The organism is Ochrobactrum sp. RH2CCR150 (assembly GCA_014138095.1).
Classification (GTDB): Bacteria; Pseudomonadota; Alphaproteobacteria; order Rhizobiales; family Rhizobiaceae; genus Brucella; species Brucella gambitense.
Map to the genome: position 1 here is coordinate 1 of JACGXE010000003.1, position 114,109 is coordinate 114,109.

A 114,109-nucleotide genomic window follows, 5' to 3' on the forward strand; every position below is an offset into this window, starting at 1 on the left:
CCATCTTAATGCTATTACCAGTCATAATGTGAACAGTAGTCCTATCACTTATTTAAGTGGCAGAAACTGTCCGGGCAATTAGGGGGCTATTCCAGGTTGCAGTTAGAATTTCTAATTCGTTTGGCCTCACGGTGACATTTGATAACACCGAACTGATGTTGATGGGATCGGCGTCAGCAAGTTTTGCTGCTTGGTGGACGCTGGGATTTCTCAAGTGCTTCATAAAGCGGCAAACACACTCATCTCTGCTGCATGTCTCTTCCGACAAGAACGGCAATGTGTGACTAAATTTGGAAAATAATCGCAGGTGATGGTCTTAAAGATGCCAGCAATTATGCCTCGTTTGAGCCATTCAGCCGAGGTGTTTTAAGTTTTCCACCAAAACTTGCTAGGTATGAGACTCTCTTCGTGCGGTATGTATTCTTCTCCAGGCCGGGCAGAATGCAGCGTTATCATGCGGATCGTCCGTTGTTCTGATACGTGCGTTTAACAATGTAACATTCTTGATCTTTTGAAGAAGTTTGGGTTTAGCGGAGGAGGCAGAGAAGATCTCGCGCGCCAAGCCTTTGCCTAGGTACGGTTAATGGCAGCGTCAGGTGCGCTGTGCGGCGCGAGCAGGTCACTTCCCCGGTGTGGATTTATGCCAAAGCGATTCGCACCCCTGACGTGGGTGTTGGTGCGTTTGAGCTGCGCGTTACGATGGTCAGCACAACAATCGGGGCCGGTGATCCGGCTGTACTCCAATTGGCCGCTGGCTTATAATTTCTTGCAGAAACAAATGACAGACGACAAAGCCTAGTATCTTTCTTGCACGGTCTGGGCGGGCCTGGTCTCGATTATTCTGGGGTTCGCGGGCGCTTTCGGGGGTAGCAGACAACGTGATTGATCAAGTTGCGCTAACGGATGTTTTACTGCAGCTGGCCGCTGCAATCGCCGGAATTGTTACGATATTCGGTCGCATCAAGGCAACTTCGCGCATTTCATAATTTCACAAAGCGTGATAGCAAGGGGAAATTATCCTTTAAGGTCTATAGCGAGAACAGCCTGTTCATGCATCGTTCAGCTGTCGTGCGCTATATAAGGCGGCATGATGAAAAAGAACTCTGCACTCAAAGTTTTCGCGCTTCTCGCGGTGAGTTTTGGCTTGTTGCCCATCGGCGGCATTGTCGATGCTGGCGCCATGCCGATTGCTACGCCGCAGACCTCCAATCTTCTGATCGCCGCTGCCGGTGACTGTGCTGCCGTGGGCGAACAGGTTGCCGCCAAACAGGGCGGGCAGCTGGCCAAGGCCACGCCGTCTACCCAGAACGGGGCGCCGGTCTGCGTTGTCGTCGTGCTCGTTCCGGGCCGCGACGGCGAACGTCCGCGTCGCGTCGAAGTGGCTGTGCCCAATCGATAAAAATTCCCGGCATGGGTTTTGAAGCCGGTTTGCCCGGTATGACTGGTTTGCATTGTCATAGGCAGACCGGCTTTTCCGTTGCATATGATCCGTTGAAGGGAGACAGCCCGCTTGCGTATCCTGATTGTTGAGGACGACAAGGACCTGAACCGGCAACTTTCCGATGCGATGGTTGCCGCAGGCTATGTGGTTGATAGCGCCTATGACGGCGAAGAGGGCCACTTTCTGGGTGATACGGAACCGTATGATGCGGTGATTCTCGATATTGGCCTGCCGCGTATCGACGGCATCAGCGTCGTGGAACGCTGGCGTCGCAATGGGCGCGCCATGCCTGTCCTAATGTTGACGGCCCGCGACCGCTGGAGCGACAAGGTCGCCGGTATTGATGCCGGTGCCGACGATTATGTCGCCAAACCATTTCATATCGAGGAAGTTCTGGCCCGGTTGCGTGCGCTCATCCGCCGTGCTGCCGGACATGCCTCGTCGGAGATCGTCTGCGGCCCGTTGCATCTCGACACCAAGACCTCCAAGGCGAGTGTCGAGGGCGTGTCGCTGAAGCTGACGTCGCATGAATATCGCCTGCTGTCCTACCTCATGCATCATATGGACGAGGTTGTTTCCCGCACGGAACTGGTCGAACATCTCTACGATCAGGATTTCGACCGCGATTCCAATACGATTGAAGTTTTCGTCGGACGCCTGCGCAAGAAGATGGGTGTCGATCTCATCGAGACCGTGCGTGGCATGGGTTATCGTATGCGCTCCGATGCAGGCGCTGATCCGAAGGGGAACGACAACTGAAGCGTTTTCGCGTCATCCCATCGCTCCGCTCTCTTGCCGTTCGCGTTGTCACATTGTCGACGCTGTGGGTGATTGCGGCGCTGGTGGTGGTGGCAACGCTCATCGGTTCGCTTTACAGCGATGCCGCCCGCAGCAATTTTGAACGGCTTCTGACAGCACATCTATTCAGCCTTGTTGGCGCTGTCAGCGTATCGCCGGAGGGCGTGCTTCAGGGACGCCCGGAACTGGGCGAGTTGCGCTATTCCAGCCCGCTTTCCGGCTGGTACTGGTCGGTGGACCCGCTTGCACCCAATGTAAGCGGCAAGCTGGAATCACCGTCGCTGATTGGGCGCATCGTCCCGGAAATGCCGATAACACAGGCGCCTTTCGACAGTTCATTCATGCGCAGCTACTCATTGCCCGGCCTCAATGGTGAAGAGCTTTTCATCGTCGAAACGGAAGTCGTGCTGGACAATTCTGGCCGCGTGGCCCGTTTCCGCGTGATGGGCAACCTCAGCGAAGTCATGGACGAGATTTCCGATTTCAGGACAAAGCTCGCCGCCTATCTTGCAGTGTTCGGTATCGGCAGTATTTTGATCAATGCCGCAATCATCCTGTTCGGCTTGCGTCCGCTGGATAAGGTGCGTCAGGCGCTGACCGATATTCGCGAGGGGCGCTCATTGAAGCTCGATGCGTCCTTGCCGATGGAAATCGCGCCGCTTGCACGCGAAATGAACGCGCTGATCGAAAACAATCGCCGAATCGTCGAGCGTTCCCGAACGCAGGTCGGCAATCTCGCCCATTCGCTCAAGACGCCGCTCTCCGTACTGGTCAATGAAGGTCGGGCCATTGGCGGCGATCAGGGGCGCGTCGTGCAGGAGCAGAGCGAAGCCATGCAGGTGCAGATCCAGCATTATCTGCAACGCGCGCGCATTGCCGCGCAGCGGGACAGCGTCGTTTTCCGCACTTCCGTCGCGCCGGTGATGGAGCGGATGCATCGCGTAACCGCCAAGCTTAACCCTGCACTCCATGTCAGCTTGCGCAATGATTTTCCGCACGCGATCTTCGCGGGCGAAAAGGAAGACCTTGAGGAAATCATTGGCAACCTTCTCGACAATGCCGGGAAATGGGCAAGCCGCCGGGTGAATATCGCCGTGGGGGCAGCGTTGGATGGGCTACGGCTATTCGAAATCGTCATCGAGGACGACGGGCCGGGGCTTGAAGATGACAAGATCGAGGCCGCGTTGAAACGTGGCAGCCGCGTGGACGAAACAAAGCCGGGCACTGGTCTGGGCCTTGCAATCGTGCAGGATACGGTTCGCGAATATGGCGGCCAGCTGCATCTGGACAAAAGTCCGATGGGAGGCTTGCGCGTTCGTACCGTGTTGCCGCTTGCGGAAGATTAAGATGTGCCTTGAAACGAGGCGGGGCGCGCGGTTAGGTCTGATTGAATCTGACCGCAACGCGCTCTAAGTTAACGCGAGGTCTTTGCTTTTTAGCATTTACGTATGCAAAACAGGTTCACACTTTTGCTCGAAATGCTCTAAGAAGCTGACATTCAGAGATCGCATGATGCGATAATATGCAAGCTCATTGGTTCATGAGGGCCGGTTTGTTATGATGATGGAATTCAGGTTTTCTTCTCCGGCTCTGGTTGTTCCGACCATGGTTGCCCTGTCGCTGGCCTTGTCGGCATGCGGGACATCGGGCGGCGGCAGGGGGCTGACGTCGCTTGGCGGATCGTCACAACCCGCAAAACCTGAATCGAGCCTGCTCGCATCGCTGGGCAACGGCCTGCTCGGCAATACCGCAAATCAGCTGAACGCGGCTGACCGGAGAAAGGCGCTGGAAGCCGAGTATCGTGCGCTGGAATATTCTCCAGCCGGGAAGGCTGTTTCGTGGAGCGCCGGGTCGAACTCCGGTGATGTGACAGCTGCGCAGCCTTATCAGGTTGGTTCGCAGAACTGCCGCCAGTATTCGCACACCTTCGACATTGGCGGTTCGCAGCAAACCGTGCGTGGAACTGCCTGCCGTAATACGGACGGAAGCTGGACCCCGCTGACCTGATCTGTCGCAAACAGACCACTGGAACGGCCTGTGCGCCTTTGCGGCGAATTGCCCTAGGTGGCCAGTTGCGACAGGTAGTGGTTGGTTTTTCCCATGCCTGCGCTTAAGTCGTAGCCATGGGATTTTGGTTGATTGCAGCATTATTGACGTTAGCAGCCACTTTGGCTGTCTTGTTGCCTCTCACGCGGCGCAAGCAGGCATTCTTGCCTGCAGAAAAGAACGATCTAGAAGTCTATCGCGATCAGCTGCGCGAAGTCGAAGCCGATGCTGGGCGCGGTATGATCGATGCGCAAAGCGCCGAACAGGCGCGAATTGAAATTTCCCGTCGCATTCTAAGTGCTGAAAAAGAAAGTCAGGACGCTGCAAGCGCAGCGCAGTCTGCGGGCTCAGGTCGTGTTCTGGCGCTAATCGCTGTGCTGGCCGTGCCACTGATCGCCTGGGGCGTCTATCCGCTTTTCGGCAAGCCGGACGTGCCCTCCATGCCGCTTGCCGGGCGTCTCTCTGACAATCCTGATCGCGGTTCTGTTGACGAACTCGTGGCACGGGCGGAGGCGCATCTGGCGAAAAATCCTGATGATGCACGCGGCTGGGATGTGCTGGCGCCGATCTACATGCGTCTTGGCCGTCCGGCCGATGCGGTGAATGCCTATCGTTCGTCCCTGCGCATCGACGGTGAAAACTTCCCGCGTCTGCTGGGTCTGGCGGAAGGGCTTGCCGCAGTTTCTGGTGGCACGATCACGGCTGAGGCGGAATCGTTTCTGAACAAGGCGGTTGAGCTTGAGCCAAACGATCCGCGTCCGCAGTTCTACCTCGCGCAAGGCGAGATGCAGGATGGTCGCCCGGATGCAGCGATTACTCGTCTCAAGACACTTCTGGACAAGGCTCCAGCCGATGCGCCCTGGCGCGGTCAGGTCGAGCAAGCCATTGCGCGGCTGAGCAATCCTTCGGACAATCAGCCAACCCAGCAAAAAGGTCCGTCTTCCGACGATATCGAGGCGGCTTCGTCCCTGTCGACGGAAGATCGTCAGGCGATGATTGAGGGCATGGTTCAACGTCTGGATGAAAGTCTTCGCCAGAATAGCGGGGATGTCGAAGGCTGGAAGCGTCTCGTGCGCTCCTATATGATCCTGCAACGCCGTGATGCGGCGCTTGATGCCCTGAACCGGGGCATGACCGCCCTTGCGGAAGAACAGCGGACGGAGCTTCGCAGCTTCGCATCCGGCTTGGGCTTAGAGGCACAAAAATGAGCGCGACCGCAGAAGAAAATGCACGCAAGCCGAAACCCGCCAGCAGTCTTGCCCGGACAATCGGCCAGAGAAAACGCAAGCGCCTTATGCTAATCGGCGGCGCGCTGGCGGTTTTGGCCGTGGCGGTGGGGCTGATGCTGATGGCGTTCAATCAGGATATCCGGTTCTTCCGCACGCCTGCCGACCTGACAGAACAGGAATTGACCTCGGGCTCGCGCTTCCGTCTTGGCGGTCTCGTCGAGGAGGGCTCGGTCCGTCGCGATGGCAGTGAACTGTATTTTACGGTCACCGATACGATCAAGACCGTGAAAGTAGTGTTTGAAGGCATTCCGCCAGACCTGTTCCGCGAAGGGCAGGGCGTGGTGGCCGAAGGACGCTTCGGACAGGATGGTGTGTTCCGCGCCGACAACGTGCTCGCCAAGCATGACGAAAATTATGTTCCGAAAGACCTTGCCGACAGCCTGAAAGCCAAAGGCGTCTGGGAGGGCAAATAACGATGCGTGAGCGTTTGGACAGATCGGGAGACTGCCTATGAGTGTCGAGATCGGCCATTTCGCGCTGGTGCTGGCACTGGCGCTGTCGATTGTTCAATCGGTCGTGCCGGTTGTCGGCGCCCGCCGACGCGACACGCAGCTCATGTCGGTGGCCGTGCCAACGGCGCTGGCAGTTTTCGCGTTGGTCTGCCTGTCTTCGGCGGTTCTGGTCCACGCTTATGTCGTGTCCGATTTCTCGATCCTGAACGTTGTTGAAAATTCGCATTCGCAAAAGCCGCTCCTTTACAAGATCACCGGTGTCTGGGGTAACCACGAAGGCTCCATGCTGCTATGGGTGTTCATCCTGACGCTTTTCAGTGCGCTGGTCGCAGCATTTTCCGGCAACCTGCCTGAAACTTTGCGCGCCAATGTTCTGGCCGTTCAGGGCTGGATCGGGGTGGCCTTTCTGGCCTTCATCATCTTCACATCAAACCCGTTCACGCGCATCCTTCCCGCACCGATGGAAGGCGGCGATCTCAATCCCATCTTGCAGGACATCGGACTCGCCATTCATCCGCCGCTGCTTTATCTCGGCTATGTCGGCTTTTCGGTCTGCTTTTCCTTCGCTGTTGCCGCACTTCTGGAAGGTCGTCTCGATGCGGCATGGGCGCGCTGGGTGCGGCCGTGGGCGCTGGTGGCTTGGATGTTCCTGACCGGCGGCATCGCGATGGGGTCCTACTGGGCCTATTACGAGCTTGGCTGGGGCGGCTGGTGGTTTTGGGATCCGGTCGAAAACGCATCTTTCATGCCCTGGCTGGTTGGCACTGCCTTGTTGCATTCCGCGCTGGTCATGGAAAAGCGCTCTGCGCTGAAAATTTGGACAGTCCTGCTGGCGATCCTGACCTTCTCGCTGTCGCTACTTGGAACTTTCCTCGTCCGTTCCGGCGTGCTGACCTCGGTACATAGCTTCGCGACCGATCCCGGCCGTGGGCTTTTCATTCTCGCCATTCTCGCCATTTTCATCGGCGGCTCTCTGTCGCTATTCGCCCTTCGCGTGCAAAGCCTGACGGCTGGCGGCATTTTCCACCCGATCTCGCGGGAAGGGGCACTGGTCTTCAACAACCTGTTCCTGACCACAGCCGCTGCGACCGTTCTGATCGGCACGCTTTATCCGCTGCTGCTTGAAGTCATGACCGGCGAAAAGATTTCCGTTGGCGCACCGTTCTTCAACATGACATTCGGGCCGCTGATGATTCCGCTTTTATGTGCGGTTCCGTTCGGTCCGCTTCTCGCCTGGAAACGCGGCGATCTCTATGCCGTTTCGCAGCGCTTGATGACGGCGTTCGCTCTGGCGCTGGTGGCTGCCGGTATCGTGCTCTGGAGCACTTCGGCAAAATCGCTGCTGGCGGCTTGCGGTGTCGGTCTGGCCGCCTGGCTGATTTTCGGCAGCCTCACCGATCTGGTGCAAAAGGCCGGTATTGGCAAGGTTTCGGTAACGAAAGCATGGGCCCGTTTCAAAGGCCTGCCGCGCTCGGTTTTCGGAACAGCTCTGGCGCATATCGGACTTGGCGTGACCCTGCTCGGCATCGTCAGCGTGACGACCTTCGGTACCGAAAATGTGCTGATCATGCGCGCAGGCGACACGGTCAAAGTTCAGGACTACACCCTACGGTTTGAGGGGCTTCGGCCTTTGACCGGCCCGAACTTCACGGAGAATCGCGGCACGTTTACGCTGCTCGATTCCAGTGCGCGCGATCTTGGCCGCATAGAGCCATCCAAGCGCTTTTTCCCGGCGCGCCAGATGCCGACGACAGAATCGGGCATTCGCACGCTCTGGTTCAGTCAGGTCTATGTGGCGCTGGGTGATGAGCCGGGAGACGGTTCAGTGGTCGTTCGTATCTGGTGGAAGCCGCAAGTGACGCTGATCTGGTATGGCGCATTGGTCATGATGCTGGGCGGCCTGTTTTCGCTCGCAGACCGTCGTTTGCGTGTCGGCGCACCTGCGTCCAAGCGCAAGGCCTCGCCGCAGCAAGCGGAGGCAGCAGCATGAAGATGCGCAAACTCTTCGCCATGTGTGCCCTCGCTATTGCTCTGGTATTTCAGGGCACGGCAGCCTTTGCCGTCAATCCGGATGAGGTTCTGCCCGATCCGGTGCTTGAAAAGCGTGCGCGCACTATTTCCGGTGAGTTACGCTGCATGGTCTGCCAGAACGAATCCATCGATGATTCGAATGCGGAACTCGCCCGCGATCTACGCCTTCTCGTTCGCGATCGACTGAAGGCAGGGGACAGTGACACTCAGGTGCTCGACTTTGTCGTCGCCCGTTATGGTGAGTTCGTGCTGTTGAAGCCGCGCCTGTCGGCCCGCACGGTTTTGCTCTGGGGTTTCCCGGTCATTGTGCTTGTGATCGGCGCTGTGGCGCTTGTCTTCGCCTTTCGTGGGCGACGCAGGCTCGGTGAAGCGGCGCAGCCGCTTTCCGAAAGCGAAAAAGCCGAACTCGCCCGCCTTCTCAATAATAAATAGTTTTCAATATTTAAGAGTGATTTTCTGCTTCGCTCGCCGCAAACCTTACGAAACTTTCATCTTGCGGAAATTGAGCGGTAAGGTAGCTCTAACTATCTTACGCTCTATAAAGGAATTACAGGGCCTCGTTTCCCAAGACGAGAGCGAAGGCCGGATTACCGCTCGTAAGGAGAAATAGATGTCCAGAGCTAGCACTTCCCATTATCGCAAGAGCGTTGCAGCTGTCGCAGTTTGCGCTGCCCTTGCTGGCGCGTTTGTCGCGACCGGCCCGCTTGGCGCACTCAATGATGCCCGCGCAGAAGCCGTTCAGGTGACGCCGCCGCAGCAGACCGTCGGCTTTGCCGATTTGGTGGCAAAGGTACGTCCGGCTGTCGTCAGCGTGACCGTGAAGAAGAACGTGCAGGAAGCCGACAATGGCGGCGGTGGCCAGAATTTCGGATCGCGCGGTTTCGACCAGCTTCCTGACGATCATCCGCTGAAGCGCTTCTTCCGTGATTTCGGCATGGAGCCGCCGCGTGGCGATGCGCGTCCGGGCGCGCGTCCTGATCGCGGTCCCGGCAAGCGTCCTGCCCGTCCGGGCCACGAACGCCCATACGCACAGGGCTCGGGCTTCTTCATCTCTGAAGACGGTTATGTCGTCACCAACAACCACGTCGTTTCCGATGGTGATGCCTATAGCGTCATCATGGATGATGGCACCGAACTCGACGCCAAGCTGATCGGTACCGATCCGCGCACCGACCTTGCCGTTCTGAAGGTCGACGACGCCAAGCGCAAGTTCACCTATGTCGCTTTCGGCGATGACAATCAGGTTCGCGTTGGCGATTGGGTTGTCGCAGTCGGCAATCCGTTCGGTCTCGGCGGTACGGTGACTTCGGGTATCGTTTCGGCCCGTGGTCGTGACATCGGCGCCGGTCCTTACGACGACTTCATCCAGATCGATGCAGCCGTCAACAAGGGCAACTCGGGTGGCCCCGCTTTCAATCTGTCCGGTCAGGTCGTTGGTATCAACACCGCTATCTTCTCGCCCTCGGGCGGTAGCGTAGGTATCGCCTTTGCAATTCCGTCGGGCACCGCAAAACAGGTTGTCGATCAGCTCATCAAGAAGGGCTCGGTTGAACGTGGCTGGATTGGTGTGCAGATACAGCCGGTGACGAAGGATATCGCTGCTTCGCTTGGTCTGGCCGAGGAAAAGGGTGCAATCGTCGCTTCGCCTCAGAAGGATGGTCCTGCAGCCAAGGCTGGCATTCAGTCCGGTGACGTGATAACCGCCGTGAATGGTGAGCCGGTTCAGGATCCACGTGATCTGGCCCGCAAGGTCGCCGGTATCAATCCGGGCGAAAAGGCTGCACTCAGCGTCTGGCGCAAGAACAAGGCTGAAGAAATCAGCATCACCATCGAAGCCATGCCGCAGGATCTGAAGCAGGCTGGCGGCGCGACTGATGAAGGTAAGGGCGGTCAGCAGAATGAAACGCTCGATAGCTACGGCCTGACCGTCACGCCTTCGGAAGACGGCACCGGTGTTGTGGTCACCGACGTCGATCCCGATAGCGATGCCGCCGATCGCGGTGTTCGCTCCGGTGATGTCATCGTCAGCGTCAACAATCAGGTTGTGAAGTCTGCCAAGGACATCAACGGCGCCATCAGCGAAGCCTCCAAGTCAGGTCGCAAGGCCGTGCTGCTGCAGCTGCAGAGCAATGATCAGAGCCGCTTCGTGGCCCTGCCGATCGATCAGGGTTGATGATCGGCATCCGCGACAACCTCTGAAAGAACCGGATGCCAGGCATGTAACTGCCTGGCATCGCTTTATCTCCGAATGTTAATTATAAGTGGCGCCATGAAAATTCTCGTTATTGAAGATGATCGCGAAGCTGCTCGTTATTTGGAGAAAGCTTTCAGCGAAGCCGGGCATTCGGCAGATATCGCCGGTGACGGCGAGACCGGCTACACACTGGCCGAAAATGGCATTTACGACGTGTTGGTCGTGGACCGCATGTTGCCAAAACGCGATGGACTTTCCGTCGTGGCAGGCCTGCGTGCCAAGGGCATGGAAACGCCGGTGCTGATTCTGTCTGCGCTCGGCGAAGTGGATGATCGCGTGACGGGCCTGCGGGCCGGTGGCGACGATTATTTGACCAAGCCTTATGCGTTTTCCGAGCTTCTGGCGCGCGTGGAAGTTTTGCAGCGCCGTTCCAGTCCGCGTGAGGCCGACACGATCTATCGCGTTGGCGATCTTGAACTCGACCGGCTTGCGCATACGGCGCGCCGTCAGGATGTCGATATCACGCTGCAACCGCGTGAGTTCCGTCTGCTCGAATATCTCATGCGTCATGCCGGTCAGGTTGTGACCCGCACCATGCTGCTTGAAAATGTCTGGGACTATCACTTTGATCCCCAGACCAATGTGATCGACGTGCATATTTCCCGTCTTCGCTCGAAGATCGAAAAAGGCTTTGATGGCCCGCTGCTGCATACGGTGCGCGGCGCGGGTTACATGCTGAAGGCCGGGCGTACCAAACAGACCGCCGCCAAGGTGGACTGATGGGTCGGTTTTCTGCGCTTATGCGCACCACGGCGGTGCGTCTGTCGGCTCTTTATCTGCTTCTCTTCGTCGTCGGCGCTGTCGCTCTGGTCTTCTACATGACCAATCTGTCGGCTTCGATCCTCACCGCACAGACGCAGCAGGCGCTGGGCGAAGAAGTAGCGAGCATCGGCAAGAGCTATGCGCGCGGCGGCATTCCGCAGCTTGTGCGCAGCATTGATTATCGTTCGCGCCAGCCGGGCGCTTATCTCTATCTGGTTGCCGACCCTACGGGGCGCATTCTGGCCGGAAATGTCGAAAGTGTTGAGCCCGGCGTGTTGGACACGGACGGCATTGTCGAGCGCGCCTTCGTCTACAAGCGCTATGGCGAGCAGGGGACGGAAAGCGACCATCGCGCCGTCGCCGTGGTGATTGCGCTGCCGAACGGCATGCGCCTGATGGTGGGGCGTGATCTGGGCGAGCCGGAGCGGTTCCGCGATATCATCCGCAGCTCGTTGATGCTGGCGCTTGGCATCATGGGTGCAGGCGCGCTGCTGATCTGGCTCTTTGTCGGACGCCGCGCCTTGAAGCGCATCGACGATGTCTCCAAGGCATCGCAGCGCATCATGGATGGCGACCTGACCGGACGTCTGCCGGTTAACGGTTCCGGTGACGAATTCGACCGGCTGTCGGGCAATCTGAACGTTATGCTCGGGCGCATATTGGAGTTGAACGAAGGGCTGAAGCAGGTTTCGGATAATATCGCCCATGACCTCAAGACACCGCTCACTCGCCTGCGCAATCGCGCCGAGGAAGCCCTGGGCGGCAAGAAGATCGGGCCGGAATATCGTGAGGCTCTTGAAGATATCATTGGTGAATCGGATCAGCTGATCCGCACTTTCAATGCGATCCTGATGATTTCGCGTCTGGAAGCCGGCTATTCGGCGGAAAACCTGGAAGACCTGCCCGTCGCCCCCATCGTGCGGGATGTAGCGGAAATGTACGAACCAGTCGCGGAAGATGCGAATGTAAAGCTGACGCTCGGTGCTCAGGACGAGGTGGTGTTGCACATCAACCGCGAGCTTGTCGGCCAGACGGTTTCCAATCTCGTGGACAATGCGATCAAATATGCTGGCGGCGAAGAGCGCGAGGCCGACGTGTCGCTTGCTATGGAACGCGACGCCAACTGGGTGCGGATCATCGTTGCCGATAACGGGCCGGGCATACCGGAGGAAAAGCGCGAACAGGCAACCGAACGTTTCGTGCGTCTTGAGGAAAGCCGCACACAGCCGGGTTCCGGCCTCGGTTTGAGTCTTGCCAAGGCGGTCATGAAGTTGCACGGTGGCGCGCTTCGTCTTGAAAGCAACGAACCGGGATTGCGTGCCATTCTGGAGTTTCCGTTGCCGCATGGCGAGGTGAAATAGCAAAATGTAAGAGGGGATCATGGCGGCTGACGATACAAAGGAACTGTTTTTCGAGAGAGACCTTTGTGCGCTGACGCCGCTCGATCCTGAGCGGGCGCGATCCTTCTTCGCCGATCTGGTAGAGCGGTCCCGTGAGGACGAGCTGTCTGATGTCGCCGCTCTGCTGGAAAAGAAGAAGGCTTCGGCCTTCCTGTCGGCTGTGCTTGACCTGTCGCCGTTCATTCGTGAGGCGCTGACCCGGCATCCCACTATTCTGAGCCGCATCGTTTCTGCTTCGCCCGAAACTGCATTGCACGACATTCTCGCGACGGTTTCGCTCTGCGCTATGGAGGATGGCGCGAGCGAAGCCTCGCTCATGACTGACCTGCGCCGCTTCAAACGCGAAGCGCATGTGCTGATCGCGCTTTGCGATCTTGCCCAAATCTTCAATACGGAAGCCACCACCGGCTGGCTGACAGATCTCGCTGAAGCCTGCACCGGTGCTGCCGTGCGCTTCTTGCTGCGCGACGCGGATGCAGCCGGAAAAATCAAGCTGCCAGACCGCAACAAGCCCGACAAGGACAGCGGCTGGATCGTGCTGGGCATGGGCAAGTTCGGTGCGCGAGAACTGAACTATTCCTCCGATATCGACCTGATCGTCTTCATTGACGAAACCAAACCGGCCATCGGCGATCCTTATGAATGCGTGGACACGTTTTCGCGCCTGACACGGCGGCTTGTCCGCATTCTTCAGGATCGGACCGCAGATGGTTACGTCTTCCGCGTCGATCTTCGTTTGCGTCCCGATCCGGGGTCGACACCGCTCGCCATTCCCGTTGGCGCAGCGCTGCATTATTACGAAGGGCGCGGCCAGAACTGGGAGCGCGCCGCCATGATCAAGGCGCGACCCGTCGCCGGTGATCGTGCATCCGGGCGTCAGGTGCTGGCCGAACTCTCCCCTTATGTCTGGCGCAAATATCTCGACTATGCGGCGATTGCCGACGTCCATTCGATCAAGCGACAGATCCATGCCCATAAGGGCCATGGCGACATTGCTGTTCGCGGACACAATGTGAAGCTTGGACGCGGAGGTATCCGCGAGATCGAGTTCTTCGTCCAGACCCAGCAGCTGATCGCTGGCGGGCGCTTTCCGGAACTGCGCGGCAATCAGACTGTGCCCATGCTCGGCCAGCTCGCGGAGCGCGGCTGGATCACGGAAAAAGCGCGCGATGCGCTGGCGAAGGAATATTACTTCCTGCGCGATGTGGAACACCGCATCCAGATGATCGCCGACGAGCAGACCCATATCCTTCCTGAAGACGATGAAGGCTTTGCCCGTGTCGCCCATATGATGGGCTATGCCGATCCGGCTGAGTTTTCGGATGTTTTCCTCAACGCGCTCAAGATCGTTGAAAAGCACTATGCGGCTCTTTTTGAGCAGGCACCGGAACTCGGCACCTCGACGGGCAATCTCGTCTTCACCGGCGATGTGGATGATCCTGGTACGCTCGAGACGCTCGCCGCCATGGGCTATGAACGCCCAAGCGACATTTGCCGGGTCATCCGCACCTGGCATTTCGGACGCTATCGCGCCACCCAGTCGGCGGAAGCGCGCGAGCGCCTGACCGAACTGACGCCCGCGCTCCTTAACGCCTTCGCCGAGACCAAGCGCGCCGACGAGTCGCTGTTGCGTTTCGACAGTTTCCTGCAAGGCCTGCCTGCGGGCATCCAGCTTTTCAGCCTGCTTCAATCCAATCCGCGCCTGCTCAATCTGCTTGTGATGATCATGAGCGCTGCGCCACGGCTGGCCGAAATCATCACACGCAATCCGCATGTTTTTGACGGTCTGCTCGACCCGGCAATCTTTTCAGAAATGCCGACCCGCTCCTATCTGGAAGAACGGCTGCGCGCGTTTCTCGGGGCCGCGACAGACTACGAGGAAGTGCTGGATCGTCTGCGCATCTTTGCGGCAGAGCATCGGTTTCTGATCGGCATTCGCCTGCTGACAAGCGCGATTGACGGCGTGCGCGCCGGGCGCGCTTTTTCCGATCTGGCGGAGCTGATGATCGGCAAGGCGTTTGAGGCTGTGGAAGCCGAATTGCAGCGCCGCCACGGCAAGGTCAAAGGCGCGAAATCCGCACTGCTTGCCATGGGCAAGCTCGGCAGTCGTGAACTGACCGCAGGTTCCGATGTCGATCTGATCCTGCTCTACGATCACGACACGGATGCCGATGAATCGGACGGTGAAAAGCCGCTCGCTCCGTCGCAATATTATATTCGCCTGACGCAACGCCTGATCGCCGCCCTGTCCGCACCGACGGCGGAAGGTGTGCTCTATGAAGTCGACATGCGGTTGCGCCCTTCGGGCAACAAGGGGCCTGTCGCAACCCATATCGAATCCTTCGGCAAGTATCAGCGGACCGAGGCCTGGACCTGGGAGCACATGGCGCTCACGCGGGCACGCCCGATCCATGGCGACGAGAGCTTCATCACGCATATCACGGCCGAGATCGATGAGGTGCTGTCGGCACCGCGCGATGAGAAGAAGATCGCAAAGGACGTGCGCGAAATGCGCGACCTGATCTATCAGGAAAAGCCGCCGCGTGATGACTGGGACTTCAAGCTGAAGCCCGGCGGCATTGTCGATCTGGAATTCATCGCGCAATTCGCGGTTCTGGTTGGAAAAGTGACGAAGAAGCCGCGTCCACTTGGAACGGAAGAGGTTCTTGGCTCGCTCGATCCGGCCTATGCGGAACCCGCCCTTGCCGACAGTCTGGTCGAAGCGCATCGGCTTTACACGAATTTGAGTCAGACCATTCGCTTGTGTCTCGGCAGCGATGCACCGCGAGACGAGTTCATTCCGGGTATGATCGATCTTCTCTGCCGCGCCGCCGATATGCCGGATATCAAGCGCGTCGAACATCATTTGACCGAACTGGCGAAGGAAGTTCGCGCGAGTTTTGAGAAGCTCGTTAGCACTTAATTTTAAGCAGCGTGGATAGCGGCGCTGTGCCCGCTTATCTGCACCGCCTTGCGGTCGGGTATGCTGACCGCAACCACCGTGCCGACGCCCTCGGTCGAGCGGATGCGCAGCCAGCCGCCATGCAGCTCGGCGAGCGAGCGGGTGATGGCGAGACCGAGGCCTGACCCGCTATGGGTTTTGGTGAACTGGTTTTCGACCTGTTCAAACGGCTGGCCGATCTTTTTCAAGGCCGACTTCGGAATGCCGACGCCCGTGTCCTGAATGGTCATGAACAGGGCTGATCCGGTCTTGCGGGCGCGCACTGTGATATGTCCGTTATGGGACGTGAACTTGACCGCGTTGGACAGGAGATTGATCAGCACCTGCTTGACCGCACGGCGGTCGGCATAGAGCTGCATGGCGTCTTCGATCCGTGTCTCGACCGTGATGTTCTTCTCGTCGGCTTGCAGCGAAATCATGCGCACCGTCTCATTGATGAGCGGGCAAAGATCGATCTGCTCGCGATCGAGCGAGAAATGACCGGCTTCGATCTTAGACATATCGAGAATGTCGTTGATGACGTTCAGCAGGAAGTTACCGCTGGTGTGAATGTCGTTGATATATTCCTCATAACGGTCAGAGCCGAGCGGCCCGAAGGTGCCGGCCTGGATCATCTCCGAAAAACCGATGATCGCATTGAGCGGCGTGCGCAGCTCATGGGACATATTGGCGAGGAATTCCGACTTGGCGCGGTTGGCCGCTTCGGCACGTTCCTTTTCCTGACCGTATTTGCGCGCGAGTTCCGACAGTTCGCGGACACGGTCGCGCTCACCCTTACGCGCAATCGACAGATCGTGAATGGTCGCCATCAGACGACGTTCGCTATCCACCAGACGTTCCTGATGCAGCTTGAGCTGGGTAATGTCGGTACCGATGGAGACGAGACCGCCATCCTGCGTGCGGCGTTCGTTGACCTGCAGCCAGCGACCGTCGCTGAGCTGGCGTTCGAAGGTCTGACCGCCTGCGCGATTGTGTTCGTTGGCCATGCGACGCTCAAAGGTGAAGGGACGCGTGTGGGCGTCAACTTCATTGCGTGGCACACCCGGTTTCAGCGTCCAGACCGGCAGGCCCGCATATTCGCTGAACTTGGAATTCGCCATCACCAGACGATTGTTGGCATCCCACAGAATGAACGCTTCCGAAATGTTTTCGATGGCTTCACGGATGCGCATGTCGGCTTCCGCCGTCGCTTGCGCAAAGCGGTGCTGTTCGCTGACGTCGAAAGCGATGCCCACCAGATGCAAGTCGCCTTCCGCCGCGATATCAGCACGCACCCGCATCCAGACCCACGATCCGTCTGCATGACGCATGCGGAACACGCGGTCCACGTGAGAGAAGTCACCAGCCGCCGCCTGCTCCGCGAGGGAATAGAGATCGCCATCTTCCGGATTGATGATTGCCGCGACATCGCTGAATGGCAACACCGCATCCTGCGCTTCATAGCCCAGCATTTCATACATGGAGCGCGACCAGTAGATGCGCCCGCGCGCCATGTCCCAATCCCAGAGACCACAACGTCCGCGCGCCATGGCGAGATCGATCCGGAGCTGGATCTGATTGGAAAGGTCGTCGGCTTCACGTGCCCGCGCTGCCTGACTGAAATAGGCGTAGAGAATGGCGAACATGACGCCGGTGGTGCCAGCAAAGAGCGTGACATTCAGCGAGACGGCGCGACGCCACTCCGCAAAGATCGTATTCTCTGCTTCCGTCGCAATGATGGAGTAGGGTGCGGTCAGCGGTTTGGACAAAGCGCCATAGGCGGCTTCGCCTTGCAGCAGAATTTTCAGCACGCCTGCGCGTTCGGCAAAGAGGAACAGCGGCTGCGCTTCCGACAGGATCGTATCAATCGGCTTGTCGGATAAATCGGAGAGCGGGCCGGAAGCCGCGACAACCGACGACTGGCCGTCAACGACGGCAACCGTCATGCCGGATGATGAGAGCCCGCGCGAGCGAAACTCGGCAATGGTGTCCTGAAGGTCCTTGGCGGAAACCTGCGTGCCTGCATTGGCGCCGTTTGCCACACGCTCGATCATTTGCGCCAGATTGGCGGTCGCTGCCGACAGCGACGCCTTGTGCTGCTGTTCGATATCGTCGTGCCAGGCCAGCATGGAAAACACACGGGCGACGCCGAGAATGACAAGGAAGATGATGATCAGCGCGGGAACGAGGCGGCGCAAAATGGGTTCCATCGAGATAAACTTGCCATAGGCCGGACCCGCGAGAAGACGGACATGGCCCGAAACCTTGCCTTTCTTTCTCTTCCGACCGGATTCGCAATGCGTCCCCGCCGGCGCGCCATACGCGTCGGTGCTCGCCATCTGATTGGTCCCTCGTGAAATGCCTGCGAGTGAAGTGATTCGGAATACGCCACCTCCGAATGCATTCAATGAATCAAAAGTGATTCGCGCTGTCCAGCGATTTCGTTAACGAGACGTAAAAAAAGGCCACTCGCCGACATTGATTTTCTTATGAATCTCAAGCCTTTATCCGGAATCATTTCCTTAGCCGACGCGCTTAAATTCATGAAAAGACTCATGAAAAACCTGGTCGCTTCCGAAGCATGCCAGAGCAGGGCGAAAGCGCATAGCTGTTCACCCTGTCAGCTGCTGAACGGCAGCTGGCAGGAGCGAATCAGATTGCTTCGATTGCCGCCCGCGAATCAGGCGAGAGTGCGATCCACGATGTCGCGCAGGTCGGTCGAAAGTTTGGGCATGCCCGATATGCGGGCCAGAGCCGCGCGGGCATGTTCGCGCCGCGTTTCTTCCAGCGACCGCCAGGATCGCATCGACGTCAGAAGCCGCGCAGAGAGCTGCGGGTTTTCGGGATCGATAGCGAGGATCGTCTCGGCGAAGAACACATAGGCCGCGCCGTCCTTGCGATTGAAACCGGTCGGGTTAGAAGCGGAGAAAGAGCCGATCAGCGAGCGCACGCGGTTTGGATTGTCGAGCGAGAACAGGCGATGGACGGCAAGCTGACGCACGGTTTTCAGCGCGTGCTCGCCGGGGCGGGTTGCCTGAACATTGAACCACTTGTCCATGACAAGTCCGTCGCCGCCGAAACGCTGTTCGAAACTGGAGAGGGCTTCCAGCGCTTCATCCGTATCGCCGAAGCGGTGAACGAGAACGGTCAGCGCGGCGAAGCGGTCGGTCATGTTGTCGGCCCCCGCATATTGAAGGGCGGCGCGACCCTGATTGCCTTCGTGGCGGCTCAGATAATCCAGCAGCGCATTGCGCAAGGCGCGCTTGCCTGCGGCCTCCGCGTCGGGCGTGAAAGCGCCGGTCTGCTTGAGCCCATCGTAAAGCCGGGCAAAATCAGCCGCATAGGCCAATGCGATAGCGGCGATCAAGTGGTCGCGGCTGGCAAGAATGGCGTCGGGATCGACATTATCGCCCATTTCACGGGCCACATCGCTTTCGCTTGGCAAGGTCAGGCAGAGCGCACGGAATGCCGGATCGAGCGTCTCGTCGGATGCGATGCGACCGACCAGCTCGATAACCTTGGCATTCAGCTCCGGCTTATGACCGCCGCGAACACGCTTGGCCCCTTCGAGCAGAGTGCGGGTGAGAATGCTGTTCATGGCCTGCCAGCGCGCAACCGGATCGCTGTCATTCAGTGCGAGGAATGTCAGCTCTTCTTCGGAAAGTGGGGAGGTGAGATTGACCGGCGCGGAAAAGCCTCGCAGCAGCGAGGGAACCGGGCGCGCCTTGATGCCATGGAAAACAATGGTCTCCGCTGACTGGTGCAGGTGAATGACATTGTCATGCACATCGCCGCCTTCGACGGAAGCCGGCTTCATATCCTTGCCGTCCGGGCCGATGAGGCCGAAAACAATCGGAATATGCATCGGCTTTTTCACCGATTGGCCGGGTGTTGACGCCAGCGTCTGACGCAGGCGGATGGTGAAGGTTTCCGCCGTCGTGTTGTAGTCGAAATCGACGTCTACCCGCGGCGTGCCTGCCTGATCGTACCAAAGCGCGAATTGCGCGAAATCCTGCCCCGAAACGTCGGCAAAGACCTTGATGAAATCTTCGATGGTGGCAGCGTCGCCATCATGGCGCTCGAAATAGAGGTCCATGCCTTTGCGGAATAGGTCCGGACCGATGATCGTGCGGATCATGCGGACGACTTCCGAGCCTTTTTCGTAGACCGTCGCTGTGTAGAAATTGTTGATCTCGCGATATTCGCGCGGACGCACCGGATGGGCGAGGGGGCCGCCATCTTCCGGGAACTGCTGCGCCTTCAGGATTTTCACTTCGGCGATGCGCTTTACTGGACGCGAGCGTTGATCGGCGGAGAATTCATGATCGCGATAGACGGTCAGCCCTTCCTTGAGGCAAAGCTGGAACCAGTCGCGGCAGGTAATGCGGTTGCCGGTCCAGTTGTGGAAATATTCGTGTGCGATGACAGCCTCGATGCCGGCATAATCCACATCGGTTGCGGTTTCCGGATCGGCCAGCACATATTTGTCGTTGAAGACATTGAGGCCCTTGTTCTCCATCGCGCCCATGTTGAAATCCGATACGGCGACGATGTTGAAAACATCGAGATCATATTCGCGCCCGAACCTTTCCTCGTCCCACCGCATGGAGCGCTTTAGCGCATCCATGGCGTAAAGCGCGCGTGATTCCTTGCCATGCTCGACATAGATGGCGAGATCGACTGGGCGACCAGAAGCAGTGGTGAAATGATCCTTCACAACGCCGAGCGAACCGGCAACAAGCGCGAAGAGGTAGGACGGCTTTGGATGCGGATCATGCCACACCGCAAAATGCCGGTTGGCGCTGCCTTTTGTCGTTCCGTTTTCTACCGGATTGCCGTTGGAGAGCAGGATCGGCGCGGCGTCACGGTCGGCTTCGACACGGACCGTATAGACGGAAAGCACGTCAGGGCGATCATAGTAATAGGTGATGCGACGGAAGCCCTCCGCCTCGCATTGCGTGCAATAGACACTGCTGCTGCGATAAAGCCCTGAAAGCTGTCGGTTGGTCGTCGGGTTGACGGCGGTGACGATTTCCAGCGTGAAGCGCTCACCTTCCGGCAGATCGCTGATGGTCAGGAGATCGGGCGTCGCGACATAACTATTATCGGCAAGTGGCGTGCCGTTGATAGCGATGCTGACGAGCTTGAGTTCGTCGCCATCGAGGACCAGTGGCGTGCCAGGCGCGGTGGCCGGACGGCGCTCGATGGTCAGCTCGGCGCGGACAATGGTTTTCTCCGGCTCCAGAGTGAAGTCGAGCTTCGTTTCCGGTATCGCGTAAGGTGTCGGGCGGTAATCTTCGAGACGAAATGTCTGGCCGGTTTCTGTACGCATCGCGGAACTCTTTCTGTGAAGTCTTGTGCTGGATTCGTACCCGGCTTTTGCCCAAACGACAAGAAACGAGCGCCGGGCAAATAAATTTGCCGAACACAACGCTATGGCTGGCAGTTCATGGCAAACAGGCATAAGAAAACAATGTGGTCATACTATTTGGCCGCAAGTTTTACGCGGTATATGTGGGGAATTGCATCGTGAACGCTCGTGCGAGCGCAGCTGTTGAGGCGGCAGGGCTTGATTCAAACCCGATGCTTGGTATCGGTTTCAAGATTGCTTCCGTTGCCATCTTTGTTGGCATGTCCACGATGCTCAAAGCGGCTGAAGGTGTGCCGCTTGGGCAGCTCATTTTCTTCCGTTCCTTTTTCGCGGTGATTGCCGTTCTGCTCTACCTGAAATGGAGCGGACAGCTTTCAGGCGCGTTTCGGACGCAACATGGTTTCAGTCATTGCTGGCGTGGACTGGTCGGCGTATGCGCCATGACGATGAGCTTCTTTGCGCTGATGAAGCTGCCGCTGCCGGAAGCGATTGCCATCAATTATGCCTCTCCGCTGATGACGGTGATTCTCGGTGCAGTCATTCTGCATGAAGTCGTCCGGTTTTATCGCTGGAGCGCAGTGCTGGTCGGGCTTTTCGGCGTGCTGATCATTATTTGGCCGCGCCTGACGCTGTTTTCGCAAGGCAATGTCGGGCAGAACGAGGCGATTGGTGCTTTGTCGGCGCTTGGGGCAGCGTTCATGTCCGCTATCGCCATGCTCCTGGTGCGGCGGCTCGTGCAAACCGAGCGCACGGCGACCATCGTGATCTATTTCTCGCTATCGGCCAGCGTCATTGCACTGGTCAGCTTGCCTTTTGGCTGGGTTGTGCCCAGCTGGACACAATTGGCGCTGCTCGTCGGTGCGGGATTTGCGGGTGGGATTGCCCAGATTCTGCTGACTGAATGCTATCGTCACGCACCGATGTCCACCATCGCGCCGTTTGAATACACGTCGATGCTGTTGGGCCTTATGGTCGGCTTTCTGCTTTTTGGCGATGTGCCGACTTTGGAAATGCTGGTCGGCAGCGTCATCGTTATGGCGGCTGGCGGCTTCATCATCTACCGCGAACACAGGCTCGCGCTCGAACCGCATAAGATCAACGCACCACAAGGCCAGTAATTAGAGCACTTCCAGCAAAAGTGCGAAGCGTCTACGCGGGGAAATCAGTTCACTGGACTGATTTCTTATCCCGCTTCGATGCGTCGGACAATGCGTAAAAAAATAGCTAGGCCGCGTTGACAAAGTGGATTCCCAAATCAGCTAAAGCGTGATTCAAGACTGCTTTTTAGGAGGCAGTTATGACGCGCGGCGATCTTAGCGAGCAGGAATGGGGTCTGATTGAAGGCTTGTTGCCTGCTGAGCGGGGCCGAAAGTCCCGGCCTTCTTTGGATAACCGCCGTTACCTCAACGGTATGCTTCATGTTCTGCGAGTTGGCTGCCCCTGGCGCGACATGCATGAACGCTATGGCAAATGGAATTCGGTTTATGTCCGATTTAGACGCTGGGCAGAGCAAGGCGTATGGGATGCGCTTTTGGAAACGCTCGTCGAACTGGGCTTAACTGACGACTGGCAACATATGATCGATAGCACGACTGTTCGTGGTCATTCTCAGGCAGCCGGCGCAAAAGGGGGACTTATAAGGAGGCTTTTGGTCGATCACGCGGCGGCTTTACGACAAAAGTCCACGCCCGTACAGACGGTCAGGGACGCCCTCTTGGCTTCGTTCTAACAGGCGGAGAAGCTTCGGATTACAATGCAGTTGAAGGTTTGATGTCCATTCCTGTGAAAAAGCCCAGACTGTTGCTCGCCGATAAGGGCTATGATGGCGACAACATTCGGAACGCTCTTCTGTGCAGTGGCATAAAGCCCGTTATTCCGCCCAAAGCGAACCGGAAAAACCCTCCAGCTTGCGACTTCCAGGCCTATAAGGATCGCAACCGCATCGAACGTATGTTCAATAGGCTAAAGCAGTTTCGTCGCATTGCCACTCGATACGACAAAACCAGAAAATCTTTTGAGGCATTCCTGGCTATCGCCGCCGTCAAAATATGGCTGCCGCACTTTGTCAACACGGCCTAGCTTGCCGTTTCCTGCGGTCCTTCGGAGCGTGGATCGAGCTGCATGGTTTCCGGCGTGGACTGGCCGTCCGGCGTGTGAAACTTGTATTCGGTCTTCTGCTCGCTGATCGCCGGGCGCTGTAGCCTGCGAATGCGCCAGAATGCATGCAGACCGTAAACGCCAAACGCAACGGCCATGGTCACGAAGAATCCGGAAGGGCCGATGGCATCCATCAGCGGACCGGAAAGCGCCGGGCCGACCACGCTGCCAGCACCATAAATAATCAACAACCCGCCGGAGATTTTGACGAATTCGCTGGCATCGGCATAGTCGTTGGCGTGGGCGACATTGAGGCTGTAGATCGGATAGATCACCGAGCCGAACAGGAACATCATTGCATAAATTGCATAGGGCGTGGTCGGGTGGAACAGCACCATGACCAGTGACAAGGCGAAGCCGATGATACCGGCCAGCACCATGACATAGCGCCGGTCCACGAAGTCGGATGCGCGGCCGAGCGGATACTGGAAGATTGCGCCGCCGATCATTGCGGAGGCGAGCATGGTCGCGATGCCGAAGGTCGAAAGCCCATTCATCTCGCCATAGATGGCGGCAAGAAAGTTCCATGTACCGGCAACGATACCGGCGATCAGCGAGCCGACCGCAGCAGCAGGCGAGCGGCGGTAAAGACCTTTGAGATCCAGCGAAACCTGCGTCAGCGGGTTTGGCGACTGGGCGCTGGACAGGGCAGTGGGCAGCATGGCGCTGGCATAGATGATCGCACAGATGATGAATAGCGTCTGGGTCATCGCATTGCCGAAGGGCAGGATATACTGTCCGCACATCAGGCCGAGCATGGTGATGATCATATAGATCGAGAAAATGCGCCCACGCGATTCATTGGTCACGCGCTCGTTTAGCCAGCTTTCGATGATCATGTAAGCGCCCGCGAGGGAAAAGCCCGCGACGCCGCGAAAGATCATCCACGCCACCGGGCTGACAACGAGCGCATGAAAAAGCAGCGCCATCGACAGCAGGGTCAGCAGAGCGGAAAACACGCGCACATGGCCGACACGCCGCACCAGATGTGGCACTACGATGCAGCCGATGGTGAATGCCAGCGAATAGCTCGTGCCCATCCAGCCGATGGTTGTGGTGGACCAACCCTCCATTCCGCCGCGCAACGGCAGGAGAATACCCGCGAGGCCACCGGCGAGCAGCATCAGGAACGTGCTTGCAAGCAGGGCGGCGATGGGCAGGAGCTGGCCAGCCATGAGGTACTCCAATGAGATGAATTCGGAATCTAAAACTACTTGTCGCCGTCTGGCGCTTTGGCAAGCGGCGGAATAGAACAAGTTTGCGGCATGTTGGTGACAAGCATTGCTCTGATGAACGAGCCGATGCCACCGAAAGGCCGAAATATCAATTGCGTATTTCGTCTAATTTCAACTTTACGGACAGAAAGTCACGCCAGGCAAAACGCTTCTGTGCCGGTGTGCGCAGAAGATAGGCCGGATGCAATGTCGGCAGAACCGGAATTTCCATTCCGGATGGCGTGCGATGGATTTTCCAATTGCCGCGAAGACGCAGTATGCCTTCGGTTGCGCCGGTCAGCGCCTTGCCTGCGGGACCGCCGAGCGCAACCAGTATTTTTGGCGCGACAAGCTCGATCTGCCGTTCAATGAACGGGCGGCAAAGCTCGGTTTCCAATGGCGTGGGCGTACGATTGCCCGGCGGACGCCAGGGGATCGTATTGGCAATATAAACGTTTTCGCGCTTGAGAGCGATGGATTCGATCATCCGGTTCAGAAGCTGGCCTGACTTGCCCACAAAGGGCAGCCCTTCCATATCCTCGTCCCGTCCCGGCGCTTCGCCGATGAACATGATATCGGATGACGGATCGCCATCGGCAAAGCACAGGTTCTTCGCGGTGAATTTGAGATTGCAGCCATCAAAGGCCGCAAGCTTCTCGCGCAGTTCATCCAGTGTCGCAGCTTGTGCTGCGGCCTCACGGGCCAGAGCGATCTGAGCCGTATCGGGTACGTCGGCTGCGGCCTGAACAGGTCTGCTTTCGGGTGAAGGTGTCGCGGCTGGCGAAGGTTGTTGCCAGTTTTGCGCACGGCTTGGCTGATTGGGCTGCTGCTGTGGGCGAGGGCGCTCGGCTGCCTGCATCTCCTGTCGCGGTGCGGCAGGTGCGCGCTGTGGTTCGGCAAAGCGGTCGATGGGCGTGTCCGAGAGCGGCATGTCAACGCCCGCTTCCGCATAGAAGCGAAGCAAGCCTTCCATATCCAGTGTCTCGCGGCCATCAGTCATCTTTGTACCTCAACAGATGAGGTGGCGAATTTTGGCGGTGAATGCAAGAGCGCGTCGCGCTTTTCGCGATCAAACCACGGACTAACCACCGGAAGCTTACGCAAGACGCGAGAAATCATGCCGATCTCAACAGATCGCGACAAAAAATCCAGATGCGTCATTTTCAAACAATTGAAATTGACGTTTACGTCAAAGTAAATATCATTAAACGCACTCAGACGCCGATTTTGGACAATTCGACGCATTTGCGACAGTTGCTAACTCTGTAAGAGGATAAAGGCGAATGACGGGAACAGGCAAATCCTATTGCATGCTGCCCAGCGCTGGCCAAACGGCCGGTTGATGGGTATTCGCTATAGGATTATGCGTAAAAACAATTGGATGCATCATCCGCACTATCGTAGTGAAACGTTGATGTCATACCGAACGGAGGGATGAATGTCCGAAGCCCCAGAGCATGCGAACCAGGAGCTTCCCGAACGCGAAAGCATGGAATTTGACGTTGTGATCGTCGGCGCAGGCCCTGCGGGTCTTGCCGCGGCGATCCGCTTGAAGCAGGTCAATCCAGAGCTTTCGGTCGTGGTCCTTGAAAAGGGCGGGGAAGTCGGTGCGCATATCCTGTCTGGCGCCGTTGTCGATCCAGTGGGTATCGACCAGCTTTTGCCAGACTGGCGCGACGATGAGGGGCATCCTTTCAAGACGCCGGTGACGGACGATCATTTCCTGCTGCTCGGGCCTGCGGGTTCGGTGCGTTTGCCAAACTTTGCCATGCCGCCTTTGATGAACAATCACGGCAATTACATCGTGTCGCTTGGCAATGTCTGCCGCTGGCTCGGCACGAAGGCTGAAGAGCTGGGCGTCGAAATCTATCCGGGCTTTGCCGCAACCGAAGTTCTCTACAATGACGAAGGCGCGGTCATCGGTGTGGCCACCGGCGATATGGGCGTCGAGCGCGACGGCACGCATGGGCCGAACTATACGCGCGGCATGGCGCTGCTCGGCAAGTACACGCTGATCGGCGAAGGCGCGCGCGGTTCGCTGGCCAAGCAATTGATCTCGAAGTTCAAGCTGGATGAAGGCCGCGAGCCGGGCAAGTTCGGCATCGGCCTCAAGGAATTGTGGCAGGTCGATCCGTCCAAGCACAAGCCGGGTCTGGTGCAGCACTCGTTTGGCTGGCCGCTCGATATGAAGACCGGCGGCGGCTCGTTCCTCTATCATCTTGAAGACAATATGGTTGCGGTCGGCTTCGTGCTGCACCTCAACTACAAAAACCCGTATCTGTCGCCGTTTGAAGAATTCCAGCGTTTCAAGACACATCCGGCCATCAAGGATGTCTTCGAAGGCGGCAAGCGTCTGTCCTATGGCGCGCGCGCTATCACCGAAGGCGGCTTCCAGTCGGTGCCGAAACTGTCCTTCCCGGGCGGCGCGCTGATCGGTTGCTCGGCAGGTTTCGTAAACGTGCCGCGCATCAAGGGCAGCCACAATGCGGTTCTGTCGGGCATTCTCGCCGCCGACAAGCTGGCGGAAGCCATTGCTGCCGGCCGCGCTAATGACGAGCCGGTCGAGATCGAAAACAGCTGGCGTTCGAGCCTGATCGGCAAAGACCTGAAGAAGGTTCGCAACGTCAAGCCGCTGTGGTCGAAGCTTGGTACGGTGGCAGGCGTCGCTCTGGGCGGTCTCGATATGTGGACCAACCAGCTGTTTGGTTTCTCGTTCTTCGGTACGCTCAAGCACGGCAAGAACGACGCGCAGTCGCTCGAACCGGCAGCAAAGCACAAGAAGATCGATTATCCGAAGCCCGATGGCGTTCTGACCTTCGACCGTCTGTCGTCGGTGTTTCTGTCGAACACCAACCATGACGAGAACGAACCGATCCATCTGCAAGTCCGCGACATGCAGTTGCAGACATCGTCGGAACACGATGTTTTTGCTGGCCCGTCGACGCGCTATTGCCCGGCAGGCGTTTATGAGTGGGTGGACAAGGACGGAAATTCGGCTGCTGATCCAAGCGCCAAGGATGTCCGTTTCGTCATCAACGCGCAGAACTGCGTGCATTGCAAGACGTGCGACATCAAGGACCCGAACCAGAACATTAACTGGGTGCCGCCACAAGGCGGTGAAGGACCAGTCTACGTGAACATGTAAGCATCTGTTTCTGTCGCAAAACGCTAACTCTTGTGGGTGCGTTTTGCGACAGAATGTCTTGCAGTCGAGCAACTGCTAGGTAGCATCCGGCAGGAAAATCGTGGCTTCCATGAATGTCACGGCGTTGCCGCGCAGAATAACGCGGTCCCCGACCAATTCGCAGTCGAGCCATCCTCCGCGCGCCGACGCCTGATAGGCGGTCAGCTTGTCGCGCTGCAATCGCGAAGCCCAGTAGGGCACAAGCGTGGCATGGATGGAACCTGTCACTGGATCTTCCGGAATTCCCGCCCCCGGAACAAAATAGCGCGACACGACATGCGCCTTTGCGCCGCCCACTTCCTGGCCTGTCACGACAAGACCGACGGAGCCGAGAAGGGCGATTGCCGCCAGGTCTGGAACGAATTTGCGCACGGCCTCGGCGCTGCCAAGATCGGCAAAGAAATTTTCGAAGTTGCGAAAGATGCGAACCGGCGGTTCAACGAAAATATCCGCAATTTCGTGTGGCAGCGCATCGATAGGTTCTGGCGACAGACGGGGAATATCGAGACTGTATCCGTTCGTCTCTCGCGATACGCTCAGTTCACCAACCCGCGTGTGGAAGACGAGCAATGTGTCCGCCTTTCCTGTGGTGAAGAGGACATGCGCTGTTGCGAGGGTGGCGTGGCCACAGAAATCAACCTCAAGCGCCGGGGCGAACCAGCGCAAATCCCATGCGCCATCGGGGCGGGCTTTGACAAAGGCGGTCTCAGCGAGATTATTCTCCTGCGCAATCGCCAGCATTTGCGCATCCGGCAGCCAGTCTTCAAGGACGAGGACAGCAGCCGGGTTTCCAGCGAAGACTCGATCGGTGAATGCATCGACCTGATACATTTGCATGCGGAAAGCTCCTTGCTGTGGATGATGCTGCCGTCGCTCGTGAAATTCAGCAGCAGCATCCACTGGGATTCCGCATCTTAGTCAAGGTCCGAACGCTGAGGCGTTCTATTGGAGCATAACGGACTGGGTTTCCGGCTCGTCTTCATCCGGGCGCACCGGCGCTGGAACGGAGAATTCCAGCCTTACGGGCAGATGATCTGACCCAGCATCTTCGCGGGCTGAAACCTTGGGCGAAACAATATCCGCACTGGTGAAAATCTGATCGAGAGGCAGGCCGAGATAGGGCGCCAGCGACACCGGCAGGAAGGATGGGAACCATGTTCCGCCAATGCCGGTCATATGCGTGGTCTTCGATGCGACCTCGACCCGGCGAACGGCATTGCTCCACGGCACGGCGTTGAGGTCGCCTGCAATGATCGTTGGCCCTGCCAATTGCTTCAGGCCCGGCTCGATATAGCCAAGCTGATAGGGCTGCCAGCGCGGCCATGGCCATGAAAAATGCAGCGAGGCCACATTGATATGCGTGCCGCCGAGATCAACAGGAGCGATGGCGAGCAATCCGTCACCGATGCAAACCGGCTGACCGCCTTCAACGAAGGGGCGGCGGGACAGAATGCCGACACCCCAGGTTCGCGAATCTTCACGGCAGCTGAGGTGATAGGGATAAGTGCCTTGAAGAATATCGAGCCATTTCGTCCACTGCTCGCTGGCTTCCTGATAGGCGATGATGTCCGGCTTTTCGCGGGCGATCATCTGCAAGATGCGCTTTGGCTCCGGATTGTCCTCGCGCAGATTGATCTGAACAAGGCTGTAGCGCGGCCCCGCTGTCTCGGCAGTGGTCGCGCCCGCCGAACCGCTGAGAAAATCGCGCGCCATGCCGAGCGTGGTGCTGAGCGCCATGATGGCGAACAGCAGCAGCATCGCGCCCTCGCGCCGCATCTTCGTGAAGAGCAGCGGCAGGGCGAGCACGATCATCAGGACGGCAAGATGCGCGCGAAAATGCGAAAATGTATCAAGCGCGGGATGAACCGCGCCGAGAAATCCCAGCACGAGCGGGACGGATACCGCCACGGCGGCAAGCAGCAACAGGAAGGGGATATTCTCACGGCTTTTCGACATGAGATGCCTTTAGGGATCGAATACGGCGTGATGATGGAAGGCGGAGGGAAGGGAGTAGGGGAATAGGGGAGTATGTTTTTTGTCAAATAGCTTCTTGGCGCTCCTGCATGAAGCAAGGCTCCAACATATTCCCCTACTCCCTTAATCTTACTGGAACGCCGTTTCGTAGAAGCTTCTGAGCTTTCGCGAATGCAGCCGTTCATCCGGCATGGCGGCGATCTTTTCGACCGCACGAATGCCAATGCGCAGATGCTGCGCCACCTGCCGCTTGTAGAACTCGGTGGCCATGCCCGGGAGCTTCAGTTCGCCATGGAGCGGCTTGTCCGAGACGCAGAGCAAGGTGCCGTAGGGCACGCGGAAACGGAAGCCATTGGCGGCGATGGTGGCTGACTCCATGTCGAGCGCAACGGCGCGTGCCTGCGAAAGACGCTGCACAGGGCCGCGCTGGTCGCGCAGTTCCCAGTTGCGATTGTCGATGGTGGCAACGGTGCCCGTGCGCATGATGCGCTTGAGGTCGTAACCTTCGAGGCCGGTGATTTCTTCGACCGCTTCTTCCAGCGCGACCTGAATTTCCGCCAGCGCGGGCAGGGGAACCCAGACCGGCAGGTCGTCGTCCAGCACGTGGTCCTCGCGCATATAGGCATGGGCCAGCACATAGTCGCCGAGCTGCTGGCTGTTGCGCAGACCTGCACAATGGCCGAGCATCAGCCATGCATGCGGACGCAGCACGGCAATATGGTCGGTGATCGTCTTGGCGTTGGAAGGCCCGACGCCGATATTGACCATGGTGATGCCAGAATGGTCGGAGCGCTGCAAATGATAGGCAGGCATCTGCGGCAGGCGCGCCAAAGGGGTGCTTTCGCTGGGCGCGGTTTCGCCTGCACGGGTAATCAGATTGCCCGGTTCCACGAATTGTTCGTAACCGCCGCCGCCTTGCGCCATCAGATCGCGGGCATAGGCGCAGAACTCGTCCATGTAGAACTGATAGTTGGTGAAGAGCACGAAGTTCTGAAAATGCGCCGGGCTCGTCGCCGTATAATGCGCCAGACGGTGCAGCGAATAGTCGATGCGCTGCGCCGTGAAGGGGGCAAGCGGCATGGGTTCGCCGGGGGCTGGTTCAAAATCGGCATTGACGATCTTGTCGTCGGTGGCAGCCAGATCCGGCACATCGAAAAGATCACGCAGCGGATGCTGAAAGGCGCTGGCGACGGAGGCCTCCACATAGGTGCCTTCCATGAAGGCGAAATGGATTGGGATCGGTGTGGAAGACTCACGCACCGTCACCGTCACGCCGTGATTGCGCATCAGCAGGCGGATCTGTTCATTCAGATAATGATCGAACAGATCGGGACGGGTAATGGTGGCGGAATAGTCGCCTGGCGTTGAAACATGGCCATAGGCCAGCCGCGAATCCACATGCGCGAAGCTCGACGTGGAAAGGCAAATCTCGGGGTAGAAAGCGCGATATCGCTGAGCCTGTATTTCGCCGCGCGCCACTTTCTCGAAAGCATCGCGCAGGAAGGCTGTGTTGCGATCATAAAGCTTTTGCAGGGCGGCAACCGCCGCGCTCGCATCTGTAAACACCTCTGGCTCGATCGGCGCTGGTGTTTTGATTTCGTTGAGAAATGGCTGTTCGATTCGCTGTGTCATGGCTCAGTATAGCAGAGTTCACGACGATGGAATGACGCAGTTATGCGGTTCGTTGCAGGCTGACATAAAGCACAAGGCCAATGCCGCTCATCTTGCTGTGCTGGCCGATTTGCGTATAGGCGAAGGTGGCGGCCGGACCGGTAAAAATCGCTGTGAAGAGGAACACCCGCAGGGCTATGCCCGCAGTGGAGCGGATGTTGGCGATCATGGCCGTGGCTCCGGCTTGACCTGGGCGGAAGCCAGCGGACCAAACACCGTCTGGTCACGATAGGTGTCGTGTTTCCTGTCGGCGAATACACCAGCGACAATCGCCAGTCCGGCGATCAGTAGCCATACAATCGTCAAGCGTCTCAGCAACATGAAAGCCCCCAAAAGGTTGAAATCCGTCCTTGTTGTTGCCCAGTTTAGCGAGCGCGCCTGAACCACATCTGAGGCGGACGTTCATGCGCGGTTCAAAAATATTGATGTTCCGTTAAATGCGCCGCATTGGCCTTGTGCCTGTCGAAATGGGTCTTATGTTTCCCATCATTGGAATGCGGGAAGGAACCCGCCCAAATCCGCCGCACACTCTCGAACGAGTTGGAGAAAGCCCATGGTTGAACAGACAAAGCCCATCGAGCTGTACTATTGGCCAACGCCGAATGGCGTCAAAATCAGCATCATGCTGGAGGAACTTGGCGTTCCCTACGAGGTCAAATACGTCAATATCGGCAAGGGCGATCAGTTCAAACCGGACTTCCTGAAGATTGCCCCGAACAATCGCATGCCGGCGATCATCGATCCCGAAGGTCCGGGCGGCGAGCCGATCTCCGTTTTCGAATCCGGCGCCATTCTTCAATATCTTGGGCGCAAATTCGGCAAGTTCTACCCGACGGACGAGCGCAAGCGCGTGGCCGTTGAAGAATGGCTGATGTGGCAGATGGGCGGACTGGGCCCGATGTCGGGCCAGGCGGGGCATTTCCGTCTCTATGCGCCGGAAAAGGTACAGTATGGCATCGACCGTTATACTAACGAGGTCAACCGTCTTTATGGCGTGCTCGATCGCCAGCTCGAAGGCAAGGATTATATTGCAGGCGAATATTCCATCGCCGACATGGCCAGCATCGGCTGGGTGAATGCTTTCAAAAACTACGAGCAGAACCTCGACGATTTCCCGAACGTGAAGCGCTGGTATGAAACCATGAATGCGCGTCCGGCTGTCGCGCGCGGTCTGGCGGTCGGGAAGGAAGAGCGGGAAAAGTCCAATCTGGCCAACGACAAGGAAGCGCAGAAGATTCTCTTCGGACAGAAAGCACGCTAGGCAAATAATAAAAGGAAAGGGCGGCTGTTCAGGCCGCCCTTTTCGTTTGGAAACAGTTGCCGACGGTTACTGGCGCGTCAGGCTTTCGCTCTTGCAGATCAGACCGCCGAGCACACAGCCCGATAAGGAGAGTGTGTTGCCCTTGACGGAAGCTTTGCCCGTATAGGTCTTGCCTTCGTCAAGCTTGTTCACTTCGCCCTTGTAGCTGCCATCTGTGCCGGACATGGTGCCGATGGACTTGCCTTTGTATTCGCCGGTCATGACCGTGCCGCAGAACTTGTTGCCGCCACAGGACGCGTAGCTGATGATCGTGCCGTTCGGGCGCTTCCAGCTGCCGACGATAGCTTCGTCAGCGAGAGCGGGCGCGGCGAAACTGGCTGCAAGTGTCATTCCAAGAATAAGAGTGCGGATCATTCATTCCTCCCAATGTGCGCCAGTCCCCTCCATCGGGCGGTGGCGCAAGCCGCTTCATTCATTTGTCGTGGTCGCCGTAACCGGGGTCTCCATGTGATCACCGGGCCTCAGCTCGTGCCACTCACCATGACGACAGTGTTCTCCCCATGTCGTCATGATTTACGCAAACGTAAACGTAAACGAGATTTCGCGAGATCGGAAGCGGAATTTTCGCGCTGGTGAGGGCGTCAGACGAGGGGATTGGATGTTATGTTTAAACACCGGAATGCACCATTCCCGTGACCTGAGATTGTCCTATGGTTATCATCCGGTTTCCACGCGCTGTACGGATTTGAATCGATTTTTCGAAAAAATCCAGCAATCCGCGAGGCTTGGATGTTTAACAAAATCCCAAGTTTACACCTTGTTGGGATTTTGTTGGTCAGACGTTAAGCATCTGGTTTAACGCGCATTTCAGCCCTGAGCTCTATTCTCTACATCATGAACGGAACGACAGAGACGGCAGTTTCAAAGCGGTCACAACCGCCACGAAAGAAAGACCGGACGGTTCTCGGGATTTAACAGGGACAAAGAAAAATGGCACAGTTTCAGAGCTTTACGCAGCAGCAAAAGATCGCATCGCAGGACCGCATTCTTCTGGAAATGGGCATGAAATATGCCATCGGTCGTGATTGCGAGATTGATGTGATCGCAGCCCATAAGTGGCTCAACATCGCCGCCATTCGGGGCAATGAAAAGGCCGCCCGGATGCGCAATCAGGTTGCTGCCACCATGAGCAAGACTGAACTGGCTGCTGCCCTTCGCGATGCGCGCGAATGGATGACCGCGCACTGAGACTGCGAAAGTCATTATCGGAAACAAAAAGCCGCCTTCGAAGGCGGCTTTTGTGCATCAGCTCATGCCGAGATAGCGGCCCGGCTTGTGATTGATCGCTACGATCAGGTTCATCGCCACGGCGCCGATGAGTGAAAGCGCCATATTCTGCCACGGTATGAAAAACAGCGACGCCAGCATAATCACCAGATCTAGGCCGAGCTGAAACCAGCCCGCCCGAATTCCGTATGCATCCTGAAGATAAAGCGCCAGAATGTTAACGCCGCCGACGCCGGAGCGGTGCCGGAAAAGCGAAAGCACACCCATTCCCATCAAGGTTCCGCCCATCAGCGCGGCAAATAGCGGATTAACGGCGCTGAAGTCGACGCTCTGCGGTATCAGCCAGGCGAAGCCTGACAGCATGCCAACCGCCACGAAGGTGCGGATCGTGAATGGCCGTCCCATGCGCCGGACGGCAAAATAATAGAAGGGCAGGTTGATCAGGAAATAAAGCAACCCGAAATTCGTCCCCGTGGCATATTGAATGAGAAGGGCGATGCCAGCCGTGCTGCCGGTCATCAAGGTTGCATGGCTGTAAAGATTGATGCCGAGTGCGATGAAAGACGTGCCGATGAGCATGGCCATGGCATCTTCGTAAAGGCGATGACGGTCGAGGTTCATGACACTGGGCGCGCCAGCAAGCGGAGCGGCGCTATCTGCGATATCGGCCACGTTCGGACTCCAACAGCGAGAGCCGGGAAGTCGGCTCGAAAAAAGTCAAAAGTCGGATCGGGGTCCGACGCTCATTTTAACTGATCTTTGCGCTGTGCCGCGGTGTCGTTGCTTCGATGATCGCACACGAGCGTCAAGTCTTGGGAGACATGCGAAATATAGCAGTGTGAGAGCGGCTTGGCATCATTTGCAATATTGCTATTTTAAGCCAGCCTTGATCGGCTCCCTAAACTTTAGGGGCGGTTTGCTTTTGTTTTGTTTCGCGACGAATGCCGTCGAGAAATGCGTCCACGTCACGTGGGCTGCGCAAATGGCGCTTTATCAGGTGATTTGGAGCCTGTTTCATGAATTTGAGCGCTCGAATCCGCCCGTTTTTACGGTAATTGACCACCCATTTGATGAAATCCCAGTCGAAACGTTCCGGGCAGCCATCGCCCATATCCGGTCGCGTGCGACCATGATATTTCAGGATCCGACGAACAACCCTCACAAGGCGTCGTCCGGTCGAGATATCGAGGAAAATGAGCATGTCGGCGCGTAAAGCGCGATGGGGCATGGTATGGCTGTGATTGCCTTCGAAAACCCAGTGAGCACCGTCCGCCGCATCGTTGGTCAGGCGAGCGATTTCATCAAGCGGGCGCATGACCCATCCGGGCTGCCAGTAGATGGTGTCGATGTGAATGACGGGCAGGTCCAGCAACTGGCCCAGCTCCCGCGCCAGCGTCGATTTTCCAGAACCGGCCCCGCCGAAAATCATGATCCGCTGTATCATCCCACACCGTCCTTAATGCAGTTTCCGCTTAAATAGAAAACGGTCAATTTGATGACGTTACTATGTCGTTACTATGAAGGGGGTAGCCATAACGGGCCGAAAATGACCGTTAGAAAATTTGTATTGCCCGGACCTGTAATATTAAGCAAACGATTGACAGTCAATTTCGCCAGGAGCAATGTTGGCGCGGAAAAGGAATGAACGGGAGCAATAGGTTGAGCCTGATTTCTTCTTAATTCCAGCATATGTGGAGAAAGATGAAATTTCCGACATATGCAAATGAGATTGGTCGTGAAGCATCAATCCGGTGCCTTGCGATCCAAGGGCCGTATTCGATAGGGAGTGACGCAATGTCCATTCGAACCATCACAGCTTTGGCAGGCACCGCCATTATTATGGGTGCAGCGGCTTTCACTTTTTCATCGCCCGCAAGCGCGTTGACGATGAAGGAATGTAGCACCAAGTATCAGGCCGCCAAAGACGCCGGAACGCTCGGCAATCTGAAGTGGAACGACTTCCGCAAAGCCCAGTGCGGTGACGCTGCTTCAGCTGCGCCTGCCGCGGCAGCGCCAGCCGCCAAGACTGCAAAGACGGCAGCTCCTGCGGCTGATGACAGCGCCAAGGGCCTGACGATGAAGCAGTGCAGCACCAAATATCAGGCTGCAAAGGATGCAGGCACGGATAATGGCGTGAAATGGAACGATTTCCGCAAGGCTGAGTGCGGTGCGGGTGCAGATCCTGTTGCGCTGAGCACGGATGGCAATTCGGAACCAACAGCGCCGACGGCCGCTGCTCCGAAAGGCATGAAGTTCCCAACTGCCGTTTCCGCAAAATATTCGAGCGAATCGGCTGGCAAAGCACGCATGCACACCTGCCTCGAGCAGTATCATGCATTGAAGGATGCCAATGCACTTGGCGGCCTGAAGTGGGTGCAGAAGGGCGGCGGCTATTACAGCCTCTGCAATGCACGCCTCAAGGGCAATTCCTGATCGATATTGATTCGATATCGCTAAGAAAAAGAGGGGCCGTGAGGCCCCTTTATTTTTGCTTCGAGAACCATCCGGTCAACGCGACACTCAGCCAACCGAGGATCATCAGGCTTCCACCGGTTGGTGCAGCAAGCGGGAACAATCGGTTGCCAGTGATGTCGCGCATGAAAAGATCGCCGCAGAAGAGCGCGAGGCCGACGACCAGAAGCGCGCCGCCGAGTGTGGCAGCACGGCTTGCGGGTGCAAACAGGGCCAGCACGAGCAGGGCTGGTGCGTGACCGAGCAGCAAAGGCGCTATGCTGCCGAGGTGGTTTTCGCCGCCGTGCGCAGCGCCAGCATAGGCTGCGATTGCCAGCGCACCGCATAATCCGCCAACTGTGCTGAAAAGAACGTTATGGGGTCTGCCATTCGATAAACTGGGCATGATGGCTCGCTATTCAAACAGTTTCGGTGCTTTTGACGGACTGGCGGGCGTCTTCCAATGCGCCGGGCAGGGCGGCTTCAAAAACGTCCAGCTGTTCTTCGATTCCCACACTCACACGGATGCAGCGGTCGAGAACCGGTGCGCCCGGCTTGCGCACGAAAACATCGCGCGCGATCAGCCCATTCATTATGGCGGTGGCGAAGGCTGCATCGCGGCCGCAATCAATAGTCACGAAATTGGTTGCCGACGGAATGGCGCTCAAACCGTTGGCTGCCGCAATCGCCGCGATACGGTCGCGACCGGCATGGATCTTTCCGACGACCTCCTTGAGATAGGCTTGATCTGTAAGTGCGGCGATAGCTGCTGCCTGCGCAACGCGGTTCACGGCGAAATGGTCGCGAATCTTGTCGAAGGAGCGGATCGCCTCAGCGCAGCCGACAACATAACCGCAGCGAATGCCAGCCAGCCCATAGGCTTTGGAGAAAGTGCGCATGCGGAGAATGTTCGGGCGGTCTGTTTCAAATGGCGGGAAAGCCGAATCAGGTCCGGTCTCACAATAGGCTTCGTCCAGAATGAGCATCGTCGTTTCAGGAATGCCCTCGATGAAGGACTGAATATCAGCCCCTTCGTGCCAGGTTCCCATCGGGTTGTCGGGGTTGGCGACATAGACAATCGCGGCGTTTTCGCGCTTTGCAGCGGCGAGCAGCCCATCCAAGTCCGATTTATCATTGCGATAAGGGACCGTGACCAATGCGCCGCCGTAACCAGCGACGTGGTAATTGAAGGTCGGATAACCGCCAAGCGAGTTTATGACCTTGTCGCCTTCGCGGACATATTGCCGAACGACCAGTCCAAGCAGGGCATCGACGCCCGCGCCGGGCATAATATTCTCTGCTTTTACGCCGTGATGCGCTGCAATGGCTTGGCGCAGCTCGTAATTTTCCGGATCACCATATTTCCAGACTTCCGCAGCCTCGCGTTGCATCGCTTCAATCACCGATGGGGCGGGCCCGAAGCTGCTTTCATTCGCACCGATACGGGCTTTAAAAGGCTTGCCGCGCTGCAATTCCAGCGTTTCCGGGCCGATAAATGGCACGGTTGAAGGCAGCTTTTCCACAAGCGGGGTGAGGCGGGGTGATCCCATGGCGATATCCTGTCGGCTTTCAGTCAGGCAATGAAGGCGGCTTGGTCAGGCGAGATGGTCCGCAGTTGCTGCCGCATGACCGTTCGTCCTCCCGATTGAAAGGCATAGCAAGTCGTGCCCGCTGGTGCCACCAGAATGGTGAGGAAAGCGCCGAACGGATGTGCGGCAGTTTGTTGGCTGGCTATAGGCCAATGGAAATGCCGGGATTGTTATATGGCGTTTGCGATTGTTGGCTTTGCCGTCTTCATTTGCCTATCATCGCGCAGGGGCAACCCAATATTGTCGGCGCAAACCGACCGACATGAACCACAATTTAACGTCAGGCGTTGATTGCACGTTCGTTATGGTCGAGTGCGTTCCGATAGCGCGCGAATTTGTATGTTTCGTCACCAAGAGTATTTCGCGATTGGCGGGTCCGATCTCCTATCAGAACGGGCTAAGGTAATTTGGTTGGTATAGCCGCATTCTGCACGTGCCGTTTCCGGTTCGCCTGCTGTCCCGGCGCTCAAAAAGCACGATAGCGTAGAAACCAAAGAAAACTCGAATTTGTAGTCGCGCTGAGACGGCATAACGCTTGATACAAGCGCTCATCGGTCAGTATCTCTGAATTGCGATGCGACAAACGGAAAGCAGAGCATAGCTGCGATGTTTCAACATCAGTGCGGCGTAGGCGACTAGCTCAGGAATAACGCGGCCAACCCGAAACGCGTAATGCGGTTTGCAGCGAGCCTACTGAAGCTCAGCGCATTTTTCCTATAAATCCGACGAAGCACTCCGCTCCGTGTTTGGGGCTTCAAGCAAAATAACCACATTCTTGCGAATTCGCTTCGTGAGACGGTTGCTCAGCGTTTGCTGGAAATCCTTTAGTGGATCTCCAGCACTTTCACGCAAGAATCGAGATCGTGTGTCGCAAGATGCGCATATCGCATGGTCATCTGTAGTGTCTGATGGCCAAGCCACATCTGGACACGACGAATGTCGATACCGCCGCGAACGAGGCGCGAAGCACAGGTGTGGCGCAGAATATGCGGTACGACCTGATCGTCAGTGCCCAGGCCGACTTCCATCTTGGCTTCGTTCCAGATCTGGCGAAACCGGACCTGATTGAGCATAGCGAAGGGCCCTTTAAGCCGTTCGTGTGCAATCTTTGTCGCCTTTCCCGCGCGGCGGGTGAGGGGAACCGTTCGACTTCTGTTGGATTTGGTGAGCCAGAAGGTGACGCGATGGTCCTGCAAATCATTCCACGTCAGTCCGATGGCTTCGCCAAGACGGCAGCCTGAGTCTACAAGGAACACTGCAAGACGGAAGCTGTCCTCACAGCGCGATTTAATCGCGGCGAACAGGCGCTTTTCTTCCTCATACTCGAGAAAGCGGATGCGTCCCACCCGTTCTTTCTGTCGGACAAACTCCGGCAGACTGTAGATATCCCCCATTTTATGCGCCTTTCGCAGCAGCTTGCTCAGCGCAGCCATCTTTCTGTTGATGGTTGCATTGCTGTTGCCGCGCTCACGAAGCGTGCCAATAAGGGAATCAAGCATTTCCTGATCGAAACCTGAAAAGCGTTCGCCCTTCAGAATTTCGTCGATCTCGCCGAGAAACGACCTAACATTATATTTGTGCGAGCCGTCATCCCACAGAATGTTTATGTATTTTCCCGTCAGCTCGGCGATAGAGAATTTCTCTACGAGCCTATGGTTTTGGCTTCTGTCGGATGTGTAGTTCAGATTGTAATCAATGATCGGCGCATATTTGTCGCCAGAACCGACTACGGTTTCCCCAATAGTTATCATTTTGCGCCCCCCGGCATTCTGCGGGTTGCACAACTAATGGAATAATTAAAGAAGCACAAGATAAGTAGGCTAACTTTATGCAGAGACATGGTGCGATCCTTGTTTCAGGCCCCCCGTTTGTCCCCAATTTCCAGTTTCTCGATAACTCCCCTTGTCACCGCCCGTTCAAAATCCCCATTTTGATGCGGGTGATTTCACAGCTCTGTATGCACTGATTCTATGATTGCAGACGCCAGCGGTTTCCCGCTGGCGTCTTTGATTCAGACGTTGGTCTGATTAGAACGAACGCTGGAAGCGAACGATGCCGCCGAAAGCGTTCTTCTCGTCGACGAGGTCGCGCCATTCGCCACCGAACTTGGTGTAGGAAACTTCTGGCGTGATGGTGAAACCAGGAACCAGCTCGTAAGCGACGTTAGCCGTAACTGCGGTTTTGCCCCAGTCGTCGTGTGCGCCCTGAATGTTGATGACAGCCTTGTCGGTTGCCTTGAACTTCGCGCCGCCCCAGACAGCCCAATCGCCGCCCCACATGCCGTACATCTGGTCCGGAGCTTCTTCCGAAGCATATGCACCCTGCAACCAAACCGAGAAACGGTCGGTGATGTTTACGTCGCCGCGAATCTTGGCAGCCCACTCTTCGATAACCGAGTCGTAAGCTACGACACCAGCGATCGAACCCCAGCCGCCAGCATACTTCAGGCCCCCAACAACGTGCGGCATGTAGCCGTCGATCGTGAAGCCATCGTCGCCCTGTTCGAGAGCGATGACAGCCGAGAAGCCGTTGCCGCCAGTGAAGGTGTACGAGATCTTGCCGGTCTGGTAGCCGCCAACTGCAACCACGTCATCGTTGATGACATCGCCGAGGTAACCGGTGAAGGTCTGGAATTCCGACTCATCAATACCGACCTTCAGGCCGCCGAGCTCGATATAGGCGAACTGCAGAGCAACATCAGAGCCGGTGAAGCCGTAGTCGCCGTCATGACGCGAGTTAGCTGCGCCGTAGTTGAAGCGGGTTTCCGTGTAGGTCTTCAGGGTGCCGTATTCGGTTTCCGAAGCTGTCGAGGTGCGGAGCGCGAAACGAGCGCCCTTGTCCCAGCCCTTACGGTCGAGACCGGTGTAGACGTCATCGCCACCCTTTACGTCGTAACGGACGTAACCATGGATGCGCAGGCAGGTTTCGGTGCCTGGGATGTAGAAGTAGCCGGCGCCGTATGCGTCGCAAACGCGAACATATTCAACGGCTTCGGGCTCTGGCGCGACGATTGCGTCGGCAGCCTGAGCGCCGGAAGCTGCAACCAGAGCTGCAGCGGAGCCGAGAAGAAGGCTCTTGATGTTCATTTCTGACCTCCAGTCAAGAATCGACGCCAAGTCAGAAAACAGTGTTAATTCAAATACTTATGGATTATAACGATTTAGCTTGTCAAAAAACAAGATCAACACGCCGTCGACGGAGAGCGCTAGAATCGGCCCAACGCGATGATAAGGTCTGCATTCTTCATGGAAGGATTGGTGTGCGCTGGCAGCGCAGTGGCGGAGAGGATGGGATTCGAACCCACGAGACCCTTATGAGGTCTACTCCCTTAGCAGGGGAGCGCCTTCGACCACTCGGCCACCTCTCCGGTAAGGGCGAGATAGCCGGTACGTGGCGGCATTTCAAGCGATTTACGCAGTAGCTGGTAAAATTTCCTGAGAATTATACCCTTTATATATAAGGCAATCACGGTGCAGGGCCGATTTGTGGCGATTCAAGCACGTCTTCTTCGATAGGCTGTCGCATAATGATGTCATCAAGAGTGCAAGAGATTCGGCTTCTTGAAAGAAGAATCGCCAGTCCGCTGCCATCTGAAGGACACTTTCCAATCCCCAGGCCGTAAACGAGGGAATCTCGAGGCAGGTTAAGCGCCCAAACTGAAAAAACGCACGTTTTCAATCGTTAAGATCGATTAATTTCTATTTACTAATGTTAATAAAGCCTAAAGAACCCCACTCAAAGCTGACAATTTCGTGTCTTTTCTGCAACAACCATTCTGCATAGAGGCGCTACTGGGGCAGGTAAGCCGTATTCGGTGTTGAAACGAGAGAGCGGGCGAGTATCTTCACATCCAGAAGAAGGAGCGCTTCGGGGCGACTTTTTCACAAGGGGATGGGGACAGGTTGTCCTTCAGCCAAATCAAAATGCCCAGACCCGTTTTTAACTTTGACTGGAGGTCAGAAATGAACATCAAGAGCCTTCTTCTCGGCTCCGCTGCAGCTCTGGTTGCAGCTTCCGGCGCTCAGGCTGCCGACGCAATCGTCGCGCCAGAGCCCGAAGCCGTTGAATATGTTCGCGTTTGCGACGCATACGGCGCCGGCTACTTCTACATCCCAGGCACCGAAACCTGCCTGCGCATCCATGGTTACGTCCGTTACGACGTAAAGGGCGGCGACAACGTCTATTCCGGTCAGGACCGTGAAGGTTGGGACAAGGCAGCTCGTTTCGCGCTCCGCACCTCGACCGCTTCGGAAACCGAACTCGGCACCCTGAAGACGTTCACCGAAACCCGCTTCAACTACGGCGCTTCGAATTCGCGTGAAGACGGCGTTTACGGCACGACCAGCTCTGACGTTACGATGCAGTTCGCCTATATCGAACTCGGCGGCCTGAAGGTCGGTATCGATGAGTCGGAATTCCACACCTTCACCGGTTACCTCGGCGACATCATCAACGATGACGTGGTCTCGGCTGGCGCATACCGCACGGGCAAGATCTCGTACACCTTCACCGGTGGCAACGGCTTCTCGGCTGTCATCGCTCTCGAACAGGGTGGCGACAACGACGGCGGCTACAACGGTACTTCTGACTACGCAATCGACGGTTACATGCCGCACGTTGTTGGTGGCCTGAAGTATGCTGGCGGCTGGGGTTCGATCGCTGGCGTCGTAGCTTACGACTCGGTTATCGAAGAATGGGCTGCCAAGGTTCGTGGCGACGTCAACATCACAGACCGTTTCTCGGTTTGGTTGCAGGGCGCGTATGCTTCGGAAGAATCTCCGGACCAGATGTACGGCCAGTGGGGCGGCGAATGGGCCGTCTGGGGTGGTCTGAAGTTCAAGGCAACCGACAAGGCTACCTTCAACCTTCAGGGTGCGCATGACGACTGGGGCAAGACCGCAGTTGCTGCAAACGTTGCATACGAACTCGTTCCTGGCTTCACGATCACGCCGGAAGTTAACTGGACCCGTTTCAGTGACGAATGGCGCAATAATGAAGCTGGCATTAGTGCAGCTCGCACCATCACCGAAAAAGATGCTGTTGGCGCGACGATCCGCTTCCAGCGTTCGTTCTAATCCTATACGGATTGGTAAAAAGAAACCCGGCAGCTCAGCTGCCGGGTTTTTTGTTGTTCGCCGATTCGAACAGCCCTTGCATTTGTGGAATGTCCTGTCTTTGTACGAACGAGCTATTGCAATGCGCCGCTCAGAAGAAGCGGATTACAGATAACGGGAAGTGAGGCGACATGAAAAGCTGGTTTTGGCCGGGTGTAACGTGGACTGCAACACTGACTGCGCTGGCGCTGTGGTTCGGTGTGGATCGGATTCAGACCGATATTTCCACCCGTACGTCTGAAGCGCTTGCACCGTTTGTCTGGACTGGCTTCGATATTGAAGGTCGCGATGTAACGGTAAAAGGTATTGCGCCCGATCCGGCAGCACAAGAGGCGGCGCGCGCTGCTTTGCAGGCCGTATGGGGAATCAATGACATTACGGATCTGACATCGGTTCTTCCGGCCACATCGCCTTATATTTTCAATATCGAGAAGAACAGCGACGGCCTGGTTTTCTCAGGCTCCATTCCCGAAAACGCGTTGCGCGACCGGATCATGGAAGCTGCCGAAGACATAGCGCCGGGCTCGTCGCTTGACGACGAAATGGCACTGGCACGTGGAAGCTGGCCGGATTTTTCGGATGGTGTTCTGTTCGCGCTGACCTTGACCAAAGGTCTTGCCGATGGTGCGATCACGCTTACCGACAGATCGCTTTCGATCAAGGGGAAGGCAGCAAGTGCCGAGGAGTATCAGGCGATGGTGGATATGTTGGCCAAGCCGTTACCATTCGGTCTGAAACTGGCGGCATCCGATGTCGCCCAGCCGTGATTCTATGGAATAGAGCTTACTTTAGGGCAGGCGGGCAGATGACTTTCCTGTTCGAAGTTGACAGTTTCGCTGTTTCAAATTTTGCTTTCTTATTATGACTGATGAATGGGAGCTGACCCATGAAACCCAGTGCAGGTTTTGATGCTGTATCTTGCTGAAACATTCTGGCCCGTTGTTCTCGCGGCGGTATTGATCGGGATCGTAGTCGGATGGCTGAGCGGTCGTAAATAAAGCAGTTGCCGGATTGGCTCGGCCTGCAAGAAATAAAATGCGCTCAATCAACAGGTTAGGGCGTAATGTATAGAGTACGAGGGAAACCGACATGCCGTTGCTGATTATTCAACTGGCGATCCTTGTTGCAGTGGCGTTTATCGTCGGATGTGTTCTGGGCAAATTGTTCCGGGGCAAAAGCAAGGCCATGACCGACGAGGAACGCACCATCGTTGCGGCTGCGCTTTCGACGCCTGCTGCGGATGAGAAGCCCGAACCCGTTCAGCCTGTCGCTGCTCCGGTGGAAGTAGTGGCGCCCCTGAAAGACAAGAAGCCGGAAAAAGTCAGTGTGCCGAAGAAAGCGCCTGTGCCGGATGCGGAAGTCGTTGGCGGACCACTGCCGGTTCCCGCTACCCAACGGGCAGAACCGAGCGAGCCGGAAGATTCGGGCCGCCCAGAGCTTCTGGATGCGCCCCGGGAGGGCCGGGCCGATAAGCTGACCGCGATCAACGGTATCGGCAATGCTATCCAGACTATGCTTAATGCGCTTGGCGTTTATCATTACGACCAGATCGCAAGCTGGTCGGATGAAGAAACTGTGTGGATCGAACGTTACATAGGCTTCCCGCGCCGAATCGCACGCGAAAACTGGATCGCTCAGGCGGCAAAGCTTGCTGAAGCGACGGGCAAGCCAGCGACCAAACGGCCAGCCAGAGCCAAGAAGGCACCCGCGAAGCCAAAAGCCAAGCCTGCGAAGAAAACTGAAGCTTGATAGAGTTGCGGGATGAGGTTAAATAGCTCATCCCGAAGAAGCTGAAGCTATTTAACGACGCCCGTATACCAGATCGGTCTCGATATCGGCAGAACCGGTCAGGCGTGCTTTATAGACTTCATAATTTTCCATCACGCGCTGCACATAATTGCGCGTTTCCGAATAGGGAATGCGCTCTATCCAGTCCACGATCTCGTCGATCGACTGGCCCCGTGGGTCGCCATATTTCTCGACCCATTCAGAAGCACGGCGCGGCCCGGCATTGTATCCGGCAAAGGTCAGCACGTAAGAACCGTTGAAACGATCAAGCTGCTCGCCAAGAAAATGCGCACCGAGCGTGGCATTATAGCCTGCGTCGCTCGTTAGTCGTGGTGCAGAGAAAGCCATGCCGTTGCGTGTGGCGACGCTCTTTGCGGTCGCCGGCATCAGCTGCAGTAGTCCGCGCGCGCCGGCCTTGGAAACTGCGCCGACATTGAACTCGCTCTCTTGCCGTGCAATCGCATAGGCAAGCGCTTTGCCTGAACCGCTTATATTGGCGCTGGCCGGGATAGCTCCGAGCGGATGCGACAGTGCACCGACATCGAGCCCGCGCATCGCAGCGGTTTTGCCAACACGCAGAGCCAGATAGTGGTTCTCGTTGCGCTCGGCCATGACGGCCAGCAAGGCGAGTTCACCGACGCTGTCGAGTTCCTGCGAAAGCTGCGTATAGATGGATGTCGCCTTGGCGGCATAGCCGATCTGTTCCACACGCTTGATCGCCTGCACCGCGTGCCGGTTGGCAAAACGGGCGCGATCCGTATCACTTGGTCGCGGATAGATCAGTTCCGGGGCTTTCTCATCCAGCTTGGCGGCGGAGAGCTGGCCATAGAATGACGTACCGAAATGCGCTGAGCGGCGATAATAGTCGCGCGCATTGCCGCCGCTTCCCGCGTCCGCAGCGCGTCCAAGCCAGTAATAGGCGCGCGATGCGGAGATCGGACGGGCAGAGATTTCAGCAATTCTGGCGAAATGCGGTGCGGCTGTCTTGGGCTGCTTGAGTGCGCGCAAGGCATACCAACCGGCGTGGAATTCCGCTTCGGCTGCGACCATTGGCGATTCGGCGGCATGGGCCGCGACCACCTTATAGGCGAGCTGCGGCTTGCCGAGGTCGAGCAGTTCGCGCGACAGAATCCGCCGTTCGGTCCACCAGGCGTCCGGATCAACCAGCATAGCGGCCTGACGCGGCGCCTTCAGCATCAGATCGGTGGCGTCGTCATAGCGCTCAGCGCGACGCAGATAGCGGATCTTGAGAAACTGGTAGGCTGCATTTGCCTGCCAGGAACGATCAACGGCAGCGATCGTCGCTGCTGCATTGGGCGCTTTCTGGGCGACGGCTGCAAAGGCATTGTAAAGCGACTGCGCCTGTGCGGGACCGGCAAGCAGCTTGGCCGACTGGGTGCGGTCATTATAGATCGCGCGCAGAAAACGCTGCTGATGGTCTTCGCGTGTCAGAATACCGTTGAATTCCTTCAACACTTTCTGCTCGTCATCCGCCGAGAGGCGCTGTGTTGCCCACCATGGAGACAGGAGTGCACGCGCTTTTGCGGGATTGCCGATGCTGACATAGGCGCGGGCCAGCACGATCATGCCTTCGGTGGTCACCGGTCGACGGCTGCCAAAAGCGGCCATGACGGTTCCAGCAGGCGGGTTCTCTTTGAACAGAGCCCGTTCTGAATTGCGCTGAAGAGTGGAAATGCCGGGCCAGCCGGGCAGTTCAGCAGTCGCGGCGGCGATCTCGCCGCTTGAAACGCCATCGATACCGGAGGTCGCAATGGCCCAGGTCAGGATTTGTCGGTCGAGCGAACCGTGCGGCATACCGTTGCGAAACGCAACAGCACTCGTCACATCGTTCGAATAAAGTGCATCAAGCCCGCTCTTCAGCGTGCCGCCAATGGCGGCAGGGTTTTCAACGCGGCTGAAGGATGAGGTGATAACCGGATCCGGCGGTGTGGGGCGCGGCGTTGGCGTCACAAGATTCATGGGCGAGGCAGGAGACTGCGCTGCGGCAGGCGCAAAGGGGCGCGCTAGCGGCGTCGGCACTTCGGTCGGCAGTGACGATTGCGCAAATGAAATCGTCGGCTGCACGGCAACCGCAATAAGGCAACCTACAAGCAGGGCCTTTCGTCTGATACTGATCGCTACGACTTCTTTAGACATCCGCACTCTGAAACAAAAATCCGGCCAACCGGGACTGTGGTTGCTGTGAAATATGTTAGCAAAATTCGGCTTTTGTTAGCCTTCCATTTTGCCAGCACGTTTCGTCATCCATGATAAGCCTCAGGAATGAAACTATGATTAATGGAAGCTTTATAAGATAGTCTCGCAGGTGGTGAAATGGCGGTGCGAAATACCCCTCACTGACGACAGTCGAAATCTTCGGGGGAGGGGCTTGAATAAAGCCGGGATTTTCGTCGCAAATCCGCCGTATTACCCCTGTTTTCCGCTTGCAATGTGCTTGCTCCATTCTTTCTGCAAGACTATTGTTCAACGCCTCCGCAAACCGCAAAGCAGGTCGAGTGCCCCTTGAGGTTTGAGGTTCTGTCTATCTTTTTCAGGAGTTACTGATGCTGAAGGGCTCAATTACCGCGCTTGTCACGCCATTCGATCGTGAGGGAGCGTTCGATGAGAAAGCTTTTCGTGCATTTGTTGACTGGCAGATAAAAGAAGGCACCAAAGGTCTCGTTCCCGTCGGCACCACCGGCGAAACGCCGACGCTTTCCCATGATGAGCACAAGCGTGTCATCGAGGTTTGCATCGAAGTCGCCGCCGGTCGCGTGCCGGTCATCGCCGGTGCAGGTTCGAACAACACGGTCGAGGCGATTGAACTCGCCCAGCACGCTGAAAAGGCCGGTGCGGATGCCGTGCTCGTGGTGACGCCTTATTATAATAAGCCGAACCAGCGTGGCCTCTACGAGCATTTCTCGCGGGTTGCGCGTTCGATTTCCATCCCGCTCATCATCTACAACATCCCGGGTCGCTCGGTTATCGACATGACGCCGGAGACAATGGGTGCTCTGGTGCGCGATCACAAGAACATCATCGGTGTGAAAGATGCGACCGGCAAGATCGAGCGCGTTTCCGAACAGCGTGGAACCTGTGGCAAGGATTTCATCCAGCTTTCGGGCGAAGATGCAACGGCGCTCGGCTTCAACGCCCATGGTGGGGTAGGGTGCATTTCGGTTACGTCGAACATCGCGCCGCGCCTGTGCGCCGAGTTTCAGGATGCCTGCCAGGCTGGCGATTATGCCAAGGCTCTGGAACTGCAGGATCGCCTGATGCCGCTGCACAAGGCGCTGTTTATCGAGCCGAATCCGTCTGGTCCGAAATATGCCCTGTCGCGCCTTGGACGCGTCGAGAACAGCCTGCGCTCGCCAATGGTGCAGGTCGAAGCTTCTACCGCCGAGAAGATCGATCAGGCCATGAAGCATGCAGGCCTCATCAACTGATCCGGCAACGGCCGTGATGTCAGTTGAAGACATGGCAAGCTGGTGATTTTTACGCTCCCGTCGTCGCGGGAGCGTTTTCATTTTAAATGCAACGCATTATATAGTGCAGTTATGAACAAGCCGAAGAATTCCCCTGCGCGCAAGATTATCGCGGAAAACCGCAAGGCGCGCTTCAATTTCGAGATTTTGGACACGCTTGAGGCCGGTCTGGTTTTGACTGGCACCGAGGTGAAGTCTCTGCGCGCAAATCAGTCCAACATCGCCGAAAGCTATGCCAGCTTCGAGAACGGTGAGTTCTGGCTGATCAATTCCTATATTCCGGAATATACGCAGGGCAATCGCTTCAACCACGAGCCTCGCCGTCTGCGCAAGCTTCTAGTCAACCGCCGCGAGGCGTCGCGTCTGTTCAACTCGGTTTCGCGCGATGGCATGACTGTCGTTCCGCTGAAACTATACTTTAATGATCGCGGACGCGCGAAGCTGGAACTGGCTGTCGCACGCGGCAAGAAGAACCATGACAAGCGCGAGACGGAAAAGAAGCGCGACTGGGGTCGTGAAAAGGCCCGCTTGCTCCGTGACCGGGGTTGACCTTAGAGCCTGTTCCAAAAGTCGTTCTGTGTGGCTGCAAATGGCAATTTTCTACATTCCGGTGCTCTCGTACCAATAGTACGCTCCGCTCCGGTACTCGAAAATCACCATTTTCGCACACACATACCGTTTTTTGATTCAGACTCTTATTCCAACGAAAAAGAGCGCCGTGAGGCGCTCTTTTGATTCATGCTGAAGAGTGGATATTCTTAATAACCGAACCGCAAAATTGTAGCGGTTCGAAGAGGGCCCGTTTCCGAGCCCTTGTCGATATCAATAGCCTTCGTCGAGATCGTCGTCCTGGCGGCGCGGTGCGCGCTCTGACGGGTCGCGACCGATTTCAGCCTTCAGCGAAACGAGATCGATGAAATGATCGGCCTGACGGCGCAGTTCATCCGAAATCATCGCGGGCTGCGTGGTCAGCGTCGAAACGACGGAAACCTTGCGCCCCTTGCGCTGCAGGGCTTCTGCGAGCGAACGGAAATCGCCGTCGCCGGAGAAGATGACGAAATGGTCGACGGTGTCGGTCAGCTGCATGGCATCGACGGTCAGTTCGATATCCATATTGCCCTTCACCTTGCGGCGACCGGTCGAATCGGTGAATTCCTTGGCGGCCTTGGTGACCACCTTGTAGCCATTGTAATCCAGCCAGTCGATCAGTGGGCGGATCGACGAGTATTCCTGATCTTCAACAAGCGCAGTATAGTAATAAGCGCGCAGCAAATAACCGCGCTTCTGAAATGCCTTCAAAAGCTTGCGGTAATCGATGTCAAAGCCCAGGGTCTTGGATGCTGCGTATAAATTGGCGCCATCAATAAAAAGCGCAATTTTTTCACGAGAATCGAACATCGTGCAATATATCCACTCTACAGCCTAACGGGAGTGGACCGTCGACCGCGTATTCAGATTTGTTTCACAAACGTCGGCTGGCGAAATATTTCTACCAATAGCGTTTATAGCGTTTCTAAGGACAAATTATAGAAAAACAAGCAACCATAGGTTGTTATTTTAGTGAGCTAATTTACCTTTTGTAGCAATTCAGATATGTGAACGAATTTTGGTCTAGTTAATATTGTTCCATTATGAACCGCAATGAGATAATATCCGGTATATCGTTTAAAATCGAGGACATAAGAGCGGATAAGGGCTATTTGACGCCTATAATCCCGCTTTAGCTTGTAATTTCGCCCAACAGGCGTTATGTGCAGAAAAAAATCCGTTAAAGTTCGAAAATGAAAGGGACCGCGTATGGCCCGCGTCACCGTTGAGGACTGCGTAGACAAAGTCGAGAACCGATTCGAGCTGGTTCTGCTCGCCGGTCATCGCGCCCGCCAGATTTCCCAGGGCGCTTCGATCACTGTCGACCGCGACAATGATAAGAACCCGGTCGTTGCATTGCGCGAAATCGCCGATGAAACGCTTTCGCCGGACGATCTGAAGGAAGACCTGATCCACTCGCTGCAGAAGCATGTGGAAGTGGACGAACCTGAAGCTGCGGCTCCCGCACAGATCACGTCGTCGTCTGACGAGCTGGTTGAGGGCATCGCCGAAGCTGCCGAGGAAGATGTCGTGTCTTTCGACCGCATGTCGGAAGAAGAGCTTCTGGCCGGTATCGAAGGTCTGGTTGCCCCGGAAAAGAACGACGACTTCTAAGTTTCGTTCGGGCTGTCCAATTTATACACGCGCTGCGGCTCATCAAGCTGCGGCGCGTATTTTTACGCGCGTGAACATAAAATGATCGCCGCAGCGGCTTGCAGGAAGTGAATTTCTGTCTGAAATTAATCCTGTTGGCAGATAATCGGTGCTAAAGCTCGCAAAACACTCGATAATTTGCGAAGTTGTGCTCGATTGGGGTGTTTAGGTGTTGCTGTATGGCCGCCGCTCGCCCGGCATTGGTTTGAGGAGTTGTTGTAGATGATGCGCCAGTATGAGCTTGTGGAGCGTGTGCAGCGATACAAGCCGGATGTAAACGAGGCGCTTCTCAACAAGGCATATGTCTATGCCATGCAGAAACATGGCAGCCAGAAACGTGCTTCCGGCGACCCTTATTTCTCCCATCCTCTCGAAGTCGCGGCCATCCTCACCGACATGCATCTCGATGAGGCGACGATTGCCATCGCGCTATTGCACGACACCATTGAAGACACGACTGCGACCCGTCAGGAAATCGACCAGCTGTTCGGGCCGGAAATCGGCAAGCTCGTCGAAGGTCTGACCAAGCTCAAAAAGCTCGATCTGGTTTCCAAGAAAGCTGTGCAGGCTGAAAACCTGCGCAAGCTGCTTCTGGCCATTTCCGAAGATGTTCGCGTGCTTCTGGTGAAGCTTGCCGACCGTCTGCACAATATGCGCACGCTTGGCGTGATGCGTGAGGACAAGCGTCTGCGCATTGCCGAAGAGACCATGGATATCTATGCGCCGCTTGCTGGCCGCATGGGTATGCAGGACATGCGCGAAGAGCTTGAAGAGCTGGCCTTCCGCTACATCAATCCCGATGCATGGCGCGCGGTCACGGACCGTCTGGCCGAACTTCTGGAAAAGAACCGCGGTCTTCTGCAGAAGATCGAAAAGGATCTTTCCGAGATATTCGAGAAGAACGGCATCAAGGCCAGCGTCAAAAGCCGCCAGAAAAAGGCTTGGTCGGTGTTCCGCAAGATGGAAACCAAGGGCCTGTCCTTTGAGCAACTCTCCGACATTTTCGGCTTCCGCGTCATGGTCGATACGGTGCAGGACTGCTACCGGGCATTGGGGTTGATCCATACGACATGGTCGATGGTGCCGGGGCGTTTCAAAGATTACATCTCGACGCCCAAGCAGAACGATTATCGCTCGGTGCACACGACCATTATCGGTCCGTCGCGCCAGCGTATCGAACTGCAAATCCGTACCCGTGCGATGGACGAAATCGCCGAGTTCGGTGTGGCCGCGCATTCGATCTACAAGGATCGCGGCAGCGGCAACAATCCACACGCGATTTCGACCGAGACCAACGCTTATGCCTGGCTGCGCCAGACCATCGAACAGCTTTCCGAAGGCGACAATCCGGAAGAGTTTTTGGAACACACCAAGCTTGAGCTGTTTCAGGATCAGGTCTTCTGTTTCACGCCGAAAGGCCGCCTGATCGCACTGCCGCGCGGTGCGACGCCGATCGATTTCGCCTATGCGGTTCACACCGATATCGGCGACAGCTGCGTCGGCGCGAAAGTCAACGGGCGCATCATGCCGCTGATGACCGAGCTGAAAAACGGCGATGAAGTGGATATCATCCGCTCCAAGGCGCAGGTACCGCCCGCCGCCTGGGAATCTCTGGTCGCAACCGGCAAGGCGCGTGCTGCCATCCGTCGTGCAACGCGCTCCGCCGTGCGCAAACAATATTCCGGCCTCGGTATGCGCATTCTGGAACGCGCCTTCGAGCGCGCAGGAAAGCCGTTCAGCAAGGATATTCTTAAACCCGGCCTGCCACGTCTGGCGCGCAAGGATGTGGAAGACGTGCTGGCCGCCGTCGGACGCGGCGAACTGCCGTCCACCGATGTCGTGAAAGCCGTTTATCCAGATTATCAGGATACCCGTGTTACCTCGCAGAACAGCCCCGCCAAGACCGGCGAAAAGGGCTGGTTCAACATTCAGAACGCCGCTGGCATGATCTTTAAGGTGCCTGAAGGCAGTGAAGATCCGGAAGGCGGCAAGGGCAAGGATCAGGAATCCGCGCCGAAGCCAGGTAAGCGCGCTTTGCCGATCCGCGGTACCAATTCCGATCTGCCGGTGCGGTTTGCGCCGGAAGGTGCTGTTCCGGGCGACCGCATCGTGGGCATTCTTCAGCCGGGCGCCGGTATCACAATCTACCCGATCCAGTCGCCGGCACTGACCGCCTATGACGATCAGCCGGAACGCTGGATAGATGTGCGCTGGGATATCGATGAAACGATGCATGAGCGCTTTCCCGCTCGGGTCAGTGTTTCTGCGATCAATTCGCCTGGTTCACTGGCCGAGATTGCCCAGATTGTAGCGGCCAATGACGCCAATATTCACAATCTCTCCATGGTGCGCACAGCGCCGGACTTTACCGAAATGATCATCGACGTTGAAGTGTGGGATCTGAAGCACCTCAACCGCATCATTTCCCAACTGAAAGAAAGCGCGAGCGTCAGCGGCGCAAAGCGCGTGAACGGATAGGACCAAGATGAACACCGAAGGCGTGCTTGCCGTCTTCCGCGAAGCGGGAGCGATCCTCGAAGGCCATTTCATTCTCACTTCCGGCCTTCGCAGCCCTATTTTTCTGCAAAAGGCGCGCGTGTTCATGCATGCCGACAAGACGGAAAAGCTCTGCAAGGCGCTGGCTGAGGAGATCAAGGCGGCGAATCTCGGCCCCATCGACTATGTCGTTGGTCCCGCTATCGGTGGTCTGATCCCGTCTTACGAAACGTCGCGTCATCTGGGTGTGCCTTCGGTTTGGGTCGAGCGCGAAAACGGCATCTTCCGCCTGCGTCGCTTCGATGTCCCCAAGGGCTCGCGCGTCGTGATCGTGGAAGATATCGTGACGACGGGCCTGTCGATCCGCGAAACCATCGAATGCATGAAGGAACTCGGCATCGAAGTTGTGGCTGCGGCCTGCATCGTTGACCGGTCGGCTGGCAAGGCTGATATTGGCACCAAGCTGATCGCGCTTGCCGAATACGAAGTGCCTGCTTATCCGGCTGACAATCTGCCGCCGGAACTGGCCGCCATTCCGGCGATCAAGCCCGGCAGCCGCAATATTTGATTGCCTATTTTCGCCAGAATATACGTTAGCAACCGCGTATTTTAAAAGACTTTCTGGCGGGATATAATGTAAAAGTTGATCCCGCAGAGCTATTACAGCTCTGCGGCGAAATTTCACTTTACGAATGACCTTAGGTTTACGTACTCTCCGCCGTTAACGAGAGAATTCGTTCAGTTTCCGTCGACAGGAAAATCCATCGTGGCTGTAACGTCTGTAGTTTTCGATCCGAAATCACCATTTCGCGCGCCGTGCGGCATCTGTGTCGACTGCGATGTGCGTCGTATGGCGGTTTGTGCTGCGCTCGACGACGGTGATCTCGGCGCGCTGGAAGCGATCATGACGTCCAGAAAGCTGGATGCGAACGAGATGCTCGTGGAGGAGGGGGAGCCGAAGGCGCGGGTCTACAGCCTGACCTCCGGCATGTTGCGCATCTATACCTCACTGCCGGACGGACGCCGCCAGATTGCGGGATTCCTCTTTCCCGGAGATTATCTCGGCCTTGCCGATGACGACGTCTATTCGCAGTCGGCGGAAGCTGTCGTGCCTTCGGTGCTGTGCGCTTTTTCCACGAAAGAAATGGAAAATCTGATGGAGCGCTTTCCAAAGCTCAAGGAAAGACTGCACCAGATGACCCGCGCTGCGCTGCGCACGGCGCGTGACAACCAGCTCGTTCTTGGTCGTCTCGCGCCGGTGGAGAAGCTTGCGAGCTTCCTGCTGGTTCTCTCGGCGCGTGCTGAAAAGCGTGGAGAACGCGCAAACCCGGTGCATTTGTCGATGAACCGCACTGATATTGCGGATTATCTCGGTCTCACCATTGAAACGGTGAGCCGCAGCTTCACGAAGCTCAAGAGCCAGGGGCTGATCCAGCTCATTGATGCCAACACGGTCGAAATCATGTCGCGCCGTTCGCTCGCAGCCGTTGCGGGCATGGATCTGGACGCATTTTAAGCTCACTCCCAATCCTCTGCTCATTCATCGTCACCCGTTGATTCAAATCAATGCGGGGTGCCGCTTTGCCCTGTAATTTTTACCGTAAAGATTGATGCGGCTACAAAGGGACGGCCGCGCGGTGAATGGGGAGAAAGACGGGTGCTCTTGTGTCTGGTCACTGCAACATTGGCTGTCATTCATGCGGGGTGCCTTGCCGCCTCATGCCGTCCAGTGCCGCAGGCTGCAACTCGGGTTCCGGCATCAGCTTCTCCATTCGCTCTGGCAGAGCTTCGCCAGTCCGCGCGCCGCGCGAGGTGGATGCGCTATGCATGAAGAAACGATAAAGCGTTATGCAGCATTTGCCGTTCCGCGTTACACGTCTTTTCCGACGGCTGCCGATTTCGTTCCCTTTGAACCGGAGACCACGCATCGCTGGTTGCGCCAGATTGGCCCGGGTGAGGGCATCTCGGTCTATATCCACGTACCTTACTGCAAGCAGCTTTGCTATTATTGCGGCTGCCATGCCAAGGTGGCCATTCGCGACGATGTCGTCGAAAGTTTCTATCATTCGCTTTTGAACGAAATCGAGACGGTGGGTCATGTGTTGACTGGTCGTCCGCGCATCACCCATCTCCATTGGGGCGGCGGTACGCCATCCATCCTGAATTCCTCCCAGTTTATTGAAATTATCACGGCCCTGCGTTCGGTGTTCGAGTTTTCACCGACGATGGAGCATGCCATCGAGCTCGATCCGCGCACAGTCACGCCGGACCTCGTCAGGACGCTGGCTTTCATGGGCGTCAACCGCGCCAGCCTTGGCATTCAGGATGTGGATGTTCGCGTGCAGAAGGCCATTGGCCGTGTGCAGATGATGGAAACTGTGTCGGAAGCCACATGGCTTCTGCGTGGCGAAGGCATCGAAAAGATTAACTTCGACCTCATCTACGGACTGCCGATGCAGACGGTGGATAGCCTGCGCCGCACCTGCGAGACCGTTGCCTCGCTCCGTCCGGACCGTGTTGCCTGCTATGGTTATGCGCATCTGCCGCAGCGCCGCGCCAATCAGCGCCTGATCGATGCCAGCCTTCTGCCGGATGCGGAAGAGCGCTTTGCGCAGTCGCGGGTGGTTGCGGAGTGTTTTTCCGCTCTTGGCTACGAGCCGGTGGGTATAGATCACTATGCTTTGCCGGAAGATGCGCTGGCAATTGCTGCCCGTAAGGGCCTGCTGCACCGCAACTTCCAGGGCTACACCACGGATAGAAGCCAGACCCTGATTGGTCTGGGACCATCATCCATCTCGCAATTTCCGGGTGGTTACGCACAGAATATTCCGGATATCGGGCAATATCGCAAGAAGGTCGATGCGGGCGAACTTGCCACGATGCGCGGCTATACGATGCGCGAAAGCGACCGTCTGCGCTCGGCTATCATCACCGATCTGATGTGCAATTTTCAGGTTGATCTGGATGAAGTCGCGCCGGGTATGGAGTTTTCTGATGAACTCGCCCTGCTGCGCCCGCTGGTGGCTGATGGTCTGGTCGATGTGAAGGGCAGCGTCATCCGCGCTACCGAAGATGGCAAGCCGTTGATCCGCCTTGTGGCCGCGGCCTTTGATGAATTCCGCAGGGAAACGGTGCAGGGCTTTAGCTTCGCCGTGTGATCCTGCGCCTAGAGCATTTCCAGCAAAAGCGCGTAGCGGTTTTGCGTAGGATAATGCGCAAAAACAAATAGCCTGTTCGAGCGGTTCCATTAGAGCCGCTCTGAAGATGCCGCTGTACCGGGCCGTCAAGAAGGTCAGTGGCATGGGAGCGCCGCCGTTGGGGGACGTGCGGCGCTCCCCCTTTTCGGGGGAACCCTTTCAGATTCAGGCCTTTGCTTTGCGGTTCTTTTCCAGCTTTGGCAGGAAGACCGTCAAAAGACCGAGCAATGGCAGATACGAGCAGATCGTGTAGACGAACTCGATGCCCTTGCGGTCGGCGACGATGCCGAGAACTGCGGCTGCAATGCCAGCCATGCCGAAGGCGAAGCCGAAGAACAGGCCGGACACCATACCCACACGTCCCGGAAGCAATTCCTGCGCAAAGACCACGATGGCAGGGAAGGCCGAGGCCAGGATGAAGCCGATGATCACCGTCAGCACAGCCGTCATCTCAAGATTTGCATAAGGCAAAGCCAGCGTGAATGGCAGGACGCCGAGGATGGAAACCCAGATCACCTTGCGCGTTCCGATGCGATCACCGATCGGGCCCCCGAAGATCGTTCCCGCAGCGACAGCGCCGAGGAAGAGGAACAGCAGGATCTGCGAGGTCTGCACCGACACACCGAAATGGTGGATCGTGTAGAAGGTGTAGTAGCTCGTCAGGCTCGCCATATAGATGTACTTGGTGAAGATCAGCAGCGCGAGCACAGCCACGGTGGCGATCACCCGGTTGCGGGGCAGCGGCAGCGTCCTGTCAGGCTGCGCCCTGCGGGCATTGGCCAGCCGGTAGCGATTGTACCAGTTGCCGACATACCAGAGCAGCAACATGCCCGCCAAAGCGGCGACCGAGAACCATGAAACGCTGATCTGGCCGAAGGGCAGCACGACAAAAGCTGCAAGCAGCGGTCCGATGGACGAGCCGAAATTGCCGCCGACCTGAAACAGCGATTGTGCGAAGCCGTGCTTGCCGCCCGATGCCAGTCGCGCAACACGCGACGCTTCCGGGTGGAAGACGGACGAGCCGAAGCCGACGCAGGCAGCACCCATCAGCAGCACCGAATAGTGATGCGCCGTGGCCAGCAATATGAGGCCGACAAGGGTGCAGCCCATGCCGAAGGACAGCGAATAGGGCATCGGCTTGCGGTCGGTATAAATGCCGACAAGCGGCTGCAAGATGGATGCTGTCATCTGGAAGGTGAAGGTGAGAAGACCAATCTGCCAGAACGACAGGCTGTAATTCTCCTTCAGCATCGGATAGATGGCCGGAAGGAGCGACTGCATCATGTCGTTCAGGAAATGGCCCATGCTTGTGGCCAATATGATGGTGAGGACGGTATTGTCCGCACCGCTGTTGGACGGCTGCTGCGCAGCACTCATGCTCATAATGCTACTCCGAATAATGCCCGGTCTGCTGCTCCAATCTTCTCGGTTATCGGGAAGAAAAGATAGCGCGTGGATGTCTTGAAATGGAGATTTCGTCGAGCGTACTCTCCAGTTCTCCCCTCATAAGCGTATTGCGCGTCGCCCGCTTTCGTGATTTGGTCCATTACTTTCGAGAGTGGGCCAAGCTGAGCCGTTTGAGAATGAGTTTGAGATGAAACCGCGATCGCCATCACGTCTTTTCTTGCCCGAGAGCGAAGAACTGCAACGCTTTCACGAAGACCGCGTGGCGATGCTGGAGACCATGACCGGGCCGGTGGTGGCGCTTCCGACGAAATATCCGGATGGCTATTTCGTACCCCGCCATAGCCATTCGCGCGCGCAGCTTTTGTGCGCTTCTCAAGGCGTGGTTCTGGTCACAACAGATGCTGGGCGCTGGATGATCCCGGGCGATCACGCCATGTGGATACCTGCCGGTATCGAGCATTCGGTCGAGATCGTGGGCGATGTCTATATGCGCTCGATCTATATCAGCACCGATGCTGTGTCGGGCGTGCCCGACCATCTGCATGTGGTGGGGCTGACTGATCTGATGCGTTGCCTCATCATCGATGCGACGACAGTCGACAGTATACCGGAGGCGGGAAGCCGGGATGCGCTGGTTATCGAGCTGATCCTGCGGGATCTGCATACGCTTCCGCAAAGATCTCTGGGGTTGCCTATTCCGGACGATCCGCGTCTGCAGAAGCTCTGCCGCGACTTCGTGAAGAATCCGTCCTCGCGCGTCACCATCGATGATTGGGCGGACAAGCTCGCCATGAGCAGGCGCTCATTCACTCGGCATTTCCAGCGCGAGACGGGGGTGAGCCTTTCGGTATGGCGACAGCAGGCCTGTCTTTTCGCTGCCGTTCCCCGGCTTTCGGAAGGGGAAGCGGTGACCAGTGTGGCGCTCGATCTCGGTTATGACAGCGTTTCAGCCTTTACGACAATGTTTCGCCGCATGCTGGGCGTATCGCCTCGTCATTATCAGCCAAGACCAGACCTCGCGCCCACGGAATACCGCGACGCATGATCGGTAGGATGATCTAATAATAGCAATTGTTTCCGCTCAAGGAGAGCAGTATTAAGGGCCCATGTTATTCCAACGCCGACATCCACTGACCCGACGGGAGCGCCTGAGACTTATGGTCTGGCCGCGCCGTTCTTTTTCCCGTTCTTTCAAATACGGGGGTAAGAGGATTCTGCGTATTACCGCGTCGCCGCACGCGGTGGCTGCGGGTCTGGCGGTTGGTGTCTTCTCGGCATTCACGCCGTTCTTCGGCTTTCATCTGATCATCGCGATTGTGCTGGCCTATTTTCTGGCAGGCAATATTGCAGCGGCGGCAATCGGCACCACGTTGGCCAACCCGCTCACCTTGCCTTTCATCTGGGGAAGCACGTTCGAACTCGGCCGCTTCATCATGAATGGCAGCGTGGACTCGGCCCCTCCGGTGCATCTTGGCCGTGCTCTTGAAACGATGCATTTCGATGAGATCTGGACGCCGCTCCTCAAGCCGATGCTGTTCGGTTCGACCATTCTGGGTGCTGCCTGCGCGGTGCTGGTCTATTTCGTGACGCGCTATGCCGTGTCCGTGTTTCGCCGTCGCCGTCTGGAACGGCTGGCTGAAAAGCACAAACTGCATGGCGAACGGGGGCTTCAGCAAATATGATCGTCGGCATTGGCAGCGACCTCATCGATATCCGGCGTATCGAAAAAGCTTTGGAGCGGCATGGCGACCGTTTCCGCAATCGGGTCTTCACCGAGATTGAGCAGAAGAAATCGGACGGACGCCAGCAGCGTGCGGCGTCTTATGCCAAGCGCTTTGCCGCCAAGGAAGCCTGTGCCAAGGCGCTCGGCACCGGCATTGCGCGCGGTGTGTTCTGGCGCGACATGGGCGTGGTCAATGCGCCGTCGGGCAAGCCCACCATGCATCTGACGGACGGGGCAGCCAAACAGTTGCAGAGACTTCTGCCGCCGGGAACCCGCGCTGCCATACATCTGACAATTACCGATGATTTTCCTCTCGCGCAGGCTTTCGTGATCATCGAGGCGCTGTCAGATTCAAGTGGATCGATAGGTTCCTGAACTGGATCAGCTAAAATTGATTGGTCCTGACGGAAGTTGTTGGGGTTGTGACAGGTAAACTCCTGCTCATAATCGTGCGAGAAAGCAGTGCCCGGATTGCCTCACGCAATCTTAGCGGTTATTAGATCGCGTTATCGCAAGCGGAGAGACAATGAGCGTGTCCAGCAAGAGTGAAACCAAGAAGTCCGGCGGCCTAGGCGAAACCATCAGCGTTATCGTGCAGGCGCTGCTGCTGGCGCTGGTCATTCGCACCATTCTTTTCCAGCCATTCAGCATTCCTTCGGGTTCCATGCGCCCGACGCTTCTGGAAGGCGATTATCTGTTCGTGTCGAAATATGCCTATGGCTATTCGCGCTTTTCGTTGCCCTTCGGTCTCGACCTGTTTTCGGGCCGTATCTGGAGCGCGGAACCGAAGCGCGGCGACGTGGTGGTTTTCAAGCTGCCGAGTGACACATCGGTTGATTACATCAAGCGCGTGATCGGCCTGCCGGGTGACCGTGTGCAGATGCGCGGTGGCGTACTTTACATCAACGACCAGGTTGTGAAGCGCGACCGGGTCGGCACCATCGACAACCCCGATGTGACCGAAGTGAACCGTCCGGTCGAGGTTTATCGCGAAACGCTGCCGGAAGGTGTGACTTATGACACGCTCGACCTCGCACCGAACTCCATCGGTGACGATACCCGCGTCTTCGAGGTGCCAGCCGGTCATTACTTCATGATGGGCGACAATCGCGACAACTCGCTCGATAGCCGTTTCGGTGTTGGTTATGTGCCGTTCGAAAATCTTGTTGGTCGCGCCAATATCATCTTCTTCTCCATTGCGGACAAAGCCAGCCCGCTGGAAATCTGGAAATGGCCGACCGATGTGCGCTTCAGCCGCTTGTTCACTTCTGTGAATGCTGCGCCGCACACCGCCGTCACCGGAAACTGAGATGGTATCCGCAGGCCAGGCAGCAACAATTCTCGAGGAGCGCACCGGACACCGTTTTATGAATTTGAAACGGCTGGAACGTGCGCTCACGCATTCAAGTGTGCAGGCCCCTTCGCGGGCGAATTATGAGCGGCTGGAGTTTCTCGGTGACCGTGTGCTGGGTCTCGCTGTCGCAGAAATGCTGTTCGAAGCATTTCCCGAGGCTTCTGAAGGCGAATTGTCGGTGCGTCTCAATGCGCTGGTCAATGCCGAAACCTGTGCGGCAATTGCCGACGAAATCGGTCTCGCCAATTTCATTCACACCGGCTCCGATATCAAATCGCTGAACGACAAGCGGCTTATGAATGTGCGGGCCGATGTCGTGGAAGCGCTGATCGCCACCATCTATCTCGACGGGGGCCTTGAAGCGGCGCGCTCCTTTATCAAGCGTTACTGGAAGAAAAGGTCGCTTGAAACAGGCGCAGGACGCCGCGATGCTAAGACAGAGCTGCAGGAATGGGCGCATCAGCAGGGCAATGTGCACCCGTCCTATTCCGTTTTGAGCCGCAGTGGCCCGGACCATGACCCGCTCTTCGTGGTCGAAGTTCAGGTGCAGGGTTTCGCGCCGGAAAATGGCGAAGGACGCTCAAAGCGCATCGCCGAACAAAGCGCTGCAGAAGCCATGCTCTACCGCGAAGGCGTGTGGCAGCGCGACGAAACTATATGACGCAAGAACTCACGTTTTTTCAATCGAGATCGGTTATAATCGATCGATTGCGACAGATTTCGTTGTGATGACGACGCTGTTGCACAAAGGGAGCGTGTCAAGGGGACCACGCTCTATCAAAATATCGTCTGGAAGGATGGACAATGAATAATCGGACGACACCGACAGAAAGCGAAACGGAAACCGGGCAGACCCGCTCGGGCTTCGTTGCGTTGATCGGCGCGCCAAATGCGGGGAAATCCACACTGGTCAACCAGCTTGTGGGCACAAAAGTATCGATTGTCACGCACAAGGTGCAGACGACGCGCGCGCTCGTGCGCGGCATTTTCATCGAGGGTCCGGCGCAGATCGTGCTGGTCGACACCCCCGGTATTTTCCGCCCGAAGCGCAGGCTCGACCGCGCCATGGTCACCACGGCCTGGGGCGGCGCAAAGGATGCGGATATCATTCTGGTTCTGCTGGATGCGCAGGGCGGTCTCAATGAGAACGCCGAAGCGCTTCTGGAAAGCATGAAGAATGTGCGCCAGAAAAAGGTGCTGGTGCTGAACAAGGTTGACCGCGTCGACCCGCCGGTCCTGCTCACACTGGCCCAGAAGGCCAATGAACTCGTGACCTTCGACCAGACATTCATGATCTCGGCGCTCAACGGTTCCGGCTGCAAGGATCTGGCGAAATATCTGGCTGAAAACGTGCCGAATGGTCCGTGGTATTATCCGGAAGACCAGATTTCCGACATGCCGATGCGCCAGCTCGCAGCCGAAATCACCCGCGAGAAGCTCTATCTGCGTCTGCATGAAGAACTCCCCTATGCATCGACCGTGGAAACGGAACGCTGGGAAGAGCGCAAGGACGGATCGGTTCGCATCGAACAGGTCATCTATGTCGAGCGCGAAAGCCAGAAGAAGATCGTTCTCGGCCACAAGGGCGAGACCGTGAAATCCATCGGCCAGTCGGCGCGCAAGGAAATCTCGGAGATTCTCGAGCAGACGGTTCATCTGTTCCTGTTCGTGAAAGTGCGTGAAAACTGGGGCAACGATCCTGAGCGCTATCGCGAAATGGGACTTGATTTTCCCACCTAGCAGTCAAAACTGACGTCTATGGAATGGCATGATGAAGGCATAATTCTCGGCACACGTCGTCATGGTGAAACCAGCGCCATTGTCGAAGTGATGACCCGTGAACATGGCCGACATCTGGGTATGGTGCGCGGCGGGCGATCCCGCCGCATGCAACCGTTGCTCCAGCCCGGCAACCATGTCGATATCGGTTGGTGGGCGCGGCTGGACGAGCATATGGGCAGTTTCACCATCGAGCCGCTGGGCTTTGCCGCAGCGCGGCTTATCGAAACGCCGGTCGCGCTTTACGGTATCCAGCTTGCGGCCTCGCATTTGCGGCTATTGCCGGAACGCGATGCGCATCGCGGCCTTTATGAAACGCTGCGGCTTATCATCGAACATTTTGACGATCCGCTCGCATCCGGCGAATTGCTGCTGCGGTTCGAAGTCATGATGCTGGAAGAGCTGGGCTTCGGTCTCGATCTCAAGGAATGTGCCGCGACAGGCCGTCGTGAAGAACTGATCTATGTCTCGCCCAAATCCGGGCGGGCGGTCTGCCGCGAGGCTGGCGCGCCTTGGGCGGACAAGCTTCTGGCCTTGCCTGCTTTCGTCAATGACACGGCTGTGCGAGCGTCGTCTTATGAAGACATCGACCATGCGTTCAAGATGACGGGCTATTTCTTCCTGCGCCATGTCTGGGAACCGCGTGCGCAGACGCCGCCCGATTCTCGCGGCGGCTTTTTGAACGCGCTCAAACGCGGACAGGCAGGCTGAAAACTTCACCTTCGAACGCTTCTGCACCGCGACCGATCAGTTTGATCGCAGCGCCCATCCGGCCATTATGGCCCAGAACTTTATCTGCAATCTCGATCAGGCGGATATTCGGTGTGGCGGAAGGCGACTGTTTCCGCAACTCGCGTGCCAGTGCTGTCTCGTCGCTTTGCGGATTGAGCGCCATGGCCGCGATATAAGCGGCAGCGGTTGAACGGGAAATGCCTGCATAGCAATGGATGAGCAGCGGCGCGTCCTTTTGCCAGCCATGCACAAAGTCGAGCAAAGCTCGCACGTGGTCTGCATCGGGCGCGACCATGCCTTCGCGCGGTTCGACGATGTCGTTGAATGTCAGCACCAGACGCTGCGTGGTGCAGCTGTCAGGCAGGGCGGGAACTTCACCGCTGGTCAGCGTCACCACATGGCTCGGCCTGTGGTGCTCAAGCTGTGCAGCCAACTGGGAGAGGGGGCTGACGACGATCAGCGTCATGAGCCGCTCTTGCGTTTTTCTTCCAGCAAGGCGAAGCGCGCCAGAAAGTCACTTTGTACATTTTGCGTCGGGCGCGGGTTCAGATCCAGTCTGGCGGGATCGAAATCGCGCGGACGCCCGAAATATTTGACGGCCTCGCCTTCGCTGAAACCGGCCAGCCGTGTGGCTTCAAAATAGGCGGCGATCTGATCGGCGCGTTTTACCAGCGGTTTGAGCTTTGCGGACAATGTCGCCGGCAGGGAAAAGCGGTGGTGAATGGCGGTTTGCAGGCGTGTTTCGATCAGCTTGTAATTGCCGCCCATCACAGCCTTGAACGGCGATATCATGTCGCCAATCACATATTCAGGCGCGTCATGCAGCAGGGTGAGGATTTGCCATTCGGCGCTAGCATCCGGCTGAAGGCGGTTGAAGATCTCTTCGACCAGCAGCGAATGCTGCGCAACGGAGAAAGCGTGTTCGCCGATGGTCTGTCCGTTCCAGCGCGCCACGCGGGCGAGGCCATGCGCAATATCCTCAATCTCCACATCAAGCGGCGAGGGGTCGAGCAGGTCCAGCCTGCGTCCCGACAACATGCGTTGCCAGGCGCGCGCTTTGCCGGATGATTTATCCGCAGCCGCCATCAGGCGTTGCCTGCGTCGGCTTCCGGGAAACCAAACCGGACATGCGGCGGGAGGCTCAGATCAAGCGGCGTTTCACCAGCAAGAAGGGGTGTACCTGCATCCATTGCATCCTTGACGCGGTCGATGCGCACGAGCGCTACGCCGACACCCTCTGCGGAGCTGCCGAGATTGCCGACCTCGCGTCCGTCTGCCGTGATGGGCGTGCCGAGCGGCGGCAGTTTGCCTTCCGCCCTGGCGACCAGAACACGGCGTCGCGGCGTACCGCGATGCTGCATGCGGGATACCACTTCCTGCCCGATGAAGCATCCCTTGGGGAAGGTGACGCCGCCGGTCTGGTCGAAATTGACGTCATGCGGAAACACATCGCTATAGGCAAAATCGGATTCGCCTTCCGCGATGCCATATTCGGCGCGCAGCTTTGTCCAAGCAGATGCGTCGGCATTTTCACCGGCCTGCCCATAGATGCGCAGCACGTTCAGCTCTGCTGGGAAGCGGGAATCGCGCTTTGTTGAATCATCTTGTGAAGGAGTGGAATCAGTTTGCCAGGAAACGCTGACAAGTGATTCCGGCAATTGTGTAATTTCCGCTTTGGCGCGCAGGCGATAGAATGTCATGCGCTTGCAGAAGTCAGCTGCAATGCTCGCGGGCATGTCGAAGCGCAGGCCGTTTTCGATGCGCGAAACAAGGAAATCGAACAGGATTTTTCCCTGTGGTGTCAGCAGCGCACCCGGCTTGGCTTCGTCAGTGCCGAGTTTGTCGAGATTGGTCGTAATCACCGCCTGCAAAAACTTTTCCGCGTCTTCGCCAGTGATGTGCACCAGTGCTCTGTTGGAAAGATTGATCGTTTCGGCTGCCGTTGTCATCGCTTCTTCCTTGCGTTTCGCGCCTTCGTTACGTAATCCCCATTGGAAAGGCTCGCAAGTCCCATCCCAATCCTAGGAGACCATAATGGCCGAGACGTTCGACACGATTCTGAAAGGCGCAACCATCGTCAATCATGACGGCACCGGGCAGCGCGATATCGGTATCCGCAACGGGCGCATCGCTGCTATCGGCTCTCTGGGGCAGGCTTCGGCAGGCGAAGTGATTGACTGCACCGGCCTGCATATCCTGCCGGGCGTCGTAGACAGCCAGGTTCATTTCCGTGAGCCGGGCCTTGAACATAAGGAAGATCTGGAAACAGGTTCCCGTGCTGCTGTACTGGGCGGTGTGACGTCCGTTTTCGAAATGCCGAACACCAAGCCGCTGACGACGACTGTCGAAACGCTGGAAGACAAGATTCGTCGCGGGCGTCATCGCATGCATTGCGATTTCGCCTTCTGGGTCGGCGGCACGCGTGACAATGCCAAAGACGTTGGCGAACTGGAGCGCCTTCCGGGCGCCGCTGGTATCAAGGTGTTCATGGGCTCCTCGACCGGTGATCTGCTTGTTGAAGACGATGATGGCGTTCGCTCTATTCTGAAAAATACACGCCGCCGCGCTGCCTTCCATTCGGAAGACGAATTCCGTCTCAAGCAGCGTGAAGGCTTGCGCGTGCAGGGCGACCCGTCCAGCCATCCGGTCTGGCGCGATGAAGTTGCCGCGCTGCAATGCACGGAACGACTGGTGCGCATTGCACACGAAACCGGCGCGCGCATTCATGTGCTGCACATCTCTACGGCTGAGGAAATCGACTTTCTGCAAGCACACAAGGACGTTGCGACCTGCGAAGCGACGCCGCATCACCTGACGCTTTCTGCCGATGACTACAAGACGCTGGGCAATCTCATCCAGATGAACCCGCCAGTACGCGACAAGCGCCACCGCGACGGTGTCTGGAAGGGTATCGATCAGGGTATTGTCGATGTGCTCGGCTCCGATCACGCGCCGCATACGCTGGAAGAAAAGCAGAAGCCTTACCCGGCTTCGCCATCCGGCATGACTGGCGTGCAGACACTGGTGCCGATCATGCTCGACCATGTGAATGCAGGCAAACTGTCGCTTGAGCGCTTCGTCGATCTGTCGAGCCACGGCCCGAACCGCATTTTCGGCATGTCACGCAAGGGCCGCATCGCTGTCGGCTACGATGCCGATCTGACGATTGTGGACATGAAGCGTCGCGAAACCATCACCCATGAACAGGCTGGCTCGAAGGCTGGCTGGACGCCTTACCACGGCAAGACTGTCACCGGCTGGCCGGTCGGGACGATCGTTCGCGGCATGAAGGTGATGTGGGACGCCGAAATCGTGAACCCGCATCAGGGTGAGCCGGTCGAATTCATCGAAGCTCTGCCGCGCGGATAATGGTTTTTCACGCCGTTCATGTGAATGGCGTGATCTGTCCTATCTTTGTCCGGCATCTATCTTTCGATCCAGTTTGTAAGGCGTAAATTCTCTCCTATATTCACACTGTAGGAGAACAAAAATGTCCGCTCAAGATACCGTTCTGCTTGTCGTCGATGCGCAGGAATCATTCCGGCACCAGCCTTACTATCGCGAGGCCGATGTGGCCGCTTATGTCGAGCGTCAGCAAAAGCTGATTGATGGCGCAAAGCAGGCAGGTATTCCGGTTGTTCAGATTTTTCACACGGAAGATAGCGGCAACTTCGCCGAGGCGTCAGGCTATGTCCGCACGCTCGCACCGCTGTCCGTCAAGCCGGACGCTGTGTTCCGCAAACGCCGCCATAGCGCGCTGGTCGGCACCGGGCTCGATGTTTGGCTCGTGGCAAACGGCATTCGCCGGGTGATCGTTTCCGGTATTCGCACGGAACAGTGCTGCGAAACCACCACTCGTCAGGCCTCGGATTTGGGCTATAAAGTTGATTTCGTCGGTGAGGCAACCCTGACCTTCCCGATGACCGACGCGACGGGTCGCGAATGGAGCGCTGCCGAAATTCGGGCGCGCACGGAACTCGTGCTGGCCAATCGCTTCGCCCGTATCGCCACGGTGGAAGAAGCGCTGTCTGGCCAGCAAGAACGGAAGGCCGCATGACCCAACCGACAGACGGCAAGCAAATCATTCCCGTCTATGTCATCGTTCCGCCACGTCTGCTTTTGCTCGACGTGGCGGGGCCGCTGGAAGTGTTGCGCAAGGCAAATCTCGATCAAGAAAAGGTCGAGTTTACGGTGCACTATGTCGGGCCGCGTGGCACGGTTCACAGTTCCATCGGTCTGGCGGTGACGGGCGTTGAGCCGCTGCCGGACGCGGTGCCGCAGGGTTCGCTGGTGATTGTGTCCGGTTCCACGGATATGCCGCTTGGCGGGCCGATTGCCAGCCGGGATGAAGACGCCGTCTTCGAACATGAAATTATCAACTGGTTGAAGCGCGTCGTTTGTCCCGGTGTTCGGCTGGTCACGATCTGCTCCGGCGGCTTGCTGGCGGCGCGTGCGGGGCTGCTCGACGGCTATGTGTGCACGACGCATCATCTGGCGATTGCAGAACTGGAAAAGTCTGCTCCCACCGCAAAAGTGCTGCAAAACCGGCTTTTCGTCGAAGACGGCGAACGGCTGACCAGTGCGGGCATTACCGCTGGGATCGACCTTATGCTGCAAATCGTGGCCGATTTAACCAGCCACGCGGTGGCCTTGTCGGTGGCGCGCTATCTGGTTGTTTACTTGAGACGCAGCGGCGGTGATCCGCAGCTTTCGCCCTGGTTGGAAGGGCGCAATCATATGAACCCCGTCGTGCATCGTGCGCAAGATGCCATTGCGGCGGACCCCGCTGGAACCTGGCCTGTCGAAAAGCTTGCCGATGTCAGTGGGGCAAGCCCGCGCAATCTCTCGCGGCTGTTCAATGAACATGCGGGCATGAGCGTGACGGATTACGTCAACCGGCTGAAAGTTGGTCTGGCCCGCGAAATGCTGCTCAATTCGGGTCTTGATATTGAGAATGTGGCCGAACGATCAGGCTTCGCCTCGGCGCGGCAGTTTCGCCGTGCCTGGCAGCGCATCTATGACCAGCCGCCAAGTCACGCGCGTGGGGCAGTGGGGTGATTATTCACCGGCGGTGAAAAACCGCCAGCTGCCATCAGGTGCAATGCCGATGCTGTAGAAAATATAACCGCCTGCCTTTTTCATATCCTCAAAGTCGCTGGCGGTGACGATCTGAAACAGTTCAACGGTCTGCGATGGCGTCAGCCTGTCGAGCGGCATGGCGTAGAAATAGGGCCAGACATAGACTTCGTCATCGGTTCCGGCATGCATATGCACATAGCCCGTGCCGAGCAGGTCGGCGATGATGGCGAGAATTTCGCGGCCTTCCACATCGCCAGCGAGCGATTTCAGAAACTCGATGACATCTTCTTCATGGTCTTCGAGCGAAAGCTGCGTGCTGTTGTCAGCCTCGCCCAATAGCGGGCGCAATTGCTCAATATCGCCGGATTGTGCGGCGGCAAGCATTTTCTCGCGCATCTGTCGGACAGGCTGCGGCAGCTTGTCGAAATCGCGCAGCACTTCCGGCATGGGTTTGGCGGCGGGCGCAGGTGTGACGGTTGACGGATTTTGCGGCGTTGCGGATGGTACCCGATGCGGCAGCGCGTTTGGGAGCGGGATCGGCGACGAAACCGGATGCTCATCCGGTGCGGTGCGATAGGCTGGTAGCGTCAGGAATTCGGAACGATCCACAAGCGCCAGTTGGTCCGCTGCCGCAAAGGCGGGCAGCGAAGCCAGCATCATGCCCGCGACAAGCGCGAGCGGTCGGACGGAATTCCAGATTGCAGGATGCATCGGTGTTGTCGGAGGACGACTGGTGGGAACGGCCGGTTCTTGCCCCGCGACCGGCGACGTTATGGCTTAGCTATTGCAGGATGCGAGCTGGCAGGAAAGCGCCAGCTTCGATCTGTTCGCGCATCTTTTCAATGAGCTCGAGCGCGCAATCGTCACCAGCCTCACGGATAAGTTCCGTCAGCGCAGTTGTGAACGCGGCTTCTGCGAGAATTTCAGGCTCGATGCCTTCGGAAATACCGTCCGCCCAGGCCTCGTTCTGATATTCGATTGCCACGAGTTTCTTCTCGCGTGCGATCATCTCATCCAGATCGGTCGGTGCATGTTCCATAGACTTCATCCTGGCTTTCGCCTTTCTGCCGTTTTCGGATGTCTCACCGTGTTCCGGGAGCGCAATCCATTTGCGGCCTGCCTGCCTTCTTAAGACAGTGTTAACAGATTATAACGGATTTGAACGAGACTATTGTCCGCAATCCGCACAAGAGTGAATGATTGGTTAATTTCCATAGCGCGAGATGATCTCGTTCGACAAGCCTTCGCCTTCCTTCATGTAGCGGTCTATCGCCGCAAGTGCTGAAGGGGTGCAGCGGGTATAATTGTCGCTGAAGACGCGATATCCGTGGTTGAAGCTCGAAACGATCCTCACCCTTTCGCCTTCAGACGGCTTTTCGGCGGCGATAATCGCATCCATGCGGTCGCGCCACTCGCTGCCTGCTTCTCCGCATAGGTTGCGCAGATAGTGCAGCGATCCGAGAACCTCGGCAAGCCGCAACATCTTGCCCTCATACGGCGCATCCTGCGCAAAAGCCGGATTGGCTGCGCCTGCCCACATGAACAATGCGAACCGGAACAGTTTCATGCCTTTCAATCGGAAACCCTCTCACATGAAATGCACTTGTTGCGTGAAATAGGGGCTGCTTCAAGGCAGATTGTCAAATAGGTTTAATCGCCAATAGGTTTAATATCCAACGCCATCTTCGCTTTCCGCAACAGAGCGGGCAACGTCCAGCGTGCTGTCGGTCACACGGGCATGGACCATTTCCTCAATCGTCAGCCAGTGGATCGCCGCAGCGTCATCGCCGGGTTGTTCGCGCCCTGATATATCCAGCGCGCGAAAGACGGAGAGGAAATAGCTCTTTTCATAGGCCTTGCCCTCCAGCGCCAGATCCACGGTGATGACATGGGAGAGGGCGCTGACATCGAGCGTAGTTTCTTCCTTCAGCTCGCGAATGGCGGCTTGTTCCGGCGTCTCGCCTGTCTCAATGCCACCACCTGGAAACGCCAGCCAGCCTTTCCACGGCTCCTTGCCGCGCTCAACCAGCAGAAAGCGGCTTTCGCGGCGGCAGATCAGCGAAACGCCATGAACTTGAAGCGGAACGGGAATGACGGGGATCGTGGGCATGGAATAGCTATGATCGGCTTGCAACGATTTGGCAATCGCAAACCGGTCTTGACCACCAGCACAAAAACCTGAACATGGCCGCCATGTGCGGACGCTTTTCATTGACGGCAAGCCGGGAAGAAATCGAGACCTTTCTGGCTGCCATGATCTCGGAGGACTTTCCTCCTCGCTATAATATTGCCCCGACCCAGCCGATCCTCACCATAGTGGCGGGCGAAACACCGCCTGTAGGCAGTAACCGCCCGGACCGGGTAGGTACGCTGGTGCGCTGGGGTTTCGTGCCGTCCTGGGTGAAAGACCCGAATGACTGGCCCATGATGTTCAACATCCGCTCGGAAACAGCCGCCGAAAAGAACTCGTTTCGCGCTGCGCTGAACCATCGACGCGCGCTGGTTCCGGCTTCCGGTTTTTACGAATGGCGTCGCGAGGGGAAGAACAAGGCGCAAGCCTATTGGGTGCGCCCGCGCAATGGCGGTGTGGTGGCCTTTGGCGCACTGATTGAAACCTGGAGCAGTGCCGACGGATCGCAGATCGATACGGGCGGCATATTGACGACAAGCGCCAATGCGCTGCTGCGTCCGATCCACGAGCGCATGCCGGTTGTGGTGCAGCCCGAGGACTTTGCGCGCTGGCTAAACTGCAAGCGCTACTTGCCGCGCGAAGTGGCCGACATCATGCGACCGGTGCAGGAGGATTTTTTCGAGGCGATACCCGTCTCGGACAAGGTCAACAAGGTGAGCAACGCCATGCCAGACCTGCAAATGCGCGTTGAAGAAACGACTGAAGCGCAGATAACGCCACAAAAGCGCAAGGGCAAAACAGAACCGGAGGACGGTTCCGGCGGTCAGCTTTCGATGTTCTGACCGCATTGCGCAATTTGTACCGGTTGATACCGCTTACTTGGCGAATTTCTTGGCGGCCAGAATCGAATGACGACGATTGTCGTTGCGGCCTGCGCTGCTGCGCTTTGCGGCTGTCATCAAGGCGGCGACGAGCGCGGCCGGGCCAATTTCACGATACTTGTCGACCAGACGGTCCTGACGCGGTTGCAGTTCACTCTTAGACATTTTTACTTCCTTTCCCCGAAGCGCCCGATTTCGAATGCTTCCAAAACCAACCGATCTCCGGTTACGCCTAAGTAATCCATGCTCACTATTTTGTGATGGATTGAGACCGAATGAAGGCTGTTTGGGGCCGGTTTTGCGGTATTCCGGTTAATGCCCGTCAAGGATTATCGGGGTTGCAGAAATGCAACATTTTGGCAGATGTCTTGGAATGTGACTTAGGCGGGCGGCAGATCGAAGCCGTTCGGCAGGGAAATCCAGATGACGGTTTGCGCTTCGGGGGAGTGACGCGACAGGTGACCTTTGCCGTGCGCATCCGCAACCAGCACAAAGCTGCCAGCCGGAACATGGCGGATTTCTCCATCGCTCGTTTCATATTCCACCGAACCGTCCAGCCTGACTGTCAATACGGGCTCGGGCACGGTATGCCATGCGACGGGTCGCATCCCTGTCGGAATATGGGTGAGGCGCACGCGTGACGCAGGATAGCTGGCCGTTACGTCGAATGGCACGGCATCGGGATGCACCGACCTTTTCGTCGTCGGCAATTCGATTTCATCGAAATGTGATTCTCCATCCGCAGAAGCGTAGATGCGCAGGCATTTCATAGGGTCGCTCCGCTGGTTGCTTGTAGTGAAGCCAAGCCTCACTACCATCACGATATGACGAAACTTCCGGCTTCCGTTCAAGCCCCCAAAATGGCTCCTGGCGAAGCTCCACACCTTCGCGGCAAAATAATCGCGCACAAGCAAAAGCGCTTGACTGTGGTTCATCGGACAGGGATAAGTGCTGCCATGAAAACGCCGACCACGAACATTTGTATTTGTGCGATCATTATTGGCTAGCAGCCTGCTGGCCCGGCCGTTTTCGTCTCCCTTTCATAAAACAGGATGATAACGCCCCGGCCAGATGGCTGCGATCCGTCGTGCATTGAATTCACTTGGATTTTGCTGGTTACTTTGGGGAATGGTTACAATGGCTGATGCGCCGCAATTGCGTCTTTACAATACGCTGACCCGCACGAAGGAGGATTTTTCCCCCATCGATGCCGACAATGTGCGCATGTATGTCTGCGGACCCACCGTCTATGATTTTGCCCATATCGGCAATGCGCGTCCGGTCATCGTCTTCGACATTCTTTTCCGGCTTTTGCGCCAGGTTTACGGTGTCGAACACGTCACCTATGCGCGCAACATCACCGACGTTGACGACAAGATCAATGCGCGCGCCGTCCGCGATTATCCGGATTTGGCCTTCAACGAGGCCATCCGCCGTGTGACGGAAAGCACCAATGCGCAGTTTCAGGCCGATGTGACGGCACTGGGCAATCTGGCGCCGAGCTTTCAGCCACGCGCGACCGAGCATTTGGACGAAATGCGTGCGATGATCGACCGTCTGGTTGCTATCGGCGTCGCCTATGTGGCCGAAGATCATGTGCTGTTTTCACCGTCTGCCATGAACGAGCGCGTCAAGACATTTGGCGGCCCGCGCTATGGCGCATTGGCGCGCCGTTCGCTCGACGAAATGCTGGCAGGTGCGCGTGTCGACGTTGCCTCCTACAAGCGCGACGAGATGGATTTCGTGCTGTGGAAGCCTTCGAAGGAAGGTGAACCGGGCTGGCCGTCGCCGTCAGGCATCGAGACGCTTGGCCGTCCGGGCTGGCACATCGAATGCTCGGCTATGTCGATGGCCAAGCTTCTGGAGCCGTTTGGCGGCGGGCTGAAATGTGATGATCCGGAAAAGAACCGCTTCGATATTCACGGCGGCGGTATTGATCTGGTCTTCCCGCACCACGAGAACGAAATCGCGCAGTCCTGCTGCGCATTCGGCACCGAGCGGATGGCCAATATCTGGATGCATAACGGCTTCCTGCAAGTCGAAGGGCAGAAAATGTCGAAATCGCTCGGCAATTTCATCACCATTCGTGACGTACTGAATGAAGGCTTGCCGCAGTTGGGTGAGTGGGACGACAACGCAGCCCGTGACCGCTGGGTTGGTCTGGCTGCGCGTCTGTCGATGCTGCAAACCCATTATCGCGAGCCGATCAACTGGACGGCACAGCGTCTTGCTGAATCGTCTGACGAACTGCGCCGCTGGTATGGTCTGCTGCGCGATGCCAAGTTCGTCGTGCCGGAAAAGCTGTCCGCAATCGGTGAAGTGATGGAAGCCCTGTCCGACGATCTGAACAGCTGGGTTGCGATTACCGCGTTGCGCAAGGCGTTCAAGAACAAGGATATTGCGACGCTGGGCGAGGGCATGGCGCTGATGGGTCTGCTCGATCCTTACTTCGTGACGGCTGAGGATGTGCCGGTCTTTGCCAGGGTGAATGTCGATACGGATGCCATCGAGGCCCGCATTGCGGAACGCCTGCGCTTCATCAAGGAGAAGAACTTTGCGGAAGCCGATCGCATCCGCGATGCGCTTCTCGCAGAAGGCGTGCAGCTCAAGGACGGCAAGGATCCTGCCACCGGCGAGCGCATGACGACGTGGGATGTGGTAGGCTGACGATAATTCAAGCAGCGGTCGTTGATAAGGGAGGACGGCATGACGCTCGATAATAAGCCGATTTATACCGGTGGCTGCCAATGCGGCGCGGTTCGTTTCCGCGTCGATGGTGCCTTGGGTTCGGCTTCCATCTGTCATTGTCGCATGTGCCAGAAGGCCTTCGGCAATTTCTATGCGCCGCTGGTTTCCGTCGATGAGGCAAAACTGGAATGGACGCGTGGCGAGCCGAAGCGTTTTCGCTCATCCAACCATGTCCAGCGCGGGTTCTGTCCGGAATGCGGAACCCCGCTGACTTATGAAGCGCCCGATGGCATCGCGCTCGCCATCGGTGCGTTCGACGCGCCGGAGGAAGTCGAGCCAACGGTTCAATGGGGGATCGAGAAGCAGCTTCCCTATGTGAGCGGACTTGCAGATCTTCCCGGCTATGCAACCGAACGCGATCCGGAGAGCATCGAATTCGTCAGAACGCTGATTTCCTACCAGCATCCGGACTACGACACAGATAATTGGCCGCAACGGTAACGTTGGACCAACAGCAGACCCACCGACAGGCAGGCACTTATGGCACGCGAACGCATCTACATCTACGACACGACCTTGCGGGATGGACAACAAACCCCCGGCATTGATTTTTCTGTCGAAGACAAGAAGTCGATTGTCGCGCTGCTTGAGGAACTGGGCGTCGATTATGTTGAGGGCGGCTATCCGGGCGCAAATCCGACCGATACGACTTTCTTCAAACGCCGTCAGACCTCGCGGTCCAAGTTCACCGCCTTCGGCATGACAAAGCGCGCCGGTATCTCCGCGTCGAATGATCCGGGCCTGTCGAGCCTGTTGCAGGCATCCGCCGATGCCGTCTGTTTCGTGGCCAAAAGCTGGGACTATCATGTGCGTCTCGCACTTGGCTGCACCAATGAGGAAAATCTGGAATCGATCACCGCGTCGGTGACGGCTGCGCGCATGGCCGGTCGCGAAGCGCTGGTCGATTGCGAGCATTTCTTCGATGGCTACAAGGCGAACCCGGACTATGCGCTGGAATGCGCCAAGGCGGCTTATACGGCTGGCGCGCGCTGGGTTGTCCTGTGCGACACCAATGGCGGCACGCAGCCGCATGAGATTGCTGAAATCGTCAATGCGGTGAAGGCCGTGGTTCCCGGCGAGAGCCTCGGCATCCACGCCCATAACGATACCGAACAGGCTGTTGCGGTTTCACTCGCCGCCATTGATGCCGGCGTGCGACATGTGCAAGGCACGCTGAACGGTATTGGCGAACGCTGCGGCAATGCCAATCTGGTTTCGCTGATCCCGACGCTGCTGCTCAAGCCCTATTGGTCCGAGCGTTTTGAACTGGGTATCAAGCCTGCCTCGCTGAAGGCGATCACCCGCATCTCGCGCGCCTTCGACGACATTTTGAACCGTCCGCCGACCGAACAAGCGCCTTATACCGGCACATCAGCTTTCGCCACGAAAGCGGGCATCCATGCCTCGGCCTTGCTCAAGGAACCGCAGACCTATGAACATGTGCCGCCGGAAACGGTCGGCAACAGCCGTCGCGTCATGGTTTCGGATCAGGGCGGCAAGTCGAATTTCATCGCCGAGCTGGAGCGTCGCGGCATTCGTGTTGCCAAGGACGACGTGCGCCTCGATACGCTGATCACGCTGGTCAAGGAGCGCGAGGCCGAGGGCTATGCCTATGAGGGCGCCGATGCGAGCTTCGAGCTTTTGGCGCGCAACATGCTTACTCCGCAGCCGGAATTCTTCAAGGTGGAGTCGTTCCGGTGCCTCGTTGAACGCCGGTTCGATGCCAATGGCATGCTGAAGACGGTGTCGGAAGCGGTGGTCAAGGTGGAGGTCGATGGCGAAGTCCGCATGTCCGTTGCCGAAGGGCATGGTCCGGTCAACGCACTCGACATTGCGCTGCGCAAGGACCTCGGTCGCTATCAGGCGGAAATCGAAGATCTCGAACTGGTGGACTTCAAGGTGCGTATCCTCAATGGCGGTACGGCGGCTATCACGCGCGTGCTGATCGAATCCGGCGATGCGACCGGTGCGCGTTGGCGCACAGTCGGAGTTTCGGACAATATCATCGATGCGTCGTTCCAGGCCTTGATGGATTCCGTGAATTTCAAGCTCATGAAAAACCGCTCCATGGCCGGGCTCGCAGCTGCGGAATAGTACTCATCATTCACCAGGATTGATGCTTCAATCATTTTAATTGAATGGATTTTATGAGTTGAGAAGCGCATAGCAATGGCTGATCAAGCCATCTGCTATGCGATTTACTCAAAAGCAGCTGTGCTTTCGAGCGGAGAGAGACAATGACCGACCAGACCTTGTCCGATGCCCGTCTTTCGGATGGGTCCAGAGGTTTTCTTATGGCGTTCGGCGCTTATGCGCTTTGGGGCGCGCTGCCGTTTTATCTGAAAGCTGTAGCCCATATTCCCGCCATGGAAGTCGTGTCTCACCGCGTTATCTGGTCGGTGCCGGTTGCGTTGCTGCTGCTGTTGGCGCTGGGGCAGTTCAAGGATATCCTCAATGCTGTTCGTCAGCCGCGCATGCTTGCGATGGCAGGACTGACCGCAGCTCTGATCACCATCAACTGGACAATCTATGTCTGGGCGGTCGCGCATGATCAGGTCATGGGCGCTGCGCTCGGCTATTATATCAATCCGCTGTTCAATGTGGTGCTCGGTGGCCTGTTTCTCGGCGAGAGGTTGAGCAAGGCCCAGTATATTGCTGTTGGCTTTGCCGTGGCGGCGGTTCTGCTGCTCACCTTCAATGCCGGTGGCTTGCCATGGGTATCACTGGCTTTGCCGCTGACCTTCGGTCTCTACGGGTTCTTCCGCAAGTCGCTTCCAATGCCGCCTTTGCAGGGCTTCACGCTTGAAGTGCTGATCCTGTGCGTTCCGGCGCTTGCCTATGTGGCCTTCCTGAGTTCGCAAGGGCAGGAACATTTCCTGGCTGGCCCGGTCTCCAATGTTGGCCTGTTGCTGCTTGCCGGTCCGGTAACTGCCATCCCGCTTATTCTTTACGCGGGCGGAGCAAAGTTGCTGCGCTACACAACGCTGGGGCTGATGCAGTACATGACGCCCACCATGTTGTTTTTCTTCGCGATTTTTATCTTCCACGAGCCGTTTTCGACCGCGCAGCTTGCTGCTTTCGTGCTCATCTGGGCAGGGCTTGCACTCTACACATGGTCGACACTTTCGCAGCATCGTCGCAATCGGGCGCGTGGCTGATCGGCAAATCGTAAATAATTTGTGATTCACCTTCGGTGGATAACCCGCCGGAGGTCTTATTTTAGCCGCTGTGTCAGCAACACTTCCGCCAATATTTATGAAGAACCTAGAGAATTGTCGGAATGGGCCTGAGGGCAGGATACTCCCATCGCAAGCGTGCGGTTGCGGCAACGGCCCCATCTGGGTCAGCGTTCGCATCCGCCGGCGCAAATTTGAAGACGGAACCACTCTCGCACCGTAGTCTCGGGCCGGTGCGCTGGGTTCGTTTTTCCTTGCGCACGCATCTGCGTTTCTGTCTGGCGCTTGCCTCTGCCACCGTCATTGCAGGTGGCGGTTTGATACTGGCAACCGGCGGGCTTGTGCGCCACGGCCATGCCGCACAGCCAGCCTTCACCAACCCGACAGCTTTGGTTCGCCAGCATCATGCCGCCGCCAAAGACGCGCGGCTGGTGCCTGCAGTGAACAACGATATGAGCCATCGTGTATCGCGCCGCATCGATATTGCGGAAGGCGTCGAGGATGGCGATCCGCGCCTCTACACCTATCAGCATGTGGTGCTGGACGTGAAAGGCCGTGACGCCAGACGGCCTGCCATCGATGACGCGATGGATGGAACGACGATAGCGGCAAAACCTAATGCGGTTGGCGAGCCGACGCAGTCGCTCTCCGAACTGGAGCGAGGCATTCCGGTCAATGTCAGCCTTGCCAAACCCGCAGTACACCAGAAAGCCGATGTGCATGAAATCATCGTCGCGCCACAATCGCGGGAACGTATAGAGGCGCTTTTGCAGGCGGCTGGTATTGCTGCCGAAGACAGTCAAAGGCTTGAAGAAGCGCTGGCCCGTACTGAATTACTGCCGGGCGACAATCTGGAACTGTTGGTCGATAAGAAAGACGGTAGCGATGCCGCTGCCCATGTGTCGCTCGCACGCTTCAACCACGGCAATGCCAACAAGGCTGTCTATGGACGAGCGGATGATGGTGTGTTTCACGCCACTGGTAATGAGCGCCTGTTCGCGCGTCTGTCCCGCGATGCGATGCTGAGCGCTTATCATCCTTCGGTTCCGGCGGTCAGCAGTGATGGCAGCATCGAAACAAGACTGGTTCAGGCTGGCGCACCACGCGACATCGTGCACGATGTCGAAAAGCTTGCCGAGCAGAACGGCGTCGTGCTGGAGAAGGGCACCAATTCTCCCGATTTGATTGACCTGCTTTTCAGGAGAAGCGCGGAGACGGACCCCGAGCTGGTCTTTGTGGAATTCACCACGAATGGCAAAAGCAAACGTCTCTACCGTCACGAAGGTGCGGGCGGTGCAACGGACTATTTCAACGAGGATGGCTCCTCGATGACCAAATATCTGATGCACAAGCCTTTGCCGAATGGACGTCTCAATGACGGTTTCGGCTGGCGTATCCACCCGGTTCTGCATGTCCGCAAGCACCACAACGGCGTGGATTACGACGCGCCGATCGGCTCACCGATCGTGGCTGCGGGCGATGGTGTGGTCGAGGTGATTTCGTCGGAAAAGGGATATGGCAAATATGTCCGTATTCGCCATCAGGGCGGATACAGCACCACCTACGCCCATCTTGCTTCCGCCAAGTCGGGGCTGCGCATCGGCCAGCATGTGAAGCAGGGCGAAGTCATCGCCTATGTTGGCTCAACCGGCTATTCGACAGGTCCGCATCTCTATTATGAATTGAAGGTCGGCGATCAGTATGTCGATCCATTGACCGCGCGCCTTAATGCCGGCGAAAAGCTCTCCGGTTCGTCACTGTCGAGCTTCCGCGAGGAAATTGATCATGTCGGTCAGATCGTCGATGAAATGGCGCTGCCTATTCTGAAAGATGGTTCAGACGCCAAGGATAGAGCTGAACCGCATGATCGGCTTGGTGGCCATCAAGGGGCAGGCCCTGCTGGTGGCGGCCACGGTCGCCACTGAGCCGACGATTACGGGCGATAGGCATTCGCCAGAGCGACGAATTCTTCAACGCTCAGCGTTTCGGCGCGGCGCGTTCCGTCAATACCGGTCTTTTCAAGAAGGGCCGCGCCGCCGATAGGTTTCAGGCTCTGGCGCAGCATTTTCCGTCTTTGACCGAAAGCGGCCTGCGTCACCTGGCCGAGTGCTGCTGCATTGCAGGGCAGCGGGTTTTCCAGCGGTACGATGTGAACCACTGACGACATGACTTTCGGCGGGGGCGTAAAGGCCTGCGGCGGCACGTCGAAAGCGATTCTCGATTTCGTTCGCCAGCCCGCCAGCACGCCGAGGCGGCCATAATGATCGCTGTCGGGTGCGGCCACGATGCGTTCGGCCACTTCGCGCTGGAACATCAAGGTCATGGAGGAATAGAAGGGCGGCCACGGCTCAACCAGAAGCCAGTTCAGCAACAATTGTGTGCCGACATTATAGGGCAGATTGGCGACGATCCGTGGCTTCGGCCCATCGGGAAACCGTGTCTTGAAATCCTGCTCCAGGGCATCGCCGGAAATGATCCGCAGGCGGCCCGGATAATGCGCTTCGATCTCCGCCAGTGCCTCAAGGCAGCGTTCGTCGCGCTCGATAGCCGTTACATAGGCGCCTTGCGCCAGAAGGGCGCGGGTCAGTCCGCCGGGGCCGGGGCCGACCTCGATGACAGGCTGGTCTTTAAGGTCACCTGCCTGACGAGCGATCTTGGACGTCAGATTGAGATCGAACAGAAAATTCTGCCCGAGCGACTTCTTCGGCATCAGATCATGCCGTTCGAGGACTTCGCGAAGCGGGGGCAGGTTGTCGATGCTCATGCCTTGGTACCTGTCGTATTTTCTGCCAGTTCGTGGGCAAGCCGGATCGCTGCAATCAGGCTGTCTGGTCGTGCGATACCCTGACCTGCAATGTCGAACGCTGTGCCGTGGTCGGGCGAGGTGCGGATAAAGGGCAGGCCGAGCGTCACATTGACCGTTTCGTCGAAAGCCAGCGCCTTGGCAGGAATCAGCGCCTGATCGTGATACATGCAGATCGCGGCATCGTAAGCTGCACGCGCCTGTGGGTGGAACATCGTATCGGCGGGCAGGGGGCCGCGCACGTTGATACCGTCGCGCAAAAGCTGCTCCACGGCGGGGAAAATGATTGTATCGTCTTCCTTGCCCAGAGCGCCGCCTTCGCCCGCGTGGGGGTTGAGGCCAGAAAGCGCCAGACGCGGCTTGGCAATGCCGAACCGTTCGCGCAGTTCGCGCGCCGTAATGCGCGACACTTCGAGAATGTTCTCGGTCGTGAGCTGTCGCGGCACTTCGGCAAGCGGGATGTGAATAGTCACCGGCACTGCACGCAACTGCGGTCCGGCCAGCATCATCACAGGCGTGAGCGCTGTTCCGGCGTGACGGCTCGCAAGCTCTGCCAGAAATTCTGTATGTCCCGGATGCCGGAACCCTGCCTCGTAGAGCGGCTTCTTGGCAATCGGGCAGGTGACGACAGCGGACGTCTCGCCAGCGAGCGTGAGAGCGACGGCGCGTTCAATCGCCTCAACTGTACCGGCAGCGTTTTCGGCCAGCGGCTTGCCGGGGCTTTCCGTGTGTGTGTTGACGAGCTGCAGGACGGGCATTGCGCGCGCAAAAATGTCGCGTGATGCGGCTGCATCTGCAACCGCCTCGATCTGGACGTCGAGACCGAGAAGCCGTGCACGCGCAGCCAATTGTGCAGGATCGGCCAGCAGCACGAAGGGCGGCAGGGACAGTTCATCCCGCTTGAGCCAGAGGGCCAGCGCAATATCCGCGCCGACACCCGACGGGTCGCCGATACTAACCGCGAGCGGAAGGACAGACTTTGCGCACATAGCTTTGATTCCAAAAATAAAAGCTGGCAACCGGAAGATACCGTGCCAGCTCATATTAGTGCCTTATCCTGAACGGCAGCGTCGCCGTCGCCGGAATATTAGCGATTAACGATGGTGGCCTTCTTGCGCAGCTCTTCCAGATATTTGGTGGAGAGCGCGTCGGCCTTCTTTTCCTGACCTTCTGGCGAGTCCGCTCCCTCCATGGAGAAAACGAGCTGTGCCACGCGGTCGTCGGAAAGCTGGCGTGTGGCGCAGACTGCGAGGAATTCGACGCCCTTTTCGGTGTCGTGCGGCGGTGTCGTGCGACCTACGCCCGCAGCCTTCACATCCTTGGCCCATTCGCCCGGTAGCTGCTGTTCAATGATGCGTCCGAGATCGCGGACGGTCACATCGATGATGCCCTTGGCCTGCTGGCGCGTGGCGTCACAGCTCTGGAAGCGTGAACGAAGCGCATTGGCTTCCTGACGACGCTTGGCGAGAAGTGCCGGAGACCGCTTCGAGGTCGGTACAACGAAAATTACCTGCTGGAGATGATATTCCGTCGCGACTGGCTTCTTGCCGCCATCCTTCAGCATACGCTGTACGGCATCCTGCTCGCTGACCATGCCGGTTGCACGGAAACGGGCGCTGACAAGGCGTCCCCAGCCCATCTGGACCATGATGTATTTCTTGAAGTGGTCCGGCGTAACGCCTGCCTGATTCAACACCTGGTTCATCTGGGCGAGGGTCATCTTGTTGCGTGATGCAAATCCTGCATAGGCCTGATCGACTTCCTGATCGGAAACGCCAATGTTGCGGCTCTTCATCTCAATCCGCTTCAGCATTTCGTCAGTCAGTTCCTGACGTGCGAGCTGGGTGAGATTGCCGCCGCCCTTGCGCTGCAGCTTCAAAAAAGCGACCCGGTGCTGGATATCGCCATTGGTGATGGCATTGCCGGACACAACAACTTTGACCTCACCTTCCCCTGCGGCGAGAGCCGAGGAGGGAAGTGCAACCGTGCCGAGCGCCGTCAGACAGACAGTTGCGCTTAACAGGGAGGCGAAAAGAGGTCTTGCAAACATCATCTTGTTTCCCGATTTCCTTGCGGTCGGTGAATGAAGCCCTTCACCGGATGTGTTCATTCGGTTTCGGATATGCTTGTCATCGAGCCGCAAGAGTATCGGAAACCAACTATAGTGCTGTCTGTATAGAGGAGGCAGTGCGGCGAAACAATGACCCTCGCGCATTTTACAAGACGATTGAGGGCTGCTTACTGAACGAAACCGCAATTTCTTGGTGCCGAGATTTTTCTATGAAAAGCCCCAGAGCAGATATGGTCGGAAACAAAAGAATATGTTCCCGACCATAAACCTTAGAAGGTCTGGGTGCCACTGCCGATGTCACCGAGCGTACGCAGCGAGATATTGAACCCGATACCGTGCGATGCCTTTTCTTCACCTGGGTTACGCGTCTGTGTGTAAGCCATCATATAGGTGAAGCATTCATCGTCATAGGCAAGGCCAGACGACGCGCGGACCAGCGTGCTGGACACGAGGTCATAAGTACCTGAACCGAATACCCGCCAGTTGGCGTTGATCTTGGCCGAAGCCGTGCCGCTTACTTCCTGACGCAGATCGTTATAGCCATAGGCGGGCTGCGGCGTGATGTACGCATATTGCGCTGTCAGTGTCAGCTTTTTCCAGCTCTGCTGCACTTCAAGTTCGCCACGACGCACGGACAGGCTGTCCTTGTCGAAACGACCACGTGCCGCCAGCGCCAGACCAGTCGAATTGGACGTGCCGATCATCGCGACATAGTCCGAGCGTGCACTGTCGAGGCCCGAATCTGCGCCAACATTCAGGAAGTCGCTTGCCGCATAAGAGTTCAGGCCCCCAAGCTGGAACGACTGACCTGCCAATGCATAAAGCGACCAGTCGCTGTTGTTGAAGTTGCCGGAATAGCGGAAGCCGAGATTGGCGCGCGTGCCACCTTCAACACGGTCATAGCCAGAGAACTTGTCACGCGAGAACAGGTTCGTCGCGTCAAACACGAAGCTCTGGGCGTCTTCGTTCGGCAGTTCGCCAGCATAACGCTCATTGTTACGCACATAAATCTGCGCAATCGGTTCAATGATATGCGTCGAACTGGTCGTCGAGAACAGGATCGGCCAGCGCAGTTCAAGACCAGCGGTCGCCATTGCCCGAAGCGCTTCCGAGCGCACGACGGCGTCTGTATAGCCAGCTGATGAAAGATCGAGGTTGGTATTGGCACCAATTGCATCAGCCCGCAAAGCGAGCAACGGCGTGATAACCAAACCGGATGGCGAAATATACGTGCGTTGCCATTCCGCTTCGCTTGTCAAACGAGCGCTTGTTCCACCAAAACCAGGCACACGCGGATAGCGAGTACCCAAAGGCGTCACATTATCGTTCTGGCGATAAAGCGCCTGCAAGTTGGTGTTGATGTTCAGCTCGCCGCCATAGACGGGTTCAGGCAGCGTGTAGGAATAATCCAGGCTAGGGAAAACCCAAGGCTGCTTCGAATGAATCTCGCTCGGATTATCCGGCAGCAATGATTCCTGCACATTGAAGCGATAGAAATTCAGATCGAAGTAATTACGGTTGTTGATGCCGGTCAGGTAAATTTTCGAAACCTGCGTTCCAGCATTATACCCTTCGAGATTGTAGGTACGGCTGAAATTGCGATCACTCTGGGCCATGATGTCCCAGCCGTAACGCCAGCGCGAATTGATCTCGAAATCACCCTTCGATGCGACCATGCCGCGATTGTCGACATCGCGATCAACAGTCGCGACATCGAACTCGCCCGGCTTGGCCTGATGCATGCCTGCTATACGCAGATTATAGGTGCCGTTCTCCAGACGATGACGCCACTCGGCTTCGTTCAGGAAGCCTTGCTTCGTGTAATAGGTCGACGAAAACGTCACGTCGTAGTTTGGCGCGAGGTTCCAGAAATAGGAATTCTTGATACCGAAACCCAGATCGTCTTTGTAGGCGAAGCCGGGGAACAGGAAGCCGCTCTTGCGCTTGACCGTCGGGTCAGCCATTTCGAAGGCAGGGAACCATGCCAGCGGCATGCCTAGGAATTCGAACTGACCGCGTTCAAAACGAACGGTCTTCGTGGTGCTGTTCCAGATGATCTTGCGGGCCTTGATCTGCCACAGAACAGGCCTGTCGGGGTCTTTCTTACAGGCTTCGCAAGCCGTGTAGACGCCGTTATTGAATGTCGTGATTTCGCCGTTGCTGCGCTCGGCGCTTTCAGCGGCAAAACGGGTATTGTCCGTCGTCTCGACGCGCAGGCCATTCACGAAGCCGTCGCGGAAACTGTCGGTGACATCCATATGATCGGAATAGATCTTGTTGCCGTCACGCTCGACGACCTCAACATTCCCGGTCGCGGTCATGCGGCGCGTCTGCTGATTATAGGTCACCTTATCGGCGACAAGACGATTGCCGTCATACTCGATCTTCACCCGACCTTGAGCGGTAACGGTGTTTACATCGCGATCATAGACGAGCTCATCGGCCTGCAGAAGCATCCGAGCATTCGGATCGCTCTTGTAATTGGCTCCGAGTGCCTCCTGCGCCAAAGCGGGCGAGGGCATGGCTGCGACAGAAATGAAAGGCAAAGCAAGGACGCACGCCAACGCCGTCCCACGCGAGAAGCGTGAGAGCAGATGGGGCAATACCATGCGGGTGTTACTCAAACCCACTAACCATCCTCCTTATGCAACAAAAAGGAGACACCAAAGAATGTCGCAATAATCACAGGAACCCAGGCAGCTACGAACGGCGGAACGAATCCCGCATTGCCGAACGCTTTGACCAGTACCGAAACGACATAAAGCATGAAGCCAGCAACAACGCCACCCAGAATCATCGCGCCGGACTGACCGAAACGCACAAATTTCAGGGACACCGTTGCAGCGATGAGCGTCATCGCCATCAGAAGCGCAGGCAAAGCCAGAAGTGACTGGTATTGCATGTCAAATGCGTTTGCCGAATAGCCGAATGAACGCGCGACTTCGATCTTGTGTCGTAGTTGAGTGAAGGGAATCGTATCGGGAGAAGCGAGCTTCTCTTCGACATATTCCGGACGAAGCTGTGTGGGGATAGAAAAGCTATCCAATTTCTTGGGCTCTTCGCCGCGCGCGAATCGTGTCGCGTCGGTGAGCTGCCAATGACCATCCATCAGCTGGGCGGTGCGTGCGTCGTAGCGCACGCTGATATTCTTCTGGCTATCGAACTGGATAAAAGTCGCGTCGGAAAGCGTTGCGCCCTGATCCAGAATGCTCTTTGCGCCAATGATGGTTTCGCCTTCATCTGTCTTCTGGCGAAGCCAGGGATCACGCAGCGCGGAAACATCGGTAGTCGTGCCGTTTTTCCATGTCGCCGCGATTTCTTCAGCCTTGGAGAACCCATAAGCGGCGAGCGGATTGAGCACGAAAATCGTCGCAACGCCGAACAGAAACGCGCCGAAACAGGCAGGCAGCAAAAACTGCCAGGCCGAGACACCGACCGAACGCGCGACGACCAGCTCATATTTACGGTTCAGCGAAATAAGCGTCGCCATTGCCGAGAACAGCGCCACGAATGGAATCATCTGCTGCATGATGAAAGGCACGCGCATGGCGGAAAGTCCAAGCGCCGCCCACACCGTATAATCAGGCAGGTTCGCAAGCTTGCTTGCGTTCTCGGTGAAGTCGAGAAGCATTGAAAGCGCGAAAATGCCGAGCAGAAAATAGAAGGTGATCTGCACGTAGCGCGTGAAGAAGTAACGACCGAGCGTCCAACCGATCATGCCTGACCTCCCGCATTGCCGCGGAAGCGGCCCATCACGCGATCATAGAGATCGGAGACAATCTGCTTGAGGCGATCGAAGTTGTCGAGAATCCGGTCGTTCCACTTGCTGGGCAGCCCGATACTGCGTCCGGTGGCTAGCGCAAACCCGGTCACGAGCATAACGGCAATCGGCACGAGATACATGACGAGAATATAGGATGCATCCTTGTCGGCGCGATCCGAGGCGAAATAGCCGGCCCAATAGATGAGAAGGGCGGTGCTGATTGCCGAGAACGATGCCGAGATGCGCGCTTCACGATGCGAGCGGGAATCGCCCGCGAAAGCCAGTGCGATCATGGCGAACACCACCGGATAGAGCCACTGTGTCATGCGGCGATGCAGCTCAGCCTTATAGCGAAGCGGGCGCGTTTGCAGAACGGGGTCGTTCGGGTCCGGATTGAGCAGATAGGACAACGGACGATCCTTGGCATATATCACGTAATCGTCGCCTGCCGAGGCAAACTGGCTGAGGTCGAAGGCATAGGAATCGAACTTGATGATCGAAACAGTGCCATCCGACACACTACGGCGCTGCACTTCGCCATTCTGCATCAGAAGCATATTGGCGCCGGTATCCGTCGTGGCGATGCCGCCATCGGCTGCGTAGTAGATGAGATCGAGCGACGGATCGCGGGAATCGGCGATGAAAAGACCACCGATGCTGCCATCGGCACGGCGTTCAGCCACTTGAATATACAGATTATCGGCAAGCTTGCGGAAGCTGCCTTCCTGCACGATCAGATTGACGAGGTCTGCGCTGGCATTGGCGATCATGGCGCGCATGTTCATGCGTGCATAAGGATCGACATAATTGGCGACCAGAAACGAAACGATGGAAATCACGGCGGCCAGCATCAGGATCGGGCGCATCACCGCACTGCGGGGAGCGCCGGATGCATTGATGACGACAAGCTCCGAATCCTGGTTCATCGTCGAAAGTGTCTGCGTGATGGCGATGATCAGCGCAAAGGGCATCACCAGCGGAATGGCAGACGGGATCAAAAGTGAACTGAACTGAATGATCGTCTGAAAAGTCTGGCCGCTGGTTGTCAGAAAGTCGATGCGCTGAAGCACCTGCACCGTCCACGTAATGCCCACCGCCGCGCCCAGCACAGCGAGGAACATGATCGCCACGCGGCGCAGGATGTACAACTCTATCAATCGCATAGGTGGAGTCTACATCCCGGTTCCGTTGAAGGAGTCCATCCGCAAATAAGGAACGGGACTCCCAATAATGAACTTAATCTAATGCCGCTTGGCTAAGATTGCCCGAATAAACGCAGTTAACAGATTACTAAAAGCGAAGCGCTGGCGCTAGCTCCTGTCTGTTAAATGGATTGAACTGCCTGAGGCAACATGTTTCTGCGCAACTCCGAATGAATTGACCGAGGATGTGACAAGGATATCGATTGCATTTGAAGACGGTTCGCCCAAGTTAACGCAAAACTGATAAGGAAGGGCTTGCACCCTTGCTGTTTCGCCATATTCGTCTCACATGAGTGGGGAAAAGTCGCGACACAATCGTGTCATTTATCAATGGGCCATCGGTTTGGAGTTATCATGTCTAAACGTCCTTCGATTTCTTTCGGCGAGTTTGAAGCACCGGAAAAAGGCGTAGCCATCGTTCTGGTTGCCAAGGGTGGGGGCTTCGCTGAAGAAGCGGCAAGGGCCGTTGGCGGTGCAGAAAAGATTGCGCGTATTCTGGAAATTTCCGATTTCACTGGCGCGCTGGGCAAAACGGCTGAGGCGATCGAAACGACGGCTGGTGGCATCGACAAGATTGTTCTGGTCGGCGTTGGCGAGCCGGGCAAGCTTGGCAATGACGACTGGCTGAAGATCGGCGGCGCGGCATTTTCGCGAATCGGAAAGTCCGAACGTGCGACGGTCACGCTGGCCCTGCCGGAGACGACGATTGCCGGTGATGAAGCAGCCGACGTTGCGCTGGGCATGATCCTGCGCTCCTACAAGTTCGACCGTTACAAGACGCGCAAGAACGAGGAAAACGCAGAACCGAAGCACGCTGCGAAGATCACCATCAATGTTGCCGACACGCACAGCGCGAAGAAGGCCTTCGAAGTAGCGGAAGCCATCTCGGACGGCGTCATTCAGGCACGCAATCTGGTCAACGAACCGGCCAATGTGCTCGGACCTGTGGAATTTGCCGAAGAAGCCGAAAAGCTTGAGAAGCTCGGTGTTAAAATCGAAATCCTCGGCGAAAAGGAAATGAAAAAGCTCGGCATGGGCGCTCTTCTCGGCGTTGCGCAAGGGTCGGTGCGTCCGCCACGTCTCGTCATCATGGAATGGCAGGGCGCGAAGGGCAAGGAAAAGCCGGTCGCCTTTGTCGGCAAGGGCGTCGTGTTCGACACGGGCGGCATTTCCATCAAGCCGGCTGGTGGCATGGAAGACATGAAGGGCGACATGGGCGGCGCTGCTGCCGTAACGGGCCTGATGCGCGCGCTCGCCGGACGCAAGGCCAAGGTCAACGCCATTGGCGTGATCGGCCTTGTGGAAAACATGCCCGATGGCAATGCGCAGCGCCCGGGCGACATCGTCACGACCATGTCTGGCCAGACCATCGAGGTTATCAACACCGACGCGGAAGGCCGTCTGGTGCTGGCCGATGCGCTGCACTACACCAATGATCGCTTCAAGCCGCGCTTCATCATCAATCTGGCCACGCTGACCGGCGCGGTCATGGTGGCGCTCGGCCAGTATCATGCTGGCCTGTTCTCGAATGACGACGAGCTGGCCGACCAGCTTTACGATGCCGGTCAGGCAACGGGCGAGAAGCTGTGGCGTCTGCCGCTCGGCGCCGAATACGACAAGATGATCGATTCGAAGTTTGCCGATATGAAGAACAGCGCCGGTCGTTACGGCGGCTCGATCACCGCCGCGCAGTTCCTGAAGCGCTTTGTTGGCGAAACGCCTTGGGCGCATCTCGACGTGGCAGGCACGGCAATGGGGTCCCTGGCAAACGAATATAGCCAGACCTGGGCGTCCGGCTATGGCGTACGTTTGCTCGACCGCCTTGTCCGCGATCATTTCGAGAGCTAAACTCTTTTGGAAACAAGAAGATGGGGCGGAAATGTGAATCATTTTCTCCGCCCCGCTTCGCAAACAGTTCTGGAACGTGCATGGCGGAAATCCTGTTCTACCATCTGACGGAATCGACACTCGACGAAGCCCTGCCGGGCCTCGTCGAGCGGTCGCTTGGGCGCGGCTGGCGTGTGACGGTGCAGACCGTCAGCGAAGAGAGACGCGATGCGCTCGATAACCTCTTGTGGACCTTTTCCGACACGTCCTTCGTTGCCCATGGCACCGATGTGGAACCCAACCCGGAGCAGCAGCCCGTTCTGCTGACGACGACCGAAAACAATGCCAATGGCGCAACCGTCCGCTTTCTGGTGGAAGGCGCTGGGCTGGAGCAGGTCGGCAGTTATGAACGGCTCGTGGTCATGTTCGACGGTCACGATCAGGACCAGCTCGATATTGCGCGTGGACAATGGAAAGCCTTCAAGGCGGAGCATCACGATTTGACTTACTGGCAGCAGACGCCTGATCGCCGTTGGGAGCGGAAAGCCTGATGCGTCCGGTTTTTGTTGCGATGATCGTGGCGGGCGTCGGGCTCGGTTTGGGCTACCCCTGGTATATGCGCCATTTCACCGGCAGCGAGATCGGCCGCTGGACGATGCTGGATAACCGCCAGAGCACCTTCAAGGTACAGGAAGTGCGCCTTGAAGCGGGCGATGCACCGGTGCGCGTCTTCATCGATGCCACGCCGTTGCCCGGCTATGTCCCGGCAGAACGTCGCTCCGCGCTGACGCTTGCTGTCAGCCGCGATGGCCAGCCGGTTTTGTCGCAGGGGCTTGATTTCGTATCCAACAGCAGCTCGATCAATACGGACCGCCCGCAGGATGGAACGCCGCTGCGCCAGAGTGCGGGCGATATCGATCCCGTCATTCCGGGCCAATATGCGTTTCGTCTTGTTCAGGGCAATACGGACGGCCTGCAAATATCGAAGGCCGATCTGGTTCTGCGCCGTGGGGCGGAGACGCCGGACGAAACCTTTACGACTATCGGTCTGGTTTTGGGCGTGCTGGGTGTTTACGGCCTGATGCGCACCCGACTGCGCCGGCAGAGCTGAGCCATGCAACTCGTTCGCACCGTTTCAGACCGCTTGCTTCTGCTTCTTTTGTCGGCGGTGCTGGCGTTCATCGCCTTGTTTCCGCTTGAGCGGCTAGGCGTATTCGGTTCGTCTTTTGAAGGATCGAGCGGTTACGCCGCGATTTATTTCGGATTTCCGATCCTCACCGTCATTTTCGCGGTTCTGGCAGTCCGGTTCGCGCCAAGGCCATTGCCGCTTTGGGTGCGCATTATCGGATGGATGCTGTTGGCGCTTGTGTTCGCTCTTGGATTTATTGCATGAGCAATGGCGGATTAATCCGCCATCGCCTCTTCATATTCCGATGAAAGCTCCAGCCATTCTTCTTCCGCACTCGCTAGTGCGGATTTTGCATCACTCATATCTTTGTTGATGCGAATGGCATTCTGAGGCTCTTTCTCATAAAGCGCCGGATCTTCCAGCTGAGCAGCGAAAGCTTGAATCTGTTTCTGCAGTTTCTGCATCAAGCTCTCGGTTTCCTTGATCTTTTTCTGCAAGGGCGCCATGGCTTCGCGCCTCTGCGCGGCAAGCTTGCGCTGCTCGGCCTTGTTGACCTTCGGACCTTCATCGCGTTCGGAAGGTGGTTCGCCCTTGGCGTCGGCCAGAACGATCTGGCGATACTCGTCGAGATCGCCCTCAAACGCTTTCACGCCGCCTTCGCGCACCAGCCAAAGCCGCTCCATCGTGGCTTCGATCAGATGGCGGTCGTGCGCGATCAGGATGACAGCACCGTTGAAGGCGTTGAGCGCGTGGACCAGTTCTTCACGACTATCGATATCCAGATGGTTGGTCGGTTCGTCGAGGATCAGAAGGTTCGGGCCGTGGAAGGTTGCAAGCCCCATCAGAAGACGCGCCTTTTCACCACCGGACAGATCCCTGGCGGGTGTCAGCATCTTTTCGGTCGAAAGCCCCATCCGCGCCACGCGAGAGCGAACCTTCGCTTCGGGTTCGGTCGGCATCAGTTTGCGCACATGCTCGATGGCGTTATCTTCCGGCACCAGATCGTCCATCTGATGCTGTGCGAAAAAGGCCACTTTCAGATTGGGCGAAATAGTCAGCGTGCCGTTCTCAGGCTTCAACCGTCCCGCAATCAGCTTGGCGAGTGTGGATTTACCATTGCCGTTCGAACCGAGCAGCGCGATGCGGTCATCATTGTCGATGCGCAGCGTCACGTTGCGCAGCACCGGCTTACCGGGCACATAGCCGACATCGGCGTGGTCCAGCGCGATAATGGGCGAGGCGGCCTTCTTTTCCGCATCGGGAAAGCTGAACGGCTGCACATGGCTCTCGACATAAAGGTCGATGGGCTTCAGCCTCTGCAATGCCTTGAGGCGGGACTGTGCCTGTTTGGCCTTGGTGGCCTTGGCGCGAAACCGCTCGACAAAGGATTCCATGTGTTTGCGGTGTGCTTCCTGCTTGGCATGCGCCTTCTGCTGCAATTCAAGCATTTCATGCCGTTGCCGCTCGAACTGGTCATAATTGCCGCGCCAGAAGCTGATTTTCTTCTGGTCGAGATGCATGATCGAGGTCGTGGCTGAATTCAAAAGATCCCGATCATGGCTGATGATGATGACCATGTGCGGATAGCGCTTCACATAGTCGACCAGCCATAGCACGCCTTCAAGGTCGAGATAGTTGGTCGGCTCATCGAGCAGCAGCAGGTCCGGTTCTGAAAACAGAACCGCAGCGAGCGCAACGCGCATGCGCCAGCCACCGGAGAAGGCCGACGCCGGACGCCGTTGCGCTTCGGCGTTGAAACCGAGACCGGACAGGATCGCGCCTGCGCGCGCTTCCGCCGAATGGGCGTTGATATCAGCAAGCCGCGTGTGGATTTCCGCGATGCGATGCGGATCGGTCGCCGTCTCGGCTTCGTCGAGAAGCGCCGCGCGCTCCTTGTCCGCCTTCATGACGATTTCGATCAGCGGTTCTTCCGTGCCGGGGGCTTCCTGTGCCACTTGACCGATGCGGGTGTTTTTCGGCACCGATACGCTGCCCGTTTCAGGCGCGAGATCGCCGGTGATGACCCGGAACAGGGTGGACTTTCCCGTGCCGTTGCGACCGACAAAGCCGGTCTTCGACCCGGCAGGCAGCGTCACGCTGGCATGATCGATCAGAAGGCGTCCGGCGATGCGGACGGAAATGTCATCGAGAATAAGCATGGACTGGCTTTTGCACGGCTCCGGGCATTTCTGCAAGTATCAACATCAATCAAGCGAAGCGGCGACCGCCTTCCGTGCGCTGGAATTGTGCGAGGTCGAGTGAGGGGGCGTCGGTGCCGAGCCGTGTCAGGGCCGCATGGATCTGGCCGCGATGGTGGGTCTGGTGATTGAACAGATGCGCCAGAGAAGGCGCGAGCCGCTGGCTCATCGTGCGCATGTCCGAGACGGTTGTATAGGTAAAGCGCCCCGCGAGCTTGTCGGCGTCCAATCCGTCGGTATAGCGACAGATGCGTTCATCTTCGGCGTGGCGCAGATCGCGCAGCGTGATGAAATTGTCGGTGATGATCGCATCGAGCTGCTTTGGATGATCGCCTTCGCCGGTAAACCGCTTCATCCAGATGCGGTCTGTGACCAGAAGATGGTTGAGCGTACGATGGACTGAGCCGAAGAACAGGCCGAGATCGAGCCGGTATTCCTCATCGCTCAGATCGGCTGCAGCGGTATAGAGCAGTTCATTGGCCCAGCGGTTATACCACGCAAACATTTGAAAATGCTGTTCCATGCGATTCCCCCGCTACCTGACAGCCTGAATCAGAATGGCATTATCTATGCCTTCAAATTTCTGCCGTCTCAAGCTGCTAGGCGGTACTGGATGTGTTCTAAATGGCGCGGCCTCTTGGCAATCAGGCCTATCGACGGTATAGAGCCTCACTTTTCTAAAATTTCCCAGCAAACAAGGTGTCATAATGGCAATCGAACGTACCTTCTCCATGATCAAGCCCGACGCGACCCGCCGCAACCTGACCGGCGCAATCACCGCCAAGCTTGAAGAAGCTGGTCTGCGTGTTGTCGCTTCGAAGCGCGTCTGGATGAGCCTGCGTGAAGCACAGGGCTTCTACGCTGTTCACAAGGACCGTCCTTTCTTCGGCGAACTGACCGAATTCATGTCTTCGGGCCCGACGATCGTTCAGGTTCTCGAAGGTGAAAACGCAATCGCCAAGAACCGCGAAGTCATGGGCGCAACCAACCCTGCTAACGCAGACGCTGGTACGATCCGCAAGGAATTCGCACTGTCGATCGGCGAAAACTCGGTTCACGGTTCCGACGCTCCGGAAACCGCTGCCGAAGAAATCGCTTACTGGTTCTCGGGCACCGAAATCGTCGGCTAATCCGATCCGCATAAATGAAAAAAGCCGGGCGCGAGCCCGGCTTTTTTGTATCTTCTCTTAAATTAAATCAGAGATTTTGCGCCAGTGTCGCGATCTCTTGGCCGTCCTGATCGAGAAGGACGAGTTTGCCCACGGTGTCGATCTTGTATGATCGCGTTTTCGTCAGCGTATCGAGGAACTTGCGTTCCTGGTTCATGAGCGCAGGCGGGCACTGCATGTAGGTCGAGCCGACTTCGGCAAAGGAAATCGTTTCGCCTGTCACCGTCGCCTTGCTGAAATAACGATTGCAGCCGCCCGAACCGCTGACAGAGCCGTCGGGGGTGACAGTCAGTGTGGTCTGGGCATTGTCGATGACGCCGCCGCCCTGAATGTCTTCCGCCAGCCAGTCCTTGCCTTCAATGCCGATTGATATGGTCTCGTCTGCGCTCTTGCGGACCATGACGACGCGCATTTCAATCGGAGCGCCGGGATTGGCCGGGTCGATGGTGTAATTCTGGTCGTTGACGAACCAGAGCGTATCGCCAGCCGTAATACGCGCCTGCAGGGCATAGGTATGGCCCGGCTGGATCTTGTCCGTGTCGAAATTGATTGCGAATGGGATCGGTGATCCTTGTGCGGAATCAATGCGGGTTTCGGCAATCGTCTGCGACGGCGCATCGGCAAGCGAAATATCTTCAAGCTGCACCGTCAGCTTGGCCTCCGGCGGCAGGGCGATGCGTTCGCGATACATGACCTTGCCACTGACAGTCTTTTCTGCGGCAATGCTGCTCGTTGGCATGGACGTGTTCAGGAACAAGGCTGCGCCACCCAGCGCGCCAAGGCCGACCACGAGTGCCGCCGCAATTGAAAGAGTGCTCTTCAGTAGTTTTCGCATTCTTAAAGTCCGAAACCTCGTTCCTGCACAACCGGGAATATTCTCCCATCGTTACAGTGTTGCAGTGTCCGTCGCTCCGTCCGCGATCCGCGTCCGACAGGAGCTTGATTCACTCCGCAGACAATAAGGAAATCTTCATGTGAAAATTGTGGCAGCACAAGTAAGTGCCACCCAAATTACCCTGTATTTTAGGGGTTTAAATAGTTAATTCGCACTTAAAGTGAAACGGAGTTTCCTGCAAATAGATCAAAGTGCGGATTGAGCGGTTCAAGTATCTTGCGACTTGACCCATCGCTTTCGACTTAATTCGTCGTCGTCCTTGGCTGCGACCCAGCCATCCGCAGTGCCGTCAGCAAGATGCTCGCGCTTCCAGAACGGAGCACCGGTCTTCATGAAATCCATCAGAAAAGAGGCTGCCTCGAAGGCGGTAAGGCGATGCGCCGAAGCGGTTGCGACGAATACAATATTGTCGCCGGGCTTGATAAGCCCGTAACGGTGGATGACGGATATGCCCAGAAGCGGCCAGCGTGCCATCGCCTGTTCGGCAATGCGCCTGATCTCGGCTTCCGCCATGCCCGGATAATGTTCGAGTTCAAGCGCGGAGAGGCGACCGTTTTCATCCCGGCAAAGCCCTGAAAAGGTGACAATGGCGCCAATATCCTTGCGGCCGTCGCGAAGTTTTTCCACTTCCGCCGTCGCGTCGAAATCCTCTTCGCGAACGCTGACGAACAGCGGGCAAATCGGTTGCCCGCTCATCTCAGCCACCCGTCATGGGCGGGAAAAGAGCAACCTCGTCCCCGTCCTGGATGAATTCATCGTGTTCGGCATGTTCCTGATTGATTGCCGCGCGGATAACGTCGCCATGCTCAAACGCGGCTTCATATTCTTCACCGCGGGTTTTCAGCTGGCTAATGAGTTCGCCGACCGTCACTTTCGGGGCAGGGAGGACGATGAGGTCTTCATCCTTGCCGATTTTCTCCCGCACCCAGGCGAAATAGACGACTTTGATGCTCACGAGCTTAATCCATCACGTGCTTGAGGCCTGCCTTGAAGTAATCCCAGCCCGTATAAAGCGTGAGGATTGCCGAAATCCAGAGCAGCACGATGCCCAGTTCTGTTACATAGGGCATGACTTTATCACCGGCAGGGCCGGCCAGCAAAAAGGCCAGCGCAACCATTTGCGCCGTGGTCTTCCACTTCGCGAGACGTGAAACGGGAACACTGACCTTCAGTTCTGCGAGATATTCACGCAGGCCCGAAACCAGAATTTCGCGGCACAGGATGATAATTGCCGCCCACAGGGTCCAGCCCGCAATCGTGCCATCGGCAGCCAGAAGCAGCAGAATGGCAGACACAAGAAGCTTGTCTGCGATCGGGTCAAGCATGCGACCGATCGTCGAGGTCTGCTTCCAGATGCGCGCAAGATAGCCGTCGAAGAAATCGGTGATGCTGGCGACGACAAACAGGCCAAGAGCGGTCCAGCGTGCAAAGTCGCTGGATTCAAGACGTCCCTCCACAAAGAAGCACAACACCACAAGCGGCACGGCGACAATCCGTCCGTAAGTAAGGATGTTGGGCAAGGAGAGGGTATGATTTTTCTGCATTGTTCCGCCGTAACCGTTATTGTGTGCACATCAACAGGGATGATCAATAAAATCAACACTTGTGCAGGTGTTCTGGTTGGACCTTATGACGCTGGCGCGCAAAAGCGCATCAAAATTGCGTCACCGGTCACGAAAATGATCGTGAATGGTGCGTGCCATTGCCTCCGATATGCCGTCGATCTGCATCAGATCTTCCACAGCTGCGCGCGAAACCGCTTTTGCCGTGCCGAAATGATGCAGCAAAGCGCGTTTGCGCGATGGACCGATTCCCGCAATTTCATCGAGCGGGTTCTTGATCATCTCTTTCTTGCGCCTTGCGCGGTGCGTGCCGATGGCAAAGCGGTGCGCTTCATCGCGCATGCGCTGGATGAAATAAAGAACAGGATCACGCGGAGGCAGGGTGAAAGGCTGCTTGCCCTCCACGAAAAACCGCTCGCGTCCCGCCTCACGGTCCACGCCCTTGGCAATGCCGATTGCATTGACGAGATTGGCGATACCCATTTCATTGAGAATCTGACGCACAGCCCCCACTTGCCCCTGTCCACCATCAATGAGAATCACATCGGGCCAGGCCGGGAAACTGTCAGTGACTTCAGGTGTTTCAACGCTTTCCGGATCGGGTGCTTCATCCGGTGCGCCATGTTCCTTGACCAGCCTTGAAAAGCGACGCTCGATCACTTCGCGCATCATGCCAAAATCGTCGCCCGGCGTAATATCGGTCGAGCGGATGTTGAACTTGCGATACTGATTTTTGACGAAGCCTTCCGGCCCGGCGACGATCATGCCGCCAACAGCATTCGTGCCCATGATGTGCGAGTTATCGTAAACCTCAATGCGGCGCGGGGTGCGCGCAAGGCCGAATGTCTCCGCCATGCCTTGCAACAGACGCGCCTGCGACGAGGTTTCGGCAAGCCGGCGCCCTAGTGCTTCGCGCGCATTGGTGAGTGCGTGATCGACGAGGTCTTTTTTCTCGCCACGCTGGGGCACATTGACCTGCACCTTATGACCGGCGCGGGTGGAAAGCGCCTCGGCGATAAGCGCCTGTTCTTCCACGACTTCAGACAAAAGCACAAGCCGGGGGCAGGGCTTGTCGTCGTAAAACTGCGACAGGAATGCGCCCAGAACTTCCGCCGGGCCAAGCGAACTGTCGGCCTTCGGATAATAAGCGCGGTTGCCCCAGTTCTGGCCAGTGCGGAAGAAGAAGACCTGAATACAGGTCATGCCGCCTTCCTGATGGATGGCGAAAACATCGGCTTCTTCGACCGTCTGCGGGTTGATGCCCTGATGCGACTGGACATGCGAAAGCGCTGCCAGACGGTCGCGATAAACTGCGGCATGTTCGAAATCGAGATCGGCAGAGGCGGCCTGCATGGCGGTAGCCAGATGGTCTTTCACCGACTGACTCTTGCCGGACAGGAATGCTTTGGCCTCAGAGACCAGCTCTCCGTAGTCCGCATCACTGATTTCGTGCGTGCAGGGGCCGGAGCAGCGCTTGATCTGATAGAGCAGGCAGGGGCGCGTGCGGCTTTCAAACACCGAATCGGTGCAGGTGCGCAGCAAAAAGGCGCGTTGCAGCGCATTGATCGTGCGTCCCACTGCGCCCGCCGAAGCGAAGGGGCCAAAATAGTCGCCCTTGCGCGAACGCGCACCACGATGTTTGAAAATGCCGGGCGCGCGATGGTCGCCGGTCAGAAGAATATAGGGAAACGACTTGTCGTCGCGCATCAGCACATTGAAGCGCGGGCGCAATCTTTTGATCAGATTTGCTTCTAGCAGCAGCGCTTCGGTTTCCGTGCGCGTCACGACGAATTCCATCATCGCCGTCTCGCGGATCATCCGCACGATACGGTTGGAATGAGCTATGCCGCGTGCATAATTGGAAACGCGCTTTTTGAGGTTCCGCGCCTTGCCGACATAAAGAACATCGCCATCGCTGTTGAACATGCGATAGACGCCGGGATTGTTCGGCAGGCGTTTGACGAAGGCGTTGATGATATCCTGACCGCCAAGCCCTGCCGTATCCGGCAGTCCGTCGGACGAATCCCACTGGATCTGGTCGGCCATGGAAGGCGCGGCGACAATTTCGGAACCCGTGTCGTCGCTATCGTCATCATCTTCGGCTTCCGCATCGCCAATGATAATACCGGCCACGTCCTGCTCGTCGTCGGACGGCAAGTTCGCACTGGTATCGTCATGGTTTTTGCGGTTGCCGCTCATTCAGTGATTCCTGCGATGTCGGGGGTTTCCCATGCCAGATGCTGCCCGCCATCGAGCGCAATCATCTGGCCGGTAATGGAACGATTCTCCCAGAAGTAACGCACTGTACGCCCAAATTCCGGCAATTCTGGCGCACGCTGTAAGGCGACCTTGCTGACCTGTCGTTCAAAATCGCCCGGGCGCTGCCGTTCGCTTGGCAGGGTCGGTCCCGGCGCAATGGCATTGACACGAATGCGCGGTGCTAGCGCCTGCGCGAGCGTGCGGGTCGCATTCCAAAGCGCTGTCTTGGACAGCGTATAAGAGAAGAAGTTCGGATTGAGCTTCCAGACCCGCTGGTCGATCACATTGACGATCAACCCATCGGTTGTTTCCGGCAAGGCTTTGGCCATGGCTTCCGAGAGAATGACCGGTGCTTTGAGATGAATCGCGAAATGCCTGTCCCACAACGCCATGTCGAGATCACCAACCCGGTCATCTTCAAACAAGGACGCATTGTTGACGAGCAGGCGGATGGGCCCAAGCTGTCGCTCGGCTTTCGCGATGAGACCACGCACATCCTGCTCGGATGTCAGATCGGCCTGAACGACACAGGCCATACCGCCGCGCGCAAGAATGGCGTCGGCCAGAGCCTGCCCTTCGTCAACCGAGCGATTGCAGTGGATCGCAACAGGAAAGCCATGGGCGGCGAGGTCTTCGACAATCGCCTTTCCGATGCGCCGTGCGCCGCCCGTCACAAGAACCGGACATTTTGCAAGCTGGCTGACTTCCTGATCGTTCAACACGGTAAACACTTTCTTATCGAGATTCTCTCGTGATTTTCATGCCATTTTGCTCGTCAAATTGCATCCATTAATAGCGCCAAGCGGGTCGGCTGCTGACAAAATAGTAGCAATTTCAGGTGCTTCTCGTGGCGAGGGGGTGAGTTGATTGCCCCGCAACAATCCGCACCTGCTCATATAGTCACAAAAGGTTGGCGTTGCGAGAATGCAACATCGCATTTTTGCCATTTTCTCGTCAGGTTTTCTTCACAGAAGCGGGCATTTCGTGCCGCAATTACCGACGATACCTCCTCCCCATCAGCACGGCATGGGCAGTTCACTCCCAAAACGCTGCCCGCCCGATAAGGGACCGTGTCAAACGTAATTTGTGTAAGGAGAATGCTATGCGCACTCTTAAGTCTCTCGTAATCGCCTCGGCTGCGCTGCTGCCGTTCTCTGCGACTGCCTTTGCTGCTGACGCCATTCAGGAACAGCCTCCTGTTCCGGCTCCGGTCGAAATGGCGCCTCAGAACACCTGGGCTGGCGGCTACACCGGTCTGTACCTCGGCTACGGCTGGAACAAGGCCAAGACCGACGCTGTTGGCACCGTAAAGCCTGACGACTGGAAGGCTGGCGCATATGCTGGCTGGAACTTCCAGCAGGACCAGTTCGTATACGGTGTTGAAGGTGACGCCGGTTACTCCTGGGCCAAGAAGTCCAAGGACGGTCTGGAAGTCAAGCAGGGCTTCGAAGGCTCGCTGCGTGCACGTCTCGGCTACGACCTGAACCCGATCATGCCATACATCACCGGTGGTGTTGCTGGTTCGCAGGTTAAGCTCAGCGCCGCTGGCGACGACGAAAGCAAGTTCCGCGTTGGTTGGACTGCTGGTGCCGGTATGGAAGCCAAGCTGACCGAAAACATCCTGGGCCGCGTTGAATATCGCTACACCCAGTTCGGTAACAAGGACTACGACATCGGCGGCGCTTCGGTCAGCAACAAGCTCGACACCCACGACATCCGCGTCGGCGTTGGCTACAAGTTCTAATTATCTGATAATTGAACACGGAAAACCGGGCAGGCAACTGCCCGGTTTTTTGTTGTCTAAAATGCTCTTTGCCGAAAGCTCGTCCAGTCAATGACCTTCCCGCTGTGCGGTATCAACCAGCCATTTACGGAAGGCGGCCATGGCGTCCGTTTCCTGACGCGACTGAAGTCGGGCCAGCCAGTAGCTTCCCATCGTTACCGTTTGCTGGAAGGGCTGAACGATTGTTTCGGCATGAAGCTGCCGGGTAAACATTGACGGCGGTGCAAGTGCTACGCCCGCGCCATGTATTGCGGCCTCCATCATCGCCAGAGATGAGTCGAACATGATGCTTTTGGGGAGCGGCATGTCGCCGGTGACGCCAGCAGCGGCAAACCATTGCGACCATTCATCAGCCCGGTAGGATCTGAGCAGCGTCTGCCGTGTCAGATCCGATGGCGTTTTCAGCTCGCTTGCTATGTCCGAAATGCACAAGGGCGAAAGCGGTGCTTCCAGAAGTCGGGTTGCATCGACGTCGTGCCAGGCACCGGACCCGAACCGAATCGCAAAATCCAGTCCTTCAGCTGCGATGTCGACGCGATTATTGTTGGTTGAAAGCCGCAAATCGATAAATGGATTCGTGGTCTGAAAATCGCGCAGGCGAGGGATCAGCCAGCCGACCGCCAGCGTTCCCACGACGCCGACTCGCAGAACCTCCCGGTAGTGCCCGCCCTCAAAACGTTCCAGCGTCCCGGCGATATTGTCAAAGGCCTCGCGCAAGGTGGGCAGCAGCGTTTCGCCTTCGTGCGTCAGCAACAATCCACGCGGCAGGCGTTCGAACAGGGTGACATTGAGGCGGCTTTCAAGGCTTTTCACCTGATGGCTGACTGCGGCCTGTGTCACGCACAATTCGATTGCCGCCTTGGTGAAGCTCAGGTGGCGAGCGGAAGCCTCGAAGGCGCGCAGTGCATTCAGCGGAAGATGAGGCCGTACCATTGCAATACCCAAATTTTTCTAATGCCAGAGCCAAGATAACGTCGTTTGTTTCGGACGTATAGCTCGCTTATATCAATAGTGCCGGATAGACGGGTTTTGATTTCAATTCACCTGCATCAGGGCTAACGCGCGTTATTTCATATGAGAAAACAATGATTTCCACCGCATGCCCCCAGAGCGGTGGAAAAATCGCTTCACAATGAGGATTGCGTATAAGTCATGAGAAAAACTACCGTTTCTGCTTTGAGCATGGCCGCTGCCGCCAGCCTGTTGCCCAGTGTATCTGCGCAGGCTGCGAGCGCACTGAGCGACAAGGAAATCAGGCATCTGGTCGATGAAACGATCAAGCCTGTCATGGCTGAGCACAAAATTCCCGGAATGGCTGTCGCCGTTACCGCTGGCGGTGAGACCTACTTTTTCGGCTATGGCGTCGCCTCGAAGGAAAACGGACAGAAGGTGACCGAAGACACGATCTTCGAGATCGGGTCCGTTTCCAAAACCTTCACTGCAACGCTGGGCGGAATGGGGCTTGCGGACGGCGCGTTCAAACTGGGCGACGTGGCGACGAAATACGCTCCAGAGCTTCAGGGCAGCAGCTTTGACAAGGCCTCGATGCTTGATCTTGGCACCTATACGGCGGGCGGTTTGCCTTTGCAGTTCCCGGACAGCGTCACCGATCACAAGACGATGATCGACTATTTCAAGAACTGGAAGCCGGATTATCCGGCGGGAACACAACGGCGTTATTCGAATCCGAGTATCGGTCTGTTCGGTTACCTTGCCGCCCAAAGCATGGGCGAGACCTTCGACAAGGTGATGGAAAACAAGCTTATTCCGGCATTCGGCCTCAAGCACACATTCATTCATGTGCCTGAAAGCCAGATGTCGAATTACGCTTATGGCTATTCGAAAGCCAACAAGCCGATCCGCGTGTCTCCCGGCGCCTTCGACGCACAGGCTTATGGAATCAAGACCACGGCACCGGATCTGATTCGCTTTGTGCAGTTGAATATGGATAGCGCATCGCTCGATCAGCCGATGCAAAACGCCGTGGCGGCCACCCATACCGGCTATTACAAGGTCGGAGACATGACACAGAGCCTCGGCTGGGAGCGGTACACCTATCCGCTGAGCCTGAAAACGCTGCTTGGCGGCAACACATCCGACATGGCGATGAAATCGCATAAAATCGAAAAGCTCGATCCGCCGATGCAGCCGTCAGACGACATGCTGCTCAATAAGACCGGATCGACCGGCGGCTTTGGTGCTTATGTGGCCTTTGTGCCGGCTAAGAAGATCGGCATTGTGATGCTTGCAAACCGCAACTATCCGAACGAGGAACGGATCAAGGCTGGTTACCGCATCCTGAAGGCCCTGGACGGCAATCACTAGAGCATTTCCAGCAAAAGTGCGTAGCGGTTTTGCGTAGGATAATGCGCAAAAACAAATAGCTAGAGCGGTTCTACGATTCCGTTCTAACCGGAGCCGCTCTAATCGCCAAATACGTAAACGCCCCGGATAGCGACGACCATCCGGGGCGTTCATGCTTTTCATGAAAAAGGCTTAGCCTTGCGGCAGTAGGGCCGCGAGTTCCGGATGCAGTTCCTGAAAACGCTTGACCCAGCGCTTGAGCTTCGGACGACCACGCTCCCATTTGCCATCGAAACGCAGAGCGAGATAGCCGAGCACAGCCGCAACGGCGATATGGCCCGCATTGAGCTTGCCCGCCAGACGCGGCGGGGCTTCGTTGAGCAGGTCGAGCGCACGTTCAGCCTTGCGCCATTGCAGGTCCAGCCATGGCTGATGGATTTTCTCTTCCGGGCGCAGACGGCGTTCGTAGACATGTGCGAGGAGAACGTCGGCCAGACCATCGGCAATGGCTTCGTAGCGTTCCGCATCGGTGCGCTTTTCCGCATTTCGTGGGAAAAGCTTGTTGCCGGATACGCGGTTCAGATATTGCGTGATGGCCCGGCTGTCGAAAACCGCCTTGCCATCGTCCGTGACGAGGGTTGGAATCTTGCCGAGCGGATTGGCGCTGATGAGGCTCTCCGGCTCGGCCGACGTGTTCACGACCACGCTTTCAAAAGGGACGCCTGCATAATGCGCGGCCATACGCACCTTTGCGCTGTAAGGCGAGGCGGGTGAATAGAGAATCTGCGTCATGTTTGATTCCTGAGAATGAAGATTATTGGGTTGCTGGCATCATGACCGAACGGCTGCGGCAGGAGTTGTTGTTGACCTCCTGGCAGGCGCGAAATTGGAGGTCTTTCGTCATGCAGATGCGCACTTCCTGAAGATAGTTGCGCTGGCACGTGACGGAAATGCCATTGGCCTTCATGCCCGGATTGGCAGCGATGAAGGCGTTTTCGATGAGCATCGGGTCAACCCGGCGGTTGCCGCTCACGCTGCGAAGGCTTGGCGGAATATTGACTTGATCATAGGCTTTGCGAAGCGTGCCGAAATAGTCGGTCTGCGACAGGCCGGAACAGCTTCCGTGCTTGCGCCATTCATGACCGATCAATCCGGCAGCAGGCATGATGTCGGAAAGGCTGGAAATGATCTGGCGCGGGACATAACCGCCGCGGCTCCGCTCATTGTCGAGCCGACAATTGGCCGGATAGCCCCATTCATTCTGCGGCCAGAGACCATGGGCAACGAAGCCGAAAGGCCGCTGCGTGTTGCACTGCTGTTTGTTGGCGCGACGGCCCTCCGACGCGCAATAGCTCGGCGACCACGAAAGCGACAGGACATAGAAGTCGAAATCGCCGGGTACATCGCCGCTGTCGCGGTCGTCAGCAAAAGCTACGCCTGAGAGCCCTGACAACAATGTCGCCATCAGGGCAACAGAACGCAAAGCGCTTGGGACAGCCGCCAGTATTCGCAGCATGGGACCTCCGGTCAGGTCAGCGGAGGACGCGGCAGCTTGGCGCGTCGTAGACATACCAGCGGTCAAAGCCTTCAACGCAGAATTCCACGTTGCGACCGACAGAGGCAAAACCCTGACCTTCTTCGATCAGATACCAGACCGAACGGTACTGGCCGTCGCTCAACACGGCGGTGGCCTTGCAATAGGTGCGTTCGATCTCAGCCGGGTTTGTCTTCGGCTCAAAGCGGGTCAGGCGTACATCGCTCATGGCGGAAATGCCAACCTGCGGCAGTTCGGGCACATGGCGCACCTGATAGCCGAAACGCGAAACCACCGAGCGTAGCACGCTCTGCTGGTTGCAGACGGTGTTGTCGACAACCGCTGGGGCGGACTGAAGATAATCGGCAGCACTGGCGGGCAGGGCTGCAAAGGTTAGCGGCAGGACGGAGGCGGCGAAGAGGGCGACCCGCGAAAAGCGTCCGAAGCGATCCAGTTTGCCCGAGGTAAGTTGCATGTCTCTATCCTGTCCCAAAATGCGAACGCGAAGCGCGCGCTTATGTCTGTGATAGCCGAAGCTTTGCTTCGCGCAGTTTCTTTCAGCAGGCCTCAACGGTCAAGTGCGATCCGTCTCACCGCGTATCCACCGAACGCTGAAATTGCTTCCCTTTTCCTCAGTCAGCAGTTTCGTAAGGGTGGGAAGCAGCGTTTGCATCTCACTTTCGAGTGTATAGGGGGGATTCACGACGATCATACCGGTGCCATCGAGGCGCGGTTCGGATGAGGGCGGGCGAATCGCCAGCTCGATCTGCATGATTTTCGGGATGCCGGTTTCATAAAGCCGTTTGGCGAAACGCTCGATTTCCTTGCGATCCTTCACCGGATACCACAGCGCATAAGTACCGCCGCCGAAGCGCTTGTGCGCCTTGGCGAGACCATCCACCATACGGTCAAATTCGCCTTCTATTTCGAAAGGCGGATCGACCAGCACGAGGCCGCGCTTTTCCTTCGGCGGCAGATGCGCGCCCAGCGCCAGCCAGCCGTCAAGTTCAATGACGCGCACCTGATAATCGCCGTCAAAACGCTTTGCCAGTTTGGCCGCATCCTGCGGATGCAGTTCCAGCGCCGACAGACGGTCCTGTTTGCGCAACAGATGCCGCGTCACATAGGGCGAACCGGGATAATGACGGAGTTTTCCGTCCGCGTTTACCCCGCGCACCGCATCAAGATAAGGCGTGAGCAGTTCGAGTGCCGCCGGTTCGATCTGGCCCTTGTCGACCGCATCGACAAGGCGGTGAATGCCGCCCGTCCACTCACCCGTCTTGCCCGCTTCGACGCCTTTCAGGTCGTAAAGCCCGATGCCCGCATGGGTATCGATGACGCGAAAGGCTTGATCCTTGCGCTTCAGATAATCGATGATACGGGCGAGGATGACGTGCTTGACGACATCCGCGAAATTTCCGGCGTGATAGGCGTGACGATAGTTCATGATCGCGCTTGTTTCACAGCTTGTGGTTTTCGGCAAGAGCGATGCGAATTTCCGATTCGCCTTGGCTGTCATAAATGTGACATACAACGGTCACCAACCGCATCTTCACCTGAGTCGAGCTTGCAATGTCCGGTGGCGTCCTTCTGATCGTCCTTTTTGGCGCGTTTCTTCACGCAAGTTGGAACGCTATCGTCAAAAGCAGCGGCGACAAGTTTTTTGCTGCCGCCAGCGTGACCGGCGCTGCCGGCTTCATCGCGCTTTTCATCGTGCCATTTCTGCCAATGCCGAACTCGGTCAGCTGGGTCTATATCCTGATGTCCACCGTTACCCAGACTTTCTATATGTCACTGGTGGCGGCGGCTTATAAATCCGGCGATATGAGCGAAGCCTATCCGATCATGCGCGGCACGCCGCCTTTACTCGTCGCGCTGGTCAGCGCGCCGCTGGTCGGCGAAGTCATGGGCTGGAGAAGCTGGCTCGGCATCGTGTTCATCTGCTCGGGCGTGCTGGCCATGGCGCTGGAAGCAAGGCGGCGCAATCGCGGCACCTCCAGCCGCACAGCCGTTCTGGCCCTGACCAATGCCGGCTTTATTGCGGGTTACACGATTATCGACGGTCTTGGCGTGCGGGCGTCCGGTGCACCGCTTTCCTATACATTGTGGCTGTTTGTCATCAATGCCGTGCCGCTTGCCGGTTGGGCACTCTATCGTGAGCCGGACCGGTTCATCAGCTATATGCGCAATCGCTGGCGTCCGGCGCTGATCGGCGGTGTGGGAACGCTCGGTTCCTACGGGCTGGCGCTCTGGGCAATGACCATGGCCCCAATTGCCGTGGTGGCCGCCTTGCGTGAAACCGCCATTCTTTTCGGCATGATCATTTCTGCGGTCGTGCTGAAGGAAAAGGTGGGGTTGCCGCGTTTTGCGGCAGCGGCACTCATTGTGCTGGGTGCCATCACACTTCGTCTCTCTTAGAGCCTGTTCCAAAAGTCGCCCTGTGTGGCTGCAAATGGCAATTTCCTTCATTCCGGTGCTCACGTACCCAAAAGTACGCTCCGCTCCGGTACTCGAAAATCACCATTTTCGCGCACGCATGCCGCTTTTTGATTCAGGCTCTTAACGCCTATGCGTCGAAAACATATTTCGCCGTGTGAGCGCTTGCGGTAATAAAGAAATATGAACGAGCAAGTTTCCATATCCAATATCAAGATCGGCCATTCGGCTTGCCCGCATGACTGCCCGTCCACCTGTGCGCTCGATATCGAGCTTCTGGACGAACGCACCATCGGTCGTGTGCGCGGCGCGAAGGACAACAGCTATACCGCTGGCGTCATCTGCGCCAAGGTCGCGCGCTATGCCGAACGCGTCCATCACCCAGACCGTCTTAAGCACCCGCTGGTGCGCTCCGGCGCTAAGGGTGCTGGCGAATGGAAGCAAGCTTCCTGGGAAGCAGCGCTTGATCTGATTGCCGAACGGTTTTTGAAAGCCGAAGCGGAATATGGCAGCGAAAGCGTCTGGCCCTATTATTATGCGGGTACGATGGGGCTTGTTCAGCGCGATTCCATCAATCGTCTTCGCTTTGCCAAGCGCTACTCCAACCAGTTCGACAGTTTCTGCACCAATATGGCCTGGACAGGCTATTTCGCAGGAACAGGAAGCCTGATCGGTCCGGACCCGCGCGAGATGAGCAAGGCCGATGTGGTGGTGATCTGGGGCACCAATGCCGCCGCCACGCAGGTCAATGTCATGACCCACGCCGTGCGTGCGCGTAAAGAGCGTGGTGCGAAGATCGTCGTCATCGACATTTATGCCAATGCGACGGTGCGACAGGCCGATATGGGCATCGTGCTCAAGCCGGGCACCGACGGCGCTTTCGCCTGTGCGGTGATGCATGTTCTGTTCCGCGACGGCCTTGCCGACTGGGATTATCTGGAGCGCTATACCGACGATCCGAAGGGGCTGGAAGCGCATCTCGGCTCTCGCACGCCGGAATGGGCGTCCGCAATCACAGGGCTGAGCGTTGAGGAAATCGAAGCCTTCGCGCATCTGGTCGGCAAGACCAAGCGGACCTATTTCCGTCTCGGCTATGGCTTCACCCGGCAGCGCAATGGCGCGGTGAACATGCATGCCGCCGCCTCGATTGCCTGCGTCACCGGTTCTTTCCTGCATGAAGGCGGCGGCGCGTTTCATTCGAACGCCAGCATCTTCAAATTCGACAAGCGCGAGATTGAAGGCCGGGCAATGCAAGATAAGACCATCCGCTTTCTCGACCAGTCGAAGATCGGGCGCATTCTCACGGGTGACCGTGAAGCGCTTTATGACGGCCCGCCCGTCATGGCGATGCTGATCCAGAACACCAATCCGATGAATGTGACGCCTGAACAGCGTCTTGTCCGCAAAGGTTTTGCGCGCGAAGACCTGTTCGTCACGGTGCATGAGCAGTTCATGACCGATACGGCCAAGATGGCCGATGTCGTGTTGCCTGCCACCACATTCCTCGAGCACGACGATATTTATCGCGGCGGCGGCCAGCAACATGTCGTGCTCGGACCCAAGCTGATCGAACCTTATGCCGAGGCACGGCCGAATGTTTTCGTCATCAATGAACTGGCCAACCGGCTGGGTGTTGGACATCTGCCGGGCTTTTCTGTCGATGAGCGCACGCTGATCGACAACATGAACGCCAATAGCGATCTGCCTCATTTCGACGAACTGAAAGAGCGGCGCTTCATCGACAAGCAGCCGCCTTTTGAGGAATCGCACTACATCAAGGGCTTCAAATGGCCAGATGGCAAATTTCGCTTCCGTCCCGACTGGACCGGTAGCCCAGCGCCGGACCGTCCGCCTGAAGTCATGGGTTTGCAAGGCGAGTTCGAGTCGATTCCGGAATTCCCGGATTATTGGGAAGTGATCGAAGTGGCTGATGCCGAGCATCCGTTCCGGCTTGCGACATCACCGGCGCATAATTTCCTGAACTCGACCTTTGCTGAGACCCCCACCTCGGTTGCCAAGGAAATCCGGCCTGAACTGCTGATCCATCCAGACGATGCGGCGGAACTGGGCATTGCCGATGGCGAGCGTATCGAAATCGGCAATCATCGCGGCGAAGTGGTGCTGCATGCCGTGCTGCGCGCTGGTCAAAAACGCGGCGTGGTGGTTTCGGAAGGCATTTTCCCGAATATGTCATTCGAGCGCGGCGAGGGGATCAACACACTGATCGGTGCTGAACCCGCAGCTCCTTACGGCGGTCTGGCCGTGCATGACACCAAGATCTGGGTCAGAAAATTGGGCTGAGGAGCAACGGTCAGAGTCGCCGCTCAATCTTTTCCCTCATCCTGAGGAGCCGTTGAAAACGGCGTCTCGAAGGGCGAGGGAAAACGCACAGCGCTTGCCCTCGTCCTTCGACAAGCTCAGGATGAGGGGGAAGCGTGATGACCAAGATCATGTTAAAGGTCACCAAATTACAATAAAAAGCCGCGCCGAATGTCTTCGGCGCGGCTTTTTTATGAGGTCGCAGTTTTGAGCCTGCTGAGATTCTGGTGCTGTAGAGCAGAAAATGGTGCGGTTTGAGAACCGGAGCGGAGTGTACTTTTGGGTACATGAGCACCGGAAGCGAAAAACCGTGCCGTTTGCAGGCCGTCAGCGCCTGAATATCACAGGCTTCAACCGGCGTAGTTCAGGCGCAGGCGGGAAACACCTACAGCTGCATTGAGGCCGCGCTGGCCCTGAACCGAAATCGGCTGCAGCGAAATCGTCTTCCACGAACCGCCGGTCAGGATGTTCGTGCCGAAGCCGATGCCGATGGCTGCATTGGCCGAAGCGCCGACATAACGACCCTTGAGTGCACCTTCCGGACGAACGGTCGGAGCCCAGACGGCCCAGGCAACAGTGCCGCCATTGATGAAGCCGACGTCAACGCCGAGCTTTGTGATGGTGCCGGTGTAACGTTCCATAGGGTTACCACGACGCGCAGGGCGGAATACACAATCAACATCCTGCTGGCTGCCGATGATCACACCGATGGCCGGGGAAATGTCGCAGGTGAGAGTGCCGACTTCCGAACGCGGCTGCGTGCGACCCGAAGCGGGAGGAGCTACGAAGTCTGCCGCGATGGCGGGAGCGGTGACAGCAATGCCGGAAATGACGGTCATTGCGGACAGGAAGGAAGTCGAAAAACGGAGAGACATGATCTTGTCCTCTTCTTGAACACATATTGAAAGAGACGGGTCTGAATGGGCTCGTCTCAATAACGGGGATTGCCGAAGCAAGTTCCCTTACAATCAAGAATTAGAGCTTTTTGCGGGAAATTAAAGTTTTATTAACAAAAAACTTGGGGTGTGATGAATTTGTCGCGCATAAGCGCCGGTAGGCGCCCTCAGGCGCTCACGATCATGGCGTCGGGCATCGCATCGGGAAAAGGCGCATCGCTGCCCTTCCGTCCACTGGCAAACTGCCGCAGAACAAGCGGATAAATCCGGTGTTCAGCTTTCAAAACGCGTGCGGCCAGCATGTCAGCAGTGTCGCCCTCTATGACCGGTACAGCCGCTTGCGCCAGAATGGGGCCTTCATCCATGCCTTCCGTCACCAGATGCACGGTGCAGCCTGCAAGTTTGACGCCTGCGTCGATGGCGCGCTGATGCGTGTGCAAGCCGGGAAACAGCGGCAGCAGGGAAGGGTGAATGTTGAGGATGCGTCCTTCATAGGGCGCGATAAAACGCCCGGACAGAATCCGCATATAGCCAGCAAGACAGAGAAGGTCGGGCTTCAACGCGGCCAGTGCGGCGAGGATGGCATCTTCATGCTCGTCCTTCGACGCAAAATCCTTGCGTTTGAAAACCTGCGTGGCAATGCCAGCGGCCTCAGCCTTGGCGAGGCCGCCTGCTTCTGCCTTGTCGGAAAAGACCGCGACGATTTCCGCCGGAAAATCGGGTGTCTGCGCAGCCCGGATCAGCGCCTCCATATTGGAGCCGCCGCCGGAGATGAAGATGACGACCCGTTTGCGGCTCATAGCGCGAGTGTGCCCTTGTAGACGACGCCGTCCTTTTCGCGTGCGATCATGCGACCGAGCGTGACGACCTGTTCGCCTTCAGCGACGAGGGCCGCGACCACTTCGTCAACCTTTTCAGGCGTGACGACGGCGATCATGCCGATGCCGCAATTGAAGGTGCGCAGCATTTCGACAGGCTCCACGCCGCCAGTTTTGGCAAGCCAGGAGAAGACCGGCGGTACGGCAATTGCCGTCAGATTGACTTCGGCCGCCAGACCTTCCGGCAGAACGCGCGGAATATTGTCGGGGAAACCACCGCCGGTGATATGCGCCAGCGCCTTGATGCCATCGGAAGCGCGAATGGCTGCAAGCAGCGGCTTCACATAGATGCGGGTCGGAGTAAGAAGCGCTTCGCCCAGCGTCGAACCCGGCTGGAATGGCGCATCGGACTTCCAGCCAAGGCCGGACAGTTCAACAATGCGGCGCACCAGCGAGAAGCCGTTGGAATGAACGCCGGAAGAGGCGAGGCCGAGAATGATATCGCCTTCGGCAATATCGCCGCGCGGCAACAGCCGGTCACGCTCCGCCGCGCCCACGGCAAAACCGGCCAGATCGTAATCGCCATCGCGATACATGCCGGGCATTTCAGCGGTTTCGCCGCCGATCAGCGCAGAGCCTGCCTGACGGCAGCCTTCGGCAATGCCTGCAACGATGTCGACGCCCTGATCAGGCGACAGCTTTCCGGTTGCATAATAATCGAGGAAGAAAAGCGGCTCTGCGCCCTGTACGACCAGATCGTTCACGCACATGGCGACGAGGTCGATGCCCACTGTGTCGTGCTTGTCGGCGTCAATGGCGATCTTCAGCTTGGTGCCCACGCCATCATTGGCGGCGACCAGAACCGGATCCTTGAAGCCAGCCGCTTTCAGATCGAAGAGGCCGCCAAAACCGCCGATTTCGCCATCCGCACCGGGGCGGCGCGTCGAGCGGACGAGCGGCTTGATCTTTTCAACCATCAGGTTTCCGGCATCGATATCGACACCTGCCTGCGCATAGGTCAGGCCATTGTGGCCGGCGAGCTTGTTTTCCGAGGTCATGGCCTGCTCCTGAAACTGGGTGCTATCCACCTGCGCGCAATGACACGAGATGGCTTTGCCCGCAAGGTCATGAAGCGCGAAAAGCGCAAAACTCTGCCGGATTCTGCACGGTTTTTCGTATGACTGGCCATGTTCGTGTCAATACAGATGTCTGTTGCGCTGGCTTTGCATTTCGCACAGTCCGGTCTACTCTCGAAAAGGCCGGTCTACTCTTGAAAAGGAATGAGCCGTGCATCAGCGATAAGATGACGGTAATGCAGTTCTGATATTGTTTTGCCAGCAGGTCTTTGCAGAGAACGGAACCATATGGTCAAAAAACCGACGCCGACACGCCAGACGAACACCAAGACGGGTACGAACAGGACTGGCGCCGCTGCTTCGGCTGCGGGCGGCAGCAAAGTCATTCGTCAGACGGACGCCATCGCCTCGGACGGCAATATCCACGTCAATGTTGAGGTTGGCGGCCTCACGGGCACAACGGTTCGGCGTCAGGCGATGTTCTGGGTCGCGACAATGGCCGTGTTCGTGCTGTTTCTGGTGGTTTTCAGTTCAGTCCTGCTGCCCTTCGTGGCGGGCATGGCTCTGGCTTACTTTCTCGATCCGGTGGCTGACCGGCTTCAGCGCCTGGGCCTGTCGCGCATGACTGCAACCGTCGTCATCCTGCTGGTTTTCCTGATTGCGCTCGTCGTTGGCCTGATGATCATTGTGCCAATTCTGGCAACGCAGCTTGCCGATTTCATTTCCAAGGTGCCGGGTTATATCACCCAGTTGCAGTCATTGCTCGCCAATGAAAACTCGCAATGGCTGAAGAAATATATCGGCATCGACAGCTCGGTCATTCAGCAAAATCTGAGCGCGCTGCTTCAGCAGGGTGCTGGTTTCATGACCACGCTGCTTCAGTCCCTGTGGAATTCGGGGAAATCGCTGATCGATATTGCAGGGCTTTTCGTGGTCACACCGGTGGTTGCCTTCTACATGCTTCTCGACTGGGACCGCATGGTCAACCGCATCGATTCCTGGGTGCCGCGCGCGCAGCTTCACACGGTGCGCCAGATCGCGCGCGAAATGAATGCAGCGGTTGCAGGCTTCATTCGCGGGCAGGGCACGCTCTGCCTCATTCTTGGTACGTATTATGCCCTCGGCCTAACCCTCACGGGGCTCAATTTCGGCCTGCTGATCGGCTTTTTTGCAGGTCTGATCTCCTTCATCCCCTATATCGGCTCGTTCGTCGGTCTGGCACTCGCTATTGGTGTGGCGCTGGTGCAGTTTTGGCCGGACTGGATCATGATCTGCGCCGTTGCGGCAGTGTTTTTCATCGGCCAGTTCGTGGAAGGAAACATCCTCCAGCCCAAGCTGGTTGGGTCGTCGGTAGGCCTCCATCCGGTATGGCTGATGTTCGCTCTGTTCGCGTTCGGTTCACTGTTCGGCTTTACCGGAATGCTGGTTGCGGTGCCCGCTGCGGCGGCAGTCGGGGTGCTTGTGCGTTTTGCCTTGAATCGCTATCTCAATTCACCGATGTACGATCCAGCCTTTCGTCGTCGCGACCCGGATGCGGGGCCGCTGATCGAGGCAGGCGAGAATGCAGGCCCGAATGCAGGCAGGGACAAATGAGACTGAACCGCAATCTGGACGGGTGTGCGGGAGGCAGCGATGCGTGACGCCCCGCGTCAGATTCCGCTGAATCTTGAACACCAGCCCGGTTATCACCGCGAGGACTTGATCGTCACGGGCTCAAACCGTGCGGCGATCGACCTTATCGATCGTTGGCCGAACTGGGTATCGCCGGTTACGATTTTGGCCGGACCTACCGGCGCGGGCAAGACGCATCTCGCAGAAGTCTGGCGCGCGGGCACGGATGCGCTTCTGGTTGATCCAGCGCGTATTACGGATGAAATCGTTCAGGCTGCTGCAGAGCGCGCCGTGCTCATCGACGATATTGGCGGCGCGCCCTTCGATGAAACGGGGCTGTTTCACTTGATCAACAGCGTTCGCCAACATGCAGCACAGGGCTTCGGGCCGTCGCTTTTGATGACGTCGCGCCTGTGGCCCGCAAACTGGAACGTGAAGCTGCCCGACCTCGCATCGCGGCTGAAAGCGGCAACCGTGGTTGAAATCGCAGAGCCGGACGATTTGCTGCTGTCGGGCGTCATTCATAAGCTTTTTGCTGACCGTCAGGTCAGTGTCGAGCCGCATGTTGTGACTTATCTGGTCAGCCGGATTGAGCGTTCGCTCCCGTCTGCAATCCAGATTGTCGACAAGCTCGACCGGGCAGCACTGGAACAGAAGACCCGCATCACGCGAGCGCTGGCGGCGCAGGTGCTGGCCGATACCGATGGTCAGTCAGACGGCCAAACTGGCGACAAGGCAGGCTGACGGTGAAGGTTGTCGTTACGGGGGCAGGCGGGTTTATCGGTAGCGCGGTTGCGCGGCAGCTGCATGACGACGGGCACCAGGTCACGCCTTTATCTCGCAACGATTTGGCAGATGCGGATTTTTCAGGCATTGAAACGGTTGTGTATTGCGCAGCACTTGCTCATCGCACCGGCGCGGAACGACCGGATGCCGACGCTTTCGATGCCGTCAATCACCGGCTGACGGTTGAACTGGCCGCGAAGGCGAAACAGGCGGGCGTAAAACGCTTCATCTTCGTTTCAACGATCTACACCATTGCCGGAAACCCGTCGCCGTTGACGGCCGACATGCCGCTAGCGCCAAGGGCATACGACGATTATGGACGCGCCAAGGCGAAGGCGGAAGCAGCGCTGCTGGCCATGACCGGCATCGAGATTGTGATTGCACGCCCGGTGCTCGTCTACGGTCCCGGCGCGCGCGCCAATCTCAGGGCTCTGATGAAACTCTGCGATAGCGCATTTCCGCTGCCTTTCGGTATGGCGAACAACCAGCGCAGCTTCGTGTCCTTGCAGAATGCCGCCCGCGCACTTGTATTCCTGTCGCAAGCTCCTGCCGAGAAAGTCGCAGGACGAGTGTTCCATCTGGCCGAACCCAAGCCAAGTTCAACACGCGAGCTGGTATCCATCGCCCGCCGCGCCATGGGGCGTCCGACGCGGCTTGTCTCTGTTCCGCCAGTGCTGATGCGCTTGCTGCTGACGGGTCTCGGCAAAAAGGGGCTTTATGAGCAGCTATTCGGCGATCTGACGGCGGATACGTCGTCGCTGATC

General features: G+C 57.2%; 105 protein-coding genes, 1 tRNA gene and 2 pseudogenes (1 of these 108 cut by a window edge). 57 read left to right on the top strand and 51 right to left on the bottom strand.

Annotation, left to right across the window (positions count from 1 at the left end; all coding sequences use genetic code 11):
• Positions 1–56 precede the first annotated feature (56 nt).
• From FHW03_RS26045 to FHW03_RS07500, 13 genes are all read left to right on the top strand, one after another.
• Positions 57–284 (top strand): DUF6107 family protein, encoded by a 228-nt coding sequence (locus tag FHW03_RS26045; protein ID WP_377514379.1) that lies wholly within the window; start codon positions 57–59, stop codon positions 282–284.
• A gap of 806 nt (positions 285–1,090) precedes the next feature.
• Entirely contained in the window at positions 1,091–1,399 is a 309-nt protein-coding gene (locus FHW03_RS07445; RefSeq protein WP_182520460.1) for a hypothetical protein, read from the top strand.
• Positions 1,400–1,510: 111 nt separating this feature from the next.
• Positions 1,511–2,200: a response regulator transcription factor gene (locus tag FHW03_RS07450; RefSeq protein ID WP_182520081.1), complete on the top strand. Its 690-nt coding sequence runs from the start codon at positions 1,511–1,513 to the stop codon at positions 2,198–2,200.
• Positions 2,201–2,253: 53 nt separating this feature from the next.
• Entirely contained in the window at positions 2,254–3,585 is a 1,332-nt protein-coding gene (locus tag FHW03_RS07455) for an ATP-binding protein (RefSeq protein WP_377514381.1), read from the top strand.
• Positions 3,586–3,796: 211 nt separating this feature from the next.
• Positions 3,797–4,246, top strand: coding sequence for a hypothetical protein (locus FHW03_RS07460; protein WP_182520082.1), 450 nt, complete (start codon positions 3,797–3,799; stop codon positions 4,244–4,246).
• Positions 4,247–4,362: 116 nt separating this feature from the next.
• Positions 4,363–5,493 carry a c-type cytochrome biogenesis protein CcmI gene (gene ccmI / locus FHW03_RS07465; protein WP_182520083.1) on the top strand — a complete coding sequence of 377 codons (1,131 nt, stop codon included), beginning with the start codon at positions 4,363–4,365 and terminating at the stop codon, positions 5,491–5,493.
• Positions 5,490–5,987 (top strand): cytochrome c maturation protein CcmE, encoded by a 498-nt coding sequence (gene ccmE / locus FHW03_RS07470; protein ID WP_078340166.1) that lies wholly within the window; start codon positions 5,490–5,492, stop codon positions 5,985–5,987. The genes ccmI and ccmE overlap by 4 nt, the downstream gene beginning before the upstream one ends.
• A gap of 37 nt (positions 5,988–6,024) precedes the next feature.
• Positions 6,025–8,016 (top strand): heme lyase CcmF/NrfE family subunit, encoded by a 1,992-nt coding sequence (locus FHW03_RS07475; protein ID WP_182520084.1) that lies wholly within the window; start codon positions 6,025–6,027, stop codon positions 8,014–8,016.
• Positions 8,013–8,489 carry a cytochrome c-type biogenesis protein gene (locus FHW03_RS07480; protein WP_182520085.1) on the top strand — a complete coding sequence of 159 codons (477 nt, stop codon included), beginning with the start codon at positions 8,013–8,015 and terminating at the stop codon, positions 8,487–8,489. Before FHW03_RS07475 ends, FHW03_RS07480 begins: the two co-directional genes overlap by 4 nt.
• Positions 8,490–8,667: 178 nt before the next feature.
• Entirely contained in the window at positions 8,668–10,230 is a 1,563-nt protein-coding gene (locus FHW03_RS07485; RefSeq protein WP_182520086.1) for a Do family serine endopeptidase, read from the top strand.
• Positions 10,231–10,326: 96 nt separating this feature from the next.
• Positions 10,327–11,031: a response regulator transcription factor gene (locus FHW03_RS07490; protein WP_182520087.1), complete on the top strand. Its 705-nt coding sequence runs from the start codon at positions 10,327–10,329 to the stop codon at positions 11,029–11,031.
• On the top strand, positions 11,028–12,434 hold the full coding sequence (locus FHW03_RS07495; RefSeq protein ID WP_182520462.1) for a HAMP domain-containing sensor histidine kinase: 1,407 nt from the start codon (positions 11,028–11,030) through the stop codon (positions 12,432–12,434). The genes FHW03_RS07490 and FHW03_RS07495 overlap by 4 nt, the downstream gene beginning before the upstream one ends.
• A gap of 19 nt (positions 12,435–12,453) precedes the next feature.
• Positions 12,454–15,396: a bifunctional [glutamine synthetase] adenylyltransferase/[glutamine synthetase]-adenylyl-L-tyrosine phosphorylase gene (locus FHW03_RS07500; RefSeq protein WP_182520088.1), complete on the top strand. Its 2,943-nt coding sequence runs from the start codon at positions 12,454–12,456 to the stop codon at positions 15,394–15,396.
• A 2-nt stretch (positions 15,397–15,398) separates the two neighbouring features.
• Here the strand turns inward: FHW03_RS07500 and FHW03_RS07505 are convergent, their stop codons facing one another.
• Both FHW03_RS07505 and pepN read right to left on the bottom strand, forming a co-directional pair.
• Positions 15,399–17,753: an ATP-binding protein gene (locus tag FHW03_RS07505; protein ID WP_182520089.1), complete on the bottom strand. Its 2,355-nt coding sequence runs from the start codon at positions 17,751–17,753 to the stop codon at positions 15,399–15,401.
• A gap of 341 nt (positions 17,754–18,094) precedes the next feature.
• The gene (pepN, locus tag FHW03_RS07510; RefSeq protein WP_182520090.1) at positions 18,095–20,746 is read right to left on the bottom strand and encodes an aminopeptidase N; all 2,652 of its coding nucleotides are present in this window, start codon (positions 20,744–20,746) and stop codon (positions 18,095–18,097) included.
• 251 nt (positions 20,747–20,997) lie between these two features.
• Between pepN and FHW03_RS07515 the strand changes: the two genes are divergently transcribed.
• Both FHW03_RS07515 and FHW03_RS07520 read left to right on the top strand, forming a co-directional pair.
• The gene (locus FHW03_RS07515) at positions 20,998–21,903 is read left to right on the top strand and encodes a DMT family transporter (protein ID WP_210277216.1); all 906 of its coding nucleotides are present in this window, start codon (positions 20,998–21,000) and stop codon (positions 21,901–21,903) included.
• Positions 21,904–22,082: 179 nt separating this feature from the next.
• A pseudogene (locus tag FHW03_RS07520) lies at positions 22,083–22,864 on the top strand (IS5 family transposase).
• Here the strand turns inward: FHW03_RS07520 and FHW03_RS07525 are convergent.
• Together FHW03_RS07525 and FHW03_RS07530 are read right to left on the bottom strand one after the other, a co-directional pair.
• Positions 22,861–24,117: an MFS transporter gene (locus tag FHW03_RS07525; RefSeq protein ID WP_182520092.1), complete on the bottom strand. Its 1,257-nt coding sequence runs from the start codon at positions 24,115–24,117 to the stop codon at positions 22,861–22,863. The pseudogene FHW03_RS07520 and the gene FHW03_RS07525 overlap by 4 nt on opposite strands.
• A gap of 148 nt (positions 24,118–24,265) precedes the next feature.
• Entirely contained in the window at positions 24,266–25,156 is an 891-nt protein-coding gene (locus FHW03_RS07530; protein WP_182520093.1) for a uracil-DNA glycosylase, read from the bottom strand.
• Positions 25,157–25,594: 438 nt separating this feature from the next.
• On the opposite strand from FHW03_RS07530, the gene FHW03_RS07535 reads away from it, so the two are divergent.
• Positions 25,595–27,301: an electron transfer flavoprotein-ubiquinone oxidoreductase gene (locus tag FHW03_RS07535; protein ID WP_182520094.1), complete on the top strand. Its 1,707-nt coding sequence runs from the start codon at positions 25,595–25,597 to the stop codon at positions 27,299–27,301.
• Positions 27,302–27,376: 75 nt separating this feature from the next.
• On the opposite strand, the gene FHW03_RS07540 is transcribed toward FHW03_RS07535, so the two are convergent.
• The 5 genes from FHW03_RS07540 to FHW03_RS07560 all read right to left on the bottom strand — a co-directional run bounded on the left by FHW03_RS07540 (position 27,377) and on the right by FHW03_RS07560 (position 31,306).
• Entirely contained in the window at positions 27,377–28,177 is an 801-nt protein-coding gene (locus tag FHW03_RS07540) for a PhzF family phenazine biosynthesis protein (protein WP_182520095.1), read from the bottom strand.
• Between the two features lie 105 nt (positions 28,178–28,282).
• The gene (locus FHW03_RS07545) at positions 28,283–29,296 is read right to left on the bottom strand and encodes an endonuclease/exonuclease/phosphatase family protein (RefSeq protein ID WP_182520096.1); all 1,014 of its coding nucleotides are present in this window, start codon (positions 29,294–29,296) and stop codon (positions 28,283–28,285) included.
• A gap of 147 nt (positions 29,297–29,443) precedes the next feature.
• Positions 29,444–30,946 (bottom strand): AMP nucleosidase, encoded by a 1,503-nt coding sequence (locus FHW03_RS07550; protein ID WP_182520097.1) that lies wholly within the window; start codon positions 30,944–30,946, stop codon positions 29,444–29,446.
• Positions 30,947–30,986: 40 nt separating this feature from the next.
• The gene (locus FHW03_RS07555) at positions 30,987–31,154 is read right to left on the bottom strand and encodes a hypothetical protein (RefSeq protein ID WP_171058772.1); all 168 of its coding nucleotides are present in this window, start codon (positions 31,152–31,154) and stop codon (positions 30,987–30,989) included.
• Positions 31,151–31,306, bottom strand: coding sequence for a hypothetical protein (locus FHW03_RS07560; RefSeq protein ID WP_182520098.1), 156 nt, complete (start codon positions 31,304–31,306; stop codon positions 31,151–31,153). Before FHW03_RS07560 ends, FHW03_RS07555 begins: the two co-directional genes overlap by 4 nt.
• 232 nt (positions 31,307–31,538) lie before the next feature.
• On the opposite strand from FHW03_RS07560, the gene FHW03_RS07565 reads away from it, so the two are divergent.
• Entirely contained in the window at positions 31,539–32,246 is a 708-nt protein-coding gene (locus tag FHW03_RS07565) for a glutathione binding-like protein (protein ID WP_182520099.1), read from the top strand.
• 66 nt (positions 32,247–32,312) lie between these two features.
• Here the strand turns inward: FHW03_RS07565 and FHW03_RS07570 are convergent, their stop codons facing one another.
• The gene (locus FHW03_RS07570) at positions 32,313–32,660 is read right to left on the bottom strand and encodes a DUF2147 domain-containing protein (RefSeq protein WP_182520100.1); all 348 of its coding nucleotides are present in this window, start codon (positions 32,658–32,660) and stop codon (positions 32,313–32,315) included.
• A 576-nt stretch (positions 32,661–33,236) separates the two neighbouring features.
• Between FHW03_RS07570 and FHW03_RS07575 the strand changes: the two genes are divergently transcribed.
• Positions 33,237–33,494, top strand: coding sequence for a sel1 repeat family protein (locus FHW03_RS07575; protein ID WP_182520101.1), 258 nt, complete (start codon positions 33,237–33,239; stop codon positions 33,492–33,494).
• A 57-nt stretch (positions 33,495–33,551) separates the two neighbouring features.
• Here the strand turns inward: FHW03_RS07575 and FHW03_RS07580 are convergent, their stop codons facing one another.
• Together FHW03_RS07580 and FHW03_RS07585 are read right to left on the bottom strand one after the other, a co-directional pair.
• Positions 33,552–34,205: a YitT family protein gene (locus tag FHW03_RS07580; RefSeq protein WP_182520102.1), complete on the bottom strand. Its 654-nt coding sequence runs from the start codon at positions 34,203–34,205 to the stop codon at positions 33,552–33,554.
• 226 nt (positions 34,206–34,431) lie between these two features.
• The gene (locus tag FHW03_RS07585; protein ID WP_182520103.1) at positions 34,432–34,977 is read right to left on the bottom strand and encodes a DNA topology modulation protein FlaR; all 546 of its coding nucleotides are present in this window, start codon (positions 34,975–34,977) and stop codon (positions 34,432–34,434) included.
• Positions 34,978–35,327: 350 nt separating this feature from the next.
• Between FHW03_RS07585 and FHW03_RS07590 the strand changes: the two genes are divergently transcribed.
• Complete coding sequence (locus FHW03_RS07590) at positions 35,328–35,966, top strand: antifreeze protein (protein WP_182520104.1); 639 nt, start codon at positions 35,328–35,330, stop codon at positions 35,964–35,966.
• Positions 35,967–36,015: 49 nt separating this feature from the next.
• Here the strand turns inward: FHW03_RS07590 and FHW03_RS07595 are convergent, their stop codons facing one another.
• The 5 genes from FHW03_RS07595 to FHW03_RS07615 form a co-directional block, all read right to left on the bottom strand.
• On the bottom strand, positions 36,016–36,390 hold the full coding sequence (locus FHW03_RS07595; RefSeq protein ID WP_182520105.1) for a DUF423 domain-containing protein: 375 nt from the start codon (positions 36,388–36,390) through the stop codon (positions 36,016–36,018).
• A 13-nt stretch (positions 36,391–36,403) separates the two neighbouring features.
• The gene (locus FHW03_RS07600) at positions 36,404–37,534 is read right to left on the bottom strand and encodes a pyridoxal phosphate-dependent aminotransferase (protein WP_182520106.1); all 1,131 of its coding nucleotides are present in this window, start codon (positions 37,532–37,534) and stop codon (positions 36,404–36,406) included.
• A gap of 863 nt (positions 37,535–38,397) precedes the next feature.
• Positions 38,398–39,324 (bottom strand): site-specific integrase, encoded by a 927-nt coding sequence (locus FHW03_RS07605; RefSeq protein WP_182520107.1) that lies wholly within the window; start codon positions 39,322–39,324, stop codon positions 38,398–38,400.
• A gap of 276 nt (positions 39,325–39,600) precedes the next feature.
• Positions 39,601–40,659, bottom strand: coding sequence for a porin (locus FHW03_RS07610; RefSeq protein WP_182520108.1), 1,059 nt, complete (start codon positions 40,657–40,659; stop codon positions 39,601–39,603).
• Positions 40,660–40,849: 190 nt separating this feature from the next.
• Positions 40,850–40,940: transfer RNA gene (locus FHW03_RS07615), tRNA-Ser, on the bottom strand.
• Between the two features lie 595 nt (positions 40,941–41,535).
• Here FHW03_RS07615 and FHW03_RS07620 point away from each other — a divergent pair.
• The 3 genes from FHW03_RS07620 to FHW03_RS07630 all read left to right on the top strand — a co-directional run bounded on the left by FHW03_RS07620 (position 41,536) and on the right by FHW03_RS07630 (position 44,436).
• On the top strand, positions 41,536–42,648 hold the full coding sequence (locus tag FHW03_RS07620; protein WP_182520109.1) for a porin: 1,113 nt from the start codon (positions 41,536–41,538) through the stop codon (positions 42,646–42,648).
• Between the two features lie 170 nt (positions 42,649–42,818).
• Positions 42,819–43,454: a BON domain-containing protein gene (locus FHW03_RS07625; RefSeq protein ID WP_182520110.1), complete on the top strand. Its 636-nt coding sequence runs from the start codon at positions 42,819–42,821 to the stop codon at positions 43,452–43,454.
• Positions 43,455–43,776: 322 nt separating this feature from the next.
• On the top strand, positions 43,777–44,436 hold the full coding sequence (locus FHW03_RS07630; protein ID WP_182520111.1) for a 50S ribosomal protein L21: 660 nt from the start codon (positions 43,777–43,779) through the stop codon (positions 44,434–44,436).
• Positions 44,437–44,487: 51 nt separating this feature from the next.
• On the opposite strand, the gene FHW03_RS07635 is transcribed toward FHW03_RS07630, so the two are convergent.
• A complete protein-coding gene (locus tag FHW03_RS07635) occupies positions 44,488–46,632 on the bottom strand; it encodes a lytic transglycosylase domain-containing protein (RefSeq protein ID WP_182520112.1) in 2,145 nt (714 codons plus the stop codon).
• Positions 46,633–47,039: 407 nt separating this feature from the next.
• Between FHW03_RS07635 and dapA the strand changes: the two genes are divergently transcribed.
• Together dapA and smpB are read left to right on the top strand one after the other, a co-directional pair.
• Positions 47,040–47,921: a 4-hydroxy-tetrahydrodipicolinate synthase gene (gene dapA, locus FHW03_RS07640; protein ID WP_182520113.1), complete on the top strand. Its 882-nt coding sequence runs from the start codon at positions 47,040–47,042 to the stop codon at positions 47,919–47,921.
• A 111-nt stretch (positions 47,922–48,032) separates the two neighbouring features.
• Entirely contained in the window at positions 48,033–48,509 is a 477-nt protein-coding gene (smpB, locus tag FHW03_RS07645; protein ID WP_113533993.1) for an SsrA-binding protein SmpB, read from the top strand.
• Positions 48,510–48,782: 273 nt separating this feature from the next.
• Here smpB and FHW03_RS07650 read toward each other — a convergent pair whose 3' ends face one another.
• Complete coding sequence (locus tag FHW03_RS07650) at positions 48,783–49,358, bottom strand: NYN domain-containing protein (protein ID WP_113533992.1); 576 nt, start codon at positions 49,356–49,358, stop codon at positions 48,783–48,785.
• Positions 49,359–49,757: 399 nt separating this feature from the next.
• On the opposite strand from FHW03_RS07650, the gene rpoZ reads away from it, so the two are divergent.
• The 5 genes from rpoZ to hemN all read left to right on the top strand — a co-directional run bounded on the left by rpoZ (position 49,758) and on the right by hemN (position 55,855).
• Entirely contained in the window at positions 49,758–50,162 is a 405-nt protein-coding gene (rpoZ, locus tag FHW03_RS07655) for a DNA-directed RNA polymerase subunit omega (protein WP_078340702.1), read from the top strand.
• Positions 50,163–50,423: 261 nt separating this feature from the next.
• On the top strand, positions 50,424–52,679 hold the full coding sequence (locus FHW03_RS07660; RefSeq protein ID WP_182520114.1) for a bifunctional (p)ppGpp synthetase/guanosine-3',5'-bis(diphosphate) 3'-pyrophosphohydrolase: 2,256 nt from the start codon (positions 50,424–50,426) through the stop codon (positions 52,677–52,679).
• A gap of 7 nt (positions 52,680–52,686) precedes the next feature.
• Entirely contained in the window at positions 52,687–53,265 is a 579-nt protein-coding gene (gene pyrE / locus FHW03_RS07665) for an orotate phosphoribosyltransferase (RefSeq protein ID WP_182520115.1), read from the top strand.
• Between the two features lie 282 nt (positions 53,266–53,547).
• Complete coding sequence (locus FHW03_RS07670) at positions 53,548–54,213, top strand: cyclic nucleotide-binding domain-containing protein (RefSeq protein ID WP_210277218.1); 666 nt, start codon at positions 53,548–53,550, stop codon at positions 54,211–54,213.
• 307 nt (positions 54,214–54,520) lie between these two features.
• Complete coding sequence (gene hemN / locus FHW03_RS07675; protein WP_182520117.1) at positions 54,521–55,855, top strand: oxygen-independent coproporphyrinogen III oxidase; 1,335 nt, start codon at positions 54,521–54,523, stop codon at positions 55,853–55,855.
• Between the two features lie 204 nt (positions 55,856–56,059).
• Here hemN and FHW03_RS07680 read toward each other — a convergent pair whose 3' ends face one another.
• A complete protein-coding gene (locus FHW03_RS07680) occupies positions 56,060–57,277 on the bottom strand; it encodes an MFS transporter (protein ID WP_182520118.1) in 1,218 nt (405 codons plus the stop codon).
• Between the two features lie 241 nt (positions 57,278–57,518).
• Here FHW03_RS07680 and FHW03_RS07685 point away from each other — a divergent pair, with 241 nt between their 5' ends.
• The 7 genes from FHW03_RS07685 to recO all read left to right on the top strand — a co-directional run bounded on the left by FHW03_RS07685 (position 57,519) and on the right by recO (position 62,868).
• A complete protein-coding gene (locus FHW03_RS07685) occupies positions 57,519–58,346 on the top strand; it encodes a helix-turn-helix domain-containing protein (RefSeq protein WP_182520463.1) in 828 nt (275 codons plus the stop codon).
• A 61-nt stretch (positions 58,347–58,407) separates the two neighbouring features.
• Positions 58,408–58,983, top strand: a complete 576-nt coding sequence (gene bspA / locus FHW03_RS07690) for a type IV secretion system effector BspA (RefSeq protein ID WP_138785788.1) — start codon at positions 58,408–58,410, stop codon at positions 58,981–58,983.
• Positions 58,980–59,399, top strand: coding sequence for a holo-ACP synthase (gene acpS / locus FHW03_RS07695; RefSeq protein WP_182520119.1), 420 nt, complete (start codon positions 58,980–58,982; stop codon positions 59,397–59,399). Before bspA ends, acpS begins: the two co-directional genes overlap by 4 nt.
• Before the next feature lie 151 nt (positions 59,400–59,550).
• Positions 59,551–60,333: a signal peptidase I gene (gene lepB, locus FHW03_RS07700; RefSeq protein ID WP_182520120.1), complete on the top strand. Its 783-nt coding sequence runs from the start codon at positions 59,551–59,553 to the stop codon at positions 60,331–60,333.
• Between the two features lies 1 nt (position 60,334).
• Positions 60,335–61,039: a ribonuclease III gene (gene rnc, locus FHW03_RS07705; RefSeq protein WP_182520121.1), complete on the top strand. Its 705-nt coding sequence runs from the start codon at positions 60,335–60,337 to the stop codon at positions 61,037–61,039.
• Between the two features lie 143 nt (positions 61,040–61,182).
• Positions 61,183–62,118, top strand: a complete 936-nt coding sequence (era, locus tag FHW03_RS07710) for a GTPase Era (protein WP_182520122.1) — start codon at positions 61,183–61,185, stop codon at positions 62,116–62,118.
• Positions 62,119–62,136: 18 nt separating this feature from the next.
• Positions 62,137–62,868 (top strand): DNA repair protein RecO, encoded by a 732-nt coding sequence (gene recO / locus FHW03_RS07715; protein ID WP_078340715.1) that lies wholly within the window; start codon positions 62,137–62,139, stop codon positions 62,866–62,868.
• On the opposite strand, the gene FHW03_RS07720 is transcribed toward recO, so the two are convergent.
• The 3 genes and pseudogenes from FHW03_RS07720 to FHW03_RS07730 all read right to left on the bottom strand — a co-directional run.
• Positions 62,846–63,355: a protein-tyrosine phosphatase family protein gene (locus FHW03_RS07720; protein ID WP_182520123.1), complete on the bottom strand. Its 510-nt coding sequence runs from the start codon at positions 63,353–63,355 to the stop codon at positions 62,846–62,848. The two genes, recO and FHW03_RS07720, sit on opposite strands and share 23 nt — an antisense overlap.
• On the bottom strand, positions 63,352–63,975 hold the full coding sequence (locus FHW03_RS07725; RefSeq protein ID WP_182520124.1) for an HD family hydrolase: 624 nt from the start codon (positions 63,973–63,975) through the stop codon (positions 63,352–63,354). Before FHW03_RS07725 ends, FHW03_RS07720 begins: the two co-directional genes overlap by 4 nt.
• A pseudogene (locus FHW03_RS07730) lies at positions 63,975–64,904 on the bottom strand (YgfZ/GcvT domain-containing protein); the annotation flags it as partial. The pseudogene FHW03_RS07730 and the gene FHW03_RS07725, both read right to left, overlap by 1 nt.
• 19 nt (positions 64,905–64,923) lie before the next feature.
• Here FHW03_RS07730 and FHW03_RS07735 point away from each other — a divergent pair.
• From FHW03_RS07735 to FHW03_RS07745, 3 genes are all read left to right on the top strand, one after another.
• A complete protein-coding gene (locus FHW03_RS07735; RefSeq protein ID WP_182520126.1) occupies positions 64,924–66,258 on the top strand; it encodes a dihydroorotase in 1,335 nt (444 codons plus the stop codon).
• Between the two features lie 121 nt (positions 66,259–66,379).
• Positions 66,380–66,946 carry an isochorismatase family protein gene (locus FHW03_RS07740; protein ID WP_182520127.1) on the top strand — a complete coding sequence of 189 codons (567 nt, stop codon included), beginning with the start codon at positions 66,380–66,382 and terminating at the stop codon, positions 66,944–66,946.
• Positions 66,943–67,947 (top strand): GlxA family transcriptional regulator, encoded by a 1,005-nt coding sequence (locus FHW03_RS07745; protein WP_182520128.1) that lies wholly within the window; start codon positions 66,943–66,945, stop codon positions 67,945–67,947. Before FHW03_RS07740 ends, FHW03_RS07745 begins: the two co-directional genes overlap by 4 nt.
• On the opposite strand, the gene FHW03_RS07750 is transcribed toward FHW03_RS07745, so the two are convergent.
• From FHW03_RS07750 to FHW03_RS07765, 4 genes are all read right to left on the bottom strand, one after another.
• Positions 67,948–68,742 (bottom strand): hypothetical protein, encoded by a 795-nt coding sequence (locus FHW03_RS07750; RefSeq protein ID WP_377514526.1) that lies wholly within the window; start codon positions 68,740–68,742, stop codon positions 67,948–67,950.
• Positions 68,743–68,749: 7 nt separating this feature from the next.
• The gene (locus FHW03_RS07755; RefSeq protein WP_171318934.1) at positions 68,750–69,007 is read right to left on the bottom strand and encodes a hypothetical protein; all 258 of its coding nucleotides are present in this window, start codon (positions 69,005–69,007) and stop codon (positions 68,750–68,752) included.
• A gap of 165 nt (positions 69,008–69,172) precedes the next feature.
• Entirely contained in the window at positions 69,173–69,535 is a 363-nt protein-coding gene (locus tag FHW03_RS07760; RefSeq protein ID WP_318282849.1) for a TIGR02301 family protein, read from the bottom strand.
• Between the two features lie 99 nt (positions 69,536–69,634).
• Entirely contained in the window at positions 69,635–70,078 is a 444-nt protein-coding gene (locus FHW03_RS07765; RefSeq protein ID WP_182520130.1) for an NUDIX domain-containing protein, read from the bottom strand.
• Between the two features lie 83 nt (positions 70,079–70,161).
• On the opposite strand from FHW03_RS07765, the gene FHW03_RS07770 reads away from it, so the two are divergent.
• A complete protein-coding gene (locus FHW03_RS07770) occupies positions 70,162–70,941 on the top strand; it encodes an SOS response-associated peptidase (protein WP_182520464.1) in 780 nt (259 codons plus the stop codon).
• Positions 70,942–70,974: 33 nt separating this feature from the next.
• Here FHW03_RS07770 and FHW03_RS07775 read toward each other — a convergent pair whose 3' ends face one another.
• Both FHW03_RS07775 and FHW03_RS07780 read right to left on the bottom strand, forming a co-directional pair.
• Positions 70,975–71,145 carry a hydrolase gene (locus tag FHW03_RS07775; RefSeq protein WP_113533980.1) on the bottom strand — a complete coding sequence of 57 codons (171 nt, stop codon included), beginning with the start codon at positions 71,143–71,145 and terminating at the stop codon, positions 70,975–70,977.
• A gap of 215 nt (positions 71,146–71,360) precedes the next feature.
• A complete protein-coding gene (locus tag FHW03_RS07780; RefSeq protein WP_182520131.1) occupies positions 71,361–71,750 on the bottom strand; it encodes a hypothetical protein in 390 nt (129 codons plus the stop codon).
• A 367-nt stretch (positions 71,751–72,117) separates the two neighbouring features.
• Here FHW03_RS07780 and cysS point away from each other — a divergent pair, with 367 nt between their 5' ends.
• From cysS to FHW03_RS07805, 5 genes are all read left to right on the top strand, one after another.
• Positions 72,118–73,647, top strand: coding sequence for a cysteine--tRNA ligase (cysS, locus tag FHW03_RS07785; protein WP_182520132.1), 1,530 nt, complete (start codon positions 72,118–72,120; stop codon positions 73,645–73,647).
• A gap of 39 nt (positions 73,648–73,686) precedes the next feature.
• Complete coding sequence (locus FHW03_RS07790) at positions 73,687–74,169, top strand: GFA family protein (protein ID WP_182520133.1); 483 nt, start codon at positions 73,687–73,689, stop codon at positions 74,167–74,169.
• A 39-nt stretch (positions 74,170–74,208) separates the two neighbouring features.
• A complete protein-coding gene (gene cimA, locus FHW03_RS07795; protein ID WP_182520134.1) occupies positions 74,209–75,822 on the top strand; it encodes a citramalate synthase in 1,614 nt (537 codons plus the stop codon).
• A 143-nt stretch (positions 75,823–75,965) separates the two neighbouring features.
• Complete coding sequence (gene rarD / locus FHW03_RS07800) at positions 75,966–76,886, top strand: EamA family transporter RarD (RefSeq protein WP_182520135.1); 921 nt, start codon at positions 75,966–75,968, stop codon at positions 76,884–76,886.
• A 122-nt stretch (positions 76,887–77,008) separates the two neighbouring features.
• Positions 77,009–78,829 (top strand): M23 family metallopeptidase, encoded by a 1,821-nt coding sequence (locus FHW03_RS07805; RefSeq protein WP_182520136.1) that lies wholly within the window; start codon positions 77,009–77,011, stop codon positions 78,827–78,829.
• Between the two features lie 8 nt (positions 78,830–78,837).
• Here the strand turns inward: FHW03_RS07805 and rsmA are convergent, their stop codons facing one another.
• From rsmA to lptF, 6 genes are all read right to left on the bottom strand, one after another.
• Positions 78,838–79,668: a 16S rRNA (adenine(1518)-N(6)/adenine(1519)-N(6))-dimethyltransferase RsmA gene (gene rsmA / locus FHW03_RS07810; RefSeq protein ID WP_182520137.1), complete on the bottom strand. Its 831-nt coding sequence runs from the start codon at positions 79,666–79,668 to the stop codon at positions 78,838–78,840.
• Complete coding sequence (gene pdxA, locus FHW03_RS07815) at positions 79,665–80,696, bottom strand: 4-hydroxythreonine-4-phosphate dehydrogenase PdxA (protein WP_182520138.1); 1,032 nt, start codon at positions 80,694–80,696, stop codon at positions 79,665–79,667. Before pdxA ends, rsmA begins: the two co-directional genes overlap by 4 nt.
• 98 nt (positions 80,697–80,794) lie before the next feature.
• Complete coding sequence (locus tag FHW03_RS07820; RefSeq protein WP_182520139.1) at positions 80,795–81,760, bottom strand: peptidylprolyl isomerase; 966 nt, start codon at positions 81,758–81,760, stop codon at positions 80,795–80,797.
• Positions 81,761–82,047: 287 nt separating this feature from the next.
• On the bottom strand, positions 82,048–84,387 hold the full coding sequence (locus FHW03_RS07825; protein WP_182520465.1) for an LPS-assembly protein LptD: 2,340 nt from the start codon (positions 84,385–84,387) through the stop codon (positions 82,048–82,050).
• A gap of 20 nt (positions 84,388–84,407) precedes the next feature.
• The gene (gene lptG / locus FHW03_RS07830; RefSeq protein WP_182520140.1) at positions 84,408–85,496 is read right to left on the bottom strand and encodes an LPS export ABC transporter permease LptG; all 1,089 of its coding nucleotides are present in this window, start codon (positions 85,494–85,496) and stop codon (positions 84,408–84,410) included.
• On the bottom strand, positions 85,493–86,704 hold the full coding sequence (lptF, locus tag FHW03_RS07835; protein ID WP_182520141.1) for an LPS export ABC transporter permease LptF: 1,212 nt from the start codon (positions 86,702–86,704) through the stop codon (positions 85,493–85,495). Before lptF ends, lptG begins: the two co-directional genes overlap by 4 nt.
• Positions 86,705–87,097: 393 nt before the next feature.
• Here lptF and FHW03_RS07840 point away from each other — a divergent pair, with 393 nt between their 5' ends.
• From FHW03_RS07840 to FHW03_RS07855, 4 genes are all read left to right on the top strand, one after another.
• Positions 87,098–88,591, top strand: coding sequence for a leucyl aminopeptidase (locus FHW03_RS07840; protein WP_182520142.1), 1,494 nt, complete (start codon positions 87,098–87,100; stop codon positions 88,589–88,591).
• Between the two features lie 80 nt (positions 88,592–88,671).
• Positions 88,672–89,121 carry a DNA polymerase III subunit chi gene (locus tag FHW03_RS07845; RefSeq protein WP_182520143.1) on the top strand — a complete coding sequence of 150 codons (450 nt, stop codon included), beginning with the start codon at positions 88,672–88,674 and terminating at the stop codon, positions 89,119–89,121.
• Positions 89,121–89,681 carry a type IV secretion system effector BspB gene (bspB, locus tag FHW03_RS07850; protein ID WP_182520144.1) on the top strand — a complete coding sequence of 187 codons (561 nt, stop codon included), beginning with the start codon at positions 89,121–89,123 and terminating at the stop codon, positions 89,679–89,681. The genes FHW03_RS07845 and bspB overlap by 1 nt, the downstream gene beginning before the upstream one ends.
• Before the next feature lie 3 nt (positions 89,682–89,684).
• Positions 89,685–89,963, top strand: a complete 279-nt coding sequence (locus FHW03_RS07855) for a hypothetical protein (RefSeq protein WP_182520145.1) — start codon at positions 89,685–89,687, stop codon at positions 89,961–89,963.
• A gap of 11 nt (positions 89,964–89,974) precedes the next feature.
• Here the strand turns inward: FHW03_RS07855 and FHW03_RS07860 are convergent, their stop codons facing one another.
• Together FHW03_RS07860 and FHW03_RS07865 are read right to left on the bottom strand one after the other, a co-directional pair.
• Positions 89,975–91,858, bottom strand: a complete 1,884-nt coding sequence (locus tag FHW03_RS07860) for an ABC-F family ATP-binding cassette domain-containing protein (RefSeq protein WP_182520146.1) — start codon at positions 91,856–91,858, stop codon at positions 89,975–89,977.
• A gap of 49 nt (positions 91,859–91,907) precedes the next feature.
• Positions 91,908–92,420 (bottom strand): DinB family protein, encoded by a 513-nt coding sequence (locus tag FHW03_RS07865; RefSeq protein ID WP_182520147.1) that lies wholly within the window; start codon positions 92,418–92,420, stop codon positions 91,908–91,910.
• Between the two features lie 184 nt (positions 92,421–92,604).
• On the opposite strand from FHW03_RS07865, the gene ndk reads away from it, so the two are divergent.
• The gene (gene ndk, locus FHW03_RS07870; protein ID WP_109368676.1) at positions 92,605–93,027 is read left to right on the top strand and encodes a nucleoside-diphosphate kinase; all 423 of its coding nucleotides are present in this window, start codon (positions 92,605–92,607) and stop codon (positions 93,025–93,027) included.
• A gap of 67 nt (positions 93,028–93,094) precedes the next feature.
• Here the strand turns inward: ndk and FHW03_RS07875 are convergent, their stop codons facing one another.
• From FHW03_RS07875 to FHW03_RS07900, 6 genes are all read right to left on the bottom strand, one after another.
• Positions 93,095–93,901 carry a YbaY family lipoprotein gene (locus FHW03_RS07875; RefSeq protein WP_182520148.1) on the bottom strand — a complete coding sequence of 269 codons (807 nt, stop codon included), beginning with the start codon at positions 93,899–93,901 and terminating at the stop codon, positions 93,095–93,097.
• A gap of 267 nt (positions 93,902–94,168) precedes the next feature.
• A complete protein-coding gene (locus FHW03_RS07880) occupies positions 94,169–94,657 on the bottom strand; it encodes a molybdenum cofactor biosynthesis protein MoaE (protein ID WP_182520149.1) in 489 nt (162 codons plus the stop codon).
• 1 nt (position 94,658) lies between these two features.
• Positions 94,659–94,916 carry a molybdopterin converting factor subunit 1 gene (moaD, locus tag FHW03_RS07885; RefSeq protein ID WP_182520150.1) on the bottom strand — a complete coding sequence of 86 codons (258 nt, stop codon included), beginning with the start codon at positions 94,914–94,916 and terminating at the stop codon, positions 94,659–94,661.
• A 4-nt stretch (positions 94,917–94,920) separates the two neighbouring features.
• On the bottom strand, positions 94,921–95,505 hold the full coding sequence (pgsA, locus tag FHW03_RS07890; protein WP_182520151.1) for a CDP-diacylglycerol--glycerol-3-phosphate 3-phosphatidyltransferase: 585 nt from the start codon (positions 95,503–95,505) through the stop codon (positions 94,921–94,923).
• A gap of 120 nt (positions 95,506–95,625) precedes the next feature.
• Positions 95,626–97,722: an excinuclease ABC subunit UvrC gene (gene uvrC / locus FHW03_RS07895; RefSeq protein WP_182520152.1), complete on the bottom strand. Its 2,097-nt coding sequence runs from the start codon at positions 97,720–97,722 to the stop codon at positions 95,626–95,628.
• The gene (locus FHW03_RS07900; RefSeq protein WP_182520153.1) at positions 97,719–98,504 is read right to left on the bottom strand and encodes an SDR family oxidoreductase; all 786 of its coding nucleotides are present in this window, start codon (positions 98,502–98,504) and stop codon (positions 97,719–97,721) included. Before FHW03_RS07900 ends, uvrC begins: the two co-directional genes overlap by 4 nt.
• 380 nt (positions 98,505–98,884) lie before the next feature.
• Here FHW03_RS07900 and omp25 point away from each other — a divergent pair, with 380 nt between their 5' ends.
• Entirely contained in the window at positions 98,885–99,526 is a 642-nt protein-coding gene (omp25, locus tag FHW03_RS07905; protein WP_182520154.1) for an outer membrane protein Omp25, read from the top strand.
• Positions 99,527–99,613: 87 nt separating this feature from the next.
• Here the strand turns inward: omp25 and FHW03_RS07910 are convergent, their stop codons facing one another.
• Positions 99,614–100,498 carry a LysR family transcriptional regulator gene (locus FHW03_RS07910; RefSeq protein ID WP_182520155.1) on the bottom strand — a complete coding sequence of 295 codons (885 nt, stop codon included), beginning with the start codon at positions 100,496–100,498 and terminating at the stop codon, positions 99,614–99,616.
• A 219-nt stretch (positions 100,499–100,717) separates the two neighbouring features.
• On the opposite strand from FHW03_RS07910, the gene ampC reads away from it, so the two are divergent.
• On the top strand, positions 100,718–101,890 hold the full coding sequence (gene ampC, locus FHW03_RS07915; RefSeq protein WP_182520156.1) for a class C beta-lactamase: 1,173 nt from the start codon (positions 100,718–100,720) through the stop codon (positions 101,888–101,890).
• A gap of 171 nt (positions 101,891–102,061) precedes the next feature.
• On the opposite strand, the gene FHW03_RS07920 is transcribed toward ampC, so the two are convergent.
• From FHW03_RS07920 to FHW03_RS07935, 4 genes are all read right to left on the bottom strand, one after another.
• Complete coding sequence (locus FHW03_RS07920; RefSeq protein WP_182520157.1) at positions 102,062–102,661, bottom strand: glutathione S-transferase; 600 nt, start codon at positions 102,659–102,661, stop codon at positions 102,062–102,064.
• A gap of 22 nt (positions 102,662–102,683) precedes the next feature.
• Complete coding sequence (locus FHW03_RS07925; protein WP_182520158.1) at positions 102,684–103,385, bottom strand: ribonuclease T; 702 nt, start codon at positions 103,383–103,385, stop codon at positions 102,684–102,686.
• A gap of 16 nt (positions 103,386–103,401) precedes the next feature.
• Positions 103,402–103,878, bottom strand: coding sequence for a phage portal protein (locus tag FHW03_RS07930; RefSeq protein ID WP_182520159.1), 477 nt, complete (start codon positions 103,876–103,878; stop codon positions 103,402–103,404).
• Between the two features lie 99 nt (positions 103,879–103,977).
• On the bottom strand, positions 103,978–104,850 hold the full coding sequence (locus FHW03_RS07935) for a 23S rRNA (adenine(2030)-N(6))-methyltransferase RlmJ (protein ID WP_182520160.1): 873 nt from the start codon (positions 104,848–104,850) through the stop codon (positions 103,978–103,980).
• A 125-nt stretch (positions 104,851–104,975) separates the two neighbouring features.
• Between FHW03_RS07935 and FHW03_RS07940 the strand changes: the two genes are divergently transcribed.
• Together FHW03_RS07940 and FHW03_RS07945 are read left to right on the top strand one after the other, a co-directional pair.
• Positions 104,976–105,821 carry a DMT family transporter gene (locus FHW03_RS07940; RefSeq protein WP_182520161.1) on the top strand — a complete coding sequence of 282 codons (846 nt, stop codon included), beginning with the start codon at positions 104,976–104,978 and terminating at the stop codon, positions 105,819–105,821.
• 201 nt (positions 105,822–106,022) lie between these two features.
• Positions 106,023–108,140 carry a molybdopterin oxidoreductase family protein gene (locus tag FHW03_RS07945; RefSeq protein ID WP_182520162.1) on the top strand — a complete coding sequence of 706 codons (2,118 nt, stop codon included), beginning with the start codon at positions 106,023–106,025 and terminating at the stop codon, positions 108,138–108,140.
• 368 nt (positions 108,141–108,508) lie between these two features.
• On the opposite strand, the gene FHW03_RS07950 is transcribed toward FHW03_RS07945, so the two are convergent.
• The 3 genes from FHW03_RS07950 to purM all read right to left on the bottom strand — a co-directional run bounded on the left by FHW03_RS07950 (position 108,509) and on the right by purM (position 110,930).
• The gene (locus FHW03_RS07950) at positions 108,509–109,033 is read right to left on the bottom strand and encodes a DUF992 domain-containing protein (RefSeq protein ID WP_182520163.1); all 525 of its coding nucleotides are present in this window, start codon (positions 109,031–109,033) and stop codon (positions 108,509–108,511) included.
• A gap of 188 nt (positions 109,034–109,221) precedes the next feature.
• Complete coding sequence (purN, locus tag FHW03_RS07955) at positions 109,222–109,854, bottom strand: phosphoribosylglycinamide formyltransferase (protein WP_182520164.1); 633 nt, start codon at positions 109,852–109,854, stop codon at positions 109,222–109,224.
• Positions 109,851–110,930, bottom strand: a complete 1,080-nt coding sequence (purM, locus tag FHW03_RS07960; protein WP_078340758.1) for a phosphoribosylformylglycinamidine cyclo-ligase — start codon at positions 110,928–110,930, stop codon at positions 109,851–109,853. Before purM ends, purN begins: the two co-directional genes overlap by 4 nt.
• A gap of 306 nt (positions 110,931–111,236) precedes the next feature.
• Between purM and FHW03_RS07965 the strand changes: the two genes are divergently transcribed.
• The 3 genes in view from FHW03_RS07965 to FHW03_RS07975 are tightly spaced (at most 39 nt apart) and all read left to right on the top strand, a layout consistent with a single transcriptional unit that may run on beyond the window.
• The gene (locus tag FHW03_RS07965; RefSeq protein ID WP_182520165.1) at positions 111,237–112,541 is read left to right on the top strand and encodes an AI-2E family transporter; all 1,305 of its coding nucleotides are present in this window, start codon (positions 111,237–111,239) and stop codon (positions 112,539–112,541) included.
• Between the two features lie 39 nt (positions 112,542–112,580).
• Positions 112,581–113,303 carry a DnaA regulatory inactivator HdaA gene (hdaA, locus tag FHW03_RS07970; RefSeq protein WP_182520166.1) on the top strand — a complete coding sequence of 241 codons (723 nt, stop codon included), beginning with the start codon at positions 112,581–112,583 and terminating at the stop codon, positions 113,301–113,303.
• Between the two features lie 2 nt (positions 113,304–113,305).
• A protein-coding gene (locus FHW03_RS07975; RefSeq protein WP_182520167.1) for an NAD-dependent epimerase/dehydratase family protein crosses the window boundary here: on the top strand, positions 113,306–114,109 show its 5' portion. It continues 72 nt past the right edge of the window; 804 of the gene's 876 nt are visible here — the first part of the coding sequence; its start codon is at positions 113,306–113,308; its stop codon lies off the right edge, out of view.

Excerpts from the sequence above, each read along its gene's own strand:
- FHW03_RS07480 (WP_182520085.1), top strand. The coding sequence starts at position 8,013 with ATGAAGATGCGCAAACTCTTCGCCATGTGTGCCCTCGCTATTGCTCTG.
- hdaA (WP_182520166.1), top strand. The coding sequence starts at position 112,581 with ATGCGTGACGCCCCGCGTCAGATTCCGCTGAATCTTGAACACCAGCCC.
- FHW03_RS07805 (WP_182520136.1), top strand. The coding sequence starts at position 77,009 with ATGGGCCTGAGGGCAGGATACTCCCATCGCAAGCGTGCGGTTGCGGCA.
- FHW03_RS07525 (WP_182520092.1), bottom strand. The coding sequence starts at position 24,117 with ATGGCTGGCCAGCTCCTGCCCATCGCCGCCCTGCTTGCAAGCACGTTC.
- FHW03_RS07940 (WP_182520161.1), top strand. The coding sequence starts at position 104,976 with ATGTCCGGTGGCGTCCTTCTGATCGTCCTTTTTGGCGCGTTTCTTCAC.
- uvrC (WP_182520152.1), bottom strand. The coding sequence starts at position 97,722 with ATGAGCGGCAACCGCAAAAACCATGACGATACCAGTGCGAACTTGCCG.
- purM (WP_078340758.1), bottom strand. The coding sequence starts at position 110,930 with ATGACCTCGGAAAACAAGCTCGCCGGCCACAATGGCCTGACCTATGCG.
- FHW03_RS07545 (WP_182520096.1), bottom strand. The coding sequence starts at position 29,296 with ATGTCGAAAAGCCGTGAGAATATCCCCTTCCTGTTGCTGCTTGCCGCC.
- FHW03_RS07860 (WP_182520146.1), bottom strand. The coding sequence starts at position 91,858 with ATGCTTATTCTCGATGACATTTCCGTCCGCATCGCCGGACGCCTTCTG.
- FHW03_RS07910 (WP_182520155.1), bottom strand. The coding sequence starts at position 100,498 with ATGGTACGGCCTCATCTTCCGCTGAATGCACTGCGCGCCTTCGAGGCT.
- rarD (WP_182520135.1), top strand. The coding sequence starts at position 75,966 with ATGACCGACCAGACCTTGTCCGATGCCCGTCTTTCGGATGGGTCCAGA.
- FHW03_RS07765 (WP_182520130.1), bottom strand. The coding sequence starts at position 70,078 with ATGCCCACGATCCCCGTCATTCCCGTTCCGCTTCAAGTTCATGGCGTT.
- FHW03_RS07660 (WP_182520114.1), top strand. The coding sequence starts at position 50,424 with ATGATGCGCCAGTATGAGCTTGTGGAGCGTGTGCAGCGATACAAGCCG.
- cysS (WP_182520132.1), top strand. The coding sequence starts at position 72,118 with ATGGCTGATGCGCCGCAATTGCGTCTTTACAATACGCTGACCCGCACG.
- FHW03_RS07635 (WP_182520112.1), bottom strand. The coding sequence starts at position 46,632 with ATGTCTAAAGAAGTCGTAGCGATCAGTATCAGACGAAAGGCCCTGCTT.
- FHW03_RS07840 (WP_182520142.1), top strand. The coding sequence starts at position 87,098 with ATGTCTAAACGTCCTTCGATTTCTTTCGGCGAGTTTGAAGCACCGGAA.
- FHW03_RS07500 (WP_182520088.1), top strand. The coding sequence starts at position 12,454 with ATGGCGGCTGACGATACAAAGGAACTGTTTTTCGAGAGAGACCTTTGT.
- recO (WP_078340715.1), top strand. The coding sequence starts at position 62,137 with ATGGAATGGCATGATGAAGGCATAATTCTCGGCACACGTCGTCATGGT.
- FHW03_RS07670 (WP_210277218.1), top strand. The coding sequence starts at position 53,548 with ATGGCGGTTTGTGCTGCGCTCGACGACGGTGATCTCGGCGCGCTGGAA.
- lptG (WP_182520140.1), bottom strand. The coding sequence starts at position 85,496 with ATGATCGGTTGGACGCTCGGTCGTTACTTCTTCACGCGCTACGTGCAG.
- purN (WP_182520164.1), bottom strand. The coding sequence starts at position 109,854 with ATGAGCCGCAAACGGGTCGTCATCTTCATCTCCGGCGGCGGCTCCAAT.
- FHW03_RS07650 (WP_113533992.1), bottom strand. The coding sequence starts at position 49,358 with ATGTTCGATTCTCGTGAAAAAATTGCGCTTTTTATTGATGGCGCCAAT.
- FHW03_RS07570 (WP_182520100.1), bottom strand. The coding sequence starts at position 32,660 with ATGATCCGCACTCTTATTCTTGGAATGACACTTGCAGCCAGTTTCGCC.
- FHW03_RS07880 (WP_182520149.1), bottom strand. The coding sequence starts at position 94,657 with ATGAGCGGGCAACCGATTTGCCCGCTGTTCGTCAGCGTTCGCGAAGAG.
- FHW03_RS07530 (WP_182520093.1), bottom strand. The coding sequence starts at position 25,156 with ATGACTGATGGCCGCGAGACACTGGATATGGAAGGCTTGCTTCGCTTC.
- ccmI (WP_182520083.1), top strand. The coding sequence starts at position 4,363 with ATGGGATTTTGGTTGATTGCAGCATTATTGACGTTAGCAGCCACTTTG.
- FHW03_RS07745 (WP_182520128.1), top strand. The coding sequence starts at position 66,943 with ATGACCCAACCGACAGACGGCAAGCAAATCATTCCCGTCTATGTCATC.
- FHW03_RS07965 (WP_182520165.1), top strand. The coding sequence starts at position 111,237 with ATGGTCAAAAAACCGACGCCGACACGCCAGACGAACACCAAGACGGGT.
- lptF (WP_182520141.1), bottom strand. The coding sequence starts at position 86,704 with ATGCGATTGATAGAGTTGTACATCCTGCGCCGCGTGGCGATCATGTTC.
- smpB (WP_113533993.1), top strand. The coding sequence starts at position 48,033 with ATGAACAAGCCGAAGAATTCCCCTGCGCGCAAGATTATCGCGGAAAAC.
- FHW03_RS07775 (WP_113533980.1), bottom strand. The coding sequence starts at position 71,145 with ATGTCTAAGAGTGAACTGCAACCGCGTCAGGACCGTCTGGTCGACAAG.
- dapA (WP_182520113.1), top strand. The coding sequence starts at position 47,040 with ATGCTGAAGGGCTCAATTACCGCGCTTGTCACGCCATTCGATCGTGAG.
- hemN (WP_182520117.1), top strand. The coding sequence starts at position 54,521 with ATGCATGAAGAAACGATAAAGCGTTATGCAGCATTTGCCGTTCCGCGT.
- FHW03_RS07845 (WP_182520143.1), top strand. The coding sequence starts at position 88,672 with ATGGCGGAAATCCTGTTCTACCATCTGACGGAATCGACACTCGACGAA.
- FHW03_RS07560 (WP_182520098.1), bottom strand. The coding sequence starts at position 31,306 with ATGTTGCTGAGACGCTTGACGATTGTATGGCTACTGATCGCCGGACTG.
- FHW03_RS07930 (WP_182520159.1), bottom strand. The coding sequence starts at position 103,878 with ATGCAACTTACCTCGGGCAAACTGGATCGCTTCGGACGCTTTTCGCGG.
- FHW03_RS07720 (WP_182520123.1), bottom strand. The coding sequence starts at position 63,355 with ATGACGCTGATCGTCGTCAGCCCCCTCTCCCAGTTGGCTGCACAGCTT.
- FHW03_RS07760 (WP_318282849.1), bottom strand. The coding sequence starts at position 69,535 with ATGAAACTGTTCCGGTTCGCATTGTTCATGTGGGCAGGCGCAGCCAAT.
- FHW03_RS07755 (WP_171318934.1), bottom strand. The coding sequence starts at position 69,007 with ATGGAACATGCACCGACCGATCTGGATGAGATGATCGCACGCGAGAAG.
- bspA (WP_138785788.1), top strand. The coding sequence starts at position 58,408 with ATGTTATTCCAACGCCGACATCCACTGACCCGACGGGAGCGCCTGAGA.
- FHW03_RS07790 (WP_182520133.1), top strand. The coding sequence starts at position 73,687 with ATGACGCTCGATAATAAGCCGATTTATACCGGTGGCTGCCAATGCGGC.
- FHW03_RS07585 (WP_182520103.1), bottom strand. The coding sequence starts at position 34,977 with ATGATACAGCGGATCATGATTTTCGGCGGGGCCGGTTCTGGAAAATCG.
- lepB (WP_182520120.1), top strand. The coding sequence starts at position 59,551 with ATGAGCGTGTCCAGCAAGAGTGAAACCAAGAAGTCCGGCGGCCTAGGC.
- FHW03_RS07475 (WP_182520084.1), top strand. The coding sequence starts at position 6,025 with ATGAGTGTCGAGATCGGCCATTTCGCGCTGGTGCTGGCACTGGCGCTG.
- cimA (WP_182520134.1), top strand. The coding sequence starts at position 74,209 with ATGGCACGCGAACGCATCTACATCTACGACACGACCTTGCGGGATGGA.
- FHW03_RS07770 (WP_182520464.1), top strand. The coding sequence starts at position 70,162 with ATGTGCGGACGCTTTTCATTGACGGCAAGCCGGGAAGAAATCGAGACC.
- bspB (WP_182520144.1), top strand. The coding sequence starts at position 89,121 with ATGCGTCCGGTTTTTGTTGCGATGATCGTGGCGGGCGTCGGGCTCGGT.
- acpS (WP_182520119.1), top strand. The coding sequence starts at position 58,980 with ATGATCGTCGGCATTGGCAGCGACCTCATCGATATCCGGCGTATCGAA.
- ndk (WP_109368676.1), top strand. The coding sequence starts at position 92,605 with ATGGCAATCGAACGTACCTTCTCCATGATCAAGCCCGACGCGACCCGC.
- FHW03_RS07620 (WP_182520109.1), top strand. The coding sequence starts at position 41,536 with ATGAACATCAAGAGCCTTCTTCTCGGCTCCGCTGCAGCTCTGGTTGCA.
- era (WP_182520122.1), top strand. The coding sequence starts at position 61,183 with ATGAATAATCGGACGACACCGACAGAAAGCGAAACGGAAACCGGGCAG.
- FHW03_RS07740 (WP_182520127.1), top strand. The coding sequence starts at position 66,380 with ATGTCCGCTCAAGATACCGTTCTGCTTGTCGTCGATGCGCAGGAATCA.
- FHW03_RS07725 (WP_182520124.1), bottom strand. The coding sequence starts at position 63,975 with ATGGCGGCTGCGGATAAATCATCCGGCAAAGCGCGCGCCTGGCAACGC.
- FHW03_RS07460 (WP_182520082.1), top strand. The coding sequence starts at position 3,797 with ATGATGATGGAATTCAGGTTTTCTTCTCCGGCTCTGGTTGTTCCGACC.
- FHW03_RS07945 (WP_182520162.1), top strand. The coding sequence starts at position 106,023 with ATGAACGAGCAAGTTTCCATATCCAATATCAAGATCGGCCATTCGGCT.
- pepN (WP_182520090.1), bottom strand. The coding sequence starts at position 20,746 with ATGCGTACAGAAACCGGCCAGACATTTCGTCTCGAAGATTACCGCCCG.
- FHW03_RS07935 (WP_182520160.1), bottom strand. The coding sequence starts at position 104,850 with ATGAACTATCGTCACGCCTATCACGCCGGAAATTTCGCGGATGTCGTC.
- FHW03_RS07540 (WP_182520095.1), bottom strand. The coding sequence starts at position 28,177 with ATGCAAATGTATCAGGTCGATGCATTCACCGATCGAGTCTTCGCTGGA.
- rpoZ (WP_078340702.1), top strand. The coding sequence starts at position 49,758 with ATGGCCCGCGTCACCGTTGAGGACTGCGTAGACAAAGTCGAGAACCGA.
- FHW03_RS07605 (WP_182520107.1), bottom strand. The coding sequence starts at position 39,324 with ATGATAACTATTGGGGAAACCGTAGTCGGTTCTGGCGACAAATATGCG.
- FHW03_RS07555 (WP_171058772.1), bottom strand. The coding sequence starts at position 31,154 with ATGATCGCCAACATCCGCTCCACTGCGGGCATAGCCCTGCGGGTGTTC.
- rsmA (WP_182520137.1), bottom strand. The coding sequence starts at position 79,668 with ATGAGCATCGACAACCTGCCCCCGCTTCGCGAAGTCCTCGAACGGCAT.
- FHW03_RS07515 (WP_210277216.1), top strand. The coding sequence starts at position 20,998 with ATGCTTGGTATCGGTTTCAAGATTGCTTCCGTTGCCATCTTTGTTGGC.
- FHW03_RS07630 (WP_182520111.1), top strand. The coding sequence starts at position 43,777 with ATGCCGTTGCTGATTATTCAACTGGCGATCCTTGTTGCAGTGGCGTTT.
- FHW03_RS07625 (WP_182520110.1), top strand. The coding sequence starts at position 42,819 with ATGAAAAGCTGGTTTTGGCCGGGTGTAACGTGGACTGCAACACTGACT.
- FHW03_RS07445 (WP_182520460.1), top strand. The coding sequence starts at position 1,091 with ATGAAAAAGAACTCTGCACTCAAAGTTTTCGCGCTTCTCGCGGTGAGT.
- pyrE (WP_182520115.1), top strand. The coding sequence starts at position 52,687 with ATGAACACCGAAGGCGTGCTTGCCGTCTTCCGCGAAGCGGGAGCGATC.
- FHW03_RS07950 (WP_182520163.1), bottom strand. The coding sequence starts at position 109,033 with ATGTCTCTCCGTTTTTCGACTTCCTTCCTGTCCGCAATGACCGTCATT.
- FHW03_RS07550 (WP_182520097.1), bottom strand. The coding sequence starts at position 30,946 with ATGACACAGCGAATCGAACAGCCATTTCTCAACGAAATCAAAACACCA.
- ccmE (WP_078340166.1), top strand. The coding sequence starts at position 5,490 with ATGAGCGCGACCGCAGAAGAAAATGCACGCAAGCCGAAACCCGCCAGC.
- omp25 (WP_182520154.1), top strand. The coding sequence starts at position 98,885 with ATGCGCACTCTTAAGTCTCTCGTAATCGCCTCGGCTGCGCTGCTGCCG.
- rnc (WP_182520121.1), top strand. The coding sequence starts at position 60,335 with ATGGTATCCGCAGGCCAGGCAGCAACAATTCTCGAGGAGCGCACCGGA.
- FHW03_RS07735 (WP_182520126.1), top strand. The coding sequence starts at position 64,924 with ATGGCCGAGACGTTCGACACGATTCTGAAAGGCGCAACCATCGTCAAT.
- FHW03_RS07505 (WP_182520089.1), bottom strand. The coding sequence starts at position 17,753 with ATGGCGAGCACCGACGCGTATGGCGCGCCGGCGGGGACGCATTGCGAA.
- ampC (WP_182520156.1), top strand. The coding sequence starts at position 100,718 with ATGAGAAAAACTACCGTTTCTGCTTTGAGCATGGCCGCTGCCGCCAGC.
- pgsA (WP_182520151.1), bottom strand. The coding sequence starts at position 95,505 with ATGCAGAAAAATCATACCCTCTCCTTGCCCAACATCCTTACTTACGGA.
- FHW03_RS07600 (WP_182520106.1), bottom strand. The coding sequence starts at position 37,534 with ATGGGATCACCCCGCCTCACCCCGCTTGTGGAAAAGCTGCCTTCAACC.
- FHW03_RS07680 (WP_182520118.1), bottom strand. The coding sequence starts at position 57,277 with ATGAGCATGAGTGCTGCGCAGCAGCCGTCCAACAGCGGTGCGGACAAT.
- FHW03_RS07595 (WP_182520105.1), bottom strand. The coding sequence starts at position 36,390 with ATGCCCAGTTTATCGAATGGCAGACCCCATAACGTTCTTTTCAGCACA.
- FHW03_RS07820 (WP_182520139.1), bottom strand. The coding sequence starts at position 81,760 with ATGATGTTTGCAAGACCTCTTTTCGCCTCCCTGTTAAGCGCAACTGTC.
- FHW03_RS07865 (WP_182520147.1), bottom strand. The coding sequence starts at position 92,420 with ATGGAACAGCATTTTCAAATGTTTGCGTGGTATAACCGCTGGGCCAAT.
- FHW03_RS07925 (WP_182520158.1), bottom strand. The coding sequence starts at position 103,385 with ATGCTGCGAATACTGGCGGCTGTCCCAAGCGCTTTGCGTTCTGTTGCC.
- FHW03_RS07490 (WP_182520087.1), top strand. The coding sequence starts at position 10,327 with ATGAAAATTCTCGTTATTGAAGATGATCGCGAAGCTGCTCGTTATTTG.
- FHW03_RS07535 (WP_182520094.1), top strand. The coding sequence starts at position 25,595 with ATGTCCGAAGCCCCAGAGCATGCGAACCAGGAGCTTCCCGAACGCGAA.
- FHW03_RS07610 (WP_182520108.1), bottom strand. The coding sequence starts at position 40,659 with ATGAACATCAAGAGCCTTCTTCTCGGCTCCGCTGCAGCTCTGGTTGCA.
- FHW03_RS07485 (WP_182520086.1), top strand. The coding sequence starts at position 8,668 with ATGTCCAGAGCTAGCACTTCCCATTATCGCAAGAGCGTTGCAGCTGTC.
- FHW03_RS07590 (WP_182520104.1), top strand. The coding sequence starts at position 35,328 with ATGTCCATTCGAACCATCACAGCTTTGGCAGGCACCGCCATTATTATG.
- FHW03_RS07920 (WP_182520157.1), bottom strand. The coding sequence starts at position 102,661 with ATGACGCAGATTCTCTATTCACCCGCCTCGCCTTACAGCGCAAAGGTG.
- FHW03_RS07825 (WP_182520465.1), bottom strand. The coding sequence starts at position 84,387 with ATGGTATTGCCCCATCTGCTCTCACGCTTCTCGCGTGGGACGGCGTTG.
- FHW03_RS07575 (WP_182520101.1), top strand. The coding sequence starts at position 33,237 with ATGGCACAGTTTCAGAGCTTTACGCAGCAGCAAAAGATCGCATCGCAG.
- FHW03_RS07875 (WP_182520148.1), bottom strand. The coding sequence starts at position 93,901 with ATGCGAAAACTACTGAAGAGCACTCTTTCAATTGCGGCGGCACTCGTG.
- FHW03_RS07855 (WP_182520145.1), top strand. The coding sequence starts at position 89,685 with ATGCAACTCGTTCGCACCGTTTCAGACCGCTTGCTTCTGCTTCTTTTG.
- pdxA (WP_182520138.1), bottom strand. The coding sequence starts at position 80,696 with ATGTGCGCAAAGTCTGTCCTTCCGCTCGCGGTTAGTATCGGCGACCCG.
- FHW03_RS07565 (WP_182520099.1), top strand. The coding sequence starts at position 31,539 with ATGGTTGAACAGACAAAGCCCATCGAGCTGTACTATTGGCCAACGCCG.
- FHW03_RS07780 (WP_182520131.1), bottom strand. The coding sequence starts at position 71,750 with ATGAAATGCCTGCGCATCTACGCTTCTGCGGATGGAGAATCACATTTC.